This window comes from Bacillus sp. PS95 (assembly GCF_037963565.1).
Lineage (GTDB): Bacteria > Bacillota > Bacilli > Bacillales > Bacillaceae > Bacillus > Bacillus subtilis.
The window spans coordinates 3,424,206-3,539,548 of sequence record NZ_CP150160.1 but is presented as its reverse complement, the minus strand read 5'-3'; the positions used below and the strand labels follow the sequence as shown (position 1 = coordinate 3,539,548).

Here is a 115,343-nt window from a genome sequence, read left to right as displayed (position 1 = left end):
GAGAAACAGTCAGCCGTGTAACGAACGATACGATGGTTGTCAAAGAATTGATTACAACCCATATCAGCGGATTTATTACAGGCATCATTTCTGTCATTGGATCATTGACAATCTTGTTTATTATGAACTGGAAGCTGACACTGCTTGTGTTAGTGGTCGTTCCGCTGGCCGCTCTTATTTTGGTGCCGATTGGACGGAAAATGTTCTCCATTTCACGGGAAACACAAGATGAAACAGCCCGTTTTACAGGCCTGCTTAATCAAATTCTCCCGGAAATCAGACTTGTCAAAGCTTCAAATGCGGAGGATGTCGAATACGGCCGCGGGAAAACAGGGATTTCCTCATTATTTAAGCTTGGCGTTCGAGAAGCTAAGGTTCAATCACTTGTCGGCCCGCTTATCTCACTCGTGTTAATGGCAGCCCTTGTCGCAGTCATCGGATATGGCGGCATGCAGGTATCTTCAGGCGAGCTCACAGCCGGAGCGCTCGTGGCTTTTATTTTATATTTGTTTCAAATTATTATGCCGATGGGCCAGATTACAACGTTTTTCACACAGCTGCAAAAATCAATCGGTGCAACAGAACGAATGATTGAGATTTTAGCAGAGGAAGAGGAAGATACAGTGACAGGAAAACAAATTGAAAATGCGCATCTCCCTATCCAGCTGGATTGCGTGTCTTTTGGATATAAGCCTGATCAGCTGATCTTAAAAGAGGTCAGCGCTGTCATTGAAGCAGGTAAAGTCACAGCGATTGTCGGTCCGAGCGGCGGGGGGAAAACGACGCTGTTTAAGCTGCTTGAACGTTTTTATTCTCCGACTGCAGGGTCCATTCGGCTGGGGGACGAGCCGATTGATACTTATTCGCTTGAATCGTGGCGGGAGCACATCGGGTATGTATCGCAGGAAAGCCCGTTAATGTCCGGGACAATCAGAGAAAATATTTGCTACGGGTTAGAACGAGATGTGACGGATGCTGAGATCGAAAAAGCCGCGGAGATGGCATATGCGCTCAATTTTATAAAGGAGCTGCCGAATCAGTTTGATACAGAAGTAGGCGAACGCGGCATTATGCTGTCAGGCGGACAAAGGCAAAGAATCGCGATTGCGAGAGCGCTTCTCCGTAACCCAAGCATTCTTATGCTCGATGAAGCTACCTCAAGTCTCGACAGCCAATCTGAAAAATCAGTTCAGCAGGCGCTGGAGGTGCTGATGGAGGGCCGCACAACGATTGTTATCGCTCACCGCCTATCTACCGTTGTAGATGCGGACCAGCTTTTGTTTGTTGAAAAAGGGGAAATTACCGGTCGTGGAACACACCATGAGTTAATGGCTTCCCATGGTCTTTATAGGGATTTTGCTGAACAGCAGCTGAAAATGAATGCGGACTTAGAAAACAAAGCTGGGTAAATTCTGGTCGAATCAGCCAATAAAAAAGAGGAGGGATTTTCCCAATCCTTCCTTTTGAACTATTGAGGGGCTTACGATTTATGGTATACTACTGACGGTAATATTGTATAAAACGGAGGATAGTTGTGGGAAAACACACTTCTGAACATAAAAATCACGCACAAATTGTCCAGCTGCTTCAAGATGGACAATATTTTTTTCATAAAGGCTTGAAAGCGTATAAAGAGCGCAATCTAAAACGGGCAAGCAAACTGATTCAGCGCGCGGTTCATTTGGAGCCGGAGGATTCAGAGATGCTTTCACAGCTTGCGGTCATTTATTCGGAAATGGGCCAGTATCAAGAGTCGAACGATCTTCTTGACTATATCATGGCAAATCTGGAGGCCGAAATGCCGGAGTGCCATTACTTTAAAGCGAATAACTTTGCCCATCTGGGGCTCTTCCAGGAAGCTTATAAAGAAGCGGCCGCTTATTCTGATGCGGACCCGGATGGTGAATTCGCCGAAGAAAACGATAGTCTGCTTGATTTGCTCGATTTAGGAGACGACGGCATTGAGGATTCGTTGTATGACCAGGATGAACTGCTGGTGAAACAGGATCGGGCAAAGTCATTGCTGGAAAGCGGCCAGCTTGCTGAAGCAGTTGCGGCGCTTGAGGAAATCACAGCTGAATATCCGGAGCTTTGGTCAGCATACAACAATCTCGCGCTTGCCTATTTCTATTCAGGAAACGTTGTAAAAGCGAAGCAAACCGCTTATGAAGTGCTTTCTCATAATGAAGGAAATCTTCACGCCTTATGCAATCTTCTCGTTTTCTACTATTATGAAAGAGAAGACGAAAAAGTGGCGGAATTGAGTGATCAGCTCTCCAATGTCTATCCGATGCTATTGGAGCAGCGTTATAAATTGGGTGCTACATTGGCGCTTGTCGGCCGCTACGAGATCGGATATAAATGGCTCAAATCATTATATAAAACCGGCTTTGAAGGTGACGACACCTTCTTTTACTGGCTTTCCTGCTCTGCTTATTTTACGGGACATACCGACTTTGCCGAGACGATCTGGAGAAAAGTCGAGTCGCAATATCCCGGCGAAGACCGCCCGGCGCCTTGGATTGAGCGGAGGGAAGCTCTTCCTTCATCTGTGGAGCAGCGTCTCGCAGCCTATTATATCAGCAGCACAAAGGGAGAAACAGAGCATCTTGAAGCGGTGATACGCTCAAAGAGAATCACCGCTCCTTTTGAAACTCATTTTGTAAAGCTGCTTCTGAATGGAGATTCTGCTGCTGCTGACGTTTCAGAGGATGCACTTTTCGCTTATCAAACGGTCAAATTATTAGAGCAAGCTGAAAAAGAAGAGATGAAAACAGAAGTCATGAGCTGCTGGGTTTTCCATGTCATCCAGCAAATTCGTGCAGCTGCTCCGTTGAAGAATGAGAAAGGCTGGGCAGCAGCCATCTGTTATATTTGGAAAGAAGCCCATGGCAAGCAAGACACGAAAAAAGACACAGCGGCCCGATTCGGCATCTCTCCGGCAACTTTGACGAAATATATGAAATATATTGATGATATTCTAGAATAGTAAATTTTAAAGAGTCGATTTATTTAATCGGCTCTTTTTTTGTTTGATAGATTATATTGAGAAAATAATATCGACAGTTTTTTTACACGCTTAAGAAAAATGACAAATGATGTGTGACTTGACATCTGTTTGAAACATAAATGTAATAAAATTTATCGCTAATTTGTCGAAACTTGATGGTATAATGATTCTCGTACATAAGGAATTAGTGTTTTTTACATATGATGTGAAATAAACGCTATACAACCAGAATAAGAGATGCACAGAATAATTAACCATAAACAACCATCATTCCTCGTAGAGTATGAGGAACGAAACTTGATGTTCAAAATACGATTCCAAATGAGGACAGGTTCACAGTAAAAGGGAGGATATAAAAAGTGAGAAAGAGTTTAATTACACTTGGTTTGGCTTCCGTCATCGGGACAAGCAGTTTTTTGATCCCATTTACAAGTAAAACTGCATCGGCGGAAACATTAGATGAAAAGAAACAAAAAATTGAAAGCAAGCAATCTGAGGTTGCTTCCAGCATTGAAGCGAAGGAAAAAGAATTAACTGAGCTTCAGGAAAATCAATCAAAGATTGAAAAAGAACTGAAAGACATTAACGCTAAGGCGCTTGATACAAGCAACAAGATCGAAGATAAAAAAGAAGAAAATGATAAAACAAAAGAAGAAATCAAAAAACTGAAAAAAGAGATTAAAGAAACTGAAGCACGCATCGAAAAACGCAATGAAATCCTGAAAAAACGCGTTCGTTCTTTACAGGAAAGCGGCGGATCTCAAGGATACATAGATGTTCTTTTAGGATCAACAAGCTTTGGTGACTTTATCTCTCGTGCGACTGCGGTTTCATCTATTGTGGACGCAGACAAAGATTTAATCAAACAGCAAGAGCAGGATAAAGCGAAGCTCGAAGATTCTGAAGCGGATTTGAATGACAAGCTGAAAGAAGTTCAAGCTGCATTGGCTAAATTAGAAACAATGCAAAAAGACCTTGATAAACAGCTTAATGAAAAAGACAAGCTTTTCGACGAAGCAAAAGCAAGCCAAAAGAAAACGGCTAAAGCGATTTCTGAATTAAAATCAGAGGCGTCTGAACTTGCAAATCAAAAAGCAAATACTGAAGCTGAACAAGCACGCATCAAAAAAGAACAAGAAGCAGCGGCTGCTTTGATCAAAAAGCAGGAAGAAGCACAAAAAGCATCTGATGAAACACAAACAGATGACAGTCAAACGGCTACAACTGAATCAGCAAAAGCAAGCTCATCTGATGATTCTTCAGACAATTCTTCTAACGGTTCATCAAACAGCTCGTCAAACGGCTCATCTTCTAAGAAGAGCAGCGGCTCAAACAGCAATTCAGGCGGCACTGTTATCAGCAACTCTGGCGGAATTGAAGGCGCGATCAGCGTTGGTTCAAGCATTGTAGGACAATCTCCGTACAAGTTTGGCGGCGGACGCAGCCAATCTGATATCAACAACCGTATTTTTGACTGCTCATCATTCGTACGCTGGGCATACGCTTCTGCAGGTGTTAACCTTGGACCTGTAGGCGGAACAACTACTGATACGTTAGTTGGCAGAGGACAAGCTGTCAGCGCATCTGAAATGAAACGCGGAGACCTTGTGTTCTTTGACACTTACAAAACAAATGGACACGTAGGAATCTACTTAGGAAACGGTACTTTCCTAAACGACAATACATCTCATGGCGTATCTGTTGACTCTATGAGCAATCCTTACTGGAAAAAAGCATTTAAAGGCGTTGTAAGACGTGTTGTTCAATAATAAATATGACAAGGGCCTTCTAAAACAGAAGGCTCTTTCTTTATTAACATATACCCTTTTCGAATACATTTAATCCTGTTGAGCAAAAAAATAGCGTATCACCATGAGATTTTATAGGATATGGGTAAGGAATACGTTTGATGGGGATTCTTATCTTATAAGAAGGAGCCCAAACTTGAAAAGATGGTTTAAGGAGTGAATAGTGTGTCAGAAGAAAAAATTTATGACGTGATTATAATCGGCGCGGGTCCTGCTGGGATGACGGCCGCTGTATACACATCAAGAGCGAATTTATCAACATTAATGATTGAAAGAGGAATTCCTGGCGGACAAATGGCCAATACGGAAGATGTAGAAAACTATCCTGGATTCGAAAGTATCCTTGGGCCTGAGCTTTCTAACAAAATGTTTGAACACGCGAAAAAATTCGGCGCTGAATACGCTTATGGCGATATTAAAGAGGTCATTGACGGCAAAGAGTACAAAGTAGTCAAAGCTGGTTCAAAGGAATATAAAGCACGTGCTGTCATCATTGCTGCAGGTGCGGAATATAAAAAAATCGGCGTGCCTGGCGAAAAAGAATTGGGCGGACGCGGTGTATCTTATTGTGCAGTATGTGACGGCGCTTTCTTTAAAGGCAAAGAACTTGTCGTTGTTGGCGGCGGAGATTCCGCGGTTGAAGAAGGCGTATATCTGACTCGTTTCGCTTCAAAAGTAACGATTGTTCACAGACGTGATAAACTCCGTGCTCAAAGTATTCTTCAAGCGAGAGCATTTGATAATGAAAAAGTTGACTTCCTATGGAACAAAACCGTGAAGGAAATTCATGAGGAAAACGGCAAAGTCGGTAACGTAACGCTTGTCGATACGGTAACCGGTGAAGAAAGTGAATTCAAAACAGACGGCGTATTCATTTACATTGGCATGCTTCCTCTGTCTAAACCGTTTGAGAATCTGGGCATTACGAATGAAGAAGGCTACATCGAAACAAACGACCGCATGGAGACAAAGGTTGAAGGAATTTTCGCTGCCGGAGACATTCGCGAAAAATCACTGCGCCAAATCGTAACCGCTACAGGAGACGGAAGCATTGCGGCACAAAGCGTACAGCATTATGTCGAAGAGCTTCAAGAAACGCTGAAAACCTTAAAATAAAAAGGGCTGTCATACGAGTTTCACATTACGTTACTGGGTTTTAATTCCGCTGTAACACATGTGTAATGCTTTTCGGTTATGATTAATAAAGTAATTGACCCCCTTTTTATAATGAATACACTTTTTTGGCACGGATTCTCCAGTTATCCGTGTCCTTTTTTTGTCCATAAATAAAAGATGAATGCCAGTTACAGCAAAATCATCTGAATTAAGGAATGAATATGCTGTAAAATAGAAGAAAAGATTGTCAATGTCTCTTCATTGTGGGAGGCATCTTGAAGCGGTATAATAAAGAGACGATGACAGGACGAAGGTTAGGTGACGTACTTGCAAAGAGTGACAAATTGTGTGCTTCAGACGGATGACAAAGTTCTTCTGCTTCAAAAGCCGAGACGCGGATGGTGGGTCGCGCCGGGAGGCAAGATGGAGAGCGGAGAATCAGTCAGAGACTCCGTCATCAGAGAGTACAGAGAAGAGACTGGTATCTATATCATAAATCCTCAATTAAAAGGCGTTTTTACCTTTATTATTAAAGACGGTGACCACATTGTCTCCGAGTGGATGATGTTTACGTTTGTCGCTGATTCATACACAGGACAAAATGTATCAGAATCAGAGGAAGGCAAACTGCAGTGGCACGATGTCAATGACATTCAGAGCCTGCCTATGGCCCCTGGAGACGGCCATATCCTTGATTTTATGATGAAGGGACAAGGGCTGCTGCACGGCACATTTACGTATACACCGGAATTTGAGCTGCTCAGTTATCGTTTAGACCCGCAGCACATCAAATAGAAAGACAAGTCAGGGGGGAGAAAGATGAGTGTTAGTGAATCACATGATATTCAGCTTGTCATTATAACCGGAATGTCGGGAGCGGGGAAAACTGTCGCGATCCAAAGCTTTGAAGATCTCGGCTATTTCTGCGTCGATAATCTTCCGCCTTCATTGCTTCCGAAGTTTTTAGAGCTGATGAAGGAATCAAATTCTAAAATGAGCAAAGTTGCGCTTGTGATGGATTTGCGCGGCCGCGAATTTTTTGACCGGCTGATTGAAGCGCTGGATGAAATGGCCGAAAATCCGTGGATCACACCGCGAATTTTATTCCTGGACGCGAAGGATTCCATTCTCGTCACAAGATATAAAGAAACGAGACGCTCGCATCCTTTGGCAGCGACTGGCCTGCCGCTTGAAGGCATTGCGCTGGAACGAGAGCTGCTTGAGGAATTAAAAGGCCGCTCTCAGATCATTTATGATACGTCTGACATGAAGCCGCGTGATTTGCGTGAAAAAATCGTGAAGCACTTTGCGACAAACCAAGGAGAGACATTTACCGTAAATGTCATGTCATTTGGTTTTAAATACGGTATTCCAATTGATGCAGATCTCGTCTTTGATGTCAGATTTTTGCCGAATCCGTACTATATCGAAAGCATGCGGCCGCTGACTGGCAAGGATAAAGAAGTTTCCTCTTACGTCATGAAGTGGAATGAAACACAAAAGTTCAATGAGAAATTAATTGATCTGCTGAGCTTTATGCTTCCATCTTATAAAAGAGAAGGAAAAAGCCAGGTTGTCATTGCGATCGGCTGCACAGGGGGCCAGCACCGCTCTGTGACATTAGCCGAGAATTTAGCTGATTATTTCAAAAAGGATTACTATACTCATGTTACTCACCGGGACATTGAAAAGAGAAGCCGGAAATAAGATGGGACAAAAGCCGAAAATTGCAATCTTTGGCGGCGGTACAGGTCTTTCTGTATTGCTTCGGGGCCTAAAGCATAAACCTGTTGACATCACGGCCATTGTAACAGTTGCCGATGATGGCGGAAGCTCTGGCCGTCTGCGGAATGAACTGAAAATTCCACCTCCCGGAGACATCAGAAATGTGCTTGCCGCTTTATCCGATGTGGAGCCGCTTGTTGAAGATCTTTTTCAGCACCGCTTCAATAAAGGGAATGACTTAACAGGCCATTCTCTCGGGAATTTGATTTTGGCAGCGATGACAAATATAACCGGTGATTTTTTTCACGCTGTCACAGAAATGAGCAAGGTGCTGAATGTCAGAGGAAAGGTTTTGCCGGCTGCCAATGCCAGTGTCGTTTTGCATGCTGAGATGGAAGATGGCCGCGTGGTCTCAGGCGAGTCAACGATCCCAGAATACGGACAGCGCATTAAGCGTGTTTTTCTCACGCCTGAACAGATTGATCCGCTGCCGGAAACAATAGACGTAATCAGGGAAGCGGATTTGATTATTATCGGCCCGGGAAGCCTCTATACCAGCATTCTTCCCAATTTGCTCGTCCCAAAAATCGGGGAAGAAGTGATAAAGGCGCCGGCGAAAAAAGTATACATTTGCAACGTGATGACTCAGCCCGGCGAAACGCTCCATTACACCGCTGCTGATCATGTGAAAGCGCTCAATCAGCATATGGGCTGTGGTTTTATTGATACGATATTAGTGAACAGTGAAGACATTCCCGACGAAATAAAACGTAAGTACGAAATGGAATCGGCGCGTCCTGTTGATTTTGATATCGAAGAGCTGAAAGCGATGGGGCTTGAAGTCATCAGAGATCAAATTGTAACGTATAAAAATGACGTAATACGTCACGATACACATAAAGTGGCCTCTCTTCTTGTTGATTTACTGAAAGAATGAAGCCTTGAAATGAGGTGGCTATATGTCATTTGCATCAGAAACAAAAAAAGAATTAACGAATCTGGAAGTGAAGGACTGCTGCATTAATGCCGAGCTGTCTGCACTCATTCGGATGAATGGAGCTTTATCATTTACAAACCGCCATCTCGTACTCGATGTTCAAACTGAAAACGCGGCGATTGCCCGCCGCATCTATACATTGCTGAAAAAACAATATGATGTGTCGGTCGAGCTGCTGGTCAGAAAGAAAATGCGGCTGAAAAAGAATAACGTCTATATTGTGCGTTTTTCAGAAAATGCAAAAACGATCTTAGAGGATTTAAAAATACTCGGGGAGAATTTTGTGTTTGAACGAAGTATTTCGAAAGAGCTGGTCAAAAAGAGATGCTGCAAGCGTTCTTATATGAGAGGAGCATTTTTGGCAGGAGGTTCGGTCAATAACCCGGAAACCTCCTCGTATCATTTAGAAATCTTCTCTCTTTATAAGGAGCATAACGATTCATTATGCGACCTGTTAAATGAGTTTCAGTTAAACAGCAAAACGCTTGAACGGAAAAAAGGCTACATTACCTATTTAAAAGAGGCTGAGAAGATTACAGAGTTTCTGAACGTAATTGGCGCTCACAATTCGCTTCTGCGATTTGAGGATGTCAGAATCGTCCGGGACATGAGAAATTCGGTCAACCGCCTCGTCAATTGTGAAACAGCCAACTTAAACAAAACAATCGGCGCATCGCTGAGACAGGTGGAAAATATTAAATACATCGATGAAAGAATCGGCCTGGAGGCGCTGCCTGAAAAACTTCGGGAAATTGCGCAGCTTCGGATTGATTATCAGGAAGTGACGCTGAAAGAGCTGGGGGAAATGGTAGCAAGCGGGAAAATCAGCAAATCAGGGATCAATCACAGGCTGAGAAAACTTGACGAAATCGCAGAACAGCTGCGGACAGGGCAAACCGTCACTTTAAAATAACCGTAAAGAAAAGGGGAGATCTTATGGTTCAACAGAAAGTGGAAGTTCGATTAAAGACAGGACTGCAAGCACGTCCTGCTGCTTTGTTTGTACAAGAAGCAAACCGGTTTACGTCAGATGTGTTTCTTGAGAAGGATGGGAAAAAAGTAAACGCCAAAAGCATCATGGGGCTGATGAGCCTTGCGGTAAGCACAGGCACTGAGGTTACCTTGATTGCCCAGGGAGAAGATGAACAAGAGGCGCTGGAGAAGCTGGCTGCTTACGTTCAAGAAGAAGTTTAGGTGATAAAAATGAGTGACTTTCTAAAAGACTGCTTTCAGAAAATTGGCTGGGAGAAAGATCATGTCAGCTTCGGCGATCTTCCCCTTTTTCTCAAAGCAATGGCATACCGTTTTCCATTCGAAAACCGTGCCGTACTTGCAAAAGAGAATTATAAGATCACAAAAGAAGAGCTATGGCGACGTCTGCTCAAAGATCAGCACGGCGGCCTATGCTACGATCTAAATGGTTTCCTTTATTTTGTCTTGCGTGAGGCCGGGTTTCACGTGAAGCTCATTCGAGGAACGGTTTATGCAGGCAATCAAGAGGGATGGGCACTAGAAGGGACGCATGCTGCTGTATGGCTGTCTGCGGAAAACGGCGATTACCTCGTTGATATCGGCTTCGGCATCAACCTGGCGCTCCAGCCGATACCGCTTTCCGGAGAAACGGTACAGTCACCAGTCGGGTCATTCCGAATCAAAAGAGAAGAGACAGAAAAGGGCAGCCATGTTCTGCTGATGGACAAGGGAGAAGGCTGGCAAATCGGGTACGCCTTTACTCTTGAAGAGAGTGATCTCGGTGATTTAGATAACATGAAGGACATCATTCACTCTCATGAAAAATCTCCTTTTAACAAATCCCCGCTTGCCTCAAAGCTGACGCCGAGCGGAAGGATGGTCATGTCAGAGCGCCATTTTACGATTCATGAAAACGGCGGTGACATTCAAAAAAGCGACATCGGCCCTTCAGGATTTGAAGAGAAATTAAATACTCATTTTTTGTAACGTGAAAAGCTTGCAGGTTATCTGCAAGCTTTTTCTTATGAACAAGTGTAGATCGCTGTATCAAATGCATCTTCTGGGATATACAGTTTTCCCTTTTCGTATTTATAAGGAATTTCATTCTCTTTAAAACACTCTTTGGTATAGTCAGTTAGTGTATCCCCAATTTCTATGTATTTCCCGGTATAGTTGGGCTGACATGCTGAAAGAATTGACGTCATTGCCAGAAACAGCATGATTTTCTTCATCACGACACCTGCCTATTATGAAAATTTTACCTTTATCATTCTATCATAACAAAAAGAAAAAGACCGATTTACTATTCCGCACATGCTATAATAATTTTGGAATCTTCTAGAAAAATCATCGTGATGTACATATAAGGGGGATCAACGTGTATCGGATTTTGCTTGTGGAAGATGATGAGCGGATTGCTTCTTTGCTGGGCGGTCATCTTCAAAAATACGGATATGAAGTGAAAATTGCTGAACAGCTGAATGATATAAAATTGGAATTTGCAGAAATGAAGCCTGATCTTGTGCTGCTTGATATCAACCTTCCTTTTTTTGACGGGTTTTATTGGTGCAGGCAAATCCGTACCATTTCCAATGCGCCGATTATCTTTATATCGGCACGGACCGATGAGCTGAATCAGGTAATGGCGATTGAAAATGGCGGCGATGATTATATCACAAAGCCGTTCCATCTAGAGGTAGTGATGGCCAAAATCAAAAGCGTCCTGCGCCGCACATATGGTGAATATTCGCCCTCTTTGGCGCAGGAATCTAGAATAGTGGAGCTTGGCGGGCTGACGATTTATCCTGATCAGAATGAGGCCGAATGGAACAGCGTCCGTATTCTGTTTTCCCAAAAAGAATTCCAGCTTCTCTCTATTTTTGTGAGGGAGCATAAAAAAATTGTCTCTCGTGATGAACTATTGGAGGCGTTATGGGATGACGTTGATTTTGTCGATGACAATACGTTAACGGTCAATGTCAACCGGCTGCGGAGAAAACTGGAGAATGCAGGACTGACAGATTGCATTTCCACAATCAGAGGACAAGGCTATCAATTTCAAGTCAATCGGAAGGATGAAGCGGAGTGTTAAAGACGTATCTCATTGACCGCTTAGCCATTATTCTATTTTCATTATTAGGGATAGGGTCCGCCATGCTGATTGCGTATTTAAGCATTGTAGAGTGCGGCGCAGAACCTTCCAAAGAAAATATGATGTACATATGGATTTTGCCTGGTACTCTTTTAGCCGCAGGTTTTGCTGTTGATTATGTTCGGCAAATTTCCTTTCTCACATATGTTAAAAAGCTTGCAGAACAAGCCTCTTCTTCGAATGACATCGGACAGTCTTTGAAAGCCAGAAAGCCAAGAACAGGAGAGCAAGTGCTTTGGACGAAGATGATCAACGCACTCGGGCAGCAATACGAAAGCAGGCTCTCACAATATATCAATCAGCAAAAACAGCATTACACCTTCACCAACCAATGGGTCCACCATATGAAAACACCGGTATCCGTCATATCCTTAATGATTCAGGAAGGAAAAAACGGAACCTCATCCTCTTTTCCGACGTTCTTAGAGGAGCTGGAGGATGAGAATGAGAGATTTCGTTACGGTCTTGATATGATGCTGCAAACGGCTCGGCTGGAGGAATTTGCATTTGATGTAAAGCCGCAAACCTTTGATTTGGCAGAAATGGTTCGTTCACTGATCAATCAGGAAAAACGTCAGTTTATTAAACGGCGCCTTTTTCCAACATTACATGTGCCGTCAAATGCCGTTCAGATTTCCAGTGATCAAAAGTGGCTTTCCTTTGTTGTCGAGCAAATCCTTTTCAACGCCTTAAAATATTCAAAGCAAGGTGTGGGAGACCCTATTACAATCCGGATTGAAACACAGGGACATGAGACGCGATTGTCGGTTGCCGACGAAGGAATCGGCATACCGCCACAGGATCTGCCGCGGATTTTTGACGCGTTTTTTACCGGAGAAAACGGACGAACCATGAAAGAGGCAACTGGAATGGGCCTTTATTTAGCAAAACAGGTGTGCAGCCGTCTCGGCCATAAGCTGTATGCGGAATCAAAAGAAGGGGCTGGCACTGTGATGACCATCGTGTTTTCAAGTGACACCCTCGTGAATGTGACAGCATTGTAAGGTTGGGGAGCGGAATTGCAAGAAAGTTCGATGGGAGGATGCTGACTTCCTTTTTATAATAAAGAAAAAGGAGGAGCAGAACATGAACGTGTTGCAAACAACGAACCTATCGAAAACGTACTATTCAAATAAAGGAACAATATCATACCAAGCGCTCAGCGCCTTTGATCTTAGTGTGTCAAAAGGGGAATTTGTCGGGATTATGGGGCCGTCGGGAAGCGGAAAAACCACGCTTTTGAATTTGCTGGCTACCATTGATAAGCCGACCCAGGGCGAGATGATGATCAACGGCATTCAGCCGAAAACGTTAAAGGACCAAGAGCTGGCTTTGTTTCGCAGAAGAGAACTCGGCTTCGTCTTTCAGGATTTTAATCTGCTTGATACGCTGACGATTCGTGAAAATATTCTCTTGCCGCTCGCATTGGATAAGGTAAAGCTGAGAGAAATGGAAGCCCGATTGGATGAACTGGCGGATACGCTGCAAATCAAGCACATTCTCGATCATCGCACATATGAGGTTTCAGGCGGACAGCAGCAGCGGGCAGCCTGTGCCAGAGCGATTATTCACAATCCGGCGCTCATCCTTGCCGATGAACCGACAGGAAACCTCGACTCAAAATCGGCAAAGCAAGTGATGAACACACTGGCTCAGTTGAATGAGGAAAAGGAAGCGACGATTCTGTTGGTTACGCATGATGCCACAGCAGCAAGTTTCTGTAAACGAATTGTTTTTATTAAAGACGGACGTTTCTTTTCAGAGATTCACAGAGGAACAAACAGGCAGGTGTTTTATCAAAGTATATTGGATACCTTGAGTGTGTTGGGAGGCGATTTTCATGAATTTGAGAACTATCGCCCGTAAAAACATTCTTGGGAATCTGCAACGGTATGTGGCCTACTTTTTAAGCTGTGTGTTTGCCGTTTCGGTGTTTTTTGTCTTCACATCATTTATTTTTCATCCTGATGTCAATGAAGACAATATATATGGAGGAAGCCTTGTCAAAACATGCTTGAGCGCAGCTCTTGTCGTCATCATTGTGTTTTGTATATTTTTCATCACATATTCCAATTCAGCGTTTTTGCAGGCAAGAAAGAAAGAGTTTGGGCTGCTGACACTGTTTGGCACATCAAAGCAGCAGCTTCGCAAGATGATTTATTATGAGCAGTCACTTATTTCTCTTGCGGCGATTGCGGCCGGCATTGGAGCAGGCCTGTTATTTTCAAAACTGTTTTTTATGATCATGACATGGATGCTCAGCGTGAAGGTGCCGATTTCGTTTGCCATTGTGCCGAAAGCGTTTGTGATGACAATTGCCGGCTTTCTCATCCTGTTTCAGACGCTGCTCATTTTATCACTGGGACGGATTCGGAAGCTGGAAATCATTGAACTGATTAAATCAGCCAAAAAGCCGAAAAGTTTGCCAGTTTATTCGAAATGGCTCACTGTATTGTCTTTGCTATGTCTTGGCAGCGGTTATTATCTATCTGCAACAGCCAATGCAATTGACATGATGTTTCGGGTTTTTCCAATTTTGATTTTAGTGTTAATTGGCACGTATTTCTTTTTTACCCAAAGCAGTGTGGCATTTTTCCGCATGCTGTACCGAAAGAAACACAGCTTCTACAAAGGCACAAATATCATTGTGCGTTCCAACATGATATTCAGGCTGAAGGATCATGCACGCATGCTGTTTTTAACCTCTGTCATTACAGCGGTCATATTAACAGCTACAGGTGTCATCTATATGTTTTATTCCGATTTACAAAGGCAGGAGGAGCAAAGCATTCCTCAGTCTGTTTCCTGGGTGGAAAAGGATGCTTCCCGCTTTCAGGTCATGAAGCCTGAGACAGCTGAGAATACATTGAAAAAAGCTCATGCTGTTATCAAGTATAAGGTGGATGCCACAGGGATTCCTGTCACTTTTCAATCAGACTTGCCGTATGGAAATAAGAAGATAGAAGCGGAAGCTTTGCTGATTTCAGAAAAAGTCTATAATCAAGTCGCAAAGGAAAAAGGGTTCCCAGTTATTCATTTACAAGAAAATGAAGCATTTATTAATGTTTCTTTTCAAATGATGGTGAAAGACACATTTGGAGAAGGGGAAACAGCAGCATTTCATATGAAGTCAGGAAAAACCCTTTCCTACGTCATGAAAAAGCAGCAAAACAAAGGGATATTGATGTCTGTCGATGGAGTCAGCCGTTTATTGGTTGTCAGCGAAAAGAGCTTTGACAGTCTGTCACAGGATGTGCCGCTGAAGGAGCAGATGAGAATGGTAGGTTATGAGCTTGAGCATTGGCAGGAGACGGTGGATGTCTCTGAAAAGCTTGAAAACATGGTGCCGAAAGAACATACATCTGATTTTCAAACACGTGCTCCTAGTTATCAAATTGTAAAGCAGGGAGTTGCATTAATGCTGTTTATTGGTCTGTTTGTCAGCGTGCTGTTTTTTATCGTGCAAGGAAGCATGCTGTATTTGCGGATGTTTACGGAAATAGAAGATACGAGAGTGCAGGTGTTAGCCTTAAAAAGGATAGGGGTTACGGACAAAGAGATTCACTCGATCCTTGGAAAGCAAATAGGATTTTTATTCTTCATCCCATTTATCGCAGGTACGATTCACGCGGGCTTTGCGTATGCAGCGTTAAGTAATATGCTGAATTCCAATTTATTTCTTGAGGCCGTAATTGTCATCTTCATTTATTTTGTATTCCAGGCTCTTTATTATATCGTTACCCGTCATATTTATAAGCGTGCTGTTCTTCAGCGTATGTAATAGAAATCCGGTCTGTTATCAGACCGGATTTTTGATTTATTGAAATTCTCTTGTGAGATTTTTCGGTGTTTGTCCTTGAATGGCTGCAATCATATTTTCGGCGGCCTGTTTGCACATGTTGAAGCGCACTTTAGCTGTTGCTGAACCGATATGAGGAAGCAGCGTGACATTATCCAGCTGCAGGAGCGGATTATCTTGGGTGACAGGCTCTTTTTCGTATACATCTAAGCCGGCTCCCCTGATCCAGCCTTCCTGAAGAGCGCGAATCAGTGCTTTTTCATCAACTGTCTTTCCCCGGGAAATATTGACGAAAATTGCTGAATCCTTCATCAACTTAAATTCGCGTTCTCCTATCATGTGATAGGTTTCGTCAGTCAGCGGCGTAATGAGAAGAATAAAATCAGATTGCTCCAGCAATGTATCAAGCTCTGCATACTTAACGCCGATGCTGTCTTCTGTTTCTTGTTTGCGATGTCGGTTATGATAAAGCACTTCCATATCAAAACCAAATTTGGCGCGTCTCGCTGCTTGTTCTCCAATTCTGCCCATGCCGATAATGCCTAACGTTTGATGATGAACATCAATTCCGAAAAGCGCTTCCTCTTCCACGGTCCCCCATTTTCCTGCTCTGACAAAACGGTCCAGTTCGGCAACACGTCTGGCGGAAGACAGAATCAGTGAAAAAGCCAGATCTGCAACTGTGTCATCCAGTGTATAAGGTGTATGAGTGCCGATGACTCCTCTTTCTTTCATTGCTTCTATATCGAAGTTATCGTAGCCTACTGATTGGTTGCTGACCACTTTGAGCTTAGTCGCGTGTTCCAGCAACTCACGATTGATTGACGGGCCGGACGTCCCTGACGTTAAAAGCCCTTCCGCATCTTTTAATTTTTCAAATAGCACGTCACTCGGAAGCGTATCCTCCTGCCATACTTCATAACGGCAATGTTCACCGATGAATGCTTCAATCTCTTCAGGAATCGGTTTTGTGATAAATACAAATGGTTTCAACAAGGCTCCCCCTTTATGGCTGTTGTCTATTTCATTATATCGGAAATAAATAGATGTTAAAAATATAGCTGCGTTCTTTTTATTTTCTGGTTCTTTTGAACTTAAAATGGAGATCGAACAGCTAAATCTGCTTAAAAAAGTTTTTTAATTATCAGAATTCACCCATATTTTTTGTCAGACAAATCATCAATATGCGAGCAGCAGCCGGATTATAGGATGCATTAAATATAAATTTTATTATCTTTGAAAGATATAAATGTTTATGTTTTGATTCTACAGTCCAATTATAGTGTCTTTTTTTGAAAACCTTTTCTTGGCTTATTCCTATGCTATAATTCCTTACTGTAAGCTGGGTAAGAAGGCTTGCAAAATCATATGGATGGGAGATGAATCAAATGGTTTCTTTAACATCAATTTTGGAACACAATCAGCGGTTTGTCAGTGAGAAGAAGTATGAACCGTACAAAACGACAAAGTTTCCTTCGAAAAAGCTCGTCATTGTCACCTGTATGGATACAAGGCTTACAGAACTTCTTCCGCAAGCAATGGGGCTTAAAAACGGTGATGCTAAAATTGTAAAAAACGCGGGAGCCATCGTTTCTCACCCATTTGGAAGCGTGATGCGAAGCATACTGGTCGCGATTTATGAATTGCAGGCTGAAGAGGTATGCATTGTCGGCCATCATGAATGCGGAATGTCAGGGCTGAATGCGTCCTCGATTCTTGAGAAAGCAAAGGAACGCGGGGTGGAGGATAGCTGCCTGAATTTGCTGACGAGTGCCGGACTCGATTTGAAAACGTGGCTGACTGGTTTTCACAGCGTGGAAGAAAGCGTTTCCCACAGTGTGAACATGATTAAGAATCATCCGCTGCTTCCGAAAAAAGTGCCGGTTCACGGACTTGTCATTCATCCTGAAACAGGAAAACTTGAAGTGGTCATTAACGGTTATGAAACTGAGCTTATAAACAATCACTCATAAGGGAGGTTATAATAAAATATGCGATTCTCAGGGAGATTCAAGGGATACAATTTACAGAAATTTCAGAAAGACTTGATTGCAGGTATCGTAGTAGGTGTCGTGGCAATTCCTTTAGGAATGGCGTTTGCCATTGCCTCGGGAGTCGAGCCTGAATATGGGCTATACACTGTTGTTATAGCAGGGATTTGTATTTCTTTGTTTGGAGGATCAAAATATCAGATTGGCGGTCCGACGGGCGCCTTTGTCCCGATTTTATTCGGCATTATCATGCAGTACGGCTTGGAAAATCTGCTGATTGCGGGGTTTATGGCAGGAGTGATGCTGGTACTTTTTGGGCTGTTTAAGCTCGGGAAAATAATGAAATTCGTGCCCAAACCCGTTATCGTTGGTTTTACAGCCGGAATTGCCGTGCTGATCTTTACGGAACAAATCGCTAATTTTCTCGGATTGAGAAATGTTGAAAAACATGAGAACTTTCATCACAACATGTTTGAAATTGTGCAGCAGCTCGGCACCTTTAACGTGTATGCCATTTTGACAGCTGTGATCGGGCTCGTCATTTTGCTTGTATCCGCCAAGGTGATGCCTAAAGTGCCGGGCGCTTTGTTGGCGCTTCTTATTTCCACAGTGGTCGCGGTTGTCTTTTTCCCTGACCGCATGGCAACGATCGGGTCAACTTATGGAGAAATCCCCCGCCATTTGCCTGAATTTCAGTTTCCTGAGCTTACTTTGGATAAAATGGTTATGCTGTTTCCGGCTGCGCTTGTCATCGCGCTTCTTGGAGGACTTGAGTCGATTTTGTCCGCAATGGTCGCTGATAACATGAAGGGCTCAAAGCATGACAGCAACAAGGAGCTTGTCGGCCAGGGGATTGCGAATATGGCAGCGCCCCTGTTTGGCGGAATCCCGGCTACAGGAGCGATTGCGAGAACGGCGACCAATATAAAAAACGGAGCGGTTTCCCCAGTTTCCGGCGTCGTTCACGGCGTAGTCGTTCTCCTTGTCCTGCTTGTATTTGCGCCTTATGCGTCCCATGTGCCGCTCGCCAGTATGGCACCGATTCTCATGGTGGTCGCATGGAATATGAGTGAGCGCAAGGAAGTCGCAAACATGCTGAGACTGAAAAATGCTGATTCCTTTATTTTGGCGGCTACCTTCGCCCTTACGGTTCTGTTTGACTTAATCATCGGTGTGGCAACCGGATTGCTGCTTGCATTCGTGTTCTTTATCAGAAGAATGAGCGAAGCGACCCGCATCCACAATCAGGAATCGCATCCTGTTCTGGCGAAGAGAGAAGATCCATCTGTCAGCATGTATGCCATAGAAGGGCCGCTGTTTTTCGGATCAATTGATTCCCTTGAATCGTCATTGCTGGAGCATGTACAGAAAAAACCGAAAACCCTTATTCTGCTCATGAATAAGGTGCACTATATGGATACGTCAGCTGAAGCGGTGCTTGGGAACATTATGAATCGAATTAAACGCCACAATGGAAAGCTGATGATTGTAGGATTGCAATCGCAGCCAAAGGAGCTGCTGCATAAAACAGGCCTTTTTCACAAAATAGGAAAGCAGCATTTCTTTGATCACCATGATGAAATCACAGGTTAAAAAAAGCGGCCATCGCGGCCGCTTTTTTATGCATGCTCAAATCGTTTTGTCAGTTTTTCTTGGTGGGCCTTCATGACGTCTTCTAAAGAGACACCATACATATCAGCAAGAATGGCGATATTTCCGATGACATCTCCCATTTCTTCAATCAATTCTTGTTTTTGCTCAGCGCGTGACGATTCTTTCTCATCCGGCCGGTCTCTGCCGATTTCATACGCCCTGACAGCCCGGGCCAGTTCTCCGGCTTCCTCCATTAAAAAGCCGACGCGAATAAAAGGTCCGTATTCTGTCCAGCCTCTTTTTTCGTAAAACTCTTTCATCCATTTTTCTGCATCAGCCAGCTGCAACCTCATCACTCCTGCATTCTTTATGTATTTCATATTGATATTATCACATGAAGATGGGACAATATATAGTGTGTTTTTGAATGTTTAACACGATATATAGATGCGGAGATGACAAAATGAAAACCATTTGTGTATTTGCGGGATCAAACCCTGGGGGAAATGAAGCGTATAAAAGAAAAGCGGCAGAGCTTGGCGTGTATATGGCTGAGCAGGGAATCGGCCTTGTCTATGGAGGCTCCCGCGTCGGCTTGATGGGCACGATTGCTGACGCGATTATGGAAAACGGCGGAACTGCAATCGGGGTCATGCCGAGCGGTTTATTCAGCGGGGAGGTTGTCCATCAAAACCTGACTGAGCTGATTGAAGTAAACGGGATGCATGAACGAAAGGCTAAAATGAGCGAGCTGGCGGACGGCTTTATCTCGATGCCGGGCGGCTTCGGTACATATGAAGAATTATTTGAAGTGCTGTGCTGGGCACAGATCGGCATCCACCAAAAGCCAATCGGACTGTACAATGTAAACGGATATTTTGAACCAATGATGAAAATGGTGAAATACAGCATTCAAGAAGGGTTTTCTAACGAATCACACCTAAAACTGATTCACAGCTCGTCACGGCCGGATGAGTTAATTGAGCAAATGCAAAATTATTCTTATCCGATTTTAGAAAAAAAGTGGACAGAAATTTAAAAAAGAGACTTTCTCATGGAAGTGGAGAGAATGAGTCTGCCACCTAGCGTATGAATCCATGAAAAATCGAGTGTTTTTAACAAAGTGAGGTTTCCTTAAGGGAAATCTCTTTTTTATTTCTCTTTTGCCTGCATCGTATATTTAACAGTAATAGAGGACTTTATCACTAGTTTGGATAATAAGCACAGATAAGGAGGGGATGAAAATGGCAACATTGTCAGATGTGGCGAAAAAAGCAAATGTTTCGAAAATGACGGTATCACGAGTGATCAATCACCCTGAGACGGTGACAGATGAATTGAAAAAGCTTGTTCATTCTGCGATGAAAGAGCTGAATTACATCCCTAATTATGCGGCGAGAGCGCTCGTGCAAAACAGAACACAGGTTGTGAAACTATTGATACTTGAGGAAATGGATACGACAGAACCATATTACATGAACCTGCTGACAGGAATCAGCAGGGAGCTGGATCGCAATCACTATGCTCTCCAGCTTGTGACAAGAAATTCTCTTAATATTGGCCAATGTGACGGCATTATTGCCACCGGCTTGAGAAAGAACGATTTTGAAGGTGTAATAAAAGCGTTTGAGAAGCCGCTCGTCGTATTTGGACAAAATGAAATGGGCTATGACTTTATCGATGTGAATAACGAGAAAGGCACTTTTATGGCAACCCGCCATGTTATGGGGCTGGGGGAGCGGGAAGTTGTCTTTTTTGGCATTGATTTAGATGAGCCTTTCGAACGTGCAAGAGAACAGGGGTATATACGGGCGATGAATAAAAGCTTTAAAAAATCGAATATGTTTCGGATCGACAACAGTTCTAAGAAAAGTGAAGACCTTGCAAGAGAACTGCTGAAATCCATGGACAATCAGGCCGCATTTGTCTGCGCATCTGATCGAATCGCGCTCGGCGTCATTCGTGCGGCGCAATCCCTTGGAAAGCGAATTCCAGAAGACGTTGCGGTTACCGGGAATGACGGTGTGTTTCTTGATCGCATCTCCTCGCCGCGCTTGACTACGGTCAGACAGCCTGTTGTTGAAATGGGGGAAGCCTGTGCGAAAATGTTGCTGAAAAAAATGAATGAAGACGGTGCTGCACAAGGAAGTCTATTTTTTGAACCAGAGTTAATTGTACGAGAATCAACGCTGTAAGCGCCGTATTCTGTTATCGGTAACAGGGTGAAAAGGATTGTTCCCACAATTTCATCATGATACTTTCAAACTATGAGCCGGCTTCAATAAAACGGAAATCAAAGGGGGAAACATGATGGAATATGCAGCGATTCACCACCAGCCATTCAGCACAGATGCTTATTCTTATGATGGGCGGACTGTGCATATCAAGATTCGGACGAAAAAAGGTGATGCAGATCACATTCGATTCATTTGGGGTGATCCCTATGAGTACAACGACGGCAAATGGTCGGCAAACGAGCAGCCGATGAGAAAAATTGCTGCAACAGAAATGCATGACTATTGGTTTGCTGAAGTGGTGCCGCCATTTAGGCGTTTACAATATGCGTTTGTTGTAACAGACGATCATGAAGACATCTTTTTCGGAAGTTCGGGTGTATGCCCTTATAACGAAAAAACACTGGAAACAATTCATTATTACTTTAAATTTCCGTTTGTTCACGAGGCTGATACATTTCAAGCGCCTGAATGGGTCAAGTCAACGGTTTGGTATCAAATTTTTCCGGAGCGTTTTGCAAATGGAAGAGAAGACTTGTCACCGAAGAATGCATTGCCGTGGGGGAGCAAGGACCCGGGCGTCAATGATTTTTTTGGAGGAGATTTACAAGGAATTGTTGACAAGCTTGATTATTTAGAGGATTTAGGGGTGAACGGCATTTATCTGACACCGATCTTTTCCGCGCCTTCTAATCATAAATACGACACGCTGGATTACTTTTCTATTGATCCGCATTTCGGGGATCCTGAGCTTTTTCGTACATTGGTCAGCCAGCTGCATCAGCGGGGGATGAGAATTATGCTTGATGCGGTTTTTAACCATATAGGAAGCGCGTCTCCGCAATGGCAGGATGTCGTCAAAAACGGAGATCAATCCCGCTATAAGGACTGGTTCCATATTCACTCTTTTCCCGTCACAGACGACAATTATGACAGATTTGCTTTTACAGCTGATATGCCGAAGCTAAACACGGCTAATCCCGAGGTGCAGAAATATTTGCTTGATATTGCTTTGTACTGGATTCGGGAATTTGACATTGACGGCTGGCGTTTGGATGTCGCAAATGAAGTGGATCACGTGTTTTGGAAGACATTCAGGCAGGCTGTATCAGCAGAAAAGCCTGATGTTTATATTTTAGGTGAGATCTGGCATTCTGCCGAACCCTGGCTTAGAGGGGATGAATTTCATGCGGCGATGAATTACCCTTTTACAGAGCCTATGATTGAATACTTTGCTGACCAGACGATCTCAGCTTCACGTATGGCTCACCGTGTCAATGCACATTTGATGAATGGGATGAAGCAGGCCAATGAGGTGATGTTTAATTTACTGGATAGCCATGATACAAAGCGCCTTTTGACCAGATGCCGCAATGATGAGAAGAAAGCACGCGCGTTGCTGGGCTTTATGTTTGCCCAGACAGGCTCACCATGCATCTATTACGGGACGGAAATCGGGCTGGACGGCGAAAATGATCCATTATGCCGGAAATGTATGGTTTGGGAAAAGGAGAAGCAAAACCAAGACATGCTGCAATTTATGAAACGGTTAATTGCTTTACGCAAGCAGGAAAACACTTTATTGACTGAAGGACATCTTGAGTGGAATCGGCTGGACGACAAAAATGATTTCATTAGCTTTTCGCGGACTCTTGATGAAAAAATACTGATTTATTTCTTTAATCAAGGGAATGTGGTTCAACACGTCAGTTTACGAGAGTTGAATATTGATAGGAATAAGAAAATCTGTGATGCATGGACAGAGCAGCCGCTTCATCATCACGATGTCATTACCGTTCAGCCGGGAGAATTTTTGATTTTGAGTGCTGCCGCCCCTGTATAACATTCTGTTATCGGTAACAAATCGAAAGTTGTTGTAACCGCTTTCTACAGGACAATACAATTGTTATAGTTTCGTAAATAGAAGGGGGAAAAGAGATGGTTCTTTTTAAAAAGGGGTTCGCCATATTGGCGGCATCATTTCTGGCAATCGGCCTTGCCGCCTGCTCAAGTTCAAAAAATCCAGCAAGCGCTGATGGCAAAAAGGTGCTGACTGTGTCTGTCGAAGAAACGTATAAAGAATACATTGAAAGCATAAAAACAAAGTTCGAAAAAGAGAATGATGTCACAGTAAAAATTGTTGAAAAGCAAATGTTCGAACAGTTGGAGGCGCTTCCTCTTGATGGCCCGGCGGGTAATGCGCCTGATGTTATGCTTGCTGCATATGACCGGATCGGCGGTTTGGGACAGCAAGGACATTTGCTTGACATTAAGCCATCTCATACAAAAAGCTTTGGTGATAAAGAAATGCAGCAGGTGACAGTTGACGGCAAAGTGTACGGAATGCCGCTAGTCATTGAGACACTTATTTTGTATTACAACAAAGATCTTTTAAAAACAGCGCCAAAAACATTTAAAGACCTTGAAAAGTTAACGGAAGATCCTCGATTCGCGTTTGCTTCGGAAAAAGGAAAATCAACCGGATTTTTAGCAAAATGGACTGACTTTTATATGTCGTACGGCTTATTGGCTGGATACGGCGGATATGTGTTTGGAAAAAACGGCACAGATTCCGGGGACATTGGCCTGAACAATAAAGGAGCTGTAGAAGCGGTGAAATATGCGGAGAAATGGTTTGAAACATATTGGCCGAAAGGAATGCAAGACAATTCAAGCGCAGACGACTTTATTCAGCAGATGTTTTTAGAAGGCAAAGCGGCTGCGATCATTGGCGGTCCTTGGTCAGCTGCCAATTATAAAGAGGTTAAATTGAACTACGGAGCGGCTCCCATTCCGACATTGCCCAATGGAGAAGAATATGCCCCTTTTGCGGGCGGGAAGGGCTGGGTAGCTTCAAAATATACAAAAGAGCCCGAGCTGGCTGAAAAATGGCTTGAGTATGCTGCAAATGATGCCAATGCTTACGCTTTTTATCAGAATACAAACGAAGTTCCGGCCAACACTGCCGCAAGGAAGAAAGCCGATGAGCAAAAGAATGAACTGACGTCAGCTGTGATTAAACAATATGAAACAGCGACGCCGACTCCAAATATTCCGGAAATGGCTGAAGTATGGACAGGAGCGGAAAGTTTAATTTTTGATGCAGCTTCAGGAAAAAAATCGACACAAACATCAGCGAATGATGCTGTAAACGTCATAAAGGAAAATATTAAAGAAAAGTATGTGAAATAAAACGGCGGGATAGCGTCCGGAAGAATAGAGGGCGGAAAAAAATGAATAAACATCACACACTTGCAAAGCAAAAACGAAAGGCAGGGCTTTTATCGATCATTCCAGGACTTGGGCAGATTGCGAATCAGCAGTTGTCAAAGGGGCTCTTATTTCTTGCCATCACAGGCTTGTTTGCTTTTGAATTATGCGTTTTCGGTATACAGGCGCTAACCGGATTGATGACATTGGGAAGTGTTCCCGGTGAAGACCACTCGCTGTTTATGCTGATTGAAGGCACGCTGCAATTGATCGTGACAATGATTTTCCTCATGTTCTATATCTTTAATATTCATGATTCGCGTAAGACCGCCGCTATGAAAGCGGCGGGTTTGGAAGTCAATACAACAGCCAAGGATATGATCTGTCATGCGGGCGATAAAGGGTTTCCATATCTATTTACACTTCCGGCATATATCATGATGGTGTTTGTGATTATCTTTCCGGTTTTGGTGACTCTGTTTGTTGCATTAACAAACTATGATTTTTATCATATTCCGCCTAATCGTCTGATTGACTGGGTCGGGTTTAAAAATTTCTTGAATATTTTTTTCCTTGGCTCCTATCGTGAAACATTTGTGAATGTACTGGGCTGGACGGTTATCTGGACAATCTGTGCAACAACGCTGCAAATCATTTTAGGTATTGTGACGGCCCTTTTCGTCAATCAGGATTTTATAAAAGGCAAGCGGATATTTCGAATGATTTTCTTATTTCCATGGGCTGTTCCGGCTTTTATTACAATCATGAGTTTTTCCAACATGTTTAACGACAGCATAGGAGCGGTGAATGCACAGGTGATTCCACTATTCAATCACCTGCCGTTTGTTGAGCTGCCTGCGATCGCGTGGAAGACTGATCCTTTCTGGACAAAGACAGCCCTCATTATGATTCAGACGTGGCTCGGCTTTCCATATATTTATGTCATGGTAACGGGAGTGCTTCAGGCGATTCCAGGTGAATTGTATGAAGCGGCAAAGATTGACGGGGCCACTTTTATTCAGCGTTTTCGGCATATTACATTCCCGATGATTTTATTTGCGACAGCACCCGTGATGATTACTCAGTATACGTTTAATTTCAATAATTTCTCGATCATCTACTTATTTAATGAGGGAGGGCCAGGCAGTGCGGGAGCCGGGGCCGGGTCGACCGATATCTTAATTTCGTGGATTTATAAACTGACAACAGGCACATCACCCCAATATTCCGTTGCGGCGGCTGTGACACTGTTAATTTCTTTCATTGTCATTGGGATTTCACTGATTGCTTTCAAAAAATCGAATGCTTTTGGCAATGAGGAGGTTATGTAGGTGAACGCGAGAACTGCCAGAATGCTTAATAAAATCTGTACGTATTTATTTTTGACGCTTTTAAGTATTGTCATTATATATCCGTTGCTGATTACGGCATCATCAGCCTTCCGTGTGGGGAATTCGGCGGCTTTTCAGCTCGATTTTTCGGGTTCTTGGACATTGGATCATTTTAAGCGGCTATTTGACGAAACGCTTTATCTCAATTGGTACAGCAATACACTTGTCATCGCGCTATCGGTCATGGTTTTGCAGGTTACGATTGTGACACTTGCCGGGTACTCGTACAGCCGCTATCGGTTTGCAGGCAGAAAAAAGAGCCTGATATTCTTTTTAATCATTCAAATGGTGCCGACAATGGCGGCGCTGACTGCTTTTTATGTCTTGGCGATGCTAATAGGCGCACTCGATCAATACTGGTTTTTAACAGCGATCTATATCGGCGGCGGAATTCCGATGAACACGTGGCTGATGAAAGGTTATTTTGATACTGTGCCGAGAGAAATTGATGAAGCCGCGCGAATTGACGGAGCGGGACATCTGAGGATTTTCGCTTCAATTGTTCTGCCGCTTGTTAAGCCAATGCTCGCGGTGCAAGCGCTTTGGGCATTTATGGCACCGTTTGGCGATTATTTGCTGGCAAAGTTTTTGCTTCGCTCACCGGAAAGGCTGACCATCGCTGTAGGATTACAATCCTTTATTTCTAATCCCCAGCAGCAAAAAGTAGCTCTATTTGCAGCCGGTGCCATCCTTGCCGCACTGCCGATATGCGTTCTATTCTTTTTTCTCCAAAAGAACTTTGTGTCCGGTTTGACGGCCGGCGGAACAAAGGGGTAATTCAATGAAGAATCTGGAGAATAAAAGCTTTATCATCCGCTGCCTGAAGGCGGCTGCATCTCCATCAGGTGTTTGCCGCTACGGGAATACCTTCAGCTGGCTGCAGCTCTCTTTTCTCTTTATGTTTTTAACGGCCTGCTTAATGGCGCCGTTAGCGGTTTCGTTTGTGAAAATGGATCGCTTCAGCGTTGCATCTTTTATGCCGTCAGCGATTCAAGGGGTTAATGATCAATTTGCTGATCAATTACAGGGTTTTCAAATCAGGAACGGAAAACTAACAGGCGGGAAGAGCTCTGAGAGGATTGAAGATGGGCAGAATGTGATGGCAGTTGATATGAAGCATGAATATGAGACAAGCGGTGAAAATGGGCGATTGAAAGTAACTGGATTTGAAAACGCTGTCATATTTCAACCTGATCAACTGGTGATCACCGATCAAAACGAAACGGGGTTTTCTGTTGGCTATGCGAAACTGGACGTTAAGCTCGAGAAACCAAACGTCCATGATGTAGAGGTTTTGATCGATACATTATGGTTGGCACAGTATAAGCCGATGATCATGATGCTGGCATATGCGGTAATCTTTATGATCCAGCTTTTGTTAACGTTTGTTCTTGCAGGTGGCCTCTGGATCACAAAAATATCAAACATGATCTCTATTGCGTCATTCAAGGAAGCAGTATCTACGGCGATTTGCGCCTCGGCACTGCCGGCATTTGCGGCAGCTGCTATCGGCATGGTTCATTTTGATTTGATTACTGTATTGATGATCCATTCGTGTGGCGTTACTTTGATGATTTCTTTTGCATTTAGATATTTGACCAAAACCCGCCGTGATAATGGAAACTTACATTCGGGAGGAAATGATGATAAATCAGCGGTTATTTGAGATTGATGAATGGAAAATCAAAACAAATACATTTAATAAGGAGCATACACGGCTGCTGGAAAGCCTGACGTCTCTTGCCAATGGCTATATGGGGGTCAGAGGGAATTTTGAAGAAGGCTATTCAGGCGACAGTCACCAAGGCACATATATTGCAGGCGTGTGGTTCCCCGACAAAACGCGAGTAGGCTGGTGGAAAAACGGGTATCCAGAATATTTCGGAAAAGTGATCAATGCGATGAACTTTATGGGCATAGGCCTATATGTTGACGGTGAAAAAATCGATCTCCATCAAAACCCAATCGAATCATTTGAGGTAGAACTCAATATGAAAGAGGGGATTCTGCGGCGAAAAGCTGTTGTCCGCATTCAAGATAAAACCGTCAGAATCAGGTCAGAGCGGTTTCTTAGCCTTGCTGTAAAAGAACTCTGTGCGATTCATTATGAAGCGGAGTGCCTGACGGGACATGCTGTCATTACGCTTGTTCCTTACCTGGATGGAAATGTGGCAAATGAAGATTCTAACTACCAAGAACAGTTTTGGCAGGAGGAAGCGAAAGGTGCTGATTCTCACAGCGGCCATTTAGCGGCAAAAACGATCGAAAATCCATTTGAAACATCGCGCTTCACGGTTTTAGCCGCGATGGCAAACGAGACGGAGGGTTTTGTCAATGAAAGCTTTAAAACGAATGAAATGTATGTCGAGAATCGCTACAGCTACCAAACGAAGGCATCTTTGAAAAAGTTTGTGATTGTCACGACTTCACGTGATTTTCGTGAGGAAGAGCTTTTATCAAAAGCCAAGGAGCTTTTGGCGGATGTGGTTGAGTACGGCTATGAAAAAGCAAAACGGAGGCACACTGATCGATGGAAGGAAAGATGGGCAAAAGCGGACATTGAGATTAAAGGAGATGAGGAGCTTCAACAAGGAATCCGCTACAATATCTTTCAGTTATTCTCGACATATTACGGGGGCGATGCCCGTTTGAATATCGGGCCGAAAGGATTTACTGGCGAGAAATATGGAGGTGCCGCATATTGGGATACTGAGGCGTACGCCGTTCCGATGTATTTGGCGACAGCCGAGCCGGAGGTGACGAAAAACCTGCTTTTGTATCGCTTTCATCAGTTGGAGGCTGCCAAACGAAACGCTGCAAAATTGGGGATGAAGGGGGCACTTTATCCGATGGTGACGTTCACCGGTGATGAATGCCACAACGAATGGGAAATCACCTTTGAAGAAATTCACCGCAATGGCGCGATCTGTTATGCGATCTACAATTATATCAATTATACAGGCGACCGAGACTATATGGAAGAATACGGGATAGACGTACTTGTGGCAGTCAGCAGATTTTGGGCCGACCGTGTTCACTTCTCGAAACGAAAAAATAAGTATATGATCCATGGCATCACTGGGCCGAATGAATACGAAAACAACGTTAACAACAATTGGTATACGAATGTCATTGCGGCTTGGACGTTGGAGTATACTCTACAAAGTCTCGAAAGTATCTCAGCGGAGAAACGCCGCCTTCTGGATGTGCAGGAAGAAGAATTGAAAGTCTGGAGAGAAATCATCCAGCACATGTACTATCCGTATAGTGAAGAACTGCAAATTTTCGTTCAGCATGACACGTTCTTGGACAAAGACCTGCAAGCAGTAGATGAATTAGATCCAGCGGAGCGGCCTCTTTATCAGAATTGGTCATGGGACAAGATTCTCCGCTCCAATTTTATTAAGCAGGCAGATGTTCTCCAGGGCATTTATCTTTTTAATGACCGTTTTACAATGGAAGAAAAACGGCGAAACTTTGAATTTTATGAGCCGATGACTGTTCATGAATCAAGCCTATCGCCCTCTGTCCATGCGATTCTCGCAGCCGAACTCAAGCTGGAAAAGAAAGCGCTCGAATTATATAAGCGCACAGCAAGGCTTGATCTTGATAATTACAATCATGATACGGAAGAAGGCTTGCATATTACTTCAATGACGGGTAGCTGGCTGGCAATCGTTCATGGCTTTGCAGGCATGCGCACCGCGAATGAGACGCTGTCATTTGCTCCGTTTTTGCCGAAAGAATGGGATGAATATTCATTCAACATCAATTATCGAAACCGATTAATCAATGTGACGGTTGACGAAAAGCGCGTTATTTTTGAGCTTGTAAAAGGCGAGCCGCTGCACATGAACGTTTATGAGGAGCCAGTTGTCCTACAGGGACGATGTGAAAGGAGAACGCCTAATGAGTGAATGGTGGAAAGAAGCTGTCGTTTATCAAATTTACCCGCGCAGTTTTTATGATGCCAATGGAGATGGATTCGGAGATTTGCAAGGTGTGATTCAAAAGCTGGATTACATCAAAAATCTCGGGGCGGATGTCATCTGGCTCTCCCCGGTATTTGATTCCCCGCAGGATGACAACGGATATGATATCAGCGATTACAAAAACATGTACGAAAAGTTTGGGACAAATGAAGATATGTTTCAGCTGATTGATGAAGCCCATAAACGCGGAATGAAAATCGTCATGGATTTGGTCGTGAACCACACATCAGATGAGCATGCTTGGTTTGCTGAAAGCCGCAAGTCGAAGGACAATCCTTACCGGGATTATTATTTTTGGAAAGATCCTAAATCGGACGGCTCAGAGCCGAATAATTGGGGATCGATCTTTTCAGGCTCAGCGTGGACATACGATGAAGGAACAGGGCAGTATTATTTGCACTACTTTTCGAAAAAACAGCCTGATTTAAATTGGGAAAACGAAGCCGTTCGCCGGGAAGTTTATGATGTAATGAGATTCTGGATGGATAGAGGCGTTGACGGCTGGCGGATGGATGTGATCGGCTCTATTTCTAAATACACCGATTTTCCGGACTACGAAACGGATCACAGCCGCAGCTATATTGTTGGCCGTTATCACTCTAACGGCCCACGTCTTCATGAGTTTATTCAAGAGATGAACAGGGAAGTGCTTTCTCATTACGACTGCATGACAGTCGGAGAGGCAAACGGCTCTGATATTGAAGAGGCGAAAAAGTACACAGATGCAAGCAGGCAAGAGCTGAATATGATCTTTACATTTGAACATATGGATATTGATACAGAACAAAACTCGCCAAATGGGAAATGGCAGATCAAGCCGTTTGATTTGATTGCTTTAAAAAAGACGATGACAAGGTGGCAGACCGGGTTAATGAATGTCGGCTGGAATACCCTGTATTTTGAGAACCATGACCAGCCGAGGGTTATTTCCCGCTGGGGCAATGATGGGAAGCTGCGTAAAGAATGTGCGAAGGCATTTGCAACGGTTCTGCACGGCATGAAAGGAACGCCGTTTATTTACCAGGGAGAAGAAATCGGCATGGTCAACAGCGATATGCCGCTGGAGATGTATGATGATCTTGAAATAAAGAATGCATATCGTGAACTAGTCGTCGAAAACAAAACGATGTCAGAAAAAGAGTTTGTCAAAGCCGTGATGATAAAAGGAAGGGATCATGCGAGAACACCGATGCAGTGGGATGCCGGAAAACATGCGGGATTCACAGCCGGAGACCCGTGGATACCGGTAAATTCCCGCTATCAAGATATCAATGTGAAAGAGTCTTTGGAAGATCAAGATTCGATTTTCTTTTACTATCAGAAGCTCATTCAATTACGAAAGCAATATAAGATTATGATATATGGCGATTATCAGTTGTTGCAGGAGAATGATCCGCAGGTCTTTTCTTACCTTCGAGAATATCAAGGGGAAAAGCTTCTTGTCGTTGTGAATTTATCGGAAGAAAAGGCTCTGTTCGAAGCGCCTCCAGAACTGATTCAAGAGCGTTGGAAAGTGCTGATTTCAAACTATCCGCAGGAGCGGGCTGACTTAAAGAGTATTAGCCTCAAACCTTATGAAGCTGTGATGGTCATTAGTATATGAAAGCGGTCATTTTTGATTTAGACGGAGTGATAACAGATACGGCTGAATATCATTTTCTCGCTTGGAAGCATATCGCAGAACAAATCAATATTCCTTTTGACAGAGACATGAATGAAAGGCTAAAAGGAATCAGCAGAGAAGAGTCACTTGAAAGCATATTGATCTTTGGCGGTGCGGAAACAAAGTATACAAATGCGGAGAAACAAGAGCTTATGCATCGGAAAAATCGCGATTATCAAATGCTGATCAGCAAATTGACGCCGGAAGATCTTTTACCGGGGATTGGCAGGCTCCTATGTCAATTGAAAAACGAAAATATAAAAATCGGGTTAGCATCTTCAAGTCGCAATGCTCCTAAGATTTTAAGACGTTTGGCAATTATCGATGATTTTGATGCCATTGTTGATCCGACGACTCTTGCGAAGGGGAAGCCTGATCCTGACATCTTTTTAACAGCTGCAGCGATGCTCGATGTTTCCCCTGCTGATTGCGCGGCAATAGAAGACGCAGAAGCAGGCATTTCCGCAATCAAATCTGCAGGGATGTTTGCGGTTGGTGTCGGTCAAGGACAGCCGATGCTTGGTGCTGATCTAGTTGTGAGGCAGACGAGTGATCTAACACTTGAGCTGTTACACGAGGAATGGGAGCAGTTTAGAATCAAAAGTGTTTAAATGAAAAAACCTGCAAGAGACGCAGCTCTTGCAGGTTGTGTTATTACTTTTTGTCTTCTGTGTGAGTCAAAATTTTGTCAATCAGGCCGTATTCAAGCGCTTCTTCAGCAGACTTGAAGTTATCACGGTCTGTGTCACGTTCGATCACTTCAAGCGGCTGGCCAGTACGTTCAGCAAGGACTTTGTTTAATTTGTCGCGAAGCAAGAGAATGCGTTTCGCGGCAATTTCAATTTCTGTCGCCTGACCTTGCGCACCGCCAAGTGGCTGGTGAATCATGACTTCACTGTTTGGAAGCGCATAGCGTTTGCCTTTTTCGCCGGCTGCAAGCAGGAACGCGCCCATTGACGCAGCCATACCGATACAAATTGTAGATACCTTCGGCTTAATAAACTGCATGGTATCATAGATCGCCATACCGGCTGTAATAGAGCCGCCCGGGCTGTTGATATAAAGAGAAATTTCTTTTTCAGGGTCTTCTGCTGCTAAGAATAAAAGCTGTGACACGATGGAGTTCGCAACGTTGTCATCAATCGCAGATCCAAGCATGATGATACGATCCTTTAATAGACGAGAATAAATGTCATACGCTCTTTCCCCGCGGTTCGTTTGTTCAATGACTGTAGGTATTAAATTCATAATGCTCCTCCTTCACCTTTTAGGTAAGTATGTAGTTACATGATACATTTTTGGTCAATAAAGGTCAAACAAAAAGCTGGCCTGATATGCAAAGTCGTCTCTTTTTCCCATTTTCCCCAAAAATACAGGGGTTCAAACCATCGTATGTCAGATTGCCAATTAAGATGCTTTGTCTATTTAAAAAACGGCCTCTCGAAATAGAGGGTTGTTATTTGAATGGAATTATCGTATAATTAGTTGTGCTGACGTTCTCATAATGCAGTCATTCTGCGCTCGTAGCTCAGTTGGATAGAGCGGTGGTTTCCGGTACCACGTCTGTCGGGGGTTCGAATCCCTCCGAGCGCGTCCAATAGAACAACAGGAAAGACAAGGGTTTGGCGATTTGCCGCTCTTGTCTTTTTTTGTGTGAAAAAGGGAATTGCATACCTTAGAGTAACATTTCAATTACATTCTTTAGTTTGAACCCTCACTTTCAAAAGAAGAAGTATGAATTGATTTTTTCATTCATCTTATTAGCTTGTGATTAACAAACCTTTAAAAAAATCCGGTTCTACCCATTGCCTGTATTTATTTTGAGAATCTTCTCTCGGACAAAATTGTATAAGCGAGAATTGATTTAAAATAAATAATTATTTGCTCCCCCAGTTCTTCTCTATAAATTGATTCGCAGGCTGTAAGTTTGTTTTGTTCGCAATTTCAATGACAGCGGGAACGACGGCAGGGTCCGTTTTGGAGAAGTTCGGAATCCGCGGATCTAACCGGAAAAAACGATCTCCCAGAAGATTCGCACTGACCATGGATTCATAGTACCCATTACCGCCAGCAATCATCTGAAGAAATGGCAGTAAAGGTTCATTAGGCGACCTGTCCAAAAGGACTCCCCAATTTGGAGGAAGGTTCTTCAGATTTTCGGGACGTATGTTATCTGCACTTACCATTCCCCATCCCCTCGTATCTCTTCTTAACCGAGTCGGGGCTTCACCTGTTCCGATGGACAATACCGCAATTTGATCCAATGGCACGTTGGCTTTACCAACTGCAAACGCGATACTGGCTGTACTGGGATTCGTTGCTACTACATATCCGTCCACGTAGTTTTGATAGGCGCGTTGCGTCGCGGGAGCACCGCTGCTCCGCAGTATGACATCACTCACTTTTTCATTTAAATAGGGAGAGCCGGGAAAATTGTGAAATAAGACAGGAGTCCAACGGTCCAGTTTTTGAGAGTATAATTTGAATGATGGGACAACAATTCGTTTTCTTAAATCTATAAGTTGAAGATCTGCTGGGAAAAAATTTCTTACCGCTTTAATAAAACCGGAATAGGGTAATTGTTGGTTGAAAACAGGTCCGCCTGGCCGGGAAATGCTGAATGCGGGCAGGATTTCATCCTCAAAATACTGAAGTGTTTCCCTCGGAGATCTTCCGCTTGCTAATGCAAGGGCAGTAAATGAACCGATTGAATTTCCCGAAAATACATGGGTTCGACTAATTAATTTCGGGTTTTGCCTAGCCAATCTGTTTAACAGTTGCAAACTTAAAGCACCTAAGGTACCGCCGCCGTCAAAGGTCATAATCCGATATTTTGCCAAAGCTGATGTCTCCTTTCTACATACATTCAGTATATGATGATCTAGAGCCTGTTGTATGGATGTATACCTCTGGTACTAAACACTTCTTCATCGCTCTTTTCTTTTGGCCTAAACGAATATTCACTCCGAAAAAAACTGGACACTGCTCCTAAAAACGATAAGAAAAAACGCTTGTTGGAGGATTGGACAGGAAGTTTGCTCAAAATTGTTTGAAAAATGTTTCTCAGCAGACCTTACCGACGAAAAAGGCCTTAGCGTATTATATTTATAGTTCGTAGATCATTTGTCTATGCGATTATCCAGCTCCTGCATATTTTAGTATCTGAATCGAATTTCTTTGGGAGTGAAATAATATATGGGATCAACACAGTTGACAGGGCGTGTAATCTTCAAAGGAGACCCCGGCTATACAGAGGCTATTAAGAATTGGAACCCTTATGTGGATGTCTATCCTCTTGTCTTTGTTTTTGCGCAAAATTCATACGATGTAAGTAATGCCATTAAATGGGCTCGTGAGAATAAAGTGCCCTTACGTGTCAGAAGCGGTCGCCATGCTTTAGATAAGAACCTTTCAGTAGTAAGTGGAGGAATTGTTATTGATGTGAGTGACATGAATAAAGTTTTCTTAGATGAAGAGAACGCGATTGCAACCGTTCAAACTGGTATTCCCGTTGGCCCGCTTGTAAAGGGATTAGCTCGAGACGGTTTTATGGCTCCGTTTGGAGATAGCCCAACAGTTGGAATCGGGGGAATTACGATGGGCGGCGGATTTGGTGTACTCTCACGATCGATTGGCCTTATAAGTGATAACCTTCTCGCGCTGAAAACGGTAGATGCAAAAGGAAGGATTATTCATGCAGATCAATCTCACAATGAGGATTTGCTATGGGCTTCTAGAGGCGGAGGAGGAGGTAACTTTGGATATAATACCCAATATACATTCAAAGTTCATCGTGCCCCTAAAACTGCAACCGTCTTCAATATTATCTGGCCGTGGGAACAATTAGAAACGGTATTTAAAGCTTGGCAGAAATGGGCTCCGTTTGTAGATGAACGATTAGGATGCTACCTTGAAATTTACAGCAAAATAAATGGTTTGTGTCATGCAGAAGGAATTTTCCTCGGTTCGAAAACTGAATTGATTCGATTATTAAAACCTTTATTACATGCGGGAACTCCAACAGAAGCAGATATCAAAACATTATACTATCCAGATGCTATAGATTTCTTAGACCCTGACGAACCCATCCCTGGCAGAAATGATCAGAGTGTTAAATTCTCCTCGGCTTGGGGTCATGATTTTTGGTCTGACGAACCCATTTCAATCATGAGAAAATTTTTGGAAGATGCTACTGGAACAGATGCCAATTTCTTTTTTATCAATTGGGGTGGTGCTATAAGCAGAGTCCCTAAAGACGAAACTGCCTTTTTTTGGCGCCATCCAATATTTTATACGGAATGGACGGCTAGTTGGAAAAATAAATCACAAGAAGATTCAAATCTTGCATCAGTTGAAAGAGTGCGTCAGCTGATGCAACCATATGTAGCAGGTTCATATGTTAATGTTCCAGATCAAAACATTGAAAACTTCGGAAAAGAATATTATGGCGCAAACTTTGCGCGGCTTCGAGAAATAAAGGCGAAATATGACCCCGAAAATGTATTTCGTTTTCCGCAAAGCATCCCGCCATCTCGTTAAAGTTTATTAAAGACAGAATCAATGACTCATATTAAAAAGCACTTGAATGGTTTCCGGTATCTTGTCTGTCGGGGTGCGAATCCCTTCAGTGCGTCCAATCAAACAACAGGAAAGACAATGGTTTGGCAACTTGCCACTCTTGTCTTTTTTGTTTTGTTTCATTTCATAAATCTTTTCCGCTGAAACATAAATGTTCCTCCGCTTGGGCACGTTATGAAATGTGCAATATTGAATATGGGAGGAGGATGAACATGGGTATTTTAAGCGGAAATCCGCAGGATGAACCGATGCATTACGGTGAGGTATTCGGCTTGTGGAGTTATGTGATGGCGGGCAATAAAATGGTCGGCAATTACCAAATGCTATTGAATCATGTCGGTGATGACGACCTGAAGAAACTGCTTCGTGAGTCTATTGAGAAATGCCAAGATGAAATCAAACAGGTCAGCACGATCCTGAAAGAAAACGGGGTGGCGCTGCCGCCGGCTTCTCCTGAACCGCCGACAGCAGATCTTAACGACATTCCGCCTGGCGCACGGTTTCTCGATCCGGATGTGGCGGCCTCCGCGGCAGCAGAAAATGCTGCAGGTCTGGTGACATGCAGCAAAATGATGGGGCAATCGATTCGTGAGGATATTGCCATGATGTTTGGGCAATTTCATATGTCGAAAGCGGCAACCGGCGCAAAATACTTAAGGCTGCTAAAAAACAAAGGCTGGCTCATCCCACCGCCGCTTCATCTTCAAAAACATCACGAAGCTTAATGGCAAAGGCATATACAGCTGTATATGCCTTGATTTTATGAAGATGACGTAAGACGCAGGCCGATGACGCCAGCTAGGATAAGGCAAAGTGAAATCACCTGTGAAAGCTGAAACCGCTCCTTAAACCAGATGAGCCCGACCGCCGAAACACCAATGCTTCCAATGCCAGTCCAGACGGCATATGCGACTCCGGCAGGCAGGACGATCATCGCTTGGGAAAGGCAGTAAAAGGATAAGCCGAATCCAACAGTCATCACAATGATTGGCCATTTTTTTCTTGTTCCGTCTATATATTTCATGGCAATGGCAGCTATAATTTCTTCTATGCCGGCAATCACTAATAAAAACCATGCCATTATTGTTCACCTCCCGGCTGAGATTCGCTTTCTTTCGTAAATAATTTCATTCCTAAAATGCCAGCCAGCAATAAAGCTAAAAAGAACATTTGGGCTGCTGAGAAGGATTCGCCCAGAACAATTCCAGTCAGATATGTTCCGACGGTTCCGATTCCCACAAACACAGTGTACGCCGCGGCCATCGGGATTTTTTGATAAGAGCGGATCAACAGGATAAAGCTGACCGCGATTAAGATAAAAATGATGATCCAATCCAAAAGCGAATCGGCATGTTTGAGGGAAGAGGCCCAAACAACTTCTAAAAGCCCTGCAATAAAAACAAGAACCCAATTCAAATGAAACACCTCTCTATTTTTATGAATGAACGTCAGTCATTTTTAGAATATTAAAAAATGAGCGGTGTTACCCAGTCATTTTTTAAGCAGTACCTAAGCTCCGTTTTAAGAAAGTAAAGATTTCTTTTTTATACACTTCAACATTTTCATCTTGTTCAAATCCGATATAGAATCGTTCTGCAGTATTCTCGACCAAGTTGATAATCGTTCTGGCCGTCCATTTTGAATTGATTCCTTCCGTTACCTCATGGTTTGCAATGGCCTTGTTGATGATTTTTTCAAGCCAGGAATAATAAGGCTGATAGATCGTCTCCCATTTTTCCATGGAGTGGTCGATCGCAAGCCCGGAATAACAGAGGACAATAATATCCTTATGGCGTTCTGTAATGAGAAATGTCTCATCAATTAATATATCTAAAACGGTCCAAAAATCCTCGTCCCCATGCAGCCTACCTTTGATTTGATCAAGTGTATGGGTGAGAAGATTTTCTGCAATGGCCGGTATGAGGGCATTTTTAGATGAAAAATACAAATAGAATGTTCCTTGGGCAGTGCCGGCCTTTTTGACAATATCAGAAATAGAAGCTTTGTCGAGGCCTTTTTCAGAAATGACTTCTATGGCCGCCTGCAAAATTTTTTCGTATTTACCCGATGTTTGTTTTGGCATGAGGAACACCTCCAGTAATGACTGACTCTCATTCATTTTATCGCGTGTATGTTTGTTTGTAAAGAATAAAGAAGCAAGAAAACCTCTTGCTTCTTTATTTATCATAATCAATGGCGGCTTTTGGGAGCCCGGTATACTTTGCCCAGTAATAAATCGCAAGTGAGCCGATCGCGACTAAAATGAGGTCGACGGGATTGCTGATAATCCCTAAACCATGTCCGAAAGAACCGATGTAGGAAAAGATTAGCATCATAATATAAAACCCGATAAGCCACCAGGCTGATTTCAGCTGCTGAGCAAGGCTGACATCTTCTTTAGGCGTATATTTGCTGAAACAGAGATAGATCAAAAACATCACGAGTTGTGAACCGAGCAGCCAGGAGACTGTTTTCCATCCTGACCAATACACGATAAACGCTGTAAATATAAAGGAAAGCGGCCCGATAATGCTCATTCCCTTTAAATAAAACGGCCTGTTTAAGTCCTTCGCGTTGACCCTCAGCGCAGCTGAAGAAATGGGTGCAATCGCATATGAAAGAATGAGCGCGACTGAACAGACATTGACGAGCGCGTTCCACGAAGGAAAGGGAAGTGTCCAGAAAATGGACAGGGCAAACGAAAGCCAAAGCGAAGCGCGGGGTGTCCCCGTATCTTTATTGACCTTTGAGAATATGCCAAATAATGTGCCGTTACGCGCCCAGGCGTAAACAAGGCGGGATGTCGTATTCATAAAGATATTCCCGTTTCCTCCGGGAGACAGAATGGCGTCTAAAATGACAAGCGTTGCAAGCCAGCCTAACCCGAGCATGACCGCAATATCCTTAAACGGCAATGAGAACTCCCGGCCAATTGCCGGCCAGCCATGTTTCAGTGTTTCTGTCGGGATTGCACCAATAAAGGTGACCTGCAAAACAGTATAAATGATGGTTGAAACGATGATGCAAATGATTAAAGCGATCGGGATATTGCGTTTTGGATTTTGGACTTCACCTGCTACAGATACAATCGGATGCAGGCCGAGATACGCAAACATGACGCCGCCTGTCGAGATGGCAGCCTGAATACCTGTAAATCCAAACGGTGCAAATCCTTGAACGGATAAATTCTCAGGCTGAAAATGAAAGATCAGCACAATAATGATGGTAATCGGCACAATATATTTAAAAATCGATATGATGAAATTCGCCTTAGCGAAGGTTTTGACGCTCCAATAATTCAGCAGGAAAAACAAGCATAATAGGGCAAACTGCAAGATCCAGCCGGAAATGGTCGGCGAATCAGATCCTTTAATGGTCAGGCCGGGAAACCAATAGGCCACATACTGGCGCACAGCTGTCACTTCAATTGAAATCAAGCTTGTATAAGCGACAATCGTGACAAACGAAATTAAGTAGCCGACAAGGTGGCCATGTGAATAAACGGGGTATCGAATGATGCCTCCGGTACGGGGCAGAGCGGCTCCGAGCTCCGCATATACAAGCCCGATTAACAAAATAATGGCTCCTCCGAGGATCCAGGAAAAAGCGCCGGAGGGCCCTGCTTTTGAAGCGACATTACTGACAGCGAACAGCCACGCTGATCCAAAGATGGCTCCCATCCCAATCAAAATCAGATCAAACAGCGACATTGATTTTTGAAAATTTCCTTGTTTAGACATTCGCTTCCTCCTTTGAAACCAGCCTTATATTCCTTACAATGCCCAATATGTAACAGAGAATACCGCTCCTAATAAAAAAACAGGGGCAGCCTGCGCCGCCCCTGTTTTTATTCATGAATCGAATCAAAGTGTTTCACTGTTATATTTTTGAAGGAGGCTGTGCCGCCGTCAGAATAAAGGGTAATTCCTTTATCTTCAGGTTTTGGGAAGACTTCATTTGAAAAAACGGTTTTCCCGTCGCCAACAAATACTTCTATCGTTGTTTTATCGACAAGTATTTTCAAATGCACCTTACGTTTGTTTACATCATAAGGAGCTTTGCTTTCGACATAGGTATTGCTTTTGTCAGGTTGATTTGTGGCTGCTCTATTGACATAAGCATAGCCGCCTTCAGCGAAAATACCGACATCAATATGGCGTTTTTGGTCTTCTGATTCTCTGAGCCTGACGCCTGCATTCTTTAGCTCTGACCAAGAAAGATCCGTATCAAGCTGGTACGTATCACCTGTTATCGACAATGTTTTTGATCCGTTCACATCCTGATCCTCTATTTCGTCAGTTGAAACAGTCAGCTGCTCCAAAGCTTCAATCGGCTGTGAGACGAGGCTGTATGTTCCATCCTGCTCCTTCAGCCGGAGTTCGCGTATGACAGAATCTGTGCCGTTAAAGCCGTTCTTCATTGTCGGGGTGTTGTTGGCATAATCCCAATTGTTCATCCAGGCAAGCGCATACCGCTTTTCTAATGGATCTGTGCTTTTGCTGTCTTCGAACGTCACACCGCCATACCAGTCGAAGCCATAGTCAAGCCATTGGGCTTCAGTCTGATCCGCTTTGAATTCTTTTCCGTCGAAGCTTCCGGTCCAGTAGGCGTACGTATTTGGTTTGCCCCACGGTTTGCCATTCGCGCTGGCACCGAGAACCCACTTATTCGTTCCGTCGCTTGCCCGCATGATGTAGAGGTCGGGGCATTCCACCATTCCCGCCTGTTCTGGGAAGAATCCGCTTGTGTAATGCCAGTCCTTAAGATTATCGGATTCATAAAAGCCGATTTTTGATCCTTCAGCCATGACCATGACCCATTTGTTATCTTGGTCATCCCATATGACTTTCGGATCTCTGAAATCGTCTGTACCCGGATTAGGCATAACGGGGTTGCCACTGTAGAATTTGAATGATTTTCCCTTATCTGTGCTGTACCACAAATATTGTTCCTGTTTTTTGTCTTTGGCTGAGGGCTGTGTCACAATCGCGACAAGCGCATTTTTCCCAAAGCCGGCTGTGTTCTCTTTATCAACCACGACGGAACCGGTCCAAATGTCACCGTCCGGGTTTGTATATTTCGGAATCGCCACGCCTTCATCGGTCCAGTGCACCAAATCCTCTGAGACGGCATGGCGCCATTCTGTGCCGTTGCCTTTTGGGTAATCCCGGTTATATAGATAGAAATAATGATACTTGCCATCAAAATAGATCGGTTTTTGAGGGTCATTTTTCCATTTATCCGGCGTCGTAAAATGATATGCCGCCCGGTAGTCCGGCTTCTGTTTTGATTTTGTTTTTTGGTCATGTCCTTCTTTTGGAAATAAGTCGATAAACAGCAATATTCCTAAAAAGGTTAGGAATACGGTTAGCCATTTGCCTGCTTTTATATAGTTCATATGGGATTCACCTTTATGTTGATAAGAAATAAAAGAAAATGCCAATAGGATATCGGCATTTTCTTTTGCGTTTTTATTTGTTAACTGTTAATTGTCCTTGTTCAAGGATGCTGTCTTTGACAACAGATGTTTTCTTGCCTTTGATGTTCAGCAGGAAGCTTGGCGCAAACGTTGATTGTTTGTCTGCGTAGAATCCTCTGTTTGTCATATAGCTTGTAATCACGACATTGTTTCCTTTCGCTTGAGGTACAGCGAAGTGTGAGTAAGTAAAGGTTACATCGTTAGGATCAAGATCCATTTTTAACACAAGGCCAGTTTTGTTCAGCGGCTTGTATGGGCCAGTTAAAGAATTAGAAACATAGCCAAGCATGTAAATATCGTTAGACGTAATGCCGTCAATCGTCATTTTTGATCCGCGGGAGTCAGTGAACAGGTACCATTTGCCGTTCATTTTAAAGACGTTCGCGCGTTCAATTTCATCTGTTACTGTGTTAGATGCAATCAGCGGTTTCATCACTTTTTTCAGTGTGTAGTCATCATTTAGCTCGATCATGCCGAGTGCGCCGTTTGCTAATTCAGCAGTGCGCTTTTTATCACTTTGCAGAAGCTTTTGACTTTCTTGACGGAAGAATGATGTGCTTTTGCCATAGTATGCTTTGTTAAATAAAGATTCTTCGCCTTGGTAGCCATCTTCAGTTCCAGTGTTTGCTTCAAATACTAAGTATTTGTGGCCTTTATCTTCTACGTAGTGAGGATCTCTCAGCGTATGGTTGTCGCCTGAGCTGTAGTTGCCTTCATCGATGAACTGCTGTACATTTTGATACGTTTTGCCGTCACCGTCAAAGATTGATTTATAATCCTCTACACCGTTGATGTTCAGAGAGCTGTCTGATGCTGATACGTTAACCTGTGCAGTTGTCAGTGTTTGTTTGCCGTAATGTTTACCGGAGAAATCAGTGTAGAATAAACGGATTTTTCCGTCAGATGTAAATGTGGCTGAACCTGACCATTCTTGCGTTTGGTCTTTTAGGATAGAATCATTTGCATCGAATTTGTCGCTGTCTTTAAAGACGCGGCCAGCGTTTTTCCAGCTGTCAATAGAAGTTTCGCCGACTTTTTGATAGAACATGTAAATCGATGTGTCATCCGCATTTTTAGGATCTCCGGCTAATGCAAAGACGATGTGGTAGCCGTGATAGTTTGCGACAGTGCCGTCAGCGTTTTGTAATGGCCAGCTGTCCCAAACGTCCAGGCCTTTTGCAGAAGAGATATTTTTAATTGTGGACGAATCGAATTCAGGCACTTGATATTTTTCATTTTTTTGCTGTTCAGGGATTTGCAGCATATCATGGCGTGTAATATGGGAAATGCCGTATGTTTCCTTATATGGCTTTTGGTTCGTTTCTTTCGCAAACGCTTGAGTTGCGCCTCCTGCCAGCAGTGCGGTAGTAAAGGTTAATACTGTTGCTTGTTTTGCAAACTTTTTGATGTTCATCGTTCATGTCTCCTTTTTTATGTACTGTGTTAGCGGTCTGCTTCTTCCAGCCCTCCTGTTTGAAGATGGCAAGTTAGTTACGCACAATAAAAAAAGACCTAAAATATGTAAGGGGTGACGCCAAAGTATACACTTTGCCCTTTACACATTTTAGGTCTTGCCTGCTTTATCAGTAACAAACCCGCTCGATTTACTTTTCGACCTCATTCTATTAGACTCTCGTTTGGATTGCAACTGGTCTATTTTCCTCTTTTGTTTGATAGAAAATCATAAAAGTATTTACGGTCTACGGGCCTAAAGAACTAAAAAATCTATCTGTTTCTTTTCATTCTCTGTATTTTTTATAGCTTCTGTTGCATGGGCATAAAGTTGCCTTTTTAATCATAATTCAGAAAATATCATAATATCTCATTTCACTAAATAGTAGTGAACGGCAGGTATATGTGATGGGTTAAAAAGGATCTCTAACTGAAGGGTTTTTCAAAATATTTGAAACGTTAGTAGGTTAGTAACGTACAGAGATATGGGAGGTGGAGGAATGAAGCAGAATAAAAGAAAGCATCTTCAGACGTTATTTGAGACATTAGGCGAAAAACATCAGTTTAACGGGGCGGTTCTGGCTGCGGAGGGTGGCGATATTTTATATCATCACTCTTTTGGTTATGCGGAAATGACGGAAAAACGCCCGTTGCAAACCAACTCTTTGTTTGAGTTAGCGTCTTTGTCAAAGCCTTTTACAGCATTGGGAATCATCTTGCTGGAGGAGAAGGGGATTCTTGGCTATGAAGATAAAGTGGATCGCTGGCTGCCCGGTTTTCCGTATCAGGGCGTAACGATTCGGCATTTATTGAACCATACGTCAGGGCTTCCTGATTATATGGGATGGTTTTTTGCCAATTGGGATTCACACAAGATTGCGGTGAATCAGGATATTGTCGATATGCTGATGAATGAGGGGCTATCTGGTTATTTTGAACCGAATGAAGGCTGGATGTACAGCAATACGGGGTATGTGCTGCTGGCATTTATCATTGAAAAAGCATCTGGCATGAGCTATGCGGATTTTAAGAAAACAAGTATTTTTTCACCGATCGGCATGAATGAAACAAGAGTGTATAACAGGAGGCTTTCGCCTGAGCGAATTGATCATTATGCATATGGATATGTGTATGATGTACATTCCGAAACATACGTCCTCCCTGATGAGCTGGAGGAAACGAACTATGTTGTGTATCTCGATGGCATACAGGGAGATGGGACGGTGAACTCTGTCACAAGCGATTTGTTTCGATTTGATCAGGCTTTATATCAGGACGATTTCATCAGCAAGGCTTCTAAGGAATCTGCGTTTTCTCCAGTGCGCCTCAACAATGGAGAAACAATTGATTATGGCTTTGGCTGGGTACTGCAAAATAGTCCTGAAAAAGGGCGGATTGTCAGCCACAGCGGAGGATGGCCCGGCTATTCGACGTTGATGATCCGATATATCGATCATCGTAAAACACTGATCTATTTGAGTAATAAGGAAGAGGATACTGAATATGAACAAGCGATTCTGAAGGCGGCGGAACATATTCTATTTGGCCAGCCATATGAGGTCCCGGAACGTCCTGCTGATAAAAAGAAAAAAGCAATTGATACGGCGATATACAGCCGCTATGTTGGCAGCTACCTGTTGCAGGATGGAACGGCTGCACAGGTGACAGCCGAGAATGAACGGCTTTATTTGGAGATCACCGGACAGCTGAGACTGGAGTTATTCCCTTCCTCGGAAACCCGTTTCTTTCTGCGAGCATTGTCTGTTGAAGTCGAGTTTATGTTAGGCGGGGATGCTGCGAAAAGCTTTATCCTCTATGAGGATGGCTCAGAAGAAGAAGCGGTCCGTACAAATTAGAAAGGAATGAATTTGATGATCGGAATATTAGCCGGAATGGGGCCGAAATCGACCTCGCCGTTTATTGATAAGGTGATTGATTACTGTCAGAAGCTGTATGGGGCTTCAAACGATATTGACTACCCGCACATGATGATCTATTCATGCCCGACGCCCTTCTATGCAGATCGTCCAATTGACCATGACGAGATGAAAAAAGCGATTATCGACGGAGCGGTAAAGCTCGAGAAAACAGGCGTGGATTTCATTGCGCTGCCTTGTAATACGGCGCATATCTACTATGAAGAGATTCAGCAGGCATTGTCGGTTCCTATGTTGCATATCGTTGAGGAAACGATAAAAGAGATTCCGCATCCTGCAAAAAAAGCGGTGGTTTTAGGAACAGAGCCAACCATCCAATCCGCCATCTACCAAAAAGTTCTGAAGGCAAATGGACAAGAAGTTGTTCACAAGGACCATTGGCAGCAGGTTGTGAACCAGCTTATCGCCGCAATCAAACAGCCTAATCATATGGAGCATACACAAGCATTGTGGCAGACGCTATATGAAGAAATCAGTCAGCATGCAGACATCATCATTTCAGCCTGCACGGATTTAAATGCGGTGTTAGATCATATTCAAAGTGAGATTCCGATTATAGATTCCTCTGCCTGTCTTGCAAAAAGCACTGTCAGCACATATCTTGCATATCAAAGCTAGCTTCAGACAAGGACTGTCTTCAAACAGTCCTTGTTTTTTTATGTTCCTATTGTTTGACAGTTAACTGCAATAGTGTTAAATTAAACATGTAAATAGTTACATGATTTTTTCTGAAGGTGAGGTGGTTCTCGTGAAGAAGCCGGTTTTAAAACCATTCGCCTCTTTAGAAATCAAGGTTGATCCGCCTATCACGATTGGTGAGACAGGCCTGGGACTGAGACGATTCATTCCGATTCGTTCGGGAACAATAACCGGGGAAGTAAAGGGACGTATTTTGCCGAGCGGTGCCGATTCGCAAATGATTCGCGCTGACGGCAGAACCGATTTATCTGCCAGGTATGTGATCGAAACAGCAGATCATGAACTGATTTACATTGAAAACAATGGAATACGGCAAGTCAGCGAGCCGTTTCGAAAACAAGCGGCAGCCGGGGAAATTATTGATCCGGAGCATGTTTATTTCCGTACGGTACCGACGTTTGAAACAGGCAGTGAAGCCTATCAATGGCTCCATGACCGCTTGTTTATCGGTTCCGCAGAAAGAACCCCTGATTACGTTCGACTAGACATTTATGAAGTGCAGTAAAAGACTAAGGAGAGTGTGAAAAATGGAAAACTTTATCGGAAGCCACATGATTTATACGTATGAAAACGGCTGGGAATACGAGATTTATATTAAAAACGACCATACAATTGATTATAGAATTCATAGCGGAATGGTTGCCGGACGCTGGGTTCGGGATCAGGAAGTGAATATTGTCAAACTGACAGAAGGCGTATATAAAGTGTCTTGGACAGAGCCGACTGGCACGGATGTTTCATTAAACTTTATGCCAAATGAAAAACGCATGCACGGCATTATTTTCTTCCCGAAATGGGTGCATGAACATCCTGAAATTACGGTTTGCTACCAAAATGACCACATTGATTTGATGGAAGAATCCCGCGAAAAATATGAAACGTATCCAAAATACGTTGTACCTGAATTTGCGGAAATTACATTTCTGAAAAATGAAGGAGTCGACAACGAAGAAGTGATTTCGAAGGCTCCTTATGAGGGAATGACAGACGATATTCGCGCGGGAAAATTATAATAAACATAAAAACCCGGAAAAGAGAATTACTTCTCTTTTCCGGGTTTTCTTTTTGCTGAGTATGCGGGAACCATCACAATTCCCGCGAAAAACAGTATGATGCCAGTCCAGCGCATAGGCTGGTAATAGACTGTGTCCCGTAAACATACCACGGCCGACAAAATAATGATACAAGCTGCCACAACAATGGCAGCACCAATGTATCCTGTTTTCCCCATATTTATTCTCCTTTTGAAGGGAATAGCTTCTGCCTTTTTTCAGATTCGGGATCGTTTTCGATCGTAATCTCTGAATCTAAAATCAGCGTCTCTCTTGTTTCTTCCTGATACGCCGGCCAATTTACAGCTTCGGTGCTTGGGTTTCCTGTTTTAGCGAACGTGATCCACGCTGATTGTATCGTGTGAGAAAGCTGTTTCACCTCATCCGTAATCTCCGCTTTTGCCATTCGTTCCAATCCGTCCAGATTTCCAAAGACAAAAGGAAGCTCTAATGCGTGAAACGCTTTATTGTACGGCGGCTTCTTCGGGTGCCAATCGAACCTGTACATCCAGACAGGGGCGTAATGAGACTGTGCGGATGCATAGGCGACGGCAGGGCGCCAAAATAATAAATCAGTCATCATATGAATTTGGCTTTCTAGAGAACGCGGATACAAATCGGCAGCTTTCTCTGCCAGCGGCTTCCCTAGTAAATACTCGAGTGCTGCATCAAGCGTTTCCTGAGAATGAACGTCTGAATCCGGGGTGAAAAATAAATATCCTTCATCACGGGTTGTTCCAATCAATAGAGGAATGCCGGAAGCAGCCCCTTCTGAGATCGCTTTTTCTGGTTCAGCAGGCAGCGTTTTTGGATCAAGGGCGGGCTGGAAGAACAGCTGAAAGATATTTTCTTTTTCTGCAATCCGAAGCTGATCAGCCGCTTTTAGCAAATCTTCTGCAGAAACCGTATGCAATTTATCCAATTGGCCCTCGTTAATCCCAAGGACCTGTAAAAAGGCTGCCGAGGTGCTCGCCGCTTGTTCTTTCGTCATCGTTCGAGAAGCGCCGCTTTCCATGATTGCTTTCTGGAACAGGCCTTTTGCCGCAGGCATAGCGAGCAGCGCGGCAATGCTCATGCCGCCGGCGGATTCTCCAAATACTGTTACGTTATCGGGATCACCGCCAAACGCTGAGATATTCTCTCGCACCCATTTCAGCGCGGCGGCTTGGTCTAAAAGCCCAAGGTTATCGGAATACGCCTCATCAAATGAAGACAAGTGCAAAAAGCCAAACGGCCCCAGCCGATAGTTCAGTGTAACGACAATGACCTCTCCCTGCGCCGCAAGTTTTGATCCGTCATACAATGGCTCACTGCCCGCTCCTAGATAAAAAGCGCCTCCGTGAATCCACACCATGACAGGAAGATTTTTACTTGGAGTGTCAGGCGCAAATACATTGACATACAAGCAATCCTCGGACTGGCGGGGCAGCTCAGCATACGACAGTGAGAGCAAATCAGACGGCTGCGGGCAAATAGGGCCGTACGCTGTGGCATCAAGGACATCTTCCCACACTTCAGGCGGCTCAGGTGCTTTAAAACGCCATTGTCCGACAGGCGGCTTGGCATAGGGGATGCCTTTCCACTTATGTACGCCGTTTTCCGTTGTGCCTTTTACTTTGCCGTATTGAGTCGTTACTATTTGATGAGTCATTGTGCTCTCTCCCTTTTTCACCCATTATAAACAGATTTACCCTATAGATGCGAACGTTAGCCCTTAACCGATCATCATCTTCCCATTGTTTTTAAAAAGGATTTGACTTCATGGACAGTCAGACCTATTTCTCTTGCTTCCGCCATCAGCGCTTTCCATTCTTCTATATTGGATTCCGTCAGTTTGCGGTTGCGGTAAGAGGCAGTTTCGGGCTGTTCTTTCTTGAGTCTGTTCGTAAAAGTGAACAATTCTTCCTTTTCCATCCCGGCTTGTACGGCTTGCACTAAATGTACGCGCCATTCTTCTTCACCGCCGCTGATTTTTTCATACATCATTGTTTCTGCGTCAAATAATTCTGTTAATTCAACTTCCAGTGTGGCAGAAACTTTTTTTAAAAATTGAACGGACGGATTCGTGTGAACGCCTCTTTCAATCTTGCTTAAATAGGATTTGGATACGCCTGACTCAACAGCCAGCTGATTAATAGAATAGCCTTTTCTTTTACGGTACAAACGGATAATTCTTCCAATCATAATATGAAATTCTCCTCTATTCCTGTCGTTATTTCGTTCATTATAAGGAATTTTTCGTTCTTTATAAAATTTAAAATAATAAGGGAAGTGCAGTAAATTAGAGGAAAATCATGATTTTGTTCTCTAAAGAGAACTTATTGGCTTATTTTGCAATTTTTAAATAATAACGTTTTCTTTTATAATCCAATCATTAACAGAAAGGGGCGCGGGAAGCCAGCCGCGGGAAGGCTGAAGGCTATGAATACATGAATGAGAATATGAGTTTCAAAGAATTATATGCGATTGTCAGACACAGATTCGTGCTGATTCTGCTCATCACAATCGGCGTCACCCTTATTATGGGTTTTGTGCAATTTAAGGTCATTTCACCGACCTACCAGGCGTCGACACAGGTGCTGGTTCATGAATCAGACGGTGAAGAAAACTCGAATCTCAGTGACATCCAGCGAAATCTTCAGTATAGCAGCACGTTCCAATCGATTATGAAAAGCACTGCCTTGATGGAAGAAGTTAAGGCGGAATTGCACCTATCTGAATCGGCTTCCTCGCTGAAAGGAAAAGTGGTTACCAGCAGTGAAAATGAATCAGAAATAATCAACGTTGCCGTTCAGGATCACGATCCGGCGAAAGCAGCTGAGATTGCGAACACGTTAGTGAACAAGTTTGAAAAAGAAGTAGATGAAAGAATGAATGTACAAGGCGTACATATATTATCAGAGGCGAAGGCTTCTGAAAGCCCGATGATCAAGCCGGCCAGGCTGCGAAATATGGTCATGGCTTTTGGCGCTGCTGTCATGGGCGGCATTACACTGGCATTTTTTCTGCATTTTCTCGATGATACATGCAAAAGCGCACGGCAGCTCAGCGAGAGAACCGGATTGCCATGCTTAGGCTCCGTTCCTGATGTCCACAAAGGGCGGAATCGCGGGATAAAACATTTCGGGGAGTGAAGCGAGTGATCTTTAGAAAAAAGAAAGCAAGGCGAGGTTTGGCTCAAATATCTGTTTTACACAATAAATCAGTTGTTGCGGAACAATATCGCACCATTCGGACAAACATTGAGTTCTCATCTGTCCAGACCAACTTGCGATCTATCCTCGTCACCTCCTCTGTGCCTGGTGAAGGTAAATCGTTCAGTGCAGCGAATCTTGCGGCTGTCTTTGCGCAGCAGCAGGAAAAGAAAGTACTGCTGGTGGATGCCGATTTAAGAAAGCCGACCATCAATCAGACGTTTCAGGTTGATAATGTAACCGGGCTGACAAATGTGCTGGTCGGCAATGCTTCACTCAGTGAGACGGTGCAAAAGACGCCGATCGATAACTTATATGTACTGACAAGCGGGCCGACCCCGCCAAACCCGGCAGAACTGCTGTCTTCAAAAGCAATGGGAGATTTAATATCTGAGATCTATGAACAATTCAGCCTCGTCATCTTTGATTCCCCTCCTCTTTTGGCTGTTGCAGATGCTCAGATTCTAGCAAATCAGACAGACGGCAGCGTGCTCGTCGTTTTAAGCGGAAAAACAAAAACCGATACCGTTCTGAAAGCAAAAGATGCACTGGAACAATCCAATGCGAAGCTGTTAGGCGCTCTTTTAAACAAAAAGAAAATGAAAAAATCGGAACACTATTCCTACTAGTTTTTGTAAAGGTGATGTCTCCTGACCTGTATCAATGGAGGCACTCGGCTCTGCTGTGGGCAGCTGAAGTTGCTGCCTTAGATGCTGGTCGTCGCTGGCGGGGCGTGAGGATGGGTTAAATGCCCACTTATCTGATATATACATAGGACGTGTTGTCGGTTTAGCTGCTGCCGATTTTTTGGAGAGACGAAAACCGCCGCAGCTAAGCCGATAAAAGAATTAGGGGGGAAAAGGTTGAGTTACCGGAGAAGACTGTCAATGATTATTGCGCTGGATACTTACCTCGTTTTAAATTCAGTTATTGCAGGATATCAATTTTTAAAAGATTCCTATCAATTTTATGACTCCGGAGCATTACTGCTTACCGCTGTCAGCTTGCTCCTCAGCTATCATGTGTGTGCTTTCCTGTTCAATCAGTATAAACAGGTGTGGACATACACCGGACTTGGCGAGCTGATTGTCCTGCTTAAGGGCATTACGCTTTCCGCCGCTGTGACCGGTATCATTCAGTATGCTGTGTATCACACGATGTTCTTCCGTCTGTTAACCGCGTGCTGGGTGCTTCAGCTTTTGTCTATTGGAGGGACCCGTATTTTATCCAGAGTATTAAACGAAAGCATCAGGAAAAAACGCTGCGCCTCGTCCCGCGCGCTGATTATCGGGGCGGGCTCAGGTGGGACTCTGATGGTCAGGCAGCTGCTTTCGAAAGATGAACCTGATATCATACCTGTCGCTTTTATTGATGACGACCAAACGAAGCATAAATTAGAAATTATGGGACTGCCCGTAATCGGCGGTAAAGAAAGTATCATGCCTGCGGTGCAAAAGCTCAAAATTAATTATATTATTATTGCCATCCCTTCACTCCGCACCCATGAGCTTCAGGTGTTATATAAAGAATGTGTGCGAACCGGAGTAAGCATTAAAATTATGCCTCATTTTGATGAAATGCTGCTTGGCACACGAACTGCAGGACAAATCAGAGATGTAAAAGCTGAGGACTTGCTCGGCAGAAAGCCGGTAACCCTCGACACTAGCGAAATTTCGAACCGCATCAAAGGAAAAACAGTTCTCGTCACGGGAGCGGGCGGATCAATCGGCTCGGAAATCTGCCGTCAGATCAGCGCGTTTCAGCCTAAGGAAATTATTCTGCTCGGCCATGGGGAAAACAGCATTCATTCGATTTATACAGAGCTGAATGGACGATTCGGCAAACACATTGTGTTCCATACGGAAATCGCTGATGTGCAGGACCGCGATAAAATGTTTACCTTGATGAAAAAATACGAGCCGCATGTTGTCTATCATGCAGCTGCCCATAAGCATGTGCCTTTAATGGAACACAATCCAGAAGAGGCGGTCAAAAACAATATTATCGGAACAAAAAATGTCGCGGAAGCAGCCGATATGTCGGGAACTGAGACATTCGTGCTGATTTCATCGGACAAAGCGGTGAACCCAGCCAACGTAATGGGGGCGACAAAACGATTCGCAGAGATGATTATTATGAATCTTGGGAAAGTCAGCAGAACCAAATTTGTTGCTGTTCGCTTCGGCAATGTACTCGGGAGCCGCGGCAGCGTCATTCCAATTTTCAAAAAACAGATTGAAAAAGGCGGCCCGGTGACAGTAACACATCCGGCAATGACCCGCTATTTCATGACGATTCCCGAGGCATCAAGGCTTGTGATTCAGGCTGGGGCACTGGCGAAAGGGCGTCAAATTTTCGTTCTCGATATGGGAGAGCCCGTAAAGATTGTGGATCTTGCCAAAAACCTCATTCATTTGTCCGGCTACACGACTGAGCAGGTTCCAATCGAATTCACTGGCATTCGTCCGGGCGAAAAAATGTATGAAGAATTGCTGAACAAAAATGAAGTCCATGCTGAACAAATCTTTCCAAAAATTCACATCGGTAAAGCGGTGGACGGCGATTGGCCGGTGCTGATGCGCTTTATCGAGGATTTTCATGAGCTGCCGGAAGCCGACCTGAGAGCGAGGCTGTTTGCTGCAATCAATACATCAGAAGAAATGACGGCTGCCAGCGTTCATTAGGGGGAGTGAAAATGACGAAAAAGATATTGTTTTGCGCGACTGTTGATTATCATTTTAAGGCCTTTCACCTCCCTTATTTTAAATGGTTCAAGCAAATGGGCTGGGAGGTTCATGTCGCCGCGAACGGACAAACCAAGCTGCCGTATGTGGATGAGAAATTCTCCATCCCGATTCGCAGGTCACCTTTTGACCCTCAGAACCTGGCCGTTTATAGGCAGCTGAAGAAAGTGATTGACACCTATGAATACGACATTGTCCATTGCCATACACCGGTCGGCGGCGTTCTCGCCAGACTGGCGGCGAGGCAGGCACGGCGGCACGGAACAAAGGTGCTGTACACAGCGCACGGATTTCACTTCTGCAAAGGGGCACCGATGAAAAATTGGCTTCTTTACTATCCGGTTGAGAAATGGCTTTCAGCATATACAGACTGCCTGATTACGATTAATGAAGAGGATTACATACGGGCGAAAGGACTTCAAAGGCCGGGCGGAAGGACGCAGAAAATTCACGGCATTGGCGTCAACACCGAGCGTTTCCGGCCTGTCAGTCCGATAGAGCAGCAAAGACTCAGAGAAAAGCACGGGTTCCGTGAAGATGATTTTATATTGGTTTATCCGGCTGAGCTCAATCTGAACAAAAACCAGAAGCAGTTAATTGAAGCCGCAGCCTTGCTAAAAGAAAAAATTCCCTCACTCCGCCTTGTGTTTGCCGGGGAAGGGGCAATGGAACATACGTATCAAACGTTAGCTGAAAAGCTTGGTGCCTCCGCCAATGTCTGTTTTTACGGCTTTTGCAGCGACATACATGAGTTGATTCAGCTTGCGGATGTATCTGTCGCATCCAGCATTAGAGAAGGCCTCGGTATGAATGTGCTTGAGGGAATGGCGGCAGAAAAACCGGCGATCGCCACAGATAATCGCGGGCATCGGGAAATCATCCGCGACGGAGAAAACGGTTTTCTGATCAAAATCGGTGACAGTGCTGCTTTTGCCCGCCGGATTGAACAGCTTTACCATAAGCCGGAGCTCTGCCGAAAGCTGGGACAGGAAGGCCGAAAAACAGCCTTGCGCTTCTCGGAGGCGCGAACGGTGGAAGAAATGGCAGATATTTATTCCGCGTACATGGATATGGATACAAAGGAGAAAAGCGTATGAACTCAGGACCGAAAGTTTCTGTCATTATGGGCATTTATAATTGCGAACGCACATTGGCAGAAAGCATAGAATCCATACTCAGCCAATCCTATAAAAATTGGGAGCTGATTTTGTGCGATGATGCGTCAACAGACGGTACGCTCCGCATCGCGAAGCAGTATGCCGCTCATTACAGCGACCGCATCAAACTGATTCAAAACAAAACAAATAAGCGGCTTGCCGCATCATTAAATCATTGTCTTTCGCATGCGACAGGCGATTATATCGCACGTCAGGATGGAGATGACCTTTCGTTTCCGCGCCGTCTGGAAAAGCAGGTCGCGTTTTTAGAAAAGCACCGACATTATCAGGTGGTTGGCACCGGCATGCTTGTGTTTGATGAATTTGGCGTAAGAGGCGCCCGCATTCTGCCTTCTGTTCCGGAGCCGGGCATCATGGCAAAAGGGACCCCATTTTGCCATGGCACGATTATGATGAGAGCGAGTGCCTACCGCACGCTGAAAGGCTACCGGTCGGTGCGGCGGACGAGACGAATGGAAGATATTGATTTGTGGCTTCGCTTTTTTGAAGAGGGCTTCAGGGGCTATAATCTTCAGGAAGCCTTGTATAAAGTGAGGGAAGACAGCGATGCATTCAAACGGCGGTCATTTACGTATTCAATTGACAATGCCATCCTTGTCTATCAGGCGTGCAGACGCTTGAAGCTTCCTTTATCTGATTACATATATATCGCAAAACCGTTAATCCGCGCCTTTATGCCTCCAGCCGTGATGAATCGCTACCATAAAAAAAGAGTGATGAACCAAAAGGAAGGGCTTGTCAAGCATGAATAGCAGCCAAAAGCGCGTGCTCCATGTTCTCAGCGGCATGAACAGGGGCGGCGCGGAAACCATGGTAATGAATTTATATCGGAAGATGGACAAAAGCAAAGTGCAATTTGATTTTTTAACGTATCGAAATGATCCGTGCGCTTATGATGAAGAGATTTTATCTTTAGGCGGGCGGCTTTTTTATGTCCCGAGCATTGGGCAAAGCAATCCCCTTACATTTGTGAGGAATGTGAGAAACGCGATAAAAGAAAATGGGCCGTTCAGCGCCGTTCATGCGCACACGGATTTCCAAACGGGTTTTATCGCCCTTGCGGCAAGGCTCGCCGGAGTGCCGGTCAGGGTATGCCACTCCCACAATACGTCTTGGAAGACCGGCTTCAACTGGAAGGATCGATTGCAGCTGCTCGTGTTCAGGCGGCTCATTTTGGCAAATGCGACAGCGCTGTGTGCCTGCGGAGAGGATGCGGGCAGGTTTTTATTTGGACAGTCCAATATGGAGCGGGAGCGTGTTCACCTTCTTCCTAACGGGATTGACCTTGAGTTGTTCGCCCCAAATGGGCAGGCGGCTGATGAAGAAAAAGCAGCACGCGGCATTGCAGCCGACCGGCTCATCATTGGCCATGTGGCCCGGTTTCATGAAGTGAAAAACCACGCGTTCCTGCTGAAGCTTGCCGCACATCTCAAGGAAAGAGGCGTTCGCTTTCAGCTCGTTCTGGCGGGAGACGGGCCGTTGCGCGGGGAGATAGAGGAGGAGGCGCGGCAGCAGAATTTACTATCAGACGTCCTCTTTTTAGGCACGGAAGAACGGATCCATGAACTGATGCGAACATTCGATGTATTTGTCATGCCGTCTCTGTACGAAGGCTTGCCGGTTGTGCTTGTGGAAGCGCAGGCATCGGGGCTTCCATGCATCATTTCAGACAGCATTACAAAAAAAGTCGACGCCGGTCTCGGGCTTGTCACAAGATTAAGTCTTTCTGAGTCGATCAGCGTCTGGGCTGAAACCATTGCAAGAGCGGCCGCCGCAGGCAGGCCGAAGCGTGAGTTCATCAAAGAAACACTCGCTCAACTTGGCTACGATGCACAGCAAAATGTAGGAGCGCTGCTGAATGTATACAACATCAGCACGGAAAAGGACCATAACCGATGATTGTATATGCCGTCAATATGGGGATTGTATTTATTTGGTCTTGGTTCGCTAAAATGTGCGGCGGCCGTGACGATTCGCTTGCCACGGGGTATCGGCCGAATAAGCTTTTGATCTGGATTCCGCTCGCTTCACTTGTGCTCGTGTCAGGTCTCCGCTATCGAGTCGGCACGGATTTTCAGACGTACACGCTGCTGTACGAATTGGCGGGCGATTATCAAAATGTGTGGCAAATATTCGGTTACGGCACAGCGAAAACAGCGACAGATCCGGGGTTTACCGCACTCCTTTGGCTGATGAATTTCATCACGGAAGATCCTCAAATCATGTATTTTACGGTGGCGGTCGTGACCTACAGCTTTATTATGAAGACACTCGCCGACTATGGCAGGCCGTTTGAGCTGAGTGTCTTTTTGTTTTTGGGAACCTTTCATTACTACGCGTCTTTTAACGGCATCAGGCAATACATGGTCGCAGCTGCTTTGTTTTGGGCGATCCGTTATATCATCAGCGGGAACTGGAAGCGATATTTCCTGATTGTGCTGGTCAGCTCGCTCTTTCATTCGTCGGCGCTGATTATGATTCCGGTGTACTTTATTGTCAGAAGAAAAGCCTGGTCTCCGGCGATATTCGGCCTATCCGCTTTATTTCTCGGCATGACATTTTTATATCAAAAATTTATTTCTGTGTTTGTCGTTGTACTTGAAAACAGCTCATACAGCCATTATGAAAAATGGCTCATGACGAACACAAATGGAATGAATGTGATCAAAATCGCTGTTTTGGTTCTGCCGCTGTTCCTTGCATTTTGCTATAAAGAACGACTGCGGAGTCTGTGGCCGCAAATTGATATTGTCGTCAATTTGTGCCTGCTAGGTTTTTTGTTCGGCCTTTTGGCCACAAAGGACGTGATTTTTGCCAGATTCAATATTTATTTCGGTCTGTATCAAATGATCTTAGTCCCTTATTTTGTCAGGATATTTGATGAAAAATCGAACGCCCTTATCTATATCGCTATCGTTGTTTGTTATTTTCTTTACAGTTATTTGCTTATGCCGGTTGATTCATCCGTTCTGCCTTACAGAACGATTTTTTCCCGGTAATTTATGCAAGAGGAGCCGGTCATTATGGAAACACCTGCGGTTAGTCTGTTAGTCGCTGTTTATAACACAGAAACATATATCAGAACGTGTCTCGAATCACTGCGGAACCAGACAGTGGACAATATTGAAATCATCATTGTCAATGACGGTTCAGCTGACGCCAGCCCGGATATCGCAGAAGAATACGCCAAAATGGACAACAGGTTCAAGGTGATTCATCAGGAAAACCAGGGACTCGGTGCGGTTCGGAATAAAGGCATTGAAGCTGCACGCGGCGAATTTATCGCGTTTATCGATTCAGACGATTGGATTGAGCCTGATTATTGCGAGCAGATGCTCCGGGCAGCAGGCGATGAAACTGATCTGGTCATTTGCAATTACGCCGCAGAGTTTGAGGACACTGGCAAAACCATGGACTCAGACATTGCCCAAACCTATCAGGATCAGCCGAAGGAGCACTATATCAAGGCGTTATTCGAAGGGAAGGTCAGAGGGTTTTCATGGAACAAACTGTACAGAAGAAGCATGATTGAAGCCCATCGGCTGTCGTTTCCGCTCCGAGGCGAGCTGGAGCATGTCGAGGATCAGTTTTTCAGCTTCAGGGCTCATTTTTTCGCCCGCTCAGTATCCTACGTAAAAACGCCGCTCTATCATTACCGAATTCACCTTTCCTCCATTGTGCAGCGCTATCAGAAAAAATTGTTTGAATCAGGACTTGCGCTGTATGAGGCGAATGCGGCGTTTTTACAGGAGAACAACAAACTGGAGGAGTATCGCAAGGAGCTTGATACCTTTATCGTTCTTCACAGCAGCATCTGTATGCTGAATGAATGGAAAACGAGCGGCAGCCGCCGGCTGTTTGAAAAGCTTAGAAATGTTGGCGTGATATGCGCGGACCCGGTGTTTCAAGAAAGTCTTTCAAAAACGGGTACTGCTCCTTTTGACGCAAAACGGTCATGCCTTCTTCTGATGGCGAAATACAGAATGATTCCGTTCGTCGCTATGGCATCGGCTGTGTATCAGCGGGTGATCGAGTACAAAATGAGAAACAGAGGGTGAGGACATGTCGTTACAATCGTTGAAAATCAATTTTGCAGAATGGCTGCTGCTAAAGGTCAAATACCCGTCCCAATATTGGCTGGGAGCGGCAGATCAACCGGTAAAGGCCGCAGCACATCAGAAAAAAATCATACTGACCCTGCTGCCGTCCCATGACAATTTGGGAGATCACGCAATTGCTTATGCCAGCAAGGCATTTCTTGAGCAAGAATACCCGGACTTTGACATCGTCGAGGTCGATATGAAGGACATTTACAAATCAGCAAAAAACCTGATCCGCTCGCGCCATCCGGAGGATATGGTCTTTATCATCGGCGGCGGAAATATGGGGGATTTATACCGTTATGAGGAGTGGACGCGCCGCTTCATCATTAAAACATTCCATGACTATCGGGTTGTCCAGCTTCCGGCAACGGCTCATTTTTCTGACACGAAAAAAGGGCGCAAAGAGCTGAAACGGGCACAGAAAATTTATAATGCGCACCCCGGCCTATTGCTGATGGCGCGGGATGAAACAACGTATCAATTTATGAAACAGCATTTTCAAGAAAAAACAATTTTGAAGCAGCCGGACATGGTGCTGTATTTAGATAGAAGCAAGACCCCCGCAGAACGCGAAGGGGTTTATATGTGTTTGCGCGAGGATCAGGAAAGCGTGCTTCAGGAGGACCAGAGGAACCGGGTCGAGGCTGCGCTATTTGAGGAATTCGGCGAGATCCAATCCTTTACGACAACGATCGGCCGCCGGGTCAGCCGCGATACACGCGAACAAGAACTTGAAGCACTGTGGTCTAAGCTGAAAAGCGCAGAAGCCGTCGTCACTGACAGGCTTCATGGCATGATTTTTTGCGCGCTGACAGGAACGCCGTGTGTTGTCATTCGCTCCTTTGACCATAAGGTAATGGAGGGCTATCAATGGCTTAAAGACATCCCGTTCATGAAGCTGATAGAACATCCGGAGCCAGAGCGCGTAACAGCCGCAGTCAATGAGCTTTTAACAAAAGAAACACCCCGTGCAGGCTTTCCGAGAGATGTGTATTTTAAAGGTCTGCGTGACAAAATCAGCGGTGAAGCGCAATGATCCCGCTCGTCAGCATTATTGTCCCGATGTATAATGTTGAACCATTTATAGAAGAGTGCATTGATTCTTTGCTTCGTCAAACGCTTTCTGATATTGAAATCATCCTCGTGAATGACGGAACACCGGATCGTTCAGGCGAAATTGCAGAGGACTATGCAAAACGGGATGCGAGAATCCGGGTCATTCATCAGGCAAACGGCGGGCTTAGTTCAGCGCGAAATACGGGAATAAAGGCCGCGCGGGGCACTTACATCGGCTTTGTAGACGGAGACGATTATGTATCATCCGCCATGTTCCAAAGGCTGGCTGAAGAAGCGGAGCAAAATCAGCTCGACATCGTCGGATGCGGTTTTTACAAACAGTCATCGGACAGGCGGACATATGTGCCGCCGCAGCTTGAGGCAAACCGCGTGCTGACGAAACCAGAAATGACTGAACAGCTTAAACATGCTCACGAAACGAGATTTATCTGGTATGTATGGCGTTATCTTTACCGCCGTGAGCTTTTTGATAGGGCGAATCTGATGTTTGCTGAAGACATCCGTTTTGCTGAAGACTCTCCCTTCAATTTGTCCGCTTTTTGCGAAGCGGAGCGGGTGAAAATGCTTGATGAGGGATTGTACATTTATCGTGAAAACCCGAACAGCCTGACAGAAATCCCTTATAAGCCGGCGATGGATGAACATCTTCAAAAACAATATCAAGCTAAAATCGCATTCTACAATCACTATGGCTTAGCAGGCGCATGCCAAGAAGATTTGAATGTGTACATTTGCAGGCACCAGCTTCCGATGCTTTTGGCAAATGCCTGTGCTTCTCCGAATTCGCCGAAAGACATCAAAAAGAAGATCAGACAGATTTTATCCTATGACATGGTGCGGCAGGCTGTCAGACATACACCGTTTCAGCATGAGAAATTATTAAGAGGAGAGCGTTTGGTATTAGCACTGTGTAAATGGCGGCTCACTTTTCTCATCAAGCTGTTTTTCGAGCAGCGGGGGAAAATGAAAGGCAGTGCGAAGCAGGCATGAATTTCACGATAAATTTCAGCGCTAATCTCACGGCTTTTCTGTTGTCTGTTTTCCTATCGGTTTGGATGACGCCTTTTATTGTCAGTACGCTTGGTGTGGAAGCGTTTGGCTTTGTTCACTTGACACAAAATGTGATTAATTACTTTTCGGTTATCACCGTGGCGCTCAGCTCGGTTGTCGTTCGATTCTTTTCTGTTGCTGCCCACAGGGGAGAGCGGGAGAAAGCAAATGCGTATATCAGCAATTATTTAGCGGCCTCTGTTTTGATTTCATTGCTGCTCTTGCTGCCGCTTGCGGGTTCGGCTTTTTTTATTGACCGCGTCATGAATGTGCCGCAAGCGCTTTTGGCTGATGTGCGTTTGTCGATTTTAATCGGCAGTGTGCTGTTTATTTTAACGTTTCTGATGGCGGGTTTCGGTGCTGCACCATTTTATGCCAACCGCCTTTATATCACCAGTTCCATTCAGGCGGTGCAAATGCTTATACGGGTGCTGTCTGTGCTGCTCCTGTTTGCATGCTTTGCGCCGAAAATCTGGCAGATCCAGCTTGCAGCTTTAGCTGGTGCTGTCATTGCGTCTGTGCTGTCTTTCTATTTCTTCAAAAAGCTGATTCCGTGGTTTTCGTTTCGTATGAAGGATCTTTCATTCCGCACAAGCAAGGAGCTGTTTCAAGCGGGCGCATGGAGCTCCGTCAATCAAATCGGCGTCCTGCTTTTTTTGCAGATTGATCTGTTAACCGCCAATTTGATGCTGGGGGCGTCCGCATCCGGGAAATACGCGGCGATTATCCAGTTTCCGCTGCTTTTGCGCAGCTTGGCCGGAACGGTCGCATCCCTGTTTGCGCCCATCATGACTTCATATTATTCAAAAGGCGATATGGAAGGATTGATGAATTACGCCAATAAGGCAGTAAGGCTCAATGGTCTTTTGCTTGCACTTCCTGCTGCCTTATTGGGCGGATTGGCGGGACCTTTTTTGACAATCTGGCTCGGACCGTCCTTTTCAACGATAGCACCGCTTTTATTTATTCATGCCGGATACTTGGTTGTCAGCCTCGCCTTTATGCCGCTGTTTTATATATGGACAGCTTTTAATCAACAAAAAACACCGGCGATTGTTACCCTGCTGTTAGGTGCAGTGAATGCGGTGCTGGCGGTCACGCTGAGCGGGCCGGCTCATCTCGGTCTGTACGGCATAACATTGGCAGGGGCCATTTCTCTTATTTTAAAAAATGCCATCTTTACGCCGCTTTACGTATCCCGCATTACAGGCTACAAAAAGCACGTGTTCTTTAAAGGCATAATCGGGCCTCTTTCAGCCGCTGTATTTGCCTGGACGGTCTGTAAGGCAATTCAGTTCGTTGTGAAGATTGACGGCTGGCCGTCACTGATAGCGACGGGAGTGACAGTCAGCTTTTGCTACGCTGTTTTCGCTTTTATGCTCGTTTGTACAAAAGAGGAAAGACAGCTGGTATTAAAACGGTTTCGAAAAACGAAAGGAGCTGTGAATCTTTGATCCTGAAACGACTTTTTGATCTGACGGCCGCCATTTTTTTGTTGTGCTGTACAAGTGTGATCATTCTGTTCACCATCGCCGTTGTCAGGCTGAAAATAGGATCACCTGTCTTCTTTAAGCAAGTAAGGCCAGGCCTGCACGGCAAACCGTTCACCCTATATAAGTTCCGGACAATGACGGATGAACGGGACAGTGAGGGAAATCTGCTGCCCGATGAAGTCCGGCTGACGAAAACGGGCAGGCTGATCAGACAGCTGAGCATTGATGAGCTTCCGCAGCTCCTGAATGTCCTGAAGGGCGATCTTAGCCTTGTCGGGCCGCGGCCGCTTTTGATGGACTATCTGCCTCTTTATACAGAAAAACAGGCACGGCGCCATGATGTGAAGCCGGGTATCACAGGCTGGGCGCAAATCAATGGCAGAAACGCGATTTCCTGGGAAAAGAAATTTGAATTAGATGTTTGGTACGTTGACAACCGGTCGTTTTTTCTCGATTTGAAAATTTTATGTTTGACGGTGCGAAAGGTCCTTGTTTCAGAAGGGATTCAGCAAACCAATCATGTGACCGCGGAACGGTTTACCGGAAGCGGAGATGTGTCCTCATGAAAAATGTGGCCATTGTGGGTGACGGCGGTCACGGAAAGGTGATCAGAGAGCTGATAAACGCCCGCTCAGATACGCGCTTAGCCGCGGTGCTGGATGATAAATTCAAAACGTTCGAAGACGGAAAAGAATGGTACACAGGACCGCCGAAAGCCGTTACTGAACTGCGCAGGCTCATTCCTGATGTGCTATTTCTGATTGCTGTTGGGAATAACAGTGTCAGAAAACAGCTGGCGGAGCGACTGGGACTGGGGAAAGATGATTTTATTACATTGATTCACCCGTCAGCCATCGTCAGCAGGTCGGCTGTCATTGGGGAAGGGACAGTGATTATGGCGGGCGCGATCATTCAGGCGGATGCGCGCATCGGCGCCCACTGCATCATCAATACGGGTGCAGTGGCAGAGCACGACAATCAAATCAGCGATTACGTTCATCTGTCCCCGCGTGCCACGCTGTCAGGAGCGGTTTCCGTTCAGGAAGGCGCTCACGTCGGAACCGGTGCATCCGTCATACCGCAGATCATAATCGGGGCTTGGAGCATTGTCGGAGCCGGCTCCGCGGTGATCCGTTCCATACCGGACAGGGTAACGGCGGCCGGTGCTCCGGCACGCATCATTTCTTCCATTCAAACATCAAACAAAGGATGATTCTATGCATAAAAAAATCTACTTATCTCCCCCTCATATGAGCGGCAGGGAGCAGCACTATATTTCAGAAGCCTTTCGCTCAAACTGGATTGCGCCGCTTGGGCCGCTCGTGAATTCATTTGAAGATCAGCTGGCAGAACGAGTCGGTGTAAAAGCAGCAGCTGCGGTCAGCTCAGGAACGGCGGCGATTCATCTCGCGCTGCGTTTACTTGAGGTAAAAGAAGGTGACAGCGTGTTTTGCCAGTCTTTCACATTTGTAGCAACCGCCAATCCGATTCTATATGAAAAAGCGGTGCCCGTCTTTATCGATTCTGAGCCTGATACGTGGAATATGTCGCCGACAGCCCTTGAAAGAGCATTGGAGGAAGCGAAAAGAAATGGAACACTGCCAAAAGCGGTGATTGCCGTCAATCTATATGGGCAGAGCGCGAAAATGGATGAAATCGTAAGCCTGTGTGATGCATACGGAGTTCCTGTCATTGAGGACGCAGCCGAATCTCTCGGCACAGTCTATAAAGGGAAGCAAAGCGGAACTTTCGGGCGCTTCGGCATTTTTTCATTTAACGGGAATAAAATCATTACCACATCAGGGGGAGGGATGCTCGTTTCAAATGATGAAGCAGCAATTGAAAAAGCAAGATTTCTCGCTTCGCAGGCACGAGAGCCGGCTGTTCATTATCAACACAGTCAAATTGGTCATAATTACAGGCTGAGCAATATCTTAGCCGGCGTCGGCATTGCCCAGCTTGAGGTGCTGGATGAGCGAGTGGAGAAAAGAAGGACCATTTTCACGAGATACAAAAATGCGCTCGGTCACATAGACGGCGTCCGCTTTATGCCGGAGTACGCAGCAGGCGTATCCAATCGCTGGCTCACCACGCTCACACTTGATAACGGGCTCAGCCCATATGACATAGTTCAACGTCTTGCTGAAGAAAACATTGAAGCCCGTCCGCTGTGGAAGCCGCTCCATACCCAGCCGCTATTCGATCCGGCTTTATTTTATTCTCATGAAGATACAGGAAGCGTATGCGAAGATTTGTTCAAGCGAGGAATCTGTCTCCCATCGGGGTCCAATATGACAGAAGATGAGCAAGGCCGGGTCATTGAAGTGCTACTGCACTTATTCCATACTGTCGAGGTGAAGAAATGGACAGCAAGCATTCGATGATCAGCCTGAAACAGAAACTGTCCGGGCTGCTCGACGTCATTCCGAAACAATCAGAGATTATATATGCTGACTATCCTCTATATGGGAATGTAGGGGATTTATTTATTATGAAAGGAACAGAAGCCTTCTTTAAAGAACACGAGATTCGGGTCAGAAAACGCTGGAATCCTGACAATTTTCCAGTCGGGCGAAAGCTGGATCCTAATCTCATCATCGTCTGCCAGGGAGGCGGAAACTTCGGGGATCTGTATCCGTATTATCAAGGCTTTAGAGAGAAAATCGTCCAAACCTATCCGAACCACAAAATTGTGATCCTGCCGCAATCGATTTATTTTCAAAACAAAGACAACCTCAAACGGACGGCAGAGATATTTTCTAAGCATGCGAACCTTCACATTATGACAAGGGAAAAAGCCTCCTATGCTACGGCACAGGCTTATTTTACAAGAAATCACATTCAGCTTCTGCCTGATATGGCTCATCAGCTGTTTCCCGTCATTCCCACGCAGCAGCCGTCCAATCAAAAGCTGAGATTTATCCGAACAGATCATGAAGCAAACCAGGCGCTTCAGGAACACGCAGAAGCGGAAAGCTACGACTGGCGCACGGTGCTGTCAGCTTCAGACCGCCGGACGATTGCTTTTCTGCAAACGCTGAACGTCCTGAATAAAAAAGCAGGCAACCCTTTGCCCATTGCGTATATATGGGAAAAATACTCGGATTATATCGTCCAAAAAGCGATTCGGTTTTTCAGCCGTTACGAATCGGTGGAAACATCAAGGCTGCACGGCCACATCTTGTCTTCTCTTCTTCAAAAAGAAAACACGGTCATTGATAATTCCTATGGGAAAAACGCCAATTACTTTCATACCTGGATGGAAGGAGTGCCGAGCACCCGGCTCATCCAGCACGCCTCAAAGAAGGAAAACCTTCCTGCTCACATGTGAGCGGAAGGTTTATTTTGATTCTCCACGTTTGACTTTGTTGTATGCTTCATCTAAATGCTGAATCCTTTTCAGGACAACTGCGTTTTTCGTCAGCTGGTCCTGCACGAGTGTTGAGACAACGGAACGGTAGTAGCTGTTCATCGCGTGGATTTTATCCTCAGACTGATTCATTTCAATATGCTGTTTTAAATTCTCAATAAAATAAGGGACGGAAAAAAGTTCAGACATTTCTTTGGCAGCTCCTTTTTCATAAATGTATACGGTGTGATCTCAATCATGTACAATGAAGAAAGGGGAGTGAGCATGATGGATATGAAACTTCAGCAAGTACAAGTATTAAAGCCTCAACTGACACAGGAGCTCAGGCAGGCCATCACGCTGCTTGGCTATCATTCGGCAGAACTCGCCGAGTACATTGATGAGCTCTCACTGGAAAACCCTCTTATTGAACGAAAGGAAACAGACACACCGCCACTATCTTACCATAAAACAAACAAAAACAGGATGAATGCACAGGAAGCGGGCCTTCAATTAAGTAATCCGCAAAAAACATTGCAGGATGCGTTAAAACAGCAGTCACTCGATATGAATCTGACCAACACTGAAAAAAAGATTTTTAATTATCTGATTCATTCGCTTGATTCAAACGGGTACTTGGAAGAAGATGTGGAGGAGGCAGCACGGCGCCTATCTGTATCGGCTAAGGAAACGGAGGCTGTTTTGGCAAAACTCCAGTCATTAGAACCGGCTGGAATCGGTGCGAGATCTTTGCAGGAATGCATCCTTCTTCAATTACAGCGGCTGCCGAACAGAAATGAACAAGCGGAAATGCTGATTTCAGCTCATTTTGATGCTTTTGCGCAAAAAAAATGGAAAGCGCTTTCAGTAGAGACGGGAATTCCGCTTCATACCATTCAAGATATCTCAGATGATATCGCGGCTCTTCATCCTAGACCTGGCCTTCTGTTTGCCCGGCCAGAGCAAGATGTGTATATTGAGCCTGATATTTTTATCACCGTAAAAAACGGGCACATTGCAGCGGAACTGAATACCCGCTCGTTTCCCGAGATCGATCTGCATCCGCAGTACAGAACGCTTTTATCATCCGGCTCCTGTCAGGATACTGTCTCCTATTTATCTGCGAAATATCAGGAGTGGCGCTGGCTGAGCCGCGCGCTGCGGCAGCGAAAACAGACAATCACGAGAATTATCAATGAACTGATCACACGCCAAAAGGATTTCTTTCTGAAAGGGCGAAGCGCAATGAAGCCGCTGACTCTCAGAGAGGTGGCGGACTGTCTAAGCCTTCATGAATCAACTGTGAGCCGGGCCATTAAAGGGAAAACAATACAAACGCCTTACGGGCTGTTTGAGATGAAACTCTTTTTCTCAGCAAAAGCCGAGGCTTCAGGAGAGGGAGATGCGTCGAATTATGCAGTCAAAATGCATCTTGAAGACCTGATCAATCAAGAGGACAAAACAAAACCGCTTTCAGATCAAAAGCTTGTCGATTTGCTGTATGAACAACACGGCATCCAAATCTCGAGACGCACCGTGGCAAAATATCGCGATCAAATGAATATTCCGTCATCGGCAGCGAGAAAGCGATATAAATAAAATCCTCCCTAGACGGGAGGATTTTTTTAAGGAATCATCCAGCTGAATACGTGATGCTGCAAAAAGGTGATGATACAAACGAGCAGCAGCAAAAACAGACTGTGTTTAATGGTAAAGCGGAAAAGATCTGACTCCTTTCCGGCGAGTCCTACGGCGGCGCACGCCACCGCTATCGACTGCGGCGAAATCATTTTTCCTGTGACACCGCCTGAAGAGTTGGCGGCGACAGACAGAACAGGGTCCATACCGACCGATAACGCGGTGACTTTCTGCAGGTTGCCGAACAGCAGGTTGGCGGAAGTATCCGAGCCGGTAATGAAGACGCCGAGCCAGCCGAGGACGGGCGAAAAGAAGGTAAACATCGAACCTGTCAGCGCGAGTGTCATCCCGAGTGTCGTGCTCATTCCCGAGGAGTTGGTGACATAGGCAAAACCAACGACAGAAGCAATGGTCAAAATCGGAAGCTTCAATTCTTGGACTGTTTCTTTAAAAACGGTTCCCCAGTCTTTCCACGAAATCGCCGTGATGAACTTTGACAGCACTGCGGCAATCAATATCGCGGTGCCGGCTGAACCAAGCACCTCCAGCTTGTAAACCGCTTCAATCGGCGTACCGTCAGCATTGACAATCTGATTGTTCAAAAAAGGCACACCGGGGGCAAAAGTCAGTTTTTCTCCAACTGCATTGAGCCACTTCAAGAACACCGCAGAGCCTTCATAATGCCCGGTCAGTGCAGATTTGACAGATGGAATGCCCCATACGGAAATCATCGCCGTCAGCAGCAGAAATGGCGACCAAGCCTTAAAAATCTGTCCGCTGTTGTACGCAGGCGCCGCCGGATTTGTGCGCGCCGTTTCAATTGAGGCGGCCGACTCTTGTTCACCGGCAAACCGGAATGTTGTTTTCGGCTTCCACCATTTCAAAAACACAGCAAGTGCAGCCATTGAAACAAGAGCTGACAAAACATCGGGCAGCTCAGGTCCTAAAAAATTGGAACTGAGATATTGAACAACGGCAAAGGAAACACCGGATACGAGAATCGCCGGCCAGACCTCCAAGGCTCTCCTGAAACCGCTCATGATGATGATTAAATAAAGAGGAATAAATACGGATAAAAACGGCAGCTGCCGCCCGACCATTTGCGAAATCTCCATCGCCGGAATCCCTGTCGGCCCTTCTACGGCTGTAATTGGAATCCCAATCGCCCCAAAGGCAACCGGCGCCGTATTGGCGATCAAACAGATCCCCGCAGCATAAAGAGGATTAAAGCCGAGACCGACCAGCAGCGCGGCAGAAATGGCGACCGGCGCTCCGAAGCCTGCTGCCCCTTCTAAAAAAGCCCCGAATGAAAAAGCGATCAAGAGAGCTTGAAGCCGTCGGTCATCAGTAATCGAGAGAACAGAGCTGCGAATGATATCAAACTGTCCCGTTTTCACAGTGATTTTATACAAAAAAACAGACGTCACAATGATCCAGCCGATCGGCAACAATCCGTATACGGCTCCTTGTGTCGCGGACATCAGCGCTTTTTCCGCCGGCATCCGATAAACCAATACAGCAATGATAAGGGCGATCCCCAATGTGGCCAAGCCTGCTGTATACCCCTTCATCCGTTTAATCGCGAGTGCCCAAAAAAAGAAAATAATCGGTACAAGTGCGGCAAGCGCTGATAATAGCAAATTTCCCCCTATAGGCGTATATGCCTGTGTCCATTGCATCCCAAACCCCTCCTTGAAACATAAACTGGCGCTATATGTAAGCGGTTTCTATAGATGATATGATCATCTGATGACTGGGTAATAAGACCAGTTACCTAGCATTATATTTTGAAAAAAATCAAAGTACAAGACTTTTTGACAAAATAGTCAAAATCTTTTGGCGGCCCACAAAACAGAGTATAATAGATCGTAAACAGCCAGACCTACAAGTTACGGGGTGAATTGCATTGAAATATAAACAGATTAAAACAAAAAAAATATATGAAGAAGTAGCGGATGCCCTATTAGATATGATCAAAAACGGCGAATTGAAGCCGGGGGATAAACTGGACTCTGTTCAGGCGCTTGCTGAGAGCTTTCAAGTCAGCCGTTCAGCGGTTCGCGAAGCACTTTCTGCGCTAAAAGCGATGGGGCTTGTCGAAATGAAACAGGGAGAAGGCACGTATCTGAAGGAATTTGAGCTCAATCAAATTTCTCAGCCGCTCTCAGCCGCCCTTCTGATGAAAAAAGAGGACGTCAAGCAGCTGCTCGAGGTCAGAAAACTGCTTGAAATCGGCGTAGCTTCACTAGCGGCTGAAAAAAGGACAGAAGCAGATCTCGAAAGAATTCATGATGCACTAAAGGAAATGGGCAGCATTGAAGCGGACGGGGAGCTGGGAGAGAAAGCAGACTTTGCATTTCATCTTGCGCTTGCGGACGCTTCTCAAAATGAACTTCTTAAACACTTGATGAATCACGTGTCATCATTGCTGCTGGAAACAATGAGGGAAACGAGGAAAATCTGGCTGTTTTCCAAGAAGACCTCCGTTCAGCGGCTGTATGAGGAGCACGAACGGATTTACAATGCTGTGGCTGCCGGGAACGGTGCAGAGGCGGAAGCCGCCATGCTGGCGCATTTGACGAATGTGGAAGATGTGCTTTCGGGATATTTCGAGGAAAATGTGCAATAACCAACTCATTTCCCGGGCAATTCCGCGGTTCCGAATGATACGAACAACTGAGACTGAGCCGCAAATGGTTCAGTCTTTTTACATGAGGCAGCCAGAGGGCTTTGTGCACTTGACATTTGCGAAAAAGAAAGTAAAATATTTTACTAAAACAATGCGAGCTGAATAATGGAGGCAGATGCAATGGCGACAATTAAAGATATCGCGCAGGAAGCGGGATTTTCAATCTCAACCGTTTCCCGCGTTTTAAATAACGATGAAAGCCTTTCTGTTCCTGATGAAACACGGGAGAAAATCTATGAAGCGGCGGAAAAGCTTAATTACCGCAAAAAAACAGTAAGGCCGCTGGTGAAACATATTGCGTTTTTATATTGGCTGACAGATAAAGAAGAATTAGAAGATGTCTATTTTAAAACGATGAGATTAGAAGTAGAGAAACTGGCGAAAGCATTCAATGTCGATATGACCACTTATAAAATAGCGGATGGAATCGAGAGCATTCCTGAACATACGGAAGGATTTATTGCCGTCGGCACATTTTCAGATGAAGAGCTGGCTTTCCTCAGAAATCTCACTGAAAACGGCGTGTTCATCGATTCAACTCCTGATCCCGATCATTTTGACTCGGTAAGGCCCGATTTGGCACAAATGACAAGGAAGACGGTAAACATCCTGACTGAGAAGGGGCATAAGAGCATCGGTTTTATCGGCGGCACATACAAAAATCCGAATACCAATCAGGATGAAATGGACATCCGTGAACAAACCTTCAGATCCTATATGAGGGAAAAAGCCATGCTGGACGAGCGCTATATTTTCTGTCATCGCGGATTCTCTGTAGAAAACGGCTACCGCCTGATGTCAGCAGCGATCGATACATTAGGCGATCAGCTTCCGACTGCTTTTATGATTGCAGCGGACCCGATTGCAGTGGGCTGTCTGCAAGCCCTGAACGAAAAAGGAATTGCCATACCAAACAGGGTAAGCATTGTAAGTATCAACAACATCAGCTTCGCGAAGTATGTCTCGCCTCCTCTGACGACGTTTCATATTGATATACATGAATTATGTAAAAATGCTGTTCAATTACTGCTTGAACAAGTGCAGGACAAGAGAAGAACGGTAAAAACATTATATGTGGGCGCAGAATTAATCGTCAGGAAGAGTATGAATTAAGGATGACTTAGGACACTAAGTCATTTTTTATTTAGGTAAAAAAATTTACTCTATGAAGTAAATAGTTTGTTTACACATTTTCTCAGGCATGCTATATTATCTTTAAAGCGCTTTCATCCCTACCGAAAGGGTGACAATCAATGAAAATGGCAAAAAAGTGTTCCGTATTCATGCTCTGCGCAGCTGTCAGTTTATCCTTGGCGGCTTGCGGCCCAAAGGAAAGCAGCAGCGCCAAATCGAGTTCAAAAGGGTCAGAGCTTGTTGTATGGGAGGATAAAGAAAAGAGCAACGGCATTAAAGACGCTGTGGCTGCATTTGAAAAAGAGCATGATGTGAAGGTCAAAGTCGTTGAAAAACCGTATGCCAAGCAGATTGAAGATTTGCGAATGGATGGACCGGCCGGCACAGGCCCTGACGTGTTAACAATGCCAGGGGACCAAATCGGAACCGCTGTCACGGAAGGATTACTCAAGGAATTACATGTCAAAAAAGACGTTCAATCACTTTATACTGACGCTTCCATTCAGTCTCAAATGGTAGATCAAAAGCTTTATGGACTGCCAAAAGCGGTCGAAACGACTGTGCTTTTTTACAACAAAGATCTCATCACAGAAAAGGAATTGCCCAAAACGCTGGAAGAGTGGTACGACTATTCCAAAAAGACTGCTGACGGCAGCAAATTTGGCTTTTTAGCCCTATTCGATCAAATTTATTATGCAGAAAGTGTGATGAGCGGATATGGCGGATACATTTTTGGAAAGGCCAAAGATGGGAGCTATAACCCGTCAGACATTGGAATCAATAATGAAGGAGCTGTCAAAGGTGCGGCGCTGATTCAGAAGTTTTACAAAGATGGCCTGTTCCCGGCTGGCATTATTGGAGAACAAGGGATTAACGTGTTGGAATCGCTGTTCACAGAAGGAAAAGCCGCCGCAATTATTTCTGGTCCATGGAATGTAGAAGCCTTTTCGAATGCAGGAATCAATTATGGCATTACGAAACTGCCGAAGCTGGAAAATGGGAAAAACATGAGCTCCTTTATCGGCGTCAAAAGCTACAACGTCAGTGCATTTTCAAAGAATGCAGAGCTGGCGCAAGAATTAGCCGTTTTCCTGGCAAATGAAAAAAATTCTAAAACACGATATGAAGAGACGAAAGAAGTTCCTGCTGTGAAATCCCTAGCCAATGACCCGGCTATTATGAAAAGCGAGGCGGCACGGGCAGTTACTGAACAATCCCGTTTCTCAGAGCCAACACCAAATATTCCGGAAATGAATGAAATATGGACGCCGGCTGATTCAGCATTACAGACGGTTGCCACAGGGAAGGCGGATCCGAAACAAGCATTGGATCAAGCCGCTGAAACCGCCAAAGGACAAATTAAGGCAAAGCACAGCGGAAAATAAAGAGAAAGCTAGATTTGTATTGTAAGAGAGGTGAAAACGGTGCAGCATCGTCAAGTCGCTTTGTTGCTTTCTATCATTCCGGGACTCGGGCAATTTTATAACAAGCAATGGATAAAAGGTATTGTCTTTCTTTTCTTAGGCGCATCGTTTTTTGCGGTCTTTGGGAATTTGCTCAATATGGGGTTTTGGGGAATCTTTACACTGGGAACAGAAGTGCCGCGGGATAATTCCGTTTTTCTGCTGGCGGAAGGAATTATTGCTGTCATCGTGACCTGCTTTGGCCTTGCGGTGTATTATGTGAATCTTCGCGATGCGTTCCAAAGCGGAAAACAGCGTGATGAAAATAAGCCATTAAGTTCCTTAAAGGAACAATACCAACATATCATTTCTGAGGGCTATCCTTATGTCGTCAGCGGCCCATCTTTGTTTATTTTAATTTTCGCCGTGATCTTTCCTATCTTATTCAGCTTTGCATTAGCGTTTACAAACTATGATTTGTATCATTCTCCTCCTGCAAAATTAATTGATTGGGTCGGTTTTCAAACGTTCGCAAATATTTTCACAGTTGATATTTGGAGGTCGACTTTTTTTGATGTACTGGCTTGGACGGTGGTTTGGACACTTGCTGCATCCACACTGCAAGTCAGCTTGGGGATTTTTCTCGCGATCATTGTTAACCAGAAAGACCTTCGGTTTAAACGTTTTTTTCGGACCATTCTGATTTTGCCATGGGCCGTTCCCGGTTTTGTGACGATTTTAATTTTTGCGGGACTGTTTAATGATAGCTTCGGTGCGATGAATCACGATATCTTGGCTTTCTTCGGGATAGATCCGCTTCCGTGGATGACAGATGCCAATTGGTCGAGGCTTGCGTTGATTCTCATGCAGGGCTGGCTTGGATTTCCGTACATCTTTCTCGTCTCAACAGGCGTATTGCAATCCATCCCGGACGATCTGTATGAAGCAGCTACGATTGATGGCGCTTCTGTCTTTTCAAAGTTGAGATACATCACGCTTCCAATGGTGTTCATTGCAATGGCTCCGATTATCATTACCCAGTTTACGTTTAATTTTAATAACTTTAATATTATCTATCTATTCAATGGCGGAGGTCCGGCTGTAACCGGATCAACAGCCGGCGGGACAGATATCCTCGTTTCATGGATTTATAAATTGACAATGCAGTCCAGTCAATATTCTCTTGCTGCGGCTTTAACCATTTTATTATCTGTATTTGTTATCTCCATCGCATTGTGGCAATTCAGACAGACAAAGTCTTTTAAAGAGGGGGCATAAGGTATGCTGGCAGATATGAAAGTCAGAAAATATATCCGTCTCCTTTTCTCTTACTTGTTGCTAGCCTTTATGGCGGTCATCATTGTTTATCCTCTCCTTTGGACGGCAGGCGCAAGCTTTAATCCCGGCAACAGCTTAATCAGTACATCCATCATTCCGAAGCATCCGACATTCGACCATTACAAGGAATTATTTGCGGGCAAAGAAAGCCTTCAATATGTGCAGTGGTATGTCAACTCAATGAAGATCAGCCTGTTTACAATGGCAGGGTCTTTGCTCTGTGTGACATTTACAGCCTATGCGTTTTCGCGTTTTCGCTTCAAAGGCAGGAAATACGCTTTAACGCTCTTTTTATTGCTGCAGATGATTCCTCAGTTTTCAGCTTTAATTGCCTTGTTTGTGCTGGCGCAAATCTTGGGAATGATCAATAGCCATTGGCTGCTAATCTTGCTTTATATCGGCGGCCTGATCCCGATGAATACGTATTTGATGAAAGGGTACATGGATTCTATTCCGATGGATTTAGACGAAAGCGCCAAGATTGACGGAGCCAGCAGCACCAGAATTTTCTTCCAGATCATTCTGCCATTATCAAAACCGATGGCGGCAGTCGTGGCCATGAACGGCTTTACCGGTCCGCTCGGAGATTTTGTGCTGTCCTCAACCATATTGAGAACGCCTGAATCATATACATTGCCCGTCGGTCTATTCAATTTAGTGAATGATGTCATGGGGGCCAGCTATACGACATTTGCGGCCGGAGCCCTGCTTATCAGCATACCGGTGGCCATCATCTTTATCATGCTGCAAAAGAATTTTGTGTCCGGACTAACCGCAGGCGGAACGAAGGGCTAAGAGAAAAAGGAGGAGAATGTGATGTCAAAGCTTGAAAAAACGCACGTAACAAAAGCGAAATTTATGCTCCATGGGGGAGACTACAACCCCGATCAGTGGCTGGATCGGCCCGATATTTTAGCTGACGATATCAAACTGATGAAGCTTTCTCATACGAATACGTTTTCTGTCGGTATTTTTGCATGGAGCGCACTTGAGCCGGAGGAGGGCGTATATCAATTTGAATGGCTGGATGATATTTTTGAGCGGATTCACAGTATAGGCGGCCGGGTCATATTAGCAACGCCGAGCGGAGCCCGTCCGGCCTGGCTGTCGCAAACCTATCCGGAAGTTTTGCGCGTCAATGCCTCCCGCGTCAAACAGCTGCACGGCGGAAGGCACAACCACTGCCTCACATCTAAAGTCTACCGAGAAAAGACACGGCACATCAACCGCTTATTAGCAGAACGATACGGAAATCACCCGGGGCTGTTAATGTGGCACATTTCAAACGAATACGGGGGAGATTGCCACTGTGATCTATGCCAGCATGCTTTTCGGGAGTGGCTGAAATCGAAATATGACAACAGCCTCAAGGCATTGAACCAGGCGTGGTGGACCCCTTTTTGGAGCCATACGTTCAATGACTGGTCACAAATTGAAAGCCCTTCGCCGATCGGTGAAAATGGCTTGCATGGCCTGAATTTAGATTGGCGCCGGTTCGTCACCGATCAAACGATTTCGTTTTATAAAAATGAAATCATTCCGCTGAAAGAATTGACGCCTGATATCCCTATCACAACGAATTTTATGGCTGACACAGCGGATTTGATCCCGTATCAGGGCCTCGACTACAGCAAATTTGCAAAGCATGTCGATGTCATCAGCTGGGACGCTTATCCTGTCTGGCACAATGACTGGGAAAGCACAGCTGATTTGGCGATGAAGGTCGGTTTTATCAACGACCTGTACCGAAGCTTGAAGCAGCAGCCTTTCTTATTAATGGAGTGTACGCCAAGCGCGGTCAATTGGCATAACGTCAACAAGGCAAAGCGCCCGGGCATGAATCTGCTGTCATCCATGCAAATGATTGCCCACGGCTCGGACAGCGTACTCTATTTCCAATACCGCAAATCACGGGGGTCATCAGAAAAATTACACGGAGCGGTTGTGGATCATGACAATAGCCCAAAGAACCGCGTCTTTCAAGAAGTGGCCAAGGTAGGCGAGACATTGGAACGGCTGTCCGAAGTTGTTGGAACGAAGAGGCCAGCTCAAACCGCGATTTTATATGACTGGGAAAATCATTGGGCGCTCGAGGATGCTCAGGGGTTTGCGAAGGCGACAAAACGTTATCCGCAAACGCTTCAGCAGCATTACCGCACATTCTGGGAACACGATATCCCTGTCGACGTCATCACGAAAGAACAAGACTTTTCACCATATAAACTGCTGATCGTCCCGATGCTGTATTTAATCAGCGAGGACACCATTTCCCGTTTAAAAGCGTTTACGGCTGACGGCGGCACCTTAGTCATGACGTATATCAGCGGGGTTGTGAATGAGCATGACTTAACATACACAGGCGGATGGCATCCGGACCTTCAAGCTATATTTGGAGTTGAGCCTCTTGAAACGGACACCCTGTATCCGAAGGATCGAAACGCTGTCAGCTATCGCAGCCAAATATATGAAATGAAGGATTATGCAACCGTGATTGATGTAAAGACAGCTTCAGTGGAAGCAGTGTATCAAGAAGATTTTTATGCGCGCACGCCAGCGGTCACAAGCCATGAGTATCAGCAGGGCAAGGCGTATTTTATCGGCGCGCGTTTGGAGGATCAATTTCAGCGTGATTTCTATGAGGGTCTGATCACAGACCTGTCTCTTTCTCCAGTTTTTCCGGTTCGGCACGGAAAAGGCGTCTCCGTACAAGCGAGGCAGGATCAGGACAATGATTATATTTTTGTGATGAACTTTACGGAAGAAAAACAACTGGTCACGTTTGATCAGAGTGTGAAGGACATAATGACAGGAGACATATTGTCAGGCGACCTGACGATGGAAAAGTATGAAGTGAGAATTGTCGTAAACACACATTAGGCTGATGCTCCGCTCGATATGGGCGGATTCTTTTTTCTATAGAATGAAAACGCTTGCTAAGTCTTGGGGGGATGAAATCATGAAAAGCAAAGTGAAAATGTTCTTTGCGGCTGCCATCGTGTGGAGTGCATGTAGTTCAACAGGATATGCCGCTGCCATTGAGAAGGACAAGCACGTGTCAGAGCTTCGGACAGAGGATCTTTTTGTTAAAAAAGTAGAGGGGATGAACAAGGATTTTATCAAAGGGGCAGATGTGTCCAGCGTTATTGCTTTGGAAAACAGCGGTGTCACCTTTTATAATACAAGCGGAAAACGTCAGGACATCTTTACAACCTTAAAACAGGCTGGGGTCAACTATGTTCGCGTCCGCATCTGGAATAACCCGTATGATTCAAATGGCAACGGGTATGGCGGGGGAAACAATGATGTTCAAAAAGCCATCGAAATCGGAAAAAGAGCGACAGCGAACGGAATGAAGGTGCTGGCCGACTTTCACTACTCTGATTTCTGGGCCGATCCAGCGAAACAAAAGGTGCCCAAAGCCTGGGTGAATCTCAGCTTTGAAGCAAAAAAAGCAAAGCTCTATGAGTATACGAAACAAAGCCTGCAAAAGATGATCAAGGAAGGCGTTGACATCGGCATGGTTCAGGTCGGAAATGAAACAACAGGAGGATTTGCCGGTGAGACTGATTGGACGAAGATGTGCCAATTATTTAATGAAGGAAGCCGAGCGGTCAGGGAGACAAATTCAAATATTTTGGTCGCCCTGCATTTTACCAATCCTGAAACGGCTGGAAGGTATTCATTTATTGCGGAAACACTCAGCAAAAACAAAGTGGATTATGATGTGTTTGCGAGCTCCTATTATCCTTTCTGGCATGGCACATTACAAAATTTGACCTCCGTGCTGAAGGCTGTTGCCAACACGTACGGCAAAAAAGTCATGGTGGCGGAAACATCGTACACCTATACCGCTGAGGATGGCGATGGGCATGGAAATACAGCGCCAAAAAGCGGGCAGACGCTGCCATATCCAATTTCTGTTCAAGGCCAGGCAACTGCAGTAAGAGATGTAATGGAGGCAGTAGCGAATACGGGCAAAGCAGGACTTGGCGTTTTCTACTGGGAGCCGGCGTGGATTCCAGTCGGGCCGAAGACACAGATAGAGAAAAACAAAGTGTTATGGGAAACATACGGGTCAGGGTGGGCGTCCAGCTATGCTGCTGAATACGACCCTGAAGACGCCGGGAAGTGGTATGGGGGAAGTGCTGTAGATAATCAAGCTTTATTTGATTTTAATGGACACCCGCTGCCTTCCTTGCAGGTGTTTCAATATGCGGAGTCAGGACATATTCCAAAGAAACGCTGAAACAAAAAAATCCATGAGATGTAACAAATCATTGTTATGTCTCATGGATCATTTTATTTTACATCAACTAATATAAAACATTCGTCATCACTCTTATGATGAGCTTCCTTTTGATGTTGCAGTGATGTAAGGATTTTCTCCTTCAGGTCAGCGATCGGCGAATCAGGATGATCCTTTAGTAAATCAAATAAATAACATGAAGCCGTAGGATCCATCACGCCATCCGTATACAGAAGCAATCTTCCGCCCTCCGTGTATGAAAGGCTGCTTGACTGAAACACTAAGTCTTCAAACATTCCGATCGGAGGCGAGGTAGCGTGAAGCAGATGTTGAGTTCCGCTATCGTCCTGCCAAAGTGCCGGCGGATGCCCTGCGTTGACATAATCAATTCTTTGCCGTGCTATATCAATCTCGAGATAAATAGCAGTGCAATAATGTCTTGCTTCCTCATCATTTTGAAACAAGCTGTGAAGGTGCCGGTCCAATTCCTTCATAACTTTAACGGGGCTGAGACCTTGCGTGATCTGGCGCTGGAACAAAGGATGAAGAGACATCGTAATCAATGCAGATGAAATTCCGTGCCCCATCACATCAAGGATAATAATGCCGTAACGGTGTTCATCGATTTGATAATATCCGTAAAGATCACCTGACAATTCACTCGATGCGTTGTAATAAGAGTCAATCTGAACCTGATCGTTTACAATCGGTTCAGTCAACGAGTTTTTCTGGATCTTTCTGGCGAGTTCAAGCTCTCTTTTGGTGTTTAATTTAAATTGTTGATTTTGTTTATTGATCTCAAGAAGTTCTTCTTGTTTTGCTTTAAGCGTTTCCAAGGCAATTTCTAACTCCGCATTGGCTTTCTGTTTGGCAAGCAAAGCTTCCTGAGCCTCATTTCTGGCTATCAGCAGCTCATTTTCATATTCATTTCGCTTTCGCATGGGAATAAGAACACAATCAAAGACAGAAGCCCCGCTATCGTGTCTCGCAATAGCATTGATAAGGACGGGAATTTCTTCTCCATCTCTTGCTTTCAAGGAAATGTATATTTCTTCGATGTGATGCTCCAATTTCAAAAGCGGAAAAAAATAAAGCTGGCAGAAAAGCTGTGCGGGAATGGTCAACATCATATTCATGTGCTGGCCGATAACCTGCTCCGGTTCATAATCCAGAATCTTGATAAGGGTGCGGTTGGCAGCTATGATCGACCCCTCTTCTGACAAAGCGAGGAAACCGCATGGTGCATCATTCAATTGTTTGTCCATCTAAGAGGGTCACCTCTATCCCTTTCGTTCCTATATCACACGTGTGCTTTTAAATAATCGCCGATCAGCTGTATCGTCTCATCTGGATGGCTCATATGAGGGCAATGTCCGCGAGCCTCCATTTGTTTCAGACTGCTATAAGGCAGATGCTGATGCATATACTTACCTACTGTTGCAGGTGCGATGATATCATCTGCACATTGGAGAATAAGAGAGGGAACCGTTACCTTGGAAAGATCCTCTCGGTGATCAGAAAAAAACGCCGCTTTCGCGAATTGGCGGGCAATGACAGGATCAGTAGAACAAAAACGGCTTTCAAGCTCTTCCTTAATTTCAGGCCGATCTGGCTGATTCAGAACGGTTGCCGCAAATACAGTTGCCCAGCCGATATAATTTTTCTCCATCATCTCCAGCAAGCCAAGGAGCTGCTCCTCTTCAAATCCTCCGTAATACTCAGGCGGATCATTCAAATAGCAAGGAGAAGGCCCCACCATCACCAGATGGGAAAAAAGCTCCGGGCGGCGGATGGATGCAAGCATCCCAATCAAGGCCCCGACGGAGTGACCTACAAACACGGTTTCCTTCAGATCTAAAGCTTCACAAACATCAAGAACATCCTGGGCATAGCCGTCAAGTGTCTGGTAACGATTCATGTCATATGCGCGCAAATCTGAATGTCCCGAACCGACGTAATCAAATAAAATCACCCGATAATCTTCTTCAAAGGCAGGTGCCACGGCATTCCACACACTTTGATCGCATCCAAAACCAGGTGCGAACATGATAGATGCTTTGCCGCTGCCTTTCACCTTCACATGATTTCTAGACAAAATCGCTTCGTTCATGATTGGCTCCTTTCAGCCGGAAAGTAATATAAAGTTCAATAGATCTATCATAACACTCGGATGGTTTGAAGAGTGTATCTTTCTATGAATGTCACAGCAGTTTAAAAGAAAGAGGACATGGGAGATAAAAAAGGTGGATGAATTGGAAGATGCAGGAGGAGGATTGCCTAGATACCGGGGTGAGTAAGAAAATGACATTTGTCACTTCATCATCATGACACCCCTCGTTAACAGCACTCACCAAAGAAGATTTGAAAACAAGAGCAGAAAAATTATCCGGCGGACAAAAACGCCGTTTGAGCTTTGCTTTGGCTCTTGTCGGGAACCCGGAGCTGCTTATACTTGATGAACCGACAGTCGGCATGGACACTTCATCAAGACACCGATTCTGGCAGACCATTCACGGACTGTCGGACCAAGGAAAAACAATTATTTTTTCAACTCATTATTTACAGGAAGCAGACGATGCCGCACAGCGAGTCCTATTTTTTACTGAGGGACGGCTTGTTGCAGACGACTCACCAATGCAAATCCGCTCAAGAATGCAAAAACAGTCTGTTTCCTTTACGCTTCATTCAAGTGAATCAGTGGAAAGGCTGTCTTGTCACCCGGAAGTCGAGAGAGTGATCCACGAGCATGAGAGAACCATCATCCAGACATCAAATACAGACAAAGTGTTGGCGCTGATCTTTCAAGAAAACATCCCAGCACGAAATATTCGAATTGAGCAAGCGACGCTCGATGAGGCATTTCGCCAGCTGGCTGACGGCAACAGGGAGGCGATGTGAGTGAACATGCTGCAAAAGCAAAGCATCGCTGAAATGAAAAGGGTGCTTAGGAACAAGTATTTTGTGCTTTGGTCTCTGATCATGCCGATTGCCTTTTATTATTTCTTTACAAATGTAGTGAATACCAACGTCCCTGATCAACGTGCATGGGAAGCCCATTACCTGATGTCGATGACAGTCTTCAGTGTGATGGGTTCCTCTATCATGACGCTTGGCATCCGAATGGTACAAGAACGGTCACAAGGCTGGGCCGCCTTTATCCGCCTTACGCCTCTTCCGGATCATATCTATTTATCAGCTCAGATGATCGGCCAAAGTGTCATTCACGTTTTATCAATTACCGTCATATTTCTGTTCGGCGCAATCATCAATGATATTGCCTTGTCACCGTTTGAATGGATGATGAGCGGACTGTGGATTTTGTTTGGCGCATTGCCTTTTTTAGCATTAGGCACACTAATCGGCCTCATGAGAAAAGTAGAAACAGCGGCCGGAATCAGTAATGTGCTTTATATGCTGCTGGCTTTAGGCGGAGGGATGTGGATGCCGTTTGAGGTCATGCCTGACATGATGCAGAGCATTGGCCAGTGGCTTCCGTCTTATCATTTCGGGAGCGGAGCGTGGGAACTTGTCCGGGGTGGGAGTCCGACTTGGAAAAATATTCTGATATTAATCGCTTATATGATGCTCTTCATGCTACTATCTAAATATATAAGAAGAAAACAAGAAGCGGTGTAATACATGAAAAAGGCAATATTTATTTTCCCGAAGGAATTCGGGTTTTTCCCTTATATCTTTCTGGTGTATACGATTATGCCGTTCCTCTCTTTATTGAAAGAATCAGGGGTCAAACAGGGGATCGGATATGGCATGCTGCTCCTTTTTGTAGCGGCATATCGCCAGTTATTCTGCAGCGTGGGCAAAGCTTCGTTTACATATTGGCTTATCGTGCAAATGGCGGTTATTTTGATGTATAGTGTGTTTTACAATATCACCTATATATACTTAGGTTTTTTTCCGGCAAACTTTGTTGGTTATTACAAAGAGAAAACGAATTTTAACCGTGCGTTCTGCGCTTTAATCTTTATACTGCTTTTTCCATGCCTATACCAATTTATCGCGAATTCGGTCTCGCTTCGGGAGCTTTTTTCTGTTCTCCCGTTTCTCGTCATTATGCTCATTTCTCCATTCGGCATTCGTTCTATGTTTCGGAGAATTGAGCTTGAAAATAAGCTTGCACAAGCCAACGAACAGATAAAAGAACTCTCTAAAAGAGAGGAGCGTGTTCGAATCGCCCGTGATCTTCACGATACTCTTGGCCACACCCTGTCGCTGCTTACATTAAAAAGCCAGCTCATTCAGCGGCTGGCTGCATTTGATCCAGAACGGACCAAGCTTGAGGCAAAAGAAATGGAAACCAGCTCACGATCCGCACTCAAGCAAGTTCGAGAGCTGGTTTCTGATATGAGGACGGTCACGATAACAGAGGAGCTCGTAAACATGCAGCACATATTAAGAGCGGGGAACATTACCTTTCAATACGAAGGAGCCGACGACTTTTCAGCGATATCTCCCGTCACTCAAAATATTATCAGTATGTGTATGCGGGAAGCCGTGACTAACATTATCAAGCACAGCAAAGCAACCCACTGTGCCATCACCATTTCTCAGTTTGCTGACAAAATGAGGATCGTGATACGGGATGACGGAAAGGGAGCGGCGAAGGAGAAAATGTTTGGGAATGGCCTGCGGGGAATGGAGGAACGGCTCATGCTCATTGAAGGGGGATTAACGGTTTCAGATCATAACGGAACGGTTGTGGCACTGACGATTCCGCTTATTAAAAAAGCAGAATGATTGGAGGACGAAAAGAATGATTCGTCTGTTTATTGCTGAGGACCAGCGCATGCTTTTAGGCGCTTTGGGATCTTTGCTTGATTTAGAAGAGGATATGACAGTCATCGGACAAGCATTGAACGGGGAAGAGGCGCTACATGCTATTTTGAAGCTGGAGCCGGATGTATGCATTATGGACATTGAAATGCCGGTTCGAAGCGGGCTGGATGTGGCAGAGGAATTAATGAAAAAAGGCTGCGTCAGCAAGGTCATTATTTTAACCACCTTTGCCCGCCCCGGATATTTTGAACGCGCCGTAAAGGCCGGTGCACATGGCTATCTGCTGAAAGACGGCGAAATTGACGATCTGGCCGATGCCATTCGAAAATGTGTAAAGGGAAAACGTGTCTTCAGCCCCGAGCTGACGTTTAATATGATGCGAGACGAAAATCCGCTAACCGTTAGAGAGCAAGAAATTCTGAGGCTTGCGGCTTTAGGCAAGACAACAAAAGACATTACGCTGGAGCTCTATTTATCTCAAGGCACAGTTCGAAACTATATCTCAGAAATCATCCAAAAGCTTAATGCGAAAAATCGGACAGAAGCCGCCAGCATTGCTGAGGAAAAGGGCTGGATCTAACCATATACTGCACTCCTGGGAGATCGGGAGTGTTTTTGATATGCCACAAATGAAAATATCCCTAGAAAACTCTTTCCTTCCATTGTCAGAATAGTGTACGATATTCATATAGTTATTTTAACTCAGGTCATCAGATGACCTGATCATATATTGGGGATGAGAGAGGGGTTCATCATGAAAGTCTCACTTTTTGTCACTTGTCTTGTTGATATGTTTCAAACAAATGTCGGAAAAGCAACGGTTGAGCTGCTGGAGCGGCTTGGGTGCGAGGTTGATTTTCCAGAAGGGCAGATTTGCTGCGGACAGCCGGCTTACAACAGCGGCTATGTACATGACGCCAAAAAAGCAATGAAACGGATGATCGAAACGTTTCAGGATTCCGAATATGTTGTCAGTCCTTCCGGTTCCTGCACAACGATGTTCCGGGAGTATCCGCACCTGTTTCAGGATGATCCGAAATGGGCCGATAAAGCGCAAAAGCTGGCGGATAAAACGTATGAACTGACAGATTTTATTGTGAACGTCCTTGGGGTAGAGGATGTCGGCGCGACCCTTCATACAAAAGCGACCTTACATACGTCGTGCCATATGACTAGGCTGCTGGGTGTTCGGAAGGAGCCGATGAAGCTGTTGAGCCATGTGAAGGGCCTGCAGTTTACAGAGCTTCCGGGCAAACATAACTGCTGCGGATTCGGAGGAACGTTCTCAGTCAAGATGGCGCAGATTTCTGAGCAGATGGTCGATGAAAAAGTCGAATGTGTGGAGGAAACGGGAGCAGAGGTGCTGATCGGTGCTGATTGCGGCTGTTTGATGAATATCGGGGGACGGCTTGGCCGAAAAGATAAGAATATCAAAGTGATGCACATCGCCGAAGTGCTCAACAGCAGATAAAACTGGATTCAGAGGGGGAAAGGATCATGGCGATGAAAATCGGTACTGACGCTTTTAAAGAGCGGGTATCACAGGGGATTGATAATGAATTTATGAGAGGCGCTGTTTCAGGTGCACAGGAGCGTCTGCGGACGCGGCGCTTAGAGGCAGCAGAAGAACTGGGAAACTGGGAGGAGTGGCGCTCATTATCAGAGGAAATCAGGCAGCATGTCCTTGAAAACCTTGATTTCTATCTCGGACAGCTTGCCGAAAATGTGGCGAAAAGAGGCGGACATGTCTATTTCGCGGAATCAGCGGAAGAGGCGTCTTCCTATATTCGGGATGTCATTCAAAAGAAGAACGGGAAGAAAATTGTGAAATCTAAATCAATGGTCACAGAGGAAATCAATCTGAATGAGGTGCTGGAGAAGGAAGGCTGTGAAGTCGTAGAAACCGATCTCGGGGAGTATATTTTGCAGATTGATGATCACGATCCGCCGTCACATATCGTAGCGCCCGCCCTTCATAAAAATAAAGAGCAGATACGCGATGTGTTTAAAGAAAGGCTGGACTATCAACATACAGAAAAACCGGAAGAGCTGGTGATGCATGCGCGCGCCATTCTCCGGAAAAAGTTTCTGGAAGCGGATATCGGCATTACCGGCTGTAACTTCGCCATCGCTGACACGGGTTCCGTCAGCCTTGTGACCAATGAAGGAAATGGACGGCTTGTGAGCACCTTGCCGAAAACACAAATTACCGTCATGGGAATGGAGCGGATTGTCCCGTCATTTTCTGAATTTGAAGTGCTAGTCAGCATGCTGACAAGAAGTGCTGTCGGACAGCGGCTGACAAGCTATATTACAGCTTTGACGGGTCCGAAGCTGGAAGGTGAAGTGGACGGTCCGGAAGAATTCCATCTTGTCATCGTTGACAATGGACGATCCAATATCCTTGGAACGGAATTCCAGTCTGTGCTGCAATGTATCCGCTGTGCCGCCTGTATCAATGTCTGTCCTGTGTACCGCCATGTCGGCGGACATTCATACGGCTCAATCTACTCGGGGCCGATCGGAGCGGTTTTATCGCCGTTGCTCGGCGGTTATGACGATTATAAGGAGCTGCCGTACGCATCTTCACTGTGCGCTGCTTGTTCAGAAGCCTGCCCGGTCAAAATCCCGCTTCATGAGCTGCTACTCAAGCATCGTCAGAATATCGTCGAAAAAGAAGGCAGGGCGCCGATCAGTGAAAAGCTTGCAATGAAAGCATTCGGACTTGGCGCATCCTCCTTATCGCTTTACAAAATGGGCTCAAAATGGGCGCCGGCCGCCATGACGCCTTTTACAGAGGACGAAAAAATTTCGAAAGGGCCCGGCCCGCTTAAAAATTGGACCCAGATCCGCGACTTCCCGGCACCGCATAAATCGAGATTCAGAGACTGGTTTGCGGACAGAGAAACAAGTGAACGCACGAAGGAGGAGCAGTGATGACGAAGGGAACCATTCAGAATCAAGAGAGCTTTTTAAACCGAATCGCATCCAGCCTGGGCCGTGAACGAAGAACAGGAGGCGTGGCAGTCCCTGAATGGGCGCATCAGCCGCAATATAAAACACTTGAAGGATATTCAGCGGATGACTTAGTCACAGTGCTCAAAAACCATTGTGTCAAAATCCATACAGAGCTGATTGAAACGGATTCAACCGGCCTTTATGATGCCCTGCGCGAGCAAGTCAGCCGCTTTTCCGGAGGCCCTGTCATCATTCCGAAGGACCCCCGCTTTGAAGAATACGGACTGAAAAGCCTGCTCACCAAGGACTGGCCGAGTGAAGGAACGCCGGTCTGGGAGTGGGATGCTGACAAAGGCGAGGACAATATCAAAAAAGCGGAGCAAGCCAATGTAGGGATTACATTCAGCGAAATTACATTGGCTGAGTCGGGGACGGTTGTCCTCTTCTCCTCAAAAGACATCGGCCGCTCTGTCAGCCTTTTGCCGACGACTTATATTGCGATCGTGCCGAAATCAAGCATTGTACCGAGAATGACACAAGCCAGTGATATCATCCGCCAAAACATTGCGGACGGTGTCACTGTTCCTTCATGTATCAACTACATTACCGGACCGAGCAACTCAGCCGACATTGAAATGGATTTAGTTGTGGGAGTGCACGGACCTGTAAAGGCAGCATATATTCTCGTCTCTGACCGCTGAACTCAGGAAGCCCGGCAGGCATATGCCGGGCTTTTTGCTTGAAAAAACTTCAACTTCCAATTTTTTGGCCGATGAGAAGAGTATGACTTGAAATAGGAGGAAATGCGATGAAAAAATGGCTGATCATAGCGGTTTCACTGGCGATTGCGATTGTTCTGTTTATGTATACAAAAACAGAAGCGAAGGCAGCCGGTATGACAGTAGGCTACACGACTGGGGATACGGCTTCATACAATTCTCTTACGAAATATCATACATACATGAATGCCATCGCAACCGATACGTTTGCGATTGAAAAAAACGGACGAATCATTGGTGATGCCCCAAGCAAGCAGCTGACATATGCGAAAAAGAAAAAAATCAAGACATGGGCTGTCATTTCAAACTATAATGATGCCATTTATGATTTTGACGGAGATTTAGCGAGTCGAGTCATGAGCAATAAAACAGCGAAAAAACGATTCACAGATCAGTTAATTACACTGGCCAAAAAGCACTCATATTACGGAATCAATATCGATTTTGAAGCAGTAAATCCAGAAGACCGCGCTGCGTACTCGAACTTCATTCAATATGTATCACAGGCTTTGAATAAGAAACATATTAAAACAATGGTATCCGTTCCGGCCAAAAGCGCCGATGATAAAAATGATGACTGGAGCTGGCCGTATGATTATGTGAAAATCGGCAAATATGCCGACTTCGTACAAGTCATGACCTACGATGAACACGGCATTTGGGGTGAGCCGGGGTCAGTGGCAAGCACAAACTGGATTAAAAGCTCTCTGCAGTTTTCAGTCAAAAAGATCAAAGCCAATAAAGTCATCATGGGAATCCCTGCGTACGGCTATGACTGGGATGTAAAAGACGGAAGTGCCAGCACAATAAGGGAATGGAATGAGCTCAAATCCCTCATCAAAAAACAAAAAGCAAAGCCGGCATTCAACAAAAAATCAGGCTCGATGACGTTTTCTTATGTTGACAAAAAGAAGCATAAACATGTCGTGTGGTATGAAAACGAAAAAACCGTTCAAACGAAAAGCCATCTGGCAAAGCAATATAAAATAGCAGGTGTTTCAGTTTACGCATTAGGAAACGAGTCAGAATCCTTTTGGAAAGCCATTCGAAAAGGGACAAAATAACAGTTTCTTTTTTCTCTGAAGTTATTGACAGTTAAAAGAGAAGCACGTATATTATGTTAATATATTCAGATCATAAAATTTGAGTTTTTCAGAAAACTAAAACACATAGATTGGGAGCAGTAAAAGAAAGTGATCAGAACAGAGAGCTGCGGGGTGGTGCGACGCAGCCTGATTCTTCTTTGAACTCGCCCGGGAGTGGTAAGACGGAACGGAATAGATTGAATATTCCCTATGTTTTAACGGCTAACCTTCGTTACAGGTCAAAAGCAGGATTCTTCATGAAGAATCAACAAGAGTGGTACCGCGGTCAGCCGAAGGCTCGTCGTCTCTTTATCTATTAGATTAGGTAGGAGACGGCGGGCTTTTTTGTTTTTGAAAACGAGAAGGAGAGGTAGAAGAGGATGAAAAACGACAATCAAACGTTAAAACGCACGATGACGTCCCGCCATATTATGATGATGGCGCTGGGCGGAGCAATCGGCGCAGGTTTATTTAAGGGGAGCAGCTCAGCGATCGATGTGGCAGGGCCATCTGTCATTATCGCATATCTGCTCGGCGGGATTATTTTGCTGTTTATTATGCAGGGGCTGGCGGAAATGGCTGTTCGAAACCGTAACGCCAGAACCTTCCGTGATCTTGTCCAGCAGGTATTGGGAAATTACGCCGCTTACTTTTTGGACTGGATCTACTGGAAAATGTGGGTGCTTAACATTGCGGCTGAAGCTGTTGTAGCTGCGATTTTCATTCAATATTGGCTGCCGGGCTGCCCGATCTGGGTGTTGGCATTAGGAATTTCTCTTATCGTCACGATTGTAAACTTGCTTTCTGTTAAAATCTTCGCCGAAACTGAATATTGGCTGGCAATGATCAAGATTACCGTTATTATTATCTTTATTATTCTGGGATTGCTGCTCTTATTTGTATCATTCGGTGATCATACAGCATCCGGATTTTCCAACCTGACAGACCACGGCGGATTTTTCCCGCACGGCGGCACAGGGCTGATCACGGCGATGCTTGTCGTCATCTACTCTTACGGCGGTACAGAAATTATCGGTGTAACGCTTGCAGAGACAAAAAATCCGGAAAAGGTTGTCCCGAAAGCTGTCCGCAGCACACTGACACGGATTGTCGCGTTTTACCTGCTGCCGTTTTTCATCATCGTCAGCCTGATTCCATGGAACCAAGTCAATTCCGTTCCGGAAAGTCCTTTCGTGATGGTCTTTAAAATGGTAGGCATTCCGGGCGCGGATCATATCATGAATGCAGTCATCCTGCTGGCGATCATTTCTTCTATGAATTCAGGTTTATACGGATCATCACGCATTTTGTATACACAGGCAAGTGACGGAAGGCTTCCAAAGGTCTTCTCGAAGCTTTCATCGAAAAACGTACCGATGTTTGCGATTCTGATGTGCACTTCTTCTCTCTATATTGGCGTATTGATTTCTCTGTTCGCAGGAAGCCAAACATTTAATTATTTAATGGGATCATTGGGATATACCGTTTTATTCATTTGGCTGATCATCGGATTCGCTCATTTAAAATCGAGAAAACAGCAAACGGAAGCACCGGCCTATTATGTAAAATGGTTCCCGTACACGACATGGTTTGCGATTGTGGCATTACTCGCCATTCTGATCGGGGTCATCATGACAACGTCAATTGTCATTACTGGCATTACTGCGGCGATCTACCTTTTGATTACAGTTGCATATTTGGTCAAAGAACGCAAGCATCAGTAAATAAGAAACCCTCTTGCCGCATCCGGCAAGAGGGTTTTTATTATTGTGCAGCTTTCTCGTTTATACCAATCGCCGCAGCTTTCTGCGCTTTTGATTTTGTATTCACGAGACAGATGCTCGTGACAATCAGCAGCAGCCCTGCCAAGAGGCTAAGGGTGAGCGGTTCATGCAGGAAAATGGAGCTGGCCACGATTGATATGAGCGGAATCAAAAAAGTATAAGATGCGACCTTGCTTGCTTCTCCTGAACCGACAAGCGTAAAAAAGACAAGCCAGCCGAGCGCGATAACGAATACGGAGATGAACAGCAGGCTCGTGATAAACGGAGCTGTCCATTGGATCGCCGAAAAGCTTTCTGTCCAAAAGCCGGATATAAGCAGAAACACGCTTCCGATCGTCAGCTGCAGAGCGACCATCCAGATGGAATCGACGCGGCTGCCTGTTTTTTTCATATATACCGTCCCGAGCGCCCAGCTGACTGCGGAGCCGAGAGCCAGCAGAACCCCAATGACAGAAATATGCCGGCCAAAGCCCGCAGCACTAATGACGACTACTCCCGCAAAACCGAGGATGAGGCCGATCACTTTCATTACAAACATGGATTCGCCGAGCCACAGCCAAGAAAATACACCCATCAGAACAGGCTGGAAGAAGACGATTGCAGAAAACAGGCCGGCCGGAAGATAATTCAGCCCGATCGTTTGCAGGCCGTAGAATAACGTAATATTTAAAAGAGCAGAAACAAGATAAATCGGCCACGTTTCTTTTAAGCGTAATTTATGAATACGCGGCAGTGCGACAATGACTAATAAAAGCCCGCCGATCAGCGTTCGGATGCCCGCAAACAATAATGGCGGAGAATAGGCGAGCGCGGCTTTGGACAGCGGCCAATTGACGCCCCACATGATGACGAGAAATGCGAGCAGGAGAGCTGTCCGCGTTTTTGAGAGCTGCTTCATTGTTCATTCACTCCTTGTAGAACTTTTCCATCATATGATACGGTAGAACATAAGATAAATAAAATGAATCTTTTTTATAAGGAGCATAAGTAAATTGTTATGACCATTACACAATTAAAGGTTTTTGTAAAAATAGCTGAAACGGGAAGCTTTACAAAAGCAGGTCAGGCGCTAAACATGACACAGCCGGCTGTCAGCCATGCGATTTCTGCGATCGAAGCTGAGCTTGATGTAAAGCTGATCATTCGTGACCGCCGCAATGGCCTGATGCTGACGGATACGGGAAAACAGATCTTAGTACACATTAGAGAAGTCTTAAAAGGCATTGAAAAAGTTGAGCAGGTAGCAGCAGCGGAAAAAGGGCTTGAACTGGGAACGATTCATATCGGCACATTCTCAACTGCCTCGGCTTATTTTATGCCGAAGCTGATCAGTGAATTTAAACAAAAATATCCGAAACTTGAGCTCGTGCTGCACGAGGGAACTGTAAATGAAGTCAAGGAGTGGCTTCATACGCGGATGATAGATGTCGGCATTCTTCTGTATCCAACAGAGGAGATGGAGTACATTCATTTGAAAAAAGACAAAATGGCTGTCGTGCTCAGGGACGATCACCCGCTTGCCAGTCATTCGGCCATTACGCTGAAAGATCTTGACCATGAACCGATGATCGTCTGTGACGGAGGCTATGAATCACCATTTGTCGATATGTTCAGGCAGGCGGGCGCTACGCTGCACCCAGCTTTCACGGTCTATAACATCAACACCTCGATCAGTATGATCAGAGAAGGCCTGGGTCTCGCGATTTTATCAGAAATGTCCATGTCGGGGATGCCGCTTCCGGAGCATGTGGTGACCCGGGAATTGGACCCGCAGGTATACCGTGATGTGCAGCTTGCTGTTCCGTCGCTAAAGGAGGCTTCTCTGGCGGCTAAGCTCTTTATTGAGATGGCTAAGGAGTTGTTTGGAGCAGAATAATGTTCCAAACCGTTCGTTTTACATTGTTCGAATTTCATCGAATCAAATTCTTTTATTCCTGAATGCAGTTGTGTTATGGTGTGATAGAAGTTCTTTCAATCATGACCTGACAGCTTTGGGCTGTTTACTGATAACACATTTGCAAAGGAGAACAATATGTCTAACAACCAACGCAAAGATACCTTGCTTTCTGTCTTGAATTTATCTCCGGTTGTTCAGGGAGGAACGATTGCAGAATCATTCCGAAACAGCATGGACTTGGCGCGCCGGGCAGAGGAATGGGGCTATCACCGTTACTGGCTTGCTGAACATCATAATATAGAAGGTGTTGCAAGCTCTGCCACCGCAGTTTTGATTGGCCATATTGCAGGAGGCACGAAGAAAATCCGCGTCGGTTCCGGCGGCATTATGCTCCCGAACCACTCTTCATTAGTCATTGCTGAACAATTCGGCACACTGGAAACACTGTATCCCGGGCGGATTGATCTGGGGCTTGGACGTGCGCCGGGAACAGACCAATTGACAGCCAGAGCGCTCCGCAGAAACATCAACAGCGGGGAGGACTTTCCAGAACAATTAGAGGAACTGCGCAATTATTTTAAACCGTCAGGAAATGTGCGCAATCAAGTTCGCGCCATTCCCGGAGAGGGCATAGATGTGCCGATTTGGCTGCTGGGCTCAAGCGGCTTCAGCGCCCGTCTGGCAGGTGAACTAGGTCTTCCGTTTGCCTTTGCCGCCCATTTCTCACCGGCGAATACGGTTCCCGCTTTGGAGCTGTACCGCAATTCCTTCACGCCGTCAGACGTGCTCGACGAACCGTATGCGATGGTCGGTGTCACCATTATCGCGGCAGATACAAACGAGAAAGCGCAGCACCTTGCGACTTCGCATTATCAAAGGTTTCTTGATCTTGTCCGCGGTACGCCGAACCAGCTTAAACCGCCTGTTGAGGATATGGATCAAATTTGGAGCCCGTATGAAAAAGCGATGGTCAATGAGCAGCTGAGCTCCACGATTGTCGGAGGTCCGGAAGAAGTGAAGGCGAAGCTTGAAGATTTCGTCAAAACGACACAGGCTGACGAAATTATGGTTAACTCAGAAACCTTTGAACACGCAGACAGAATGCGTTCGTTTGAAATCATCGCTGACGTTTGGAAAAACAGATAACAGCTATAAAAAAAGCAATGTAGCGGGGAGACCCATACATTGCTTTTTCTATTCATTCAGTTTTCGTGCGGACTGGCGAATGATCAACTCAGGCTCAAATATGACATCCTCTTGCTTCGGCTTTTTATGCTCTAAGCAGTCAATGACATATTTGGCGGCTGCTTTTCCAAGCACTGATTTCGGATGTTTGACAGAGGTTAGTTTCACTTCTGAGATTTGGGCGAAATGTGAATCATCGTACCCGACAATAGACATATCCTCCGGCACTTTAAGATCCATCTCCCTCAGCATATCAATCACCTTCAGCGCAATTTCATCGTTATAACAAAGAATGGCTGTCGGCATGTGCTTGCTGTTTTTCTCCAGTGTGGCTTTTACTTTCTCCAGAAGTTTTGATTCTTTTTCTTCCGTTGTAAATGTCACGATCATATCCGGAGAAGGAAACAACTCACGCTCCCGGTGCGCCTGTATAAATCCGTTCATCCGTTTCACGCCTTGTGTGTCATCAGCTTTAAAAATACCCATCATATGCGTGTGGCCGAGAGAAAGCAAATGCTCCGCCGCCATCATCCCGCCTTTCACATCATCCAAGGTAAAACTTGGCGCGGCAAGCTCGGCATATGACGCGTTAATCATCGCAAAAGGAATGCCGTTTTTCTCCAAGTTCAGATAATAGCCGATGTTTGGGGTTTGAAGGGCGCTTTTTGTCGGTTCTACGATGAGTCCGTCAATATGCTGGGACAGCAGGTTTTCTAAGCCTCTTCTTTCGTTGTCCGGGTTGTTGTTTGTGCTTGTCAAAAGCATAGAATACCCCTGCTCGCTTAAATAGGACTCGATTCCTCTGATGATGCTCGGGAAAATATAGTCTGATATGTAGGTTGTCAAAACACCGATCGTTTTATTGGAATGCAGCGCTGACTTAGCAGAGCGTGAAGCGACAAAGGTGCCTCCGCCTTGCACGCTGTACAGCAGACCTTGTGATACGAGGTCTCCGATCGCTTTGCGGATGGTATGCCGGCTGACGCCGAATTGCTGCATTAATTCGTTTTCGGTAGGGATTTTTTGATCGGGCAGTATTTTGCCTTGATTAATCCAAGAACTGATTTCTTCTTTTACTTGCGCGTATTTTGGTAACATATCCATTCCTCCAAAATGTATACGGACAAATTTCAGTATATCACAGCGTTCTTTGTAAGAAAACATTGACAGAAAATGCAAACAAGATTATTCTATATTTGTACGTACTAATTAAATGTAATTTTCGTTAAATTTTAATATAAGTACGTACAATTGGAGGTTTAAATGAAAACGCTTTACTCAACATTCGGGAGGGCAGGGAAATGAAGAATACTCCAACTCAATTAGAACCAAATGTTCCTGTAACACGAAGCCATTCAATGGGATTTGTCATTTTGATCTCATGTGCGGCGGGGCTTGGCGGCTTATTGTATGGCTATGACACGGCAGTGATTTCTGGCGCCATCGGTTTTCTGAAAGATTTATACAGCCTGAGTCCGTTTATGGAGGGACTTGTCATTTCAAGCATTATGATTGGAGGAGTTGTGGGCGTCGGGATATCCGGATTTTTAAGTGACAGATTCGGCCGGAGAAAAATTTTAATGACAGCCGCTTTGTTATTTGCGATATCAGCAATCGTTTCAGCGCTTTCTCAAGACGTGTCCACCTTAATCATTGCAAGGATTATCGGGGGGCTGGGAATCGGGATGGGCTCATCGCTCTCTGTTACGTATATTACAGAAGCGGCACCGCCCGCCATACGCGGAAGTTTATCTTCCTTATATCAGCTCTTTACGATACTGGGGATTTCCGCAACATACTTTATTAATCTAGCTGTGCAGCGGTCCGGAACATACGAATGGGGCGTGCACACCGGCTGGAGATGGATGCTTGCTTATGGAATGGTGCCGTCCGTCATTTTTTTCCTTGTCCTGCTCGTCGTCCCGGAAAGTCCGAGATGGCTGGCGAAAGCGGGCAAAACAAATGAAGCTTTAAAGATACTGACACGTATTAATGGAGAAACTGTTGCAAAAGAAGAATTAAAGAACATTGAGAACTCTTTAAAAATAGAACAAATGGGGTCGCTCTCCCAGCTGTTTAAGCCGGGGCTCAGAAAGGCGCTTGTCATTGGAATCCTGCTGGCGCTGTTTAACCAAGTCATCGGCATGAACGCGATTACTTACTACGGGCCGGAAATCTTTAAAATGATGGGATTCGGGCAAAACGCCGGATTTGTGACGACTTGTATCGTCGGGGTTGTAGAAGTTATTTTTACCGTTATTGCGGTGTTGCTGATTGATAAAGTCGGACGAAAAAAACTGATGTCCATCGGTTCTGCTTTTATGGCTATTTTTATGATTTTAATCGGGACGTCGTTTTATTTTGAGTTAACAAGCGGGATCATGATGATCGTCCTTATATTAGGTTTTGTCGCTGCTTTCTGTGTCTCGGTCGGACCGATCACATGGATTATGATTTCTGAAATCTTCCCGAACCATCTGCGTGCGCGGGCCGCGGGCATTGCGACCATCTTTTTATGGGGAGCAAACTGGGCGATCGGACAGTTTGTGCCAATGATGATTGATTCTTTCGGGCTCGCCTATACATTTTGGATCTTTGCGGTGATTAACATCCTTTGTTTCCTGTTTGTCGTTACGATCTGTCCGGAAACGAAGAACAAATCGCTCGAGGAAATTGAAAAGCTTTGGATAAAATGAAAACGCTTTAATGAAACAGCCCTTTCTACGGGAAGGGCTGTTTATATTGGGATGCACCATTTGGCGCTTTCTGTATAAGATAAAGATATATAGGATAAAATATTGCTGGATAAAACGACGCGGCATGAAAACTCTGCGAATATTGTCGATGAATTGGCTCTTAACAGTTGAATAAACAATTCCACCCTGTTAAAATAATTAAAGAAAGCAGAAATGATTTTTTTTGGCTATGACGGGACGTTTTTTGTCATAGCGGGACATATAATGTCCAGCAAAAAAGGAAGGAACGTTTGAGTCATGAACCAGTTAATACAAGCTCAAAAAAAATTATTGCCTGATCTTCTGCTCGTTATGCAAAAGAGGTTTGAAATCTTGCAGTATATCAGGCTGACAGAACCCATCGGGCGAAGAAGCCTGTCTGCCAGTCTCGGAATCAGCGAACGTGTGCTGAGGGGCGAGGTTCAGTTTTTAAAGGAACAGAACCTGGTCGATATTAAGACAAACGGCATGACATTGACAGAAGAGGGCTATGAACTGCTTTCTGTTTTGGAAGATACGATGAAAGATGTTTTAGGTTTGACTCTTTTGGAAAAGACATTAAAAGAACGTTTAAATCTAAAGGATGCCATTATCGTATCCGGAGACAGCGATCAATCCCCATGGGTCAAAAAAGAAATGGGAAGAGCGGCTGTCGCATGTATGAAAAAAAGATTTTCAGGCAAAAATATCGTCGCTGTAACTGGCGGTACGACAATTGAAGCTGTCGCCGAAATGATGACGCCGGATTCTAAAAACCGCGAGCTTTTGTTTGTGCCTGCAAGAGGCGGTTTAGGCGAAGACGTGAAAAACCAGGCGAACACCATATGCGCGCATATGGCGGAGAAGGCTTCAGGCACTTACCGGCTTTTGTTTGTTCCGGGACAGCTGTCACAAGGCGCCTATTCATCTATTATTGAAGAGCCTTCTGTCAAAGAGGTGCTGAACACCATTAAATCAGCGAGTATGCTGGTTCACGGAATCGGCGAAGCTAAAACTATGGCTCAGCGCAGAAACACGCCTTTAGAAGACTTAAAGAAAATAGATGATAACGACGCGGTGACGGAAGCGTTCGGCTACTATTTTAACGCGGACGGCGAAGTGGTTCACAAAGTGCATTCTGTCGGAATGCAGCTGGATGACATAGATGCCATTCCCGATATTATTGCGGTAGCGGGCGGATCATCAAAAGCCGAGGCGATCGAGGCTTACTTTAAAAAGCCACGCAACACGGTTCTCGTCACAGACGAAGGAGCCGCAAAGAAGTTATTAAGGGATGAATAATCCCTCAATATAAATATCTCTCACTTATTTAAAGGAGGAAACAATCATGGCAGTAAAAGTCGGTATTAACGGTTTTGGTCGTATTGGACGTAACGTATTCCGCGCAGCATTAAACAATCCTGAAGTTGAGGTAGTAGCGGTTAACGATTTAACAGATGCTAACATGCTGGCTCACCTTTTACAATATGATTCTGTACACGGAAAATTAGACGCTGAAGTTTCAGTTGACGGTAACAACCTTGTTGTTAACGGCAAAACAATTGAAGTTTCTGCAGAACGCGATCCTGCTAAACTTAGCTGGGGCAAACAAGGCGTTGAAATCGTAGTTGAATCTACTGGTTTCTTCACAAAACGCGCAGACGCTGCGAAACACTTAGAAGCTGGCGCGAAAAAAGTAATCATCTCTGCTCCTGCTAACGAAGAAGATATCACAATCGTTATGGGTGTTAACGAAGATAAATACGATGCGGCTAACCACGATGTTATCTCTAACGCATCTTGCACAACAAACTGCCTTGCGCCGTTTGCAAAAGTACTTAACGATAAATTCGGCATCAAACGCGGTATGATGACAACTGTTCACTCTTACACAAACGATCAGCAAATCCTTGATCTTCCGCACAAAGACTACCGTCGTGCGCGTGCAGCAGCTGAAAACATCATCCCCACATCAACTGGTGCTGCTAAAGCAGTTTCTCTAGTTCTTCCTGAACTAAAAGGCAAACTGAACGGTGGAGCAATGCGTGTTCCAACTCCAAACGTTTCTCTAGTTGACTTGGTTGCTGAACTGAACCAAGAAGTAACAGCTGAAGAAGTAAACGCAGCTCTTAAAGAAGCGGCTGAAGGCGACCTTAAAGGAATCCTTGGCTACAGCGAAGAGCCATTAGTTTCTGGCGACTACAACGGAAACAAAAACTCTTCTACAATCGATGCTCTTTCTACAATGGTTATGGAAGGCAGCATGGTAAAAGTAATCTCTTGGTACGATAACGAAAGCGGCTACTCTAACCGCGTTGTTGACCTTGCAGCTTACATCGCAAAAAAAGGTCTTTAATTTATAGCTGAAAAAGGACCTGACTTGGTTCTTTCGAATAGAAGCGCTATAATGAAAGCGGACAAGGGAAGGGGACGGACTCCCTTTCCCTTTTTCCATGAAGACCGGCTTTCAGAAAACGCTCTGTGATAGAGAAACGACCGCGTTTTAAGCAGCTTTGCCGGCGCTTTCGCCTAAGGCCGCTGCCCTGGCTTTTAGACGAACTGCCCTGTGCCGAAAAAGACTGCGATCTGCCCTAGCGGAGTTATCGCTTGAACAGACGGTTTCACGTTTTTCGTGCTGTATGCAAACCATTTTGAAGGAGGATCTCCTAGGCATGAATAAAAAAACTCTCAAAGACATCGACGTAAAAGGCAAAGTTGTATTCTGCCGCGTTGACTTTAACGTTCCAATGAAAGACGGGGAAGTAACAGACGATACACGTATCCGTGCTGCGCTTCCAACAATCAAACACCTTGCAGACCAAGGCGCAAAAGTCCTTCTTGCGAGCCACTTAGGCCGCCCGAAAGGCGAAGTGGTTGAGGAGCTTCGTTTAACTCCTGTCGCTGCACGTCTCGGCGAACTGCTTGGCAAAGAAGTGAAAAAAGCGGATGAAGCATACGGCGATGCTGTAAAAGCACAAATTTCTGAGATGAAGGACGGAGACGTTCTTGTATTGGAAAACGTACGTTTCTATCCTGGTGAAGAGAAAAATGACCCTGAGCTTGCAAAAGCATTTGCTGAGCTTGCAGATGTATATGTAAATGACGCATTCGGTGCTGCCCACCGTGCTCACGCATCTACAGCTGGAATTGCCGAGCATCTGCCAGCAGTTGCAGGTTTCTTAATGGAAAAAGAGCTTGATGTACTTGGAAAAGCGGTTTCCAATCCTGACCGCCCGTTCACAGCGATCATCGGCGGAGCGAAAGTAAAAGACAAAATCGGTGTAATCGAAAGTCTTCTTGATAAAGTAGACAACCTGATCATCGGCGGAGGTCTTGCTTATACTTTCGTAAAAGCGCTTGGCTATGAAGTCGGGAAATCTCTTCTTGAAGAGGATAAAATCGAGCTTGCGAAATCATTTATGGACCGCGCTAAAGAAAAAGGCGTTAACTTCTACATGCCTGAAGATGTACTCGTTGCAGATGATTTCTCTAACGATGCAAACGTGAAAATTGTGCCGATCTCTGAAATCCCTAGTGATTTAGAAGCAATCGACATTGGTACGAAAACACGCGAAACGTATGCTGACGTCATCAAAAACAGCAAACTTGTCGTGTGGAACGGACCAATGGGCGTATTCGAAATCGACTTGTTCGCTCAAGGAACAAAAGCGGTTGCGGAAGCATTGGCAGAGGCGAAAGATACATACTCTGTCATCGGCGGAGGAGACTCTGCGGCAGCGGTTGAAAAATTCGGCCTTGCTGACAAAATGAGCCACATCTCAACAGGCGGCGGCGCATCCCTTGAGTTTATGGAAGGCAAAGAGCTTCCAGGGGTAGCTGCACTGAACGATAAATAATCTCAAAACTGCTATAAGGAAGTGGAACAGATGAGAAAACCAATTATCGCCGGTAACTGGAAAATGAACAAAACACTCGGCGAAGCTGTCAGCTTCGTTGAAGAAGTGAAATCTTCCATTCCAGCAGCAGACAAAGCTGAAGCTGTTGTTTGCGCGCCAGCGCTTTTCTTAGAAAAGCTTGCTTCTGCTGTGAAAGGCACTGACCTAAAAGTCGGCGCTCAAAACATGCACTTCGAAGAAAGCGGCGCGTTCACAGGCGAAATCAGCCCGGTTGCTCTGAAAGACCTTGGCGTTGACTACTGCGTCATCGGCCACTCTGAGCGCCGTGAAATGTTCGCTGAAACTGATGAAACAGTTAACAAAAAAGCACACGCAGCTTTCAAACACGGCATTGTGCCGATCATCTGTGTAGGTGAAACGCTTGAAGAGCGTGAAGCCGGCAAAACAAATGATCTTGTTGCTGACCAAGTGAAAAAAGGCCTTGCTGGTCTTTCTGAAGAACAAGTTGCTGCTTCTGTTATTGCGTATGAGCCAATCTGGGCAATCGGAACAGGCAAATCTTCTACAGCGAAAGATGCGAATGACGTGTGTGCGCATATCCGTAAAACCGTCGCTGAAAGCTTCAGCCAAGAAGCTGCAGACAAGCTTCGCATCCAATATGGCGGAAGCGTAAAGCCTGCAAACATTAAAGAATATATGGCAGAGTCCGATATTGACGGTGCTTTGGTCGGCGGCGCGAGCCTTGAGCCACAGTCATTCGTTCAATTATTGGAGGAAGGTCAATATGAGTAAAAAACCAGCTGCACTCATCATTCTTGATGGGTTCGGATTACGTAACGAAACAGTAGGGAACGCAGTCGCTTTAGCGAAAAAACCGAATTTTGACCGCTATTGGAACCAGTATCCTCATCAAACATTGACTGCTTCAGGCGAGGCTGTAGGTCTTCCTGAAGGGCAAATGGGGAACTCCGAAGTAGGTCACTTAAATATCGGTGCGGGACGTATTGTGTACCAAAGCTTAACACGCGTAAATGTTGCCATTCGCGAAGGAGAGTTCGAACGCAATCAAACATTCCTTGACGCGATCAGCAACGCGAAAGAAAACAACAAAGCCTTGCACCTGTTCGGTCTTTTATCTGACGGAGGCGTGCACAGCCATATCAATCATTTATTCGCACTGTTAAAGCTTGCGAAAAAAGAAGGGCTGACAGAGGTTTATATCCATGGCTTCCTTGACGGTCGTGATGTAGGTCCGCAGACAGCGAAAACGTACATCAACCAGTTGAACGATCAAATCAAGGAAATCGGTGTAGGTGAAATCGCCAGCATTTCCGGACGTTACTACTCTATGGACCGCGACAAACGCTGGGACCGTGTAGAAAAAGCGTACCGCGCAATGGCGTACGGCGAAGGCCCATCTTACCGCAGCGCCCTGGATGTTGTTGATGATTCATATGCAAATGGTATCTACGATGAATTCGTGATTCCATCTGTCATTACAAAAGAAAACGGTGAGCCTGTTGCGAAAATCCAAGACGGCGATTCTGTGATTTTCTATAATTTCAGACCGGACCGCGCCATCCAGATTTCCAACACGTTCACAAACAAAGACTTCCGTGACTTCGACCGCGGCGAGAATTATCCAAAGAACCTGTATTTCGTCTGCCTGACTCACTTCAGTGAAACAGTTGACGGCTATGTAGCGTTTAAACCGATAAATCTTGATAACACAGTCGGAGAAGTATTATCTCAGCACGGGTTAAAACAGCTTCGAATTGCAGAAACTGAAAAGTATCCGCACGTCACGTTCTTTATGAGCGGCGGCCGTGAAGCTGAATTCCCGGGTGAAGAGCGTATTCTCATCAACTCGCCTAAAGTTGCAACGTATGACTTGAAGCCTGAGATGAGTGCGTATGAAGTGAAGGACGCGCTTGTCAAAGAAATTGAAGCTGACAAGCATGACGCGATCATTCTTAACTTCGCAAACCCTGATATGGTCGGCCACTCCGGAATGGTTGAACCAACAATTAAAGCAATTGAAGCAGTGGACGAATGCTTGGGCGAAGTCGTTGACGCGATCCTTGCTAAAGGCGGACACGCTATCATTACCGCTGATCACGGTAATGCTGACATTCTGATTACAGAATCAGGCGAACCGCACACTGCGCATACAACAAACCCAGTCCCTGTGATTGTAACGAAAGAAGGCATTACGCTGCGTGAAGGCGGAATCCTAGGCGACCTTGCACCAACGTTATTAGACCTTCTTGGTGTTGAAAAACCGAAAGAAATGACAGGAACATCTTTAATTCAAAAATAATTTGAAAATCAAAAGGAGAGACAAAACTCATGCCATACATTGTTGATGTTTATGCACGCGAAGTATTAGACTCCCGCGGCAACCCAACAGTTGAAGTTGAAGTATATACAGAAACAGGAGCTTTCGGCCGCGCATTAGTGCCAAGCGGAGCTTCTACAGGTGAATACGAAGCGGTTGAGCTTCGTGACGGCGACAAAGACCGTTACCTTGGAAAAGGCGTGTTAACAGCTGTTAACAACGTAAACGAAATCATTGCTCCAGAGCTTCTTGGCTTTGATGTAACTGAACAAAACGCAATCGATCAGCTTTTAATCGAGCTTGACGGTACTGAAAACAAAGGCAAACTTGGTGCGAACGCAATCCTTGGCGTATCTATGGCTTGTGCGCGTGCTGCTGCTGATTTCTTACAGATTCCTCTTTACCAATACCTTGGAGGATTCAACTCAAAAACGCTTCCTGTACCGATGATGAACATCGTAAACGGCGGAGAGCATGCTGATAACAACGTGGATATTCAAGAATTCATGATCATGCCTGTAGGTGCTCCTAACTTCCGTGAAGCACTTCGCATGGGCGCTCAAATCTTCCACAGCCTGAAATCAGTATTAAGCGCAAAAGGCTTAAACACTGCTGTAGGTGACGAAGGCGGATTCGCTCCAAACCTTGGTTCTAACGAAGAAGCGCTTCAAACAATCGTTGAAGCAATCGAAAAAGCCGGCTTCAAACCTGGCGAAGAAGTTAAACTTGCTATGGATGCTGCATCTTCTGAGTTCTACAACAAAGAAGACGGCAAATACCATCTGTCTGGCGAAGGCGTTGTGAAAACATCTGCTGAAATGGTTGACTGGTATGAAGAGCTTGTTTCTAAATACCCAATCATCTCTATCGAAGACGGACTTGACGAAAACGACTGGGAAGGCCACAAGCTTCTTACTGAGCGTCTTGGCAAAAAAGTTCAGCTTGTTGGTGACGACCTCTTCGTTACAAACACGAAAAAACTTTCTGAAGGTATTAAAAACGGCGTAGGCAACTCTATCCTGATCAAAGTAAACCAAATCGGTACATTGACTGAAACATTCGATGCGATCGAAATGGCGAAACGCGCAGGCTATACAGCTGTTATCTCTCACCGTTCTGGTGAAACTGAAGACAGCACAATCGCTGACATCGCTGTGGCAACAAACGCAGGACAAATCAAAACAGGTGCTCCGTCTCGTACGGACCGTGTTGCGAAATACAACCAGCTTCTTCGCATCGAAGATCAGTTGGCTGAAACTGCTCAATACCACGGTATCAACTCTTTCTACAACTTAAACAAGTAATAAAATGACCGCCGGGATTTTCTCTCGGCGGCTTTTTTTATGCTTTCAGAGATCCAAATAAAGCCTCACCATATCACGGCATTGAATGCCGTTTTCAAAAATCTCCTCGTCGTAGTGTCTGATAAAAAAATCATGGTCGATCGCTTGAAGGCGAAATCCGCATTTTTGATATAGAGACAATTGATGGATGCTTGAATTTCCAGTACCTATTTCAATCACCTTTGCTCCCATGTGTTTCGCTTTTTCAATGGCGTCGAGGATAAGAAGCTTGCCAATGCCCTGTTTTTGCATTGTTTGTTTTACTGCGATGTTAACGATTTCTACCGTTTGTGGCCTAGTTGTGATGATCACGTATACACCAGCTAATTCGCCTGATATATAACCTGTGTAGCATTCTCCTCTGACCAAGTAGTCATCAACAATTTCTTTTGACGGATCGGCGAGCAGCAGAAGCTCATACAGCGGTTGATCAAAGTTTGTTGCTTTTTGAATGGTGAGGTGTTGCATTATCATTCCACCTTTTCATAGTTTATAGAGATATTTTCATGATTTTCTCCAATTTCTTACCATTCTATTATAAAATATGTAACATAGGAAATAAGCACAAAATATAGCGGGTAACAAACAGGAGGAAAGCCACATGTTTTGTAAGGAATGCGGTCAAAAAAATAATGAAGGAGCCAAGTTTTGTAAACAATGCGGCACCCCGGTCGGAGGGGGCAGCAAACAGGCGAATCAAGAAACAGCTAGCACTGCAGAAACAAGGCAGGCTCCGCGAAAACCGATCCCTAAGAAAACCATCATTTTATGGAGCAGCATTGCCGCGGCGTGCGTTATATTATTCGCCGCATATAAAACCGGAGCGTATTTTACTTCAAAGGATAGGTTAGTCGACAAGTTTGAACAGGCCGTAAATGATGGGGATCAGGACCAAATCGCGACTCTACTTACACCGGTAAATGACAATCTTAAACTCACTAAAAATAATGTAAAACCGTTTCTTACATATTTGAAGGATCATCCAGACAAAAAAGATGAACTTTTTGCATCGCTGCGTGATGAAACAGCCCAGAAGGATATCGTATATGCAGAAAAAGACGGAAAAAGCCTGCTGGTATTTGACCATTATGACTTAAAGGTAGCACCTGTTTATTTTGAAGTGAGCAGCAATTATAAAAATACCGATCTATATGTCAATAAAGAGGAAGCCGGATCTGTAAAGAAAGCAGATCAAGCACAAACCCTCGGTCCGTACATTCCCGGCGAATATACAGTCTCAGCCAAACTGAAAAACGATGTCGTTGACCTTGTGAAAAAGGAAGACATTCAGGCGATTGGCGATAACAGCTTTCGTGTTGATCTCTCATTGGAAGCAGACGATGTGACATTCAGCTTAGCGGATGACATCAAGAGCGGGAAGGGAGATTTGCTGATTAACGGTAAATCAATTCATAAAGATCCATTCAAAACTTTTACATATGGCCCTCTTTTGACTGATGGCAGTATGACGGCGACTGTGAAAACTGACTTTCCATGGGGAAAGCAAATGACTGATGCAATGCCAATTACAGGTAGCGACATGAAGATGAGATTAGTTCCTGATAAAGAAACAAAAGAAAACATCATAGAAACCATTAATAAGGCGACTGAGCAATACACGGCTGCCTTTTCCAATGGGAAAACCGAACAGATGACAAAAGCTGTATCCGATGTTAAAGCTCAAACGAAAAAACAAATTTCAGAGATGAAGAGCAATCATATGTATTATAAGGATAAATATATAGAAACAGATTACGATCTTGATTCATTTGCTATTTCACAAAGTGACAAGGGACAATGGATTGTTTCAGTGAACGGAAATGAACTTCACGAATCAGCTTATTTTGATGATTATACAGAACCTGAGATGAAACAAGAACATACAGCTTATCGTTATTATTTGTCGTATGATAAAAAACAAAAAGAATGGAAGCTTGAGAGTGCGGAGACCACTTCTGATTCCATAGGAGACCATATAAAAACTCTTAAAAATGAAAATCCTAAAATATACACCTCCGCTTGGGCGTCATCAAATGAGGCCAAAGTTAATTCCGACACACTTACAAAAGAGCAAGTGACATCATTTATGGTTGATTATCTGACAAATCAATCAAGTGCTGTGAGTTTAAATGAATTTGCAGTGATGGAAGGTAATTTGGAAAAAGGAAGCACATTATATGCTGATCAGCAGAAACTAGTTAAGAAATTGTATAGCGAGGGGACGACTGAAGTATTTATTGATGTAGAGGTCAAAAGCTTTAGCCAAAGCGGCTCGAATATCACAATTAAAACATACGAAGAATTCGAAATCACAAAATCAGGCGGCAGTCCAAAGCTCAGAACATATAACTGGACCTACACCGGCGTAGTGAAGAACGGAAGAATTTACTTAACGTCTATTCAATAAAACAACCCCATCACCAGCAGGTGATGGGGTTGTTTTTAAAAGAGCATATAACGGAAAATTTCTTTGACATAGTGTTCGATAATAAGCTGAAATGTAACGCAGATGATCAGATAAATTACAATCGTTGAGTAAATGACATCAACCTTCCCTTTATATGAATGCTGGTAACTGCTCAGCATCGCAGGAGGAATGGCGAAGAATGCACCGATTAAACCAACGGCTAATATAGTAAAGCAAATGTCTGTATGTAATAAAAAGAAGAAAAGGGCAAGAATCAAAATAGCCGTAAACGGTATGAGAAACGCTCCGAATCTTGAGAATGAATCCTTGAAAGATACTTGGTTTCCCGCGATTTTCAGGGCGAAAAAGATGCATGCATGCAGGCCAAATAGAAATAAAATAAAATAAATGGTTGGTTCTAAGAAGATTGCTGTAAAGCTTACGCTTCCGGGACCGTCTGAAAAAAGAATATAAAACATCAAAGGGGTCAGCAAACTGAAAAGGACCATCGTAATGATTGCGCTGATCAGCTGTTCTCCGCCTGTTGCTTTACATTCCTGATAAGGGCGTTTCAGGACGGATAAGACAAATGAACCGAACTGTTTTGCTGCTTGCTTTGCAGCGGCTCCAGTTTGAGCTGCATGCTGGTGGCCTGATTGACCGGGGAGCGGTGATCCGCATTTCTCACAAAAATTTCCGCCATCTGTTTGATGGCCGCATTGAGGACAATACATAAAATAACTCCTTTATCTGTAATATAGGGAAAATAGACTAATAGTTTTATTATAAAAGAAAAAAGTTGTAAAGTAATCAATATTCATACAAAAAAAGACACGAGCCCGATAGCAGCTGTGTCTTTTTTATCTAGTTATTAATATATTTCTCAAATACATCCCCAAAATCCTTAATATGATACTGCGAGCGAACGGATGTCAGCCAAGTAAAACCGAATTCGGTCAGCTCTTTGTATTGCGTTTCAATATTGACGTGCTCAGGGCGGGTATGGTGAAGAATCGTCACTGCTTTATCTAAGCTTTGCTCCGCTTGATTGATTAAAATGTCATTTTCATAGGTTGTTTCAGCGATGCGAAGCAGTGCTTTATAAAGGTCTTTTAACTTTTCAATCTGGTCTTTGTGGACATCAATGTCGAATTGTTCTCCGCCTAGCTTAAACTTTATTTCAACATCCAAATCCACTTTTCCGGCAGTTTCAAGAAAAACGTCAGAGATTTTATATTGCGAATAAGGATAGCGTTTCAACGTTCGTTTCGAGGAAGTGGCGCGTTCGCCGTCTACATGGATCAGGGCCAGGTTCGTAAAGCAATACTCGTCTGCTTTTGTTTTAATCAAGAAATAAATTTTCTCATTATCTTCATGCATGACATAATCATCTGCGTCTGTTTTGTCATAGTCCTGAGGTTCGATAATTTTTCCGATATCAGATAAGCCCAAGGCATCTGCCGCAATTTTTTTGAACATCTGTATACGTCCTTCCTATTCAATTTGTCACTTCATTGTAGCATGGCGCGTTTCTGACAGGCTATAAAGGTTTACCGGGAAATCGCCTCCGGGTAAAAGGGTGGAGAATCATTCTATTTCCTGTGCAGAGACTATCAACAAGGAGGTATATGATGTTCTCATTCATCGTTCACGTCTTCATTTCTTTATTCGCAGTATCGAATCCGATCGGAAACGTACCGATATTTCTGACGCTGACAGAAGGCTATACTGCAGCGGAAAGAAAAGCGATTGCCCGGAAGGCAGCTATTTTATCCTTTTTTATTCTTGCGGCTTTTTTGGTTTTCGGCCATCTTATCTTTAAACTGTTTGATATCAACATTCACGCGCTCCGAGTGGCGGGCGGCATATTCATTTTCGGCATTGCCTATAATCTATTGAATGCGAAAGAATCACACGTGCAATCTCTTCACCATGATGAACATAAGGAAAGCAAGGAAAAAGCGGATATATCAGTCACACCTTTATCCATTCCGATTATTGCTGGGCCCGGAACGATTGCAACAGTGATGAGCCTTTCCGCCGGTCATAGCGGCATTGGTCATTATGCGGCTGTCATGATCGGCATAGCCGCCGTTATTGCCCTGACCTTTCTCTTTTTCCACTATTCTGCTTTTATCAGCAGCAAACTCGGAAAAACCGAGATGAATGTGATTACCAGACTGATGGGATTAATCTTAGCCGTGGTTGCGGTCGGGATGATTGGTGCGGGGCTGAAAGGCATGTTTCCGGTCTTAACCTCATGATGCAAAAAGCAGCTCTCTTATTTTAGAGAGCTGCTTTCTTTTGTTTTCGGCACATACCGAAAGACTTCCTCACTCTCAAAAAATTCAATCAACCTGCTCAGCCAATCATAGTAATGAAGCCATTCTTTTAATTCATTCAGCAGCTGATTGACTTTCTCTTCCGCTTCCGGGGTAAGCCCGTCCCTTTGTAAAAGATCACTCAGCTCCCGGTTTAATTTTTTATACAGCACTTTGTTTTTGCTCACGACCTTTGTCCAATTCGCCGCGAATAAAGAAATGAAGGTTTGATAATAATCCTGCTCGACGTCATAAAGGTCTTTTCGTACGCCTTTTTCAAACACCTTTTCGGCGATATTGGCATCGATCATTTCCCGGACAACCTGGCTCATCCGTGTTTTGCTCATGCCCGTTGCCTCAGAGAGCTCGCTTAAGGTCATTGGTTTTCGATTCATATAAATAATTCCGAGCACACGTCCGACAGTTGAAGGCATTCCAAACGTATGCATATTTTCGGCAATCTTCTCAATGAGATGCTCTTCAGCATGTTCAATGATGTCGAGAGCGGTTTTTTTCACAGCTGATCATCCCTTCAAATGGCAATTGATGGTGTCAATATATCATATTTCTTCCTGGTGTTGAAAATAGCTGAATGCAGAGGAAGTGGGAGGTATCCGGCGTAATTGTAAGAACACCCTTTCCGTCTCGGTCATAACAATAAATAATCTATAAATAACATATAATTTCAACACATTGTAAACTTTTTATTTTACAAAGTTCAAACTATAATAAGGATTATACTTTTCAGAAAATTTAAAGGAAACCTGCGGAGGTGCACGGATTGCTGAAATTGGAACAAGTGTCAAAAGTATATAAAGGCGGCAAAAAAGCTGTGAACAGCATTGATTTAGATATTGCCAAAGGTGAATTTATCTGTTTTATCGGCCCGAGCGGCTGTGGAAAAACGACGACGATGAAGATGATCAACAGACTGATAGAACCATCGTCTGGAAGGATCTTTATCGACGGAGAAAATATTATGGAACAGGACCCGGTTGAGCTGAGGAGAAAAATCGGCTATGTGATTCAGCAGATTGGTTTGTTCCCCCATATGACCATCCAGCAGAACATCTCACTCGTACCAAAGCTGCTGAAATGGCCTGAGGAAAAACGGAAAGAACGGGCGCGCGAGCTGTTAAAGCTTGTGGATATGGGCCCAGAGTATTTAGACCGTTATCCGCATGAGCTCAGCGGCGGACAGCAGCAGAGAATCGGCGTGCTGCGCGCCCTGGCAGCGGAACCCCCTCTCATTTTAATGGATGAACCGTTCGGAGCGCTTGATCCGATTACGCGTGATTCCCTTCAGGAAGAATTCAAAAAACTGCAGAGAACCTTAAACAAAACGATTGTGTTTGTAACCCACGATATGGATGAAGCGATTAAGCTTGCCGACAGGATTGTGATATTAAAAGCGGGAGAAATCGTTCAAGTCGGCACACCTGATGAGATTCTTCGAAACCCGGCAAATGAGTTTGTTGAAGAATTTATCGGGAAAGAGCGCCTGATTCAGTCAAGACCGGATATCGAGCGGGTAGAGCAAATGATGAACAGAACGCCGGTGACGGTATCTGCGGACAAAACGCTTTCTCAGGCGATTCAGCTGATGAGAGAAAAACGTGTTGACTCGCTGCTCGTTGTGGACCGGCAAAACGTGCTGAAGGGCTATGTTGATGTGGAAATGATTGATCAAAACCGCAAAAAAGCGAGCATCGTTGGCGATGTATACCGCTCAGATATATATACCGTTCAAAAAGGGGCGCTACTTCGCGATACAGTCCGAAAAATTTTGAAGCAGGGGATCAAGTATGTTCCGGTGGTCGATGAACAGAACCATTTAGCAGGGATTGTGACAAGAGCGAGCCTCGTTGATATCGTATACGATTCCATTTGGGGCGACGAGGAAAACCAGCTCATGACGATCTGACCAGGGGAGGAGCTCTTTTAAGATGAATCAAATGATGACTTTTTTGCAAACGAACGGCGGAGAGCTGCTGTATAAAACAGGAGAGCATTTATATATTTCACTCATAGCCGTTGTATTGGGCATTATCGTTGCAGTGCCGCTCGGCGTTGCTCTTACCAGAATGAAAAAAGGCGCAGGTGCGGTTATCGGTTTCGTAAACATTGTGCAAACCCTGCCGAGTCTGGCGATTTTAGCCTTTTTTATTCCGCTTCTCGGCGTAGGAAAAGTGCCTGCGATTGTCGCTTTATTTTTCTATTCGGTGCTGCCGATCCTGCGCAATACGTATACCGGCATTAAAGGTGTAAATAAAAACCTCCTGGAATCGGGGAAAGGAATTGGCATGACCGGCTGGGAGCAGATTCGGCTCGTTGAAATTCCGCTGGCGATTCCCATCATCATGGCGGGGATCCGTACATCAACGATCTATCTAATTGGCTGGGCGACACTTGCGTCGTTTATCGGGGGAGGCGGCCTCGGGGACTATATTTTTATCGGACTGAACCTATACCAGCCTGAATATATCATTGGCGGTGCCGTGCCTGTCACAATTCTGGCAATTATTATTGATTATGTGCTGGCTGTGACAGAACGAAAGGTGACGCCGAAAGGCTTGCAAGGGATGAAGGAAGTTTCGTAAGGAGTTGGCACTGTTGAAAATGACAAAAATCAAATGGCTTGGCGCGTTTGCTCTCGTCTTTGTCATGCTGCTAGGCGGCTGCTCTCTGCCGGGTCTAGGCGGCGCTTCTGACGATACGATCAAAATCGGGGCGCAGAGCATGACAGAATCAGAAATTGTAGCGAATATGATCGCGCAGCTTATTGAACATGATACAGATTTGAATACTGCTTTAGTGAAAAACCTCGGCTCAAACTATGTTCAGCACCAAGCGATGCTGGGCGGTGACATTGATATTTCAGCCACGCGCTATTCCGGAACAGATTTAACAAGCACCCTCGGCAAGGAAGCGGAGAAAGATCCGAAAAAAGCGCTGAACATTGTGCAGAACGAGTTTCAAAAGCGCTTTTCTTATAAATGGTTTGATTCCTACGGCTTTGATAACACATATGCCTTCACCGTAACAAAAAAGTTTGCGGAAAAGGAGCATATTAACACCGTGTCTGACCTGAAGAAAAATGCTTCCCAATATAAATTAGGCGTCGACAATGCTTGGCTGAAACGAAAAGGCGACGGGTATAAAGGCTTTGTCAGCACATATGGCTTTGAGTTCGGCACAACTTATCCAATGCAGATCGGGCTAGTCTATGACGCAGTCAAAAACGGGAAAATGGATGCGGTTTTGGCTTATTCAACGGATGGACGGATTAAAGCATATGATCTGAAAATCTTAAAAGATGATAAGCGTTTCTTTCCGCCGTATGACTGTTCACCGGTGATTCCGGAAAAGGTGCTTAAGGCGCATCCGGAACTTGAAGGTGTGATCAATAAGCTGATTGGGCAAATCGACACGGAAACGATGCAGGAACTTAATTATGAGGTGGATGGCAAGCTGAAGGAGCCGTCTGTCGTAGCAAAGGAATTTTTAGAGAAACATCATTATTTTGACTAAGAAAAGAGGTGGATCATATGGAAGTACTACAGCAGCTTGGCACATACTATTCGCAAAACGGCGGTTACGTGCTGCAGGAGTTTTACCGCCATTTTCTGATGTCGGTGTATGGCGTTTTATTTGCCGCCATTGTTGGAATTCCGCTCGGCATCCTGATAGCCAGATACAGAAGATTAAGCGGATGGGTTTTTGCGGTCACGAATGTCATTCAGACCATCCCGGCTCTCGCCATGCTCGCCGTGCTGATGCTTGTCATGGGGCTGGGCGCTAATACGGTGATATTGTCATTATTTCTGTATTCTCTTCTGCCGATTATCAGAAATACGTATACTGGGATTATCAGTATTGAGCACGCCTATCTTGAATCCGGAAAAGCAATGGGGATGACAAAATTTCAAGTGCTGCGGATGGTCGAGCTTCCGCTTGCGCTTTCTGTCATAATGGCCGGCCTGCGCACCGCGCTTGTCATTGCCATCGGCATTACGGCCATCGGGACATTTGTCGGTGCTGGCGGTCTCGGGGACATCATCGTCAGAGGATCAAACGCCACAAACGGAACCGCGATTATATTAGCGGGAGCGATCCCCACAGCTCTGATGGCGGTGATTGCCGATTTGGTCATGGGCTGGCTTGAACGAGCATTAAGCCCGATTAAAAAGAGAAAGAAGAAAAATCTGGCAGGTGCCGCATAAGAAAAAACGCCTTGTAATGACAGGGCGTTTTTTACGGCTTCGGCACATATTTAAAAATTTCTTCGCTCTCAAAAAACTCAATCAAACGGCTGAGCCAATTATAATAATCAAGCCATTCCTTTAATTCTTTCAGCAGTTCATTCACTTTTTCTTCCGCTTCAGGAGTAAGCTCTTCATCCAACACGCTAAGCAGTTCCCGATTGAGTTTTTTATGCATCATTTTGTTTTTGCTGACGACTTTGCTCCAGGTGGCTGAAAACAGCGTGATAAATGTTTGATAGTAGTCCTGCTCAACCTCATATAAATCTTTTCGCACGCCTTTTTCGAACACCTTCTCGGCAATGTTGGCATCAAGCATTTCCCGCACTACCTGGCTCATGCGTGTTTTGCTCATGCCGGTAGCCTCAGATAATTCCGTAAGCGTCATCGGTTTTCGATTCATATAAATAATGCCCAGCACTCGTCCGACGGTAGAGGGCATTCCAAATGCATGCATGTTTTCCGCGATTCTTTCTATAAAATGGTCCTCGGCTTGTTCAATGATCGTTAACGGATCTTTCTCCAACGGTTTCATCCTTTCAGCTAACAATTCCGATGTCAATATACCACATTTTTGATACGGCGAAAATGCTGTCAAAAGAGAATTTGGCAGGAAATTGGAGCAATAAGGAGATCAACACACGTCAATGCGGGTAAATCAGCGTTTACACATACTTTATAAATAATATGAACAAATTGTAAACTTTTTATTTTATAAACTTTATTCTATAATGGGAAGCATTCAATTGTCTGAAAAATTAAATTTAAACTGAACAAATTGAATAAACTTAATTTTGGAGGTGCGATGTTTGCTGACATTAGAAAATGTCTCGAAAACATACAAGGGCGGCAAAAAAGCTGTGAACAACGTAAATCTTAAGATTGCAAAAGGCGAATTTATCTGCTTTATTGGGCCGAGCGGCTGCGGAAAAACGACAACAATGAAAATGATTAACCGATTAATTGAGCCTTCCGCCGGAAAGATTTTCATTGACGGCGAAAACATCATGGACCAGGATCCTGTAGAGCTCAGGCGCAAAATTGGCTATGTGATTCAGCAGATCGGCCTGTTTCCCCATATGACCATTCAGCAGAATATCTCACTCGTCCCAAAACTGCTGAAATGGCCGGAGCAGCAGCGGAAAGAGCGGGCGCGTGAGCTTTTAAAATTGGTCGATATGGGGCCAGAATATTTAGACCGTTACCCTCATGAATTAAGCGGGGGGCAGCAGCAGCGAATTGGTGTATTACGGGCACTTGCCGCGGAGCCGCCGCTTATCTTAATGGATGAACCGTTTGGGGCACTCGACCCGATTACGAGGGATTCCCTCCAGGAAGAATTTAAAAAACTGCAAAAAACCTTACATAAAACCATCGTATTTGTTACCCACGATATGGATGAAGCGATTAAGCTGGCAGACCGGATTGTGATTTTAAAAGCGGGAGAAATCGTTCAAGTAGGAACGCCCGATGACATTTTAAGAAATCCGGCAGACGAATTTGTTGAGGAATTTATCGGCAAGGAGCGGCTGATTCAGTCATCCAGCCCGGATGTTGAACGGGTTGACCAGATTATGAACACACAGCCTGTAACGATCACCGCGGATAAAACGCTTTCTGAGGCCATTCAGCTGATGAGGCAGGAACGGGTCGATTCATTGCTGGTCGTCGATGACGAGCACGTTCTGCAAGGCTATGTCGATGTTGAAATCATTGATCAATGCCGGAAAAAGGCCAATCTCATAGGTGAGGTTTTACATGAAGATATATACACAGTACTGGGCGGCACACTGCTGCGCGACACGGTCCGCAAAATTTTAAAACGGGGTGTCAAATATGTTCCCGTTGTGGATGAAGATCGACGCCTGATCGGAATTGTGACGAGGGCAAGTCTGGTCGACATCGTGTATGACTCCCTCTGGGGAGAAGAAAAGCAGCTCGCAGCATTGTCATAGGGAGGGGCGATAAGTCATGCATCATATTGTTCAATTTTTGCAAACCAATGGGGGCGAGCTTCTTTATAAAACATACGAGCATATTACGATATCGCTCATTGCTGTGATCTTAGGTGTGCTGGTTGCCGTCCCCCTCGGAGTTGTGCTTACCAGAATGAAAAAAGGAGCCGGCACCATTATCGGCATTGTCAATATCATTCAGACGCTGCCGAGTCTGGCCATCCTCGCTTTTTTTATCCCGCTCCTTGGTGTAGGAAAGGTTCCGGCCATTGTGGCTTTGTTTTTCTATTCCGTATTGCCGATTCTTCGCAACACGTATACCGGCATTCGCGGCGTCAACAAAAATCTGCTCGAGTCTGGCAAAGGCATCGGAATGACGCCGGCTGAACAAGTCCGCTTGGTGGAGCTGCCGCTTGCCGCGCCAGTGATCATGGCGGGAATCAGAACATCGACGATTTACTTAATCGGCTGGGCCACGCTTGCTTCCTTTATCGGAGGCGGCGGATTGGGTGATTACATTTTTATCGGACTGAATTTATATCAGCCGGAATATATCATCGGGGGCGCGGTACCTGTCACGATATTGGCAATTGTGATTGATTATGTGCTGGCAGTTGCTGAACGAAAACTGACACCTGCCGGCATGCAGAGATTGAAGGAATTGTCATAAGGAGGCGGCTCATGAAAAGAAAATATCTCAAATTAATGATAGGTTTAGCACTTGCGGCAACGCTGACGCTGAGCGGATGTTCGCTTCCTGGTCTCAGCGTTGCTGCAGACCAGACCATTAAAATCGGCGCGCAAAGCATGAGCGAATCAGAAATCATCGCCAGCATGCTTGGTCAGTTGATCGAACACCATACAGATCTCAAAACAACAACGATTAAAAATCTTGGCTCCAACGCGGTGCAGCAGCAGGCTTTAATGAATGATGAAATCGACATTGCGGCCACAAGATATACGGGAGACGCGCTGACAGGCACGCTGAGAATGGAACCTGAAAAAGATCCGGACAAAGCGCTGGCGCTTACTCAGCGGGAGTTTAAAAAAAGATATGATTTAAAGTGGTATGACTCCTACGGGTTTGATAATACATATGCCTTTACAGTCAGCAAGGAGCTGGCCGACCAATACCATTTAGAGACCGTATCAGACGTTAAAAAATGGGCGCCGCAATTAAAGCTGGGCGTTGACAACTATTGGATGAAGCTCAAAGGAAACGGCTATCAGGATTTTACGAAAACCTACGGCATGACATTCGGCGGCACGTATCCGATGCAGATCGGCCTTGTGTACGACGCGGTGAAAAACGGAAAAATGGACATTGTGCTTGCGTATTCAACCGATGGAAGAATCAAGTCCTATGGTCTCAAAATGCTAAAGGATGACAAACAATTTTTCCCGCCGTACGACTGCTCTCCGGTTGTTCCGGAAAAGGTGCTCAAAGAACATCCTGAGCTTGAAGGCATCATCAAGAAAATGCTCGGAAAAATCGACACAGCCACGATGCAGGAGCTTAACTATGAAGTCGACGGCAATCTCAAAGAACCGTCTGTCGTTGCCAAGGAATATTTAGAAAAACATCACTACTTCGAATCGTGAAAGGGGGAAGAGGTCAATGAACGTGCTTGAACAGTTAATGACGTATTACGCGCAGAATGGCAGTTACGTCATGGATGAATTCGGCCGCCACTTTCTCATGTCGGCTTACGGCGTTTTATTTGCCGCTGTCGTCGGGGTTCCGGCCGGAATCCTCATCGCGCATTTTCGCCGTTTGTCAGCCTGGGTGTTTGCCGTAACAAACGTTATTCAAACAATCCCGGCGCTCGCTATGCTGGCCGTCTTAATGCTTGTTATGGGGCTCGGCGCAAATACCGTGATTCTATCATTATTTCTGTATTCCCTGCTGCCGATTATTCGAAACACGTACACAGGCATTATCAGTATTGAGCATGCCTACTTAGAATCGGGAAAAGCAATGGGCATGACGAAATTCCAAGTACTCAGAATGGTTGAGCTCCCGCTCGCACTTTCTGTCATTATGGCGGGCCTTCGCACGGCTCTCGTCATTGCCATCGGAATTACAGCGATCGGCACATTTGTCGGTGCCGGAGGCCTTGGGGACATGATCGTCCGCGGCTCAAACGCGACAAACGGAACAGCCATTATTCTAGCCGG

107 protein-coding genes, 1 tRNA gene, 1 pseudogene and 1 other annotated feature (2 of these 110 cut by a window edge) are annotated in these 115,343 nt (G+C 44.9%); of the genes and pseudogenes, 84 read left to right on the top strand and 25 right to left on the bottom strand.

Going from position 1 to position 115,343, the window contains the following annotated elements; genetic code table 11:
* The 10 genes from bmrA to NSQ12_RS18415 all read left to right on the top strand — a co-directional run.
* A protein-coding gene (gene bmrA / locus NSQ12_RS18460; protein WP_038429712.1) for a multidrug resistance ABC transporter ATP-binding protein/permease BmrA crosses the window boundary here: on the top strand, positions 1-1,409 show its 3' portion. It extends 361 nt beyond the left edge of the window; 1,409 of the gene's 1,770 nt are visible here — the last part of the coding sequence; the start codon falls outside the window, past its left edge; the stop codon is at positions 1,407-1,409.
* 125 nt (positions 1,410-1,534) lie between these two features.
* Positions 1,535-2,989, top strand: a complete 1,455-nt coding sequence (locus NSQ12_RS18455) for a tetratricopeptide repeat protein (RefSeq protein WP_076457540.1) — start codon at positions 1,535-1,537, stop codon at positions 2,987-2,989.
* Between the two features lie 380 nt (positions 2,990-3,369).
* Positions 3,370-4,779, top strand: a complete 1,410-nt coding sequence (cwlO, locus tag NSQ12_RS18450; protein WP_014481004.1) for a peptidoglycan DL-endopeptidase CwlO — start codon at positions 3,370-3,372, stop codon at positions 4,777-4,779.
* Positions 4,780-4,983: 204 nt separating this feature from the next.
* Positions 4,984-5,934, top strand: a complete 951-nt coding sequence (gene trxB / locus NSQ12_RS18445; protein WP_003243021.1) for a thioredoxin-disulfide reductase — start codon at positions 4,984-4,986, stop codon at positions 5,932-5,934.
* A 318-nt stretch (positions 5,935-6,252) separates the two neighbouring features.
* Positions 6,253-6,729 (top strand): 8-oxo-dGTP diphosphatase, encoded by a 477-nt coding sequence (locus NSQ12_RS18440; protein ID WP_339175321.1) that lies wholly within the window; start codon positions 6,253-6,255, stop codon positions 6,727-6,729.
* A gap of 24 nt (positions 6,730-6,753) precedes the next feature.
* On the top strand, positions 6,754-7,641 hold the full coding sequence (rapZ, locus tag NSQ12_RS18435) for an RNase adapter RapZ (RefSeq protein ID WP_003243903.1): 888 nt from the start codon (positions 6,754-6,756) through the stop codon (positions 7,639-7,641).
* Between the two features lies 1 nt (position 7,642).
* Positions 7,643-8,596 carry a gluconeogenesis morphogenetic factor gene (gene mgfK / locus NSQ12_RS18430; RefSeq protein ID WP_003244450.1) on the top strand — a complete coding sequence of 318 codons (954 nt, stop codon included), beginning with the start codon at positions 7,643-7,645 and terminating at the stop codon, positions 8,594-8,596.
* 22 nt (positions 8,597-8,618) lie between these two features.
* Positions 8,619-9,569 (top strand): DNA-binding protein WhiA, encoded by a 951-nt coding sequence (whiA, locus tag NSQ12_RS18425; RefSeq protein WP_003228147.1) that lies wholly within the window; start codon positions 8,619-8,621, stop codon positions 9,567-9,569.
* 23 nt (positions 9,570-9,592) lie between these two features.
* Complete coding sequence (locus NSQ12_RS18420) at positions 9,593-9,850, top strand: HPr family phosphocarrier protein (protein WP_003219835.1); 258 nt, start codon at positions 9,593-9,595, stop codon at positions 9,848-9,850.
* Positions 9,851-10,615 (top strand): arylamine N-acetyltransferase, encoded by a 765-nt coding sequence (locus NSQ12_RS18415; protein WP_217024090.1) that lies wholly within the window; start codon positions 9,851-9,853, stop codon positions 10,613-10,615.
* A gap of 35 nt (positions 10,616-10,650) precedes the next feature.
* On the opposite strand, the gene NSQ12_RS18410 is transcribed toward NSQ12_RS18415, so the two are convergent.
* On the bottom strand, positions 10,651-10,860 hold the full coding sequence (locus NSQ12_RS18410) for a lipoprotein (RefSeq protein WP_003243327.1): 210 nt from the start codon (positions 10,858-10,860) through the stop codon (positions 10,651-10,653).
* A gap of 146 nt (positions 10,861-11,006) precedes the next feature.
* On the opposite strand from NSQ12_RS18410, the gene psdR reads away from it, so the two are divergent.
* The 4 genes from psdR (at position 11,007) to psdB (ending at position 15,561) form a co-directional block, all read left to right on the top strand.
* The gene (gene psdR, locus NSQ12_RS18405) at positions 11,007-11,720 is read left to right on the top strand and encodes a two-component system response regulator PsdR (RefSeq protein WP_106073366.1); all 714 of its coding nucleotides are present in this window, start codon (positions 11,007-11,009) and stop codon (positions 11,718-11,720) included.
* Positions 11,714-12,784 (top strand): two-component sensor histidine kinase PsdS, encoded by a 1,071-nt coding sequence (psdS, locus tag NSQ12_RS18400; RefSeq protein ID WP_217024092.1) that lies wholly within the window; start codon positions 11,714-11,716, stop codon positions 12,782-12,784. The genes psdR and psdS overlap by 7 nt, the downstream gene beginning before the upstream one ends.
* An 82-nt stretch (positions 12,785-12,866) precedes the next feature.
* Positions 12,867-13,646 carry a lantibiotic ABC transporter ATP-binding protein PsdA gene (psdA, locus tag NSQ12_RS18395; RefSeq protein ID WP_003228167.1) on the top strand — a complete coding sequence of 260 codons (780 nt, stop codon included), beginning with the start codon at positions 12,867-12,869 and terminating at the stop codon, positions 13,644-13,646.
* Complete coding sequence (gene psdB, locus NSQ12_RS18390) at positions 13,621-15,561, top strand: lantibiotic ABC transporter permease PsdB (RefSeq protein WP_015251152.1); 1,941 nt, start codon at positions 13,621-13,623, stop codon at positions 15,559-15,561. Before psdA ends, psdB begins: the two co-directional genes overlap by 26 nt.
* A 36-nt stretch (positions 15,562-15,597) precedes the next feature.
* On the opposite strand, the gene NSQ12_RS18385 is transcribed toward psdB, so the two are convergent.
* Positions 15,598-16,575, bottom strand: a complete 978-nt coding sequence (locus tag NSQ12_RS18385; protein WP_339175319.1) for a D-glycerate dehydrogenase — start codon at positions 16,573-16,575, stop codon at positions 15,598-15,600.
* Between the two features lie 383 nt (positions 16,576-16,958).
* On the opposite strand from NSQ12_RS18385, the gene NSQ12_RS18380 reads away from it, so the two are divergent.
* Together NSQ12_RS18380 and NSQ12_RS18375 are read left to right on the top strand one after the other, a co-directional pair.
* On the top strand, positions 16,959-17,552 hold the full coding sequence (locus NSQ12_RS18380; RefSeq protein ID WP_339175317.1) for a carbonic anhydrase: 594 nt from the start codon (positions 16,959-16,961) through the stop codon (positions 17,550-17,552).
* Positions 17,553-17,570: 18 nt separating this feature from the next.
* Positions 17,571-19,163, top strand: coding sequence for a SulP family inorganic anion transporter (locus NSQ12_RS18375; RefSeq protein WP_003228175.1), 1,593 nt, complete (start codon positions 17,571-17,573; stop codon positions 19,161-19,163).
* 26 nt (positions 19,164-19,189) lie between these two features.
* On the opposite strand, the gene NSQ12_RS18370 is transcribed toward NSQ12_RS18375, so the two are convergent.
* Positions 19,190-19,510 carry a MazG-like family protein gene (locus NSQ12_RS18370; RefSeq protein ID WP_003242570.1) on the bottom strand — a complete coding sequence of 107 codons (321 nt, stop codon included), beginning with the start codon at positions 19,508-19,510 and terminating at the stop codon, positions 19,190-19,192.
* Between the two features lie 116 nt (positions 19,511-19,626).
* Between NSQ12_RS18370 and NSQ12_RS18365 the strand changes: the two genes are divergently transcribed.
* The 10 genes from NSQ12_RS18365 to pgmB all read left to right on the top strand — a co-directional run bounded on the left by NSQ12_RS18365 (position 19,627) and on the right by pgmB (position 32,264).
* Positions 19,627-20,202, top strand: a complete 576-nt coding sequence (locus tag NSQ12_RS18365; protein WP_003228180.1) for a TIGR00730 family Rossman fold protein — start codon at positions 19,627-19,629, stop codon at positions 20,200-20,202.
* A gap of 205 nt (positions 20,203-20,407) precedes the next feature.
* Complete coding sequence (locus NSQ12_RS18360; RefSeq protein WP_032726916.1) at positions 20,408-21,358, top strand: LacI family DNA-binding transcriptional regulator; 951 nt, start codon at positions 20,408-20,410, stop codon at positions 21,356-21,358.
* A gap of 112 nt (positions 21,359-21,470) precedes the next feature.
* Complete coding sequence (mdxD, locus tag NSQ12_RS18355; protein WP_339175313.1) at positions 21,471-23,240, top strand: maltogenic alpha-amylase; 1,770 nt, start codon at positions 21,471-21,473, stop codon at positions 23,238-23,240.
* A gap of 95 nt (positions 23,241-23,335) precedes the next feature.
* Entirely contained in the window at positions 23,336-24,589 is a 1,254-nt protein-coding gene (mdxE, locus tag NSQ12_RS18350; RefSeq protein ID WP_069322925.1) for a maltodextrin ABC transporter substrate-binding protein MdxE, read from the top strand.
* 41 nt (positions 24,590-24,630) lie between these two features.
* On the top strand, positions 24,631-25,938 hold the full coding sequence (mdxF, locus tag NSQ12_RS18345) for a maltodextrin ABC transporter permease MdxF (protein WP_029318351.1): 1,308 nt from the start codon (positions 24,631-24,633) through the stop codon (positions 25,936-25,938).
* Positions 25,939-26,775, top strand: coding sequence for a maltodextrin ABC transporter permease MdxG (gene mdxG / locus NSQ12_RS18340; protein ID WP_080479591.1), 837 nt, complete (start codon positions 25,939-25,941; stop codon positions 26,773-26,775).
* Positions 26,776-26,779: 4 nt separating this feature from the next.
* Positions 26,780-27,664, top strand: coding sequence for a DUF1189 domain-containing protein (locus NSQ12_RS18335; protein ID WP_167408460.1), 885 nt, complete (start codon positions 26,780-26,782; stop codon positions 27,662-27,664).
* Positions 27,642-29,915: a maltose phosphorylase gene (gene mdxK / locus NSQ12_RS18330; RefSeq protein ID WP_339175309.1), complete on the top strand. Its 2,274-nt coding sequence runs from the start codon at positions 27,642-27,644 to the stop codon at positions 29,913-29,915. The genes NSQ12_RS18335 and mdxK overlap by 23 nt, the downstream gene beginning before the upstream one ends.
* Positions 29,908-31,593 carry an oligo-1,6-glucosidase gene (gene malL / locus NSQ12_RS18325; RefSeq protein ID WP_088327025.1) on the top strand — a complete coding sequence of 562 codons (1,686 nt, stop codon included), beginning with the start codon at positions 29,908-29,910 and terminating at the stop codon, positions 31,591-31,593. Before mdxK ends, malL begins: the two co-directional genes overlap by 8 nt.
* Positions 31,590-32,264 (top strand): beta-phosphoglucomutase, encoded by a 675-nt coding sequence (gene pgmB / locus NSQ12_RS18320; protein WP_088327023.1) that lies wholly within the window; start codon positions 31,590-31,592, stop codon positions 32,262-32,264. The genes malL and pgmB overlap by 4 nt, the downstream gene beginning before the upstream one ends.
* A 43-nt stretch (positions 32,265-32,307) precedes the next feature.
* Here pgmB and clpP read toward each other — a convergent pair whose 3' ends face one another.
* The gene (clpP, locus tag NSQ12_RS18315; RefSeq protein ID WP_003228214.1) at positions 32,308-32,901 is read right to left on the bottom strand and encodes an ATP-dependent Clp endopeptidase proteolytic subunit ClpP; all 594 of its coding nucleotides are present in this window, start codon (positions 32,899-32,901) and stop codon (positions 32,308-32,310) included.
* A 269-nt stretch (positions 32,902-33,170) separates the two neighbouring features.
* Here clpP and NSQ12_RS18310 point away from each other — a divergent pair.
* Positions 33,171-33,246: transfer RNA gene (locus tag NSQ12_RS18310), tRNA-Arg, on the top strand.
* Positions 33,247-33,530: 284 nt separating this feature from the next.
* On the opposite strand, the gene cotR is transcribed toward NSQ12_RS18310, so the two are convergent.
* Positions 33,531-34,493, bottom strand: coding sequence for a sporulation hydrolase CotR (gene cotR, locus NSQ12_RS18305; protein WP_003243674.1), 963 nt, complete (start codon positions 34,491-34,493; stop codon positions 33,531-33,533).
* Positions 34,494-34,848: 355 nt separating this feature from the next.
* On the opposite strand from cotR, the gene NSQ12_RS18300 reads away from it, so the two are divergent.
* Positions 34,849-36,192 carry an FAD-binding oxidoreductase gene (locus NSQ12_RS18300; protein WP_029725961.1) on the top strand — a complete coding sequence of 448 codons (1,344 nt, stop codon included), beginning with the start codon at positions 34,849-34,851 and terminating at the stop codon, positions 36,190-36,192.
* A 251-nt stretch (positions 36,193-36,443) separates the two neighbouring features.
* Positions 36,444-36,956, top strand: coding sequence for a DUF3231 family protein (locus NSQ12_RS18295; protein WP_003243249.1), 513 nt, complete (start codon positions 36,444-36,446; stop codon positions 36,954-36,956).
* A gap of 35 nt (positions 36,957-36,991) precedes the next feature.
* On the opposite strand, the gene NSQ12_RS18290 is transcribed toward NSQ12_RS18295, so the two are convergent.
* From NSQ12_RS18290 to sacB, 6 genes are all read right to left on the bottom strand, one after another.
* Positions 36,992-37,312 (bottom strand): QacE family quaternary ammonium compound efflux SMR transporter, encoded by a 321-nt coding sequence (locus NSQ12_RS18290; RefSeq protein ID WP_003228222.1) that lies wholly within the window; start codon positions 37,310-37,312, stop codon positions 36,992-36,994.
* Positions 37,312-37,647, bottom strand: coding sequence for an SMR family transporter (locus tag NSQ12_RS18285; RefSeq protein WP_038429685.1), 336 nt, complete (start codon positions 37,645-37,647; stop codon positions 37,312-37,314). The genes NSQ12_RS18290 and NSQ12_RS18285 overlap by 1 nt, the downstream gene beginning before the upstream one ends.
* Positions 37,648-37,729: 82 nt before the next feature.
* Complete coding sequence (locus NSQ12_RS18280) at positions 37,730-38,314, bottom strand: TetR family transcriptional regulator (protein ID WP_003244443.1); 585 nt, start codon at positions 38,312-38,314, stop codon at positions 37,730-37,732.
* A gap of 94 nt (positions 38,315-38,408) precedes the next feature.
* On the bottom strand, positions 38,409-39,971 hold the full coding sequence (gene aspP, locus NSQ12_RS18275) for an aspartate/proton symporter AspP (RefSeq protein ID WP_003228228.1): 1,563 nt from the start codon (positions 39,969-39,971) through the stop codon (positions 38,409-38,411).
* Between the two features lie 107 nt (positions 39,972-40,078).
* Complete coding sequence (gene levB, locus NSQ12_RS18270) at positions 40,079-41,629, bottom strand: 2,6-beta-fructan 6-levanbiohydrolase (protein WP_088327021.1); 1,551 nt, start codon at positions 41,627-41,629, stop codon at positions 40,079-40,081.
* Positions 41,630-41,702: 73 nt separating this feature from the next.
* On the bottom strand, positions 41,703-43,124 hold the full coding sequence (sacB, locus tag NSQ12_RS18265) for a levansucrase (protein WP_001022105.1): 1,422 nt from the start codon (positions 43,122-43,124) through the stop codon (positions 41,703-41,705).
* A gap of 538 nt (positions 43,125-43,662) precedes the next feature.
* Here sacB and NSQ12_RS18260 point away from each other — a divergent pair.
* The 4 genes from NSQ12_RS18260 to padC all read left to right on the top strand — a co-directional run bounded on the left by NSQ12_RS18260 (position 43,663) and on the right by padC (position 46,811).
* On the top strand, positions 43,663-45,018 hold the full coding sequence (locus tag NSQ12_RS18260) for a serine hydrolase (RefSeq protein WP_088327020.1): 1,356 nt from the start codon (positions 43,663-43,665) through the stop codon (positions 45,016-45,018).
* 15 nt (positions 45,019-45,033) lie between these two features.
* Positions 45,034-45,717, top strand: a complete 684-nt coding sequence (gene racX, locus NSQ12_RS18255) for a broad specificity amino-acid racemase RacX (protein WP_088327018.1) — start codon at positions 45,034-45,036, stop codon at positions 45,715-45,717.
* A gap of 130 nt (positions 45,718-45,847) precedes the next feature.
* Positions 45,848-46,303, top strand: a complete 456-nt coding sequence (locus tag NSQ12_RS18250; protein ID WP_033883464.1) for a DUF3237 domain-containing protein — start codon at positions 45,848-45,850, stop codon at positions 46,301-46,303.
* A gap of 22 nt (positions 46,304-46,325) precedes the next feature.
* Positions 46,326-46,811, top strand: coding sequence for a phenolic acid decarboxylase (gene padC / locus NSQ12_RS18245; protein WP_015384708.1), 486 nt, complete (start codon positions 46,326-46,328; stop codon positions 46,809-46,811).
* Positions 46,812-46,837: 26 nt separating this feature from the next.
* On the opposite strand, the gene NSQ12_RS18240 is transcribed toward padC, so the two are convergent.
* The 3 genes from NSQ12_RS18240 to slrR form a co-directional block, all read right to left on the bottom strand.
* Entirely contained in the window at positions 46,838-47,029 is a 192-nt protein-coding gene (locus tag NSQ12_RS18240; protein WP_003228241.1) for a hypothetical protein, read from the bottom strand.
* A 2-nt stretch (positions 47,030-47,031) separates the two neighbouring features.
* Positions 47,032-48,501 (bottom strand): para-nitrobenzyl esterase, encoded by a 1,470-nt coding sequence (pnbA, locus tag NSQ12_RS18235; RefSeq protein ID WP_088327016.1) that lies wholly within the window; start codon positions 48,499-48,501, stop codon positions 47,032-47,034.
* Between the two features lie 74 nt (positions 48,502-48,575).
* Positions 48,576-49,034 carry a transcriptional regulator SlrR gene (gene slrR / locus NSQ12_RS18230; RefSeq protein WP_003228245.1) on the bottom strand — a complete coding sequence of 153 codons (459 nt, stop codon included), beginning with the start codon at positions 49,032-49,034 and terminating at the stop codon, positions 48,576-48,578.
* 245 nt (positions 49,035-49,279) lie between these two features.
* Between slrR and NSQ12_RS18225 the strand changes: the two genes are divergently transcribed.
* From NSQ12_RS18225 to NSQ12_RS18155, 15 genes are all read left to right on the top strand, one after another.
* A complete protein-coding gene (locus tag NSQ12_RS18225) occupies positions 49,280-49,984 on the top strand; it encodes a YveK family protein (RefSeq protein ID WP_003228247.1) in 705 nt (234 codons plus the stop codon).
* Positions 49,985-49,989: 5 nt separating this feature from the next.
* Positions 49,990-50,673 (top strand): protein tyrosine kinase EpsB, encoded by a 684-nt coding sequence (gene epsB / locus NSQ12_RS18220; protein WP_003228249.1) that lies wholly within the window; start codon positions 49,990-49,992, stop codon positions 50,671-50,673.
* A gap of 234 nt (positions 50,674-50,907) precedes the next feature.
* A complete protein-coding gene (locus NSQ12_RS18215; RefSeq protein ID WP_171518537.1) occupies positions 50,908-52,728 on the top strand; it encodes a nucleoside-diphosphate sugar epimerase/dehydratase in 1,821 nt (606 codons plus the stop codon).
* 11 nt (positions 52,729-52,739) lie between these two features.
* Positions 52,740-53,885: a glycosyltransferase family 4 protein gene (locus NSQ12_RS18210; protein WP_033883461.1), complete on the top strand. Its 1,146-nt coding sequence runs from the start codon at positions 52,740-52,742 to the stop codon at positions 53,883-53,885.
* Complete coding sequence (gene epsE, locus NSQ12_RS18205) at positions 53,882-54,718, top strand: glycosyltransferase EpsE (protein ID WP_032722561.1); 837 nt, start codon at positions 53,882-53,884, stop codon at positions 54,716-54,718. Before NSQ12_RS18210 ends, epsE begins: the two co-directional genes overlap by 4 nt.
* Positions 54,711-55,865, top strand: a complete 1,155-nt coding sequence (locus NSQ12_RS18200) for a glycosyltransferase family 1 protein (protein WP_128422414.1) — start codon at positions 54,711-54,713, stop codon at positions 55,863-55,865. The genes epsE and NSQ12_RS18200 overlap by 8 nt, the downstream gene beginning before the upstream one ends.
* Positions 55,862-56,965, top strand: coding sequence for a biofilm exopolysaccharide biosynthesis protein EpsG (epsG, locus tag NSQ12_RS18195; RefSeq protein WP_041055100.1), 1,104 nt, complete (start codon positions 55,862-55,864; stop codon positions 56,963-56,965). The genes NSQ12_RS18200 and epsG overlap by 4 nt, the downstream gene beginning before the upstream one ends.
* Before the next feature lie 24 nt (positions 56,966-56,989).
* Positions 56,990-58,024 carry a glycosyltransferase family 2 protein gene (locus tag NSQ12_RS18190; RefSeq protein ID WP_032726900.1) on the top strand — a complete coding sequence of 345 codons (1,035 nt, stop codon included), beginning with the start codon at positions 56,990-56,992 and terminating at the stop codon, positions 58,022-58,024.
* Between the two features lie 4 nt (positions 58,025-58,028).
* A complete protein-coding gene (locus tag NSQ12_RS18185) occupies positions 58,029-59,105 on the top strand; it encodes a polysaccharide pyruvyl transferase family protein (RefSeq protein ID WP_041333229.1) in 1,077 nt (358 codons plus the stop codon).
* Complete coding sequence (locus NSQ12_RS18180; protein ID WP_339175302.1) at positions 59,102-60,136, top strand: glycosyltransferase; 1,035 nt, start codon at positions 59,102-59,104, stop codon at positions 60,134-60,136. The genes NSQ12_RS18185 and NSQ12_RS18180 overlap by 4 nt, the downstream gene beginning before the upstream one ends.
* Positions 60,133-61,650: an MATE family efflux transporter gene (locus NSQ12_RS18175; protein ID WP_339175300.1), complete on the top strand. Its 1,518-nt coding sequence runs from the start codon at positions 60,133-60,135 to the stop codon at positions 61,648-61,650. Before NSQ12_RS18180 ends, NSQ12_RS18175 begins: the two co-directional genes overlap by 4 nt.
* On the top strand, positions 61,647-62,255 hold the full coding sequence (locus NSQ12_RS18170) for a sugar transferase (RefSeq protein ID WP_046160871.1): 609 nt from the start codon (positions 61,647-61,649) through the stop codon (positions 62,253-62,255). The genes NSQ12_RS18175 and NSQ12_RS18170 overlap by 4 nt, the downstream gene beginning before the upstream one ends.
* The gene (locus NSQ12_RS18165) at positions 62,252-62,902 is read left to right on the top strand and encodes an acetyltransferase (protein WP_163138371.1); all 651 of its coding nucleotides are present in this window, start codon (positions 62,252-62,254) and stop codon (positions 62,900-62,902) included. The genes NSQ12_RS18170 and NSQ12_RS18165 overlap by 4 nt, the downstream gene beginning before the upstream one ends.
* A 4-nt stretch (positions 62,903-62,906) precedes the next feature.
* Complete coding sequence (locus NSQ12_RS18160; protein WP_163138372.1) at positions 62,907-64,073, top strand: aminotransferase class I/II-fold pyridoxal phosphate-dependent enzyme; 1,167 nt, start codon at positions 62,907-62,909, stop codon at positions 64,071-64,073.
* Positions 64,052-65,020, top strand: coding sequence for a polysaccharide pyruvyl transferase family protein (locus tag NSQ12_RS18155; RefSeq protein WP_088327006.1), 969 nt, complete (start codon positions 64,052-64,054; stop codon positions 65,018-65,020). Before NSQ12_RS18160 ends, NSQ12_RS18155 begins: the two co-directional genes overlap by 22 nt.
* A gap of 9 nt (positions 65,021-65,029) precedes the next feature.
* Here the strand turns inward: NSQ12_RS18155 and yvfG are convergent, their stop codons facing one another.
* Positions 65,030-65,248 carry a protein YvfG gene (gene yvfG / locus NSQ12_RS18150; RefSeq protein WP_003219905.1) on the bottom strand — a complete coding sequence of 73 codons (219 nt, stop codon included), beginning with the start codon at positions 65,246-65,248 and terminating at the stop codon, positions 65,030-65,032.
* A gap of 78 nt (positions 65,249-65,326) precedes the next feature.
* Here yvfG and rpoN point away from each other — a divergent pair, with 78 nt between their 5' ends.
* Entirely contained in the window at positions 65,327-66,637 is a 1,311-nt protein-coding gene (gene rpoN, locus NSQ12_RS18145) for an RNA polymerase factor sigma-54 (protein ID WP_026113621.1), read from the top strand.
* A gap of 26 nt (positions 66,638-66,663) precedes the next feature.
* Here the strand turns inward: rpoN and lutP are convergent, their stop codons facing one another.
* The gene (gene lutP / locus NSQ12_RS18140) at positions 66,664-68,355 is read right to left on the bottom strand and encodes an L-lactate permease LutP (protein WP_088327004.1); all 1,692 of its coding nucleotides are present in this window, start codon (positions 68,353-68,355) and stop codon (positions 66,664-66,666) included.
* A 227-nt stretch (positions 68,356-68,582) separates the two neighbouring features.
* Between lutP and lutR the strand changes: the two genes are divergently transcribed.
* The 7 genes from lutR to ganB all read left to right on the top strand — a co-directional run bounded on the left by lutR (position 68,583) and on the right by ganB (position 77,486).
* Positions 68,583-69,305, top strand: coding sequence for an L-lactate utilization/bacilysin biosynthesis transcriptional regulator LutR (lutR, locus tag NSQ12_RS18135; RefSeq protein WP_015714739.1), 723 nt, complete (start codon positions 68,583-68,585; stop codon positions 69,303-69,305).
* Positions 69,306-69,485: 180 nt separating this feature from the next.
* Positions 69,486-70,478, top strand: coding sequence for a galactan degradation operon transcriptional regulator GanR (gene ganR / locus NSQ12_RS18130; RefSeq protein WP_003244199.1), 993 nt, complete (start codon positions 69,486-69,488; stop codon positions 70,476-70,478).
* 140 nt (positions 70,479-70,618) lie between these two features.
* On the top strand, positions 70,619-71,884 hold the full coding sequence (gene ganS / locus NSQ12_RS18125; protein ID WP_032722554.1) for an arabinogalactan oligomer ABC transporter substrate-binding protein GanS: 1,266 nt from the start codon (positions 70,619-70,621) through the stop codon (positions 71,882-71,884).
* Positions 71,885-71,923: 39 nt separating this feature from the next.
* Entirely contained in the window at positions 71,924-73,180 is a 1,257-nt protein-coding gene (gene ganP / locus NSQ12_RS18120) for an arabinogalactan oligomer ABC transporter permease GanP (protein ID WP_029318377.1), read from the top strand.
* Positions 73,181-73,183: 3 nt separating this feature from the next.
* Positions 73,184-74,035 (top strand): arabinogalactan oligomer ABC transporter permease GanQ, encoded by an 852-nt coding sequence (gene ganQ / locus NSQ12_RS18115; protein WP_015714737.1) that lies wholly within the window; start codon positions 73,184-73,186, stop codon positions 74,033-74,035.
* An 18-nt stretch (positions 74,036-74,053) separates the two neighbouring features.
* Positions 74,054-76,117, top strand: coding sequence for a beta-galactosidase GanA (gene ganA, locus NSQ12_RS18110; RefSeq protein ID WP_088327002.1), 2,064 nt, complete (start codon positions 74,054-74,056; stop codon positions 76,115-76,117).
* A gap of 79 nt (positions 76,118-76,196) precedes the next feature.
* On the top strand, positions 76,197-77,486 hold the full coding sequence (ganB, locus tag NSQ12_RS18105; RefSeq protein WP_088327000.1) for an arabinogalactan endo-beta-1,4-galactanase: 1,290 nt from the start codon (positions 76,197-76,199) through the stop codon (positions 77,484-77,486).
* A gap of 53 nt (positions 77,487-77,539) precedes the next feature.
* Here the strand turns inward: ganB and rsbP are convergent, their stop codons facing one another.
* Together rsbP and rsbQ are read right to left on the bottom strand one after the other, a co-directional pair.
* Positions 77,540-78,751 carry a phosphoserine phosphatase RsbP gene (gene rsbP / locus NSQ12_RS18100; RefSeq protein WP_086344337.1) on the bottom strand — a complete coding sequence of 404 codons (1,212 nt, stop codon included), beginning with the start codon at positions 78,749-78,751 and terminating at the stop codon, positions 77,540-77,542.
* 35 nt (positions 78,752-78,786) lie between these two features.
* Positions 78,787-79,596 carry a sigma factor SigB/phosphatase RsbP regulator RsbQ gene (gene rsbQ, locus NSQ12_RS18095; protein ID WP_088326998.1) on the bottom strand — a complete coding sequence of 270 codons (810 nt, stop codon included), beginning with the start codon at positions 79,594-79,596 and terminating at the stop codon, positions 78,787-78,789.
* 224 nt (positions 79,597-79,820) lie between these two features.
* On the opposite strand from rsbQ, the pseudogene NSQ12_RS18090 reads away from it, so the two are divergent.
* The 9 genes and pseudogenes from NSQ12_RS18090 to NSQ12_RS18050 all read left to right on the top strand — a co-directional run.
* Positions 79,821-80,384 (top strand): annotated as a pseudogene (locus NSQ12_RS18090) (ABC transporter ATP-binding protein); the annotation flags it as partial.
* On the top strand, positions 80,385-81,122 hold the full coding sequence (locus NSQ12_RS18085) for an ABC transporter permease (RefSeq protein WP_015251199.1): 738 nt from the start codon (positions 80,385-80,387) through the stop codon (positions 81,120-81,122).
* Positions 81,123-81,125: 3 nt separating this feature from the next.
* A complete protein-coding gene (gene yvfT / locus NSQ12_RS18080; protein ID WP_157677689.1) occupies positions 81,126-82,241 on the top strand; it encodes a two-component system sensor histidine kinase YvfT in 1,116 nt (371 codons plus the stop codon).
* A gap of 16 nt (positions 82,242-82,257) precedes the next feature.
* Positions 82,258-82,860, top strand: a complete 603-nt coding sequence (yvfU, locus tag NSQ12_RS18075) for a two-component system response regulator YvfU (RefSeq protein ID WP_015251201.1) — start codon at positions 82,258-82,260, stop codon at positions 82,858-82,860.
* Between the two features lie 174 nt (positions 82,861-83,034).
* Positions 83,035-83,751: a lactate utilization iron-sulfur protein LutA gene (gene lutA / locus NSQ12_RS18070; RefSeq protein WP_088326994.1), complete on the top strand. Its 717-nt coding sequence runs from the start codon at positions 83,035-83,037 to the stop codon at positions 83,749-83,751.
* Positions 83,752-83,777: 26 nt separating this feature from the next.
* On the top strand, positions 83,778-85,217 hold the full coding sequence (lutB, locus tag NSQ12_RS18065) for a lactate utilization iron-sulfur protein LutB (RefSeq protein WP_088326992.1): 1,440 nt from the start codon (positions 83,778-83,780) through the stop codon (positions 85,215-85,217).
* The gene (lutC, locus tag NSQ12_RS18060; protein WP_088326990.1) at positions 85,217-85,939 is read left to right on the top strand and encodes a lactate utilization protein LutC; all 723 of its coding nucleotides are present in this window, start codon (positions 85,217-85,219) and stop codon (positions 85,937-85,939) included. The genes lutB and lutC overlap by 1 nt, the downstream gene beginning before the upstream one ends.
* A 107-nt stretch (positions 85,940-86,046) precedes the next feature.
* Positions 86,047-87,081, top strand: a complete 1,035-nt coding sequence (locus NSQ12_RS18055; RefSeq protein WP_088326989.1) for a glycoside hydrolase family 18 protein — start codon at positions 86,047-86,049, stop codon at positions 87,079-87,081.
* Between the two features lie 97 nt (positions 87,082-87,178).
* Positions 87,179-87,414: a binding site (T-box leader), on the top strand.
* A gap of 68 nt (positions 87,415-87,482) precedes the next feature.
* A complete protein-coding gene (locus tag NSQ12_RS18050) occupies positions 87,483-88,826 on the top strand; it encodes an amino acid permease (protein WP_032722543.1) in 1,344 nt (447 codons plus the stop codon).
* 40 nt (positions 88,827-88,866) lie between these two features.
* On the opposite strand, the gene NSQ12_RS18045 is transcribed toward NSQ12_RS18050, so the two are convergent.
* On the bottom strand, positions 88,867-89,784 hold the full coding sequence (locus tag NSQ12_RS18045) for a DMT family transporter (protein ID WP_088326987.1): 918 nt from the start codon (positions 89,782-89,784) through the stop codon (positions 88,867-88,869).
* Between the two features lie 99 nt (positions 89,785-89,883).
* Here NSQ12_RS18045 and NSQ12_RS18040 point away from each other — a divergent pair, with 99 nt between their 5' ends.
* Positions 89,884-90,762 carry a LysR family transcriptional regulator gene (locus tag NSQ12_RS18040; protein ID WP_003228316.1) on the top strand — a complete coding sequence of 293 codons (879 nt, stop codon included), beginning with the start codon at positions 89,884-89,886 and terminating at the stop codon, positions 90,760-90,762.
* 156 nt (positions 90,763-90,918) lie between these two features.
* Positions 90,919-91,929 (top strand): MsnO8 family LLM class oxidoreductase, encoded by a 1,011-nt coding sequence (locus tag NSQ12_RS18035; protein ID WP_003228318.1) that lies wholly within the window; start codon positions 90,919-90,921, stop codon positions 91,927-91,929.
* A 48-nt stretch (positions 91,930-91,977) separates the two neighbouring features.
* Here NSQ12_RS18035 and araR read toward each other — a convergent pair whose 3' ends face one another.
* Positions 91,978-93,066 (bottom strand): arabinose utilization transcriptional regulator AraR, encoded by a 1,089-nt coding sequence (araR, locus tag NSQ12_RS18030; protein ID WP_003243070.1) that lies wholly within the window; start codon positions 93,064-93,066, stop codon positions 91,978-91,980.
* A 203-nt stretch (positions 93,067-93,269) separates the two neighbouring features.
* Between araR and araE the strand changes: the two genes are divergently transcribed.
* From araE to eno, 7 genes are all read left to right on the top strand, one after another.
* The gene (gene araE / locus NSQ12_RS18025) at positions 93,270-94,664 is read left to right on the top strand and encodes an arabinose-proton symporter AraE (protein WP_003243899.1); all 1,395 of its coding nucleotides are present in this window, start codon (positions 93,270-93,272) and stop codon (positions 94,662-94,664) included.
* A 297-nt stretch (positions 94,665-94,961) separates the two neighbouring features.
* The gene (cggR, locus tag NSQ12_RS18020) at positions 94,962-95,984 is read left to right on the top strand and encodes a gapA transcriptional regulator CggR (RefSeq protein ID WP_009968188.1); all 1,023 of its coding nucleotides are present in this window, start codon (positions 94,962-94,964) and stop codon (positions 95,982-95,984) included.
* Between the two features lie 46 nt (positions 95,985-96,030).
* Positions 96,031-97,038: a type I glyceraldehyde-3-phosphate dehydrogenase gene (gap, locus tag NSQ12_RS18015; protein ID WP_003219957.1), complete on the top strand. Its 1,008-nt coding sequence runs from the start codon at positions 96,031-96,033 to the stop codon at positions 97,036-97,038.
* Between the two features lie 316 nt (positions 97,039-97,354).
* Complete coding sequence (locus NSQ12_RS18010; RefSeq protein ID WP_003243051.1) at positions 97,355-98,539, top strand: phosphoglycerate kinase; 1,185 nt, start codon at positions 97,355-97,357, stop codon at positions 98,537-98,539.
* Positions 98,540-98,569: 30 nt separating this feature from the next.
* Complete coding sequence (gene tpiA, locus NSQ12_RS18005) at positions 98,570-99,331, top strand: triose-phosphate isomerase (RefSeq protein WP_003243394.1); 762 nt, start codon at positions 98,570-98,572, stop codon at positions 99,329-99,331.
* A complete protein-coding gene (gene gpmI / locus NSQ12_RS18000; protein WP_014480918.1) occupies positions 99,324-100,859 on the top strand; it encodes a 2,3-bisphosphoglycerate-independent phosphoglycerate mutase in 1,536 nt (511 codons plus the stop codon). The genes tpiA and gpmI overlap by 8 nt, the downstream gene beginning before the upstream one ends.
* 29 nt (positions 100,860-100,888) lie before the next feature.
* Entirely contained in the window at positions 100,889-102,181 is a 1,293-nt protein-coding gene (gene eno, locus NSQ12_RS17995) for a phosphopyruvate hydratase (protein WP_003228333.1), read from the top strand.
* Positions 102,182-102,226: 45 nt separating this feature from the next.
* On the opposite strand, the gene NSQ12_RS17990 is transcribed toward eno, so the two are convergent.
* Entirely contained in the window at positions 102,227-102,688 is a 462-nt protein-coding gene (locus NSQ12_RS17990; RefSeq protein WP_014480917.1) for a GNAT family N-acetyltransferase, read from the bottom strand.
* A gap of 133 nt (positions 102,689-102,821) precedes the next feature.
* On the opposite strand from NSQ12_RS17990, the gene NSQ12_RS17985 reads away from it, so the two are divergent.
* Positions 102,822-104,627 carry a zinc-ribbon domain-containing protein gene (locus NSQ12_RS17985; protein ID WP_339175289.1) on the top strand — a complete coding sequence of 602 codons (1,806 nt, stop codon included), beginning with the start codon at positions 102,822-102,824 and terminating at the stop codon, positions 104,625-104,627.
* Between the two features lie 35 nt (positions 104,628-104,662).
* Here the strand turns inward: NSQ12_RS17985 and NSQ12_RS17980 are convergent, their stop codons facing one another.
* A complete protein-coding gene (locus tag NSQ12_RS17980) occupies positions 104,663-105,361 on the bottom strand; it encodes a zinc ribbon domain-containing protein (RefSeq protein WP_029318392.1) in 699 nt (232 codons plus the stop codon).
* A gap of 130 nt (positions 105,362-105,491) precedes the next feature.
* Positions 105,492-106,106, bottom strand: coding sequence for a PH domain-containing protein (locus NSQ12_RS17975; protein ID WP_003243118.1), 615 nt, complete (start codon positions 106,104-106,106; stop codon positions 105,492-105,494).
* A 149-nt stretch (positions 106,107-106,255) separates the two neighbouring features.
* Between NSQ12_RS17975 and NSQ12_RS17970 the strand changes: the two genes are divergently transcribed.
* Positions 106,256-106,891: an NAAT family transporter gene (locus tag NSQ12_RS17970; RefSeq protein ID WP_010886614.1), complete on the top strand. Its 636-nt coding sequence runs from the start codon at positions 106,256-106,258 to the stop codon at positions 106,889-106,891.
* Between the two features lie 17 nt (positions 106,892-106,908).
* On the opposite strand, the gene opcR is transcribed toward NSQ12_RS17970, so the two are convergent.
* On the bottom strand, positions 106,909-107,466 hold the full coding sequence (gene opcR, locus NSQ12_RS17965) for an opuC operon transcriptional regulator OpcR (protein WP_003228345.1): 558 nt from the start codon (positions 107,464-107,466) through the stop codon (positions 106,909-106,911).
* Between the two features lie 263 nt (positions 107,467-107,729).
* On the opposite strand from opcR, the gene opuCA reads away from it, so the two are divergent.
* The 4 genes from opuCA to opuCD are packed head-to-tail and all read left to right on the top strand — an operon-like array spanning position 107,730 to position 111,171.
* Positions 107,730-108,872, top strand: a complete 1,143-nt coding sequence (gene opuCA, locus NSQ12_RS17960) for an osmoprotectant ABC transporter ATP-binding protein OpuCA (RefSeq protein WP_003243370.1) — start codon at positions 107,730-107,732, stop codon at positions 108,870-108,872.
* A 22-nt stretch (positions 108,873-108,894) separates the two neighbouring features.
* Positions 108,895-109,548, top strand: a complete 654-nt coding sequence (gene opuCB / locus NSQ12_RS17955) for a glycine betaine/carnitine/choline/choline sulfate ABC transporter permease OpuCB (RefSeq protein ID WP_003228349.1) — start codon at positions 108,895-108,897, stop codon at positions 109,546-109,548.
* Between the two features lie 19 nt (positions 109,549-109,567).
* The gene (gene opuCC / locus NSQ12_RS17950) at positions 109,568-110,479 is read left to right on the top strand and encodes an osmoprotectant ABC transporter substrate-binding lipoprotein OpuCC (protein ID WP_015384655.1); all 912 of its coding nucleotides are present in this window, start codon (positions 109,568-109,570) and stop codon (positions 110,477-110,479) included.
* Positions 110,480-110,496: 17 nt separating this feature from the next.
* Positions 110,497-111,171: a glycine betaine/carnitine/choline/choline sulfate ABC transporter permease OpuCD gene (opuCD, locus tag NSQ12_RS17945; protein WP_014478003.1), complete on the top strand. Its 675-nt coding sequence runs from the start codon at positions 110,497-110,499 to the stop codon at positions 111,169-111,171.
* A 31-nt stretch (positions 111,172-111,202) separates the two neighbouring features.
* Here opuCD and NSQ12_RS17940 read toward each other — a convergent pair whose 3' ends face one another.
* Entirely contained in the window at positions 111,203-111,736 is a 534-nt protein-coding gene (locus NSQ12_RS17940) for a GbsR/MarR family transcriptional regulator (protein WP_014478002.1), read from the bottom strand.
* A gap of 283 nt (positions 111,737-112,019) precedes the next feature.
* Between NSQ12_RS17940 and opuBA the strand changes: the two genes are divergently transcribed.
* The 4 genes in view from opuBA to opuBD are tightly spaced (at most 16 nt apart) and all read left to right on the top strand, a layout consistent with a single transcriptional unit that may run on beyond the window.
* Positions 112,020-113,165 (top strand): choline ABC transporter ATP-binding protein OpuBA, encoded by a 1,146-nt coding sequence (gene opuBA, locus NSQ12_RS17935; RefSeq protein ID WP_163182232.1) that lies wholly within the window; start codon positions 112,020-112,022, stop codon positions 113,163-113,165.
* A gap of 16 nt (positions 113,166-113,181) precedes the next feature.
* Positions 113,182-113,835, top strand: a complete 654-nt coding sequence (gene opuBB / locus NSQ12_RS17930) for a choline ABC transporter permease OpuBB (RefSeq protein WP_003228370.1) — start codon at positions 113,182-113,184, stop codon at positions 113,833-113,835.
* Between the two features lie 11 nt (positions 113,836-113,846).
* Entirely contained in the window at positions 113,847-114,767 is a 921-nt protein-coding gene (opuBC, locus tag NSQ12_RS17925; RefSeq protein WP_339175286.1) for a choline ABC transporter substrate-binding lipoprotein OpuBC, read from the top strand.
* Positions 114,768-114,783: 16 nt separating this feature from the next.
* On the top strand, positions 114,784-115,343 hold the 5' portion of the coding sequence (gene opuBD, locus NSQ12_RS17920; protein WP_003228374.1) for a choline ABC transporter permease OpuBD. Its footprint extends 121 nt past the window's final position; the window shows 560 of its 681 coding nt (coding positions 1-560); the start codon lies at positions 114,784-114,786; the stop codon falls past the right edge of the window.

What these genes read in the sequence shown, in the direction of transcription:
- mdxD (WP_339175313.1), top strand. Translation starts at nt 21,471, where the DNA reads ATGATGGAATATGCAGCGATTCACCACCAGCCATTCAGCACAGATGCT.
- NSQ12_RS18290 (WP_003228222.1), bottom strand. Translation starts at nt 37,312, where the DNA reads ATGGCATGGTTTTTATTAGTGATTGCCGGCATAGAAGAAATTATAGCT.
- ganR (WP_003244199.1), top strand. Translation starts at nt 69,486, where the DNA reads ATGGCGACAATTAAAGATATCGCGCAGGAAGCGGGATTTTCAATCTCA.
- NSQ12_RS18200 (WP_128422414.1), top strand. Translation starts at nt 54,711, where the DNA reads ATGAATAGCAGCCAAAAGCGCGTGCTCCATGTTCTCAGCGGCATGAAC.
- tpiA (WP_003243394.1), top strand. Translation starts at nt 98,570, where the DNA reads ATGAGAAAACCAATTATCGCCGGTAACTGGAAAATGAACAAAACACTC.
- NSQ12_RS18175 (WP_339175300.1), top strand. Translation starts at nt 60,133, where the DNA reads ATGAATTTCACGATAAATTTCAGCGCTAATCTCACGGCTTTTCTGTTG.
- yvfU (WP_015251201.1), top strand. Translation starts at nt 82,258, where the DNA reads ATGATTCGTCTGTTTATTGCTGAGGACCAGCGCATGCTTTTAGGCGCT.
- NSQ12_RS18300 (WP_029725961.1), top strand. Translation starts at nt 34,849, where the DNA reads ATGGGATCAACACAGTTGACAGGGCGTGTAATCTTCAAAGGAGACCCC.
- NSQ12_RS18210 (WP_033883461.1), top strand. Translation starts at nt 52,740, where the DNA reads ATGACGAAAAAGATATTGTTTTGCGCGACTGTTGATTATCATTTTAAG.
- NSQ12_RS18280 (WP_003244443.1), bottom strand. Translation starts at nt 38,314, where the DNA reads ATGCCAAAACAAACATCGGGTAAATACGAAAAAATTTTGCAGGCGGCC.
- NSQ12_RS17980 (WP_029318392.1), bottom strand. Translation starts at nt 105,361, where the DNA reads ATGTATTGTCCTCAATGCGGCCATCAAACAGATGGCGGAAATTTTTGT.
- gap (WP_003219957.1), top strand. Translation starts at nt 96,031, where the DNA reads ATGGCAGTAAAAGTCGGTATTAACGGTTTTGGTCGTATTGGACGTAAC.
- racX (WP_088327018.1), top strand. Translation starts at nt 45,034, where the DNA reads ATGATCGGAATATTAGCCGGAATGGGGCCGAAATCGACCTCGCCGTTT.
- opuCC (WP_015384655.1), top strand. Translation starts at nt 109,568, where the DNA reads ATGACAAAAATCAAATGGCTTGGCGCGTTTGCTCTCGTCTTTGTCATG.
- mdxF (WP_029318351.1), top strand. Translation starts at nt 24,631, where the DNA reads ATGAATAAACATCACACACTTGCAAAGCAAAAACGAAAGGCAGGGCTT.
- opuBC (WP_339175286.1), top strand. Translation starts at nt 113,847, where the DNA reads ATGAAAAGAAAATATCTCAAATTAATGATAGGTTTAGCACTTGCGGCA.
- NSQ12_RS18155 (WP_088327006.1), top strand. Translation starts at nt 64,052, where the DNA reads ATGGACAGCAAGCATTCGATGATCAGCCTGAAACAGAAACTGTCCGGG.
- lutB (WP_088326992.1), top strand. Translation starts at nt 83,778, where the DNA reads ATGGCGATGAAAATCGGTACTGACGCTTTTAAAGAGCGGGTATCACAG.
- NSQ12_RS18190 (WP_032726900.1), top strand. Translation starts at nt 56,990, where the DNA reads ATGGAAACACCTGCGGTTAGTCTGTTAGTCGCTGTTTATAACACAGAA.
- ganB (WP_088327000.1), top strand. Translation starts at nt 76,197, where the DNA reads ATGAAAAGCAAAGTGAAAATGTTCTTTGCGGCTGCCATCGTGTGGAGT.
- NSQ12_RS18055 (WP_088326989.1), top strand. Translation starts at nt 86,047, where the DNA reads ATGAAAAAATGGCTGATCATAGCGGTTTCACTGGCGATTGCGATTGTT.
- opuBB (WP_003228370.1), top strand. Translation starts at nt 113,182, where the DNA reads ATGCATCATATTGTTCAATTTTTGCAAACCAATGGGGGCGAGCTTCTT.
- NSQ12_RS18010 (WP_003243051.1), top strand. Translation starts at nt 97,355, where the DNA reads ATGAATAAAAAAACTCTCAAAGACATCGACGTAAAAGGCAAAGTTGTA.
- araR (WP_003243070.1), bottom strand. Translation starts at nt 93,066, where the DNA reads ATGTTACCAAAATACGCGCAAGTAAAAGAAGAAATCAGTTCTTGGATT.
- ganQ (WP_015714737.1), top strand. Translation starts at nt 73,184, where the DNA reads ATGCTGGCAGATATGAAAGTCAGAAAATATATCCGTCTCCTTTTCTCT.
- cggR (WP_009968188.1), top strand. Translation starts at nt 94,962, where the DNA reads ATGAACCAGTTAATACAAGCTCAAAAAAAATTATTGCCTGATCTTCTG.
- NSQ12_RS17970 (WP_010886614.1), top strand. Translation starts at nt 106,256, where the DNA reads ATGATGTTCTCATTCATCGTTCACGTCTTCATTTCTTTATTCGCAGTA.
- NSQ12_RS18380 (WP_339175317.1), top strand. Translation starts at nt 16,959, where the DNA reads ATGAATCAAATGGTTTCTTTAACATCAATTTTGGAACACAATCAGCGG.
- aspP (WP_003228228.1), bottom strand. Translation starts at nt 39,971, where the DNA reads ATGTCTAAACAAGGAAATTTTCAAAAATCAATGTCGCTGTTTGATCTG.
- NSQ12_RS18375 (WP_003228175.1), top strand. Translation starts at nt 17,571, where the DNA reads ATGCGATTCTCAGGGAGATTCAAGGGATACAATTTACAGAAATTTCAG.
- yvfG (WP_003219905.1), bottom strand. Translation starts at nt 65,248, where the DNA reads ATGTCTGAACTTTTTTCCGTCCCTTATTTTATTGAGAATTTAAAACAG.
- ganS (WP_032722554.1), top strand. Translation starts at nt 70,619, where the DNA reads ATGAAAATGGCAAAAAAGTGTTCCGTATTCATGCTCTGCGCAGCTGTC.
- mdxE (WP_069322925.1), top strand. Translation starts at nt 23,336, where the DNA reads ATGGTTCTTTTTAAAAAGGGGTTCGCCATATTGGCGGCATCATTTCTG.
- slrR (WP_003228245.1), bottom strand. Translation starts at nt 49,034, where the DNA reads ATGATTGGAAGAATTATCCGTTTGTACCGTAAAAGAAAAGGCTATTCT.
- pnbA (WP_088327016.1), bottom strand. Translation starts at nt 48,501, where the DNA reads ATGACTCATCAAATAGTAACGACTCAATACGGCAAAGTAAAAGGCACA.
- whiA (WP_003228147.1), top strand. Translation starts at nt 8,619, where the DNA reads ATGTCATTTGCATCAGAAACAAAAAAAGAATTAACGAATCTGGAAGTG.
- NSQ12_RS18335 (WP_167408460.1), top strand. Translation starts at nt 26,780, where the DNA reads ATGAAGAATCTGGAGAATAAAAGCTTTATCATCCGCTGCCTGAAGGCG.
- padC (WP_015384708.1), top strand. Translation starts at nt 46,326, where the DNA reads ATGGAAAACTTTATCGGAAGCCACATGATTTATACGTATGAAAACGGC.
- rapZ (WP_003243903.1), top strand. Translation starts at nt 6,754, where the DNA reads ATGAGTGTTAGTGAATCACATGATATTCAGCTTGTCATTATAACCGGA.
- NSQ12_RS17985 (WP_339175289.1), top strand. Translation starts at nt 102,822, where the DNA reads ATGTTTTGTAAGGAATGCGGTCAAAAAAATAATGAAGGAGCCAAGTTT.
- sacB (WP_001022105.1), bottom strand. Translation starts at nt 43,124, where the DNA reads ATGAACATCAAAAAGTTTGCAAAACAAGCAACAGTATTAACCTTTACT.
- malL (WP_088327025.1), top strand. Translation starts at nt 29,908, where the DNA reads ATGAGTGAATGGTGGAAAGAAGCTGTCGTTTATCAAATTTACCCGCGC.
- pgmB (WP_088327023.1), top strand. Translation starts at nt 31,590, where the DNA reads ATGAAAGCGGTCATTTTTGATTTAGACGGAGTGATAACAGATACGGCT.
- NSQ12_RS18185 (WP_041333229.1), top strand. Translation starts at nt 58,029, where the DNA reads ATGTCGTTACAATCGTTGAAAATCAATTTTGCAGAATGGCTGCTGCTA.
- yvfT (WP_157677689.1), top strand. Translation starts at nt 81,126, where the DNA reads ATGAAAAAGGCAATATTTATTTTCCCGAAGGAATTCGGGTTTTTCCCT.
- NSQ12_RS18295 (WP_003243249.1), top strand. Translation starts at nt 36,444, where the DNA reads ATGGGTATTTTAAGCGGAAATCCGCAGGATGAACCGATGCATTACGGT.
- opuCD (WP_014478003.1), top strand. Translation starts at nt 110,497, where the DNA reads ATGGAAGTACTACAGCAGCTTGGCACATACTATTCGCAAAACGGCGGT.
- NSQ12_RS17975 (WP_003243118.1), bottom strand. Translation starts at nt 106,106, where the DNA reads ATGTTCAAAAAAATTGCGGCAGATGCCTTGGGCTTATCTGATATCGGA.
- NSQ12_RS18260 (WP_088327020.1), top strand. Translation starts at nt 43,663, where the DNA reads ATGAAGCAGAATAAAAGAAAGCATCTTCAGACGTTATTTGAGACATTA.
- mdxK (WP_339175309.1), top strand. Translation starts at nt 27,642, where the DNA reads ATGATAAATCAGCGGTTATTTGAGATTGATGAATGGAAAATCAAAACA.
- NSQ12_RS17990 (WP_014480917.1), bottom strand. Translation starts at nt 102,688, where the DNA reads ATGCAACACCTCACCATTCAAAAAGCAACAAACTTTGATCAACCGCTG.
- psdB (WP_015251152.1), top strand. Translation starts at nt 13,621, where the DNA reads ATGAATTTGAGAACTATCGCCCGTAAAAACATTCTTGGGAATCTGCAA.
- gpmI (WP_014480918.1), top strand. Translation starts at nt 99,324, where the DNA reads ATGAGTAAAAAACCAGCTGCACTCATCATTCTTGATGGGTTCGGATTA.
- eno (WP_003228333.1), top strand. Translation starts at nt 100,889, where the DNA reads ATGCCATACATTGTTGATGTTTATGCACGCGAAGTATTAGACTCCCGC.
- NSQ12_RS18180 (WP_339175302.1), top strand. Translation starts at nt 59,102, where the DNA reads ATGATCCCGCTCGTCAGCATTATTGTCCCGATGTATAATGTTGAACCA.
- NSQ12_RS18040 (WP_003228316.1), top strand. Translation starts at nt 89,884, where the DNA reads ATGACCATTACACAATTAAAGGTTTTTGTAAAAATAGCTGAAACGGGA.
- lutA (WP_088326994.1), top strand. Translation starts at nt 83,035, where the DNA reads ATGAAAGTCTCACTTTTTGTCACTTGTCTTGTTGATATGTTTCAAACA.
- NSQ12_RS18360 (WP_032726916.1), top strand. Translation starts at nt 20,408, where the DNA reads ATGGCAACATTGTCAGATGTGGCGAAAAAAGCAAATGTTTCGAAAATG.
- NSQ12_RS18050 (WP_032722543.1), top strand. Translation starts at nt 87,483, where the DNA reads ATGAAAAACGACAATCAAACGTTAAAACGCACGATGACGTCCCGCCAT.
- lutP (WP_088327004.1), bottom strand. Translation starts at nt 68,355, where the DNA reads ATGCAATGGACACAGGCATATACGCCTATAGGGGGAAATTTGCTATTA.
- araE (WP_003243899.1), top strand. Translation starts at nt 93,270, where the DNA reads ATGAAGAATACTCCAACTCAATTAGAACCAAATGTTCCTGTAACACGA.
- epsE (WP_032722561.1), top strand. Translation starts at nt 53,882, where the DNA reads ATGAACTCAGGACCGAAAGTTTCTGTCATTATGGGCATTTATAATTGC.
- rsbP (WP_086344337.1), bottom strand. Translation starts at nt 78,751, where the DNA reads ATGGACAAACAATTGAATGATGCACCATGCGGTTTCCTCGCTTTGTCA.
- NSQ12_RS18035 (WP_003228318.1), top strand. Translation starts at nt 90,919, where the DNA reads ATGTCTAACAACCAACGCAAAGATACCTTGCTTTCTGTCTTGAATTTA.
- NSQ12_RS18165 (WP_163138371.1), top strand. Translation starts at nt 62,252, where the DNA reads ATGAAAAATGTGGCCATTGTGGGTGACGGCGGTCACGGAAAGGTGATC.
- NSQ12_RS18420 (WP_003219835.1), top strand. Translation starts at nt 9,593, where the DNA reads ATGGTTCAACAGAAAGTGGAAGTTCGATTAAAGACAGGACTGCAAGCA.
- NSQ12_RS18225 (WP_003228247.1), top strand. Translation starts at nt 49,280, where the DNA reads ATGAATGAGAATATGAGTTTCAAAGAATTATATGCGATTGTCAGACAC.
- opuCB (WP_003228349.1), top strand. Translation starts at nt 108,895, where the DNA reads ATGAATCAAATGATGACTTTTTTGCAAACGAACGGCGGAGAGCTGCTG.
- NSQ12_RS18410 (WP_003243327.1), bottom strand. Translation starts at nt 10,860, where the DNA reads ATGAAGAAAATCATGCTGTTTCTGGCAATGACGTCAATTCTTTCAGCA.
- NSQ12_RS18045 (WP_088326987.1), bottom strand. Translation starts at nt 89,784, where the DNA reads ATGAAGCAGCTCTCAAAAACGCGGACAGCTCTCCTGCTCGCATTTCTC.
- psdA (WP_003228167.1), top strand. Translation starts at nt 12,867, where the DNA reads ATGAACGTGTTGCAAACAACGAACCTATCGAAAACGTACTATTCAAAT.
- rsbQ (WP_088326998.1), bottom strand. Translation starts at nt 79,596, where the DNA reads ATGAACGAAGCGATTTTGTCTAGAAATCATGTGAAGGTGAAAGGCAGC.
- NSQ12_RS18160 (WP_163138372.1), top strand. Translation starts at nt 62,907, where the DNA reads ATGCATAAAAAAATCTACTTATCTCCCCCTCATATGAGCGGCAGGGAG.
- clpP (WP_003228214.1), bottom strand. Translation starts at nt 32,901, where the DNA reads ATGAATTTAATACCTACAGTCATTGAACAAACGAACCGCGGGGAAAGA.
- levB (WP_088327021.1), bottom strand. Translation starts at nt 41,629, where the DNA reads ATGAACTATATAAAAGCAGGCAAATGGCTAACCGTATTCCTAACCTTT.
- rpoN (WP_026113621.1), top strand. Translation starts at nt 65,327, where the DNA reads ATGGATATGAAACTTCAGCAAGTACAAGTATTAAAGCCTCAACTGACA.
- epsG (WP_041055100.1), top strand. Translation starts at nt 55,862, where the DNA reads ATGATTGTATATGCCGTCAATATGGGGATTGTATTTATTTGGTCTTGG.
- NSQ12_RS18240 (WP_003228241.1), bottom strand. Translation starts at nt 47,029, where the DNA reads ATGGGGAAAACAGGATACATTGGTGCTGCCATTGTTGTGGCAGCTTGT.
- NSQ12_RS18365 (WP_003228180.1), top strand. Translation starts at nt 19,627, where the DNA reads ATGAAAACCATTTGTGTATTTGCGGGATCAAACCCTGGGGGAAATGAA.
- mgfK (WP_003244450.1), top strand. Translation starts at nt 7,643, where the DNA reads ATGGGACAAAAGCCGAAAATTGCAATCTTTGGCGGCGGTACAGGTCTT.
- lutC (WP_088326990.1), top strand. Translation starts at nt 85,217, where the DNA reads ATGACGAAGGGAACCATTCAGAATCAAGAGAGCTTTTTAAACCGAATC.